The 115,343-nt window shown below is 57.2% G+C and carries 102 protein-coding genes and 1 tRNA gene (2 of these 103 cut by a window edge); 55 read left to right on the top strand and 48 right to left on the bottom strand.

Annotated elements, in window-relative coordinates; translation table 11 throughout:
* From CI070_RS12690 to CI070_RS12680, 3 genes are all read left to right on the top strand, one after another.
* Positions 1–110, top strand: the 3' end of a protein-coding gene (locus CI070_RS12690) for a phosphopantothenoylcysteine decarboxylase (RefSeq protein ID WP_256943583.1). It extends 565 nt beyond the left edge of the window; the window shows 110 of its 675 coding nt (coding positions 566–675); its start codon lies beyond the left edge, outside the window; its stop codon occupies positions 108–110.
* An 81-nt stretch (positions 111–191) separates the two neighbouring features.
* Positions 192–1,313, top strand: a complete 1,122-nt coding sequence (gene rsgA / locus CI070_RS12685) for a ribosome small subunit-dependent GTPase A (RefSeq protein ID WP_094136995.1) — start codon at positions 192–194, stop codon at positions 1,311–1,313.
* Between the two features lie 54 nt (positions 1,314–1,367).
* Positions 1,368–2,339, top strand: a complete 972-nt coding sequence (locus CI070_RS12680) for a retropepsin-like aspartic protease (protein ID WP_094136942.1) — start codon at positions 1,368–1,370, stop codon at positions 2,337–2,339.
* On the opposite strand, the gene CI070_RS12675 is transcribed toward CI070_RS12680, so the two are convergent.
* From CI070_RS12675 to CI070_RS12665, 3 genes are read right to left on the bottom strand one after another with little or no spacing between them, the layout of a single operon-like run.
* Entirely contained in the window at positions 2,323–3,609 is a 1,287-nt protein-coding gene (locus CI070_RS12675; RefSeq protein ID WP_094136941.1) for a 3-deoxy-D-manno-octulosonic acid transferase, read from the bottom strand. The two genes, CI070_RS12680 and CI070_RS12675, sit on opposite strands and share 17 nt — an antisense overlap.
* A 1-nt stretch (position 3,610) precedes the next feature.
* Positions 3,611–4,186, bottom strand: a complete 576-nt coding sequence (locus CI070_RS12670) for an RsmD family RNA methyltransferase (protein ID WP_094136940.1) — start codon at positions 4,184–4,186, stop codon at positions 3,611–3,613.
* A gap of 36 nt (positions 4,187–4,222) precedes the next feature.
* Positions 4,223–5,059: a hypothetical protein gene (locus tag CI070_RS12665; protein ID WP_218824903.1), complete on the bottom strand. Its 837-nt coding sequence runs from the start codon at positions 5,057–5,059 to the stop codon at positions 4,223–4,225.
* Between CI070_RS12665 and CI070_RS13710 the strand changes: the two genes are divergently transcribed.
* Positions 5,058–5,501 (top strand): hypothetical protein, encoded by a 444-nt coding sequence (locus CI070_RS13710; protein WP_179218484.1) that lies wholly within the window; start codon positions 5,058–5,060, stop codon positions 5,499–5,501. The two genes, CI070_RS12665 and CI070_RS13710, sit on opposite strands and share 2 nt — an antisense overlap.
* Positions 5,502–5,606: 105 nt before the next feature.
* Here CI070_RS13710 and CI070_RS12655 read toward each other — a convergent pair whose 3' ends face one another.
* Positions 5,607–6,533, bottom strand: coding sequence for a polyphosphate kinase 2 family protein (locus CI070_RS12655; protein ID WP_094136937.1), 927 nt, complete (start codon positions 6,531–6,533; stop codon positions 5,607–5,609).
* 322 nt (positions 6,534–6,855) lie between these two features.
* On the opposite strand from CI070_RS12655, the gene CI070_RS14005 reads away from it, so the two are divergent.
* Positions 6,856–7,083, top strand: coding sequence for a hypothetical protein (locus CI070_RS14005; RefSeq protein ID WP_094136936.1), 228 nt, complete (start codon positions 6,856–6,858; stop codon positions 7,081–7,083).
* A 130-nt stretch (positions 7,084–7,213) separates the two neighbouring features.
* Here CI070_RS14005 and CI070_RS12650 read toward each other — a convergent pair whose 3' ends face one another.
* Positions 7,214–9,460: an NPCBM/NEW2 domain-containing protein gene (locus CI070_RS12650; RefSeq protein WP_179219383.1), complete on the bottom strand. Its 2,247-nt coding sequence runs from the start codon at positions 9,458–9,460 to the stop codon at positions 7,214–7,216.
* A 162-nt stretch (positions 9,461–9,622) separates the two neighbouring features.
* Between CI070_RS12650 and CI070_RS12645 the strand changes: the two genes are divergently transcribed.
* Both CI070_RS12645 and CI070_RS12640 read left to right on the top strand, forming a co-directional pair.
* Positions 9,623–10,090, top strand: a complete 468-nt coding sequence (locus CI070_RS12645) for a hypothetical protein (protein ID WP_094136934.1) — start codon at positions 9,623–9,625, stop codon at positions 10,088–10,090.
* Positions 10,087–10,905 (top strand): alpha/beta hydrolase, encoded by an 819-nt coding sequence (locus CI070_RS12640; RefSeq protein WP_012419535.1) that lies wholly within the window; start codon positions 10,087–10,089, stop codon positions 10,903–10,905. The genes CI070_RS12645 and CI070_RS12640 overlap by 4 nt, the downstream gene beginning before the upstream one ends.
* 8 nt (positions 10,906–10,913) lie before the next feature.
* Here the strand turns inward: CI070_RS12640 and tsaE are convergent, their stop codons facing one another.
* Positions 10,914–11,324: a tRNA (adenosine(37)-N6)-threonylcarbamoyltransferase complex ATPase subunit type 1 TsaE gene (gene tsaE, locus CI070_RS12635; RefSeq protein WP_233461160.1), complete on the bottom strand. Its 411-nt coding sequence runs from the start codon at positions 11,322–11,324 to the stop codon at positions 10,914–10,916.
* Between the two features lie 127 nt (positions 11,325–11,451).
* Between tsaE and rplU the strand changes: the two genes are divergently transcribed.
* The 10 genes from rplU to CI070_RS12580 all read left to right on the top strand — a co-directional run bounded on the left by rplU (position 11,452) and on the right by CI070_RS12580 (position 22,072).
* A complete protein-coding gene (gene rplU, locus CI070_RS12630) occupies positions 11,452–11,769 on the top strand; it encodes a 50S ribosomal protein L21 (protein WP_094136932.1) in 318 nt (105 codons plus the stop codon).
* 26 nt (positions 11,770–11,795) lie between these two features.
* Positions 11,796–12,059 carry a 50S ribosomal protein L27 gene (rpmA, locus tag CI070_RS12625; protein WP_012419538.1) on the top strand — a complete coding sequence of 88 codons (264 nt, stop codon included), beginning with the start codon at positions 11,796–11,798 and terminating at the stop codon, positions 12,057–12,059.
* 155 nt (positions 12,060–12,214) lie between these two features.
* Entirely contained in the window at positions 12,215–12,655 is a 441-nt protein-coding gene (locus CI070_RS12620) for a Fur family transcriptional regulator (RefSeq protein ID WP_031930286.1), read from the top strand.
* A 15-nt stretch (positions 12,656–12,670) separates the two neighbouring features.
* Positions 12,671–13,429 carry a Fe-S cluster assembly ATPase SufC gene (sufC, locus tag CI070_RS12615; protein WP_022198500.1) on the top strand — a complete coding sequence of 253 codons (759 nt, stop codon included), beginning with the start codon at positions 12,671–12,673 and terminating at the stop codon, positions 13,427–13,429.
* A 23-nt stretch (positions 13,430–13,452) separates the two neighbouring features.
* On the top strand, positions 13,453–14,889 hold the full coding sequence (gene sufB / locus CI070_RS12610) for a Fe-S cluster assembly protein SufB (protein ID WP_094136931.1): 1,437 nt from the start codon (positions 13,453–13,455) through the stop codon (positions 14,887–14,889).
* Positions 14,890–14,900: 11 nt separating this feature from the next.
* A complete protein-coding gene (locus CI070_RS12605) occupies positions 14,901–16,154 on the top strand; it encodes a SufB/SufD family protein (RefSeq protein WP_094136930.1) in 1,254 nt (417 codons plus the stop codon).
* Between the two features lie 818 nt (positions 16,155–16,972).
* Positions 16,973–18,466, top strand: coding sequence for an arylsulfatase (locus CI070_RS12595; protein WP_094136928.1), 1,494 nt, complete (start codon positions 16,973–16,975; stop codon positions 18,464–18,466).
* Between the two features lie 92 nt (positions 18,467–18,558).
* Entirely contained in the window at positions 18,559–19,524 is a 966-nt protein-coding gene (gene bioB, locus CI070_RS12590) for a biotin synthase BioB (protein WP_094136927.1), read from the top strand.
* Positions 19,525–19,552: 28 nt separating this feature from the next.
* Positions 19,553–20,902 (top strand): adenosylmethionine--8-amino-7-oxononanoate transaminase, encoded by a 1,350-nt coding sequence (gene bioA, locus CI070_RS12585; RefSeq protein WP_094136926.1) that lies wholly within the window; start codon positions 19,553–19,555, stop codon positions 20,900–20,902.
* Positions 20,903–21,004: 102 nt separating this feature from the next.
* Positions 21,005–22,072 carry a hypothetical protein gene (locus CI070_RS12580; RefSeq protein ID WP_094136925.1) on the top strand — a complete coding sequence of 356 codons (1,068 nt, stop codon included), beginning with the start codon at positions 21,005–21,007 and terminating at the stop codon, positions 22,070–22,072.
* Between the two features lie 65 nt (positions 22,073–22,137).
* On the opposite strand, the gene CI070_RS12575 is transcribed toward CI070_RS12580, so the two are convergent.
* From CI070_RS12575 to CI070_RS12545, 7 genes are all read right to left on the bottom strand, one after another.
* Entirely contained in the window at positions 22,138–23,934 is a 1,797-nt protein-coding gene (locus tag CI070_RS12575) for a hypothetical protein (RefSeq protein ID WP_094136924.1), read from the bottom strand.
* A 128-nt stretch (positions 23,935–24,062) separates the two neighbouring features.
* Positions 24,063–24,407, bottom strand: a complete 345-nt coding sequence (locus CI070_RS12570; protein WP_012419550.1) for a hypothetical protein — start codon at positions 24,405–24,407, stop codon at positions 24,063–24,065.
* Positions 24,400–24,738: a hypothetical protein gene (locus tag CI070_RS12565; protein WP_094136923.1), complete on the bottom strand. Its 339-nt coding sequence runs from the start codon at positions 24,736–24,738 to the stop codon at positions 24,400–24,402. The genes CI070_RS12570 and CI070_RS12565 overlap by 8 nt, the downstream gene beginning before the upstream one ends.
* 26 nt (positions 24,739–24,764) lie before the next feature.
* Positions 24,765–25,703 carry a glycosyltransferase family 2 protein gene (locus CI070_RS12560; protein WP_094136922.1) on the bottom strand — a complete coding sequence of 313 codons (939 nt, stop codon included), beginning with the start codon at positions 25,701–25,703 and terminating at the stop codon, positions 24,765–24,767.
* Positions 25,700–26,200: a GNAT family N-acetyltransferase gene (locus tag CI070_RS12555; RefSeq protein WP_094136921.1), complete on the bottom strand. Its 501-nt coding sequence runs from the start codon at positions 26,198–26,200 to the stop codon at positions 25,700–25,702. Before CI070_RS12555 ends, CI070_RS12560 begins: the two co-directional genes overlap by 4 nt.
* A complete protein-coding gene (gene rffA / locus CI070_RS12550) occupies positions 26,197–27,336 on the bottom strand; it encodes a dTDP-4-amino-4,6-dideoxygalactose transaminase (protein WP_094136994.1) in 1,140 nt (379 codons plus the stop codon). Before rffA ends, CI070_RS12555 begins: the two co-directional genes overlap by 4 nt.
* A 121-nt stretch (positions 27,337–27,457) precedes the next feature.
* Complete coding sequence (locus tag CI070_RS12545) at positions 27,458–28,579, bottom strand: acyltransferase family protein (protein WP_094136920.1); 1,122 nt, start codon at positions 28,577–28,579, stop codon at positions 27,458–27,460.
* Between the two features lie 154 nt (positions 28,580–28,733).
* Between CI070_RS12545 and CI070_RS12540 the strand changes: the two genes are divergently transcribed.
* Positions 28,734–29,267, top strand: coding sequence for a SprT-like domain-containing protein (locus CI070_RS12540; protein ID WP_179218481.1), 534 nt, complete (start codon positions 28,734–28,736; stop codon positions 29,265–29,267).
* Positions 29,268–29,349: 82 nt separating this feature from the next.
* Here the strand turns inward: CI070_RS12540 and CI070_RS12535 are convergent, their stop codons facing one another.
* From CI070_RS12535 to CI070_RS12475, 12 genes are all read right to left on the bottom strand, one after another.
* A complete protein-coding gene (locus CI070_RS12535; RefSeq protein WP_094136918.1) occupies positions 29,350–29,913 on the bottom strand; it encodes a DUF5069 domain-containing protein in 564 nt (187 codons plus the stop codon).
* Positions 29,910–30,332, bottom strand: coding sequence for an ATP synthase F1 subunit epsilon (atpC, locus tag CI070_RS12530; protein WP_094136917.1), 423 nt, complete (start codon positions 30,330–30,332; stop codon positions 29,910–29,912). Before atpC ends, CI070_RS12535 begins: the two co-directional genes overlap by 4 nt.
* 23 nt (positions 30,333–30,355) lie before the next feature.
* Positions 30,356–31,774 carry a F0F1 ATP synthase subunit beta gene (gene atpD / locus CI070_RS12525; protein ID WP_094136993.1) on the bottom strand — a complete coding sequence of 473 codons (1,419 nt, stop codon included), beginning with the start codon at positions 31,772–31,774 and terminating at the stop codon, positions 30,356–30,358.
* A gap of 77 nt (positions 31,775–31,851) precedes the next feature.
* Complete coding sequence (atpG, locus tag CI070_RS12520) at positions 31,852–32,724, bottom strand: ATP synthase F1 subunit gamma (protein ID WP_094136916.1); 873 nt, start codon at positions 32,722–32,724, stop codon at positions 31,852–31,854.
* A 21-nt stretch (positions 32,725–32,745) separates the two neighbouring features.
* Positions 32,746–34,278 carry a F0F1 ATP synthase subunit alpha gene (gene atpA / locus CI070_RS12515; RefSeq protein WP_094136915.1) on the bottom strand — a complete coding sequence of 511 codons (1,533 nt, stop codon included), beginning with the start codon at positions 34,276–34,278 and terminating at the stop codon, positions 32,746–32,748.
* A gap of 16 nt (positions 34,279–34,294) precedes the next feature.
* Positions 34,295–34,702 (bottom strand): F0F1 ATP synthase subunit delta, encoded by a 408-nt coding sequence (locus CI070_RS12510; protein ID WP_046436712.1) that lies wholly within the window; start codon positions 34,700–34,702, stop codon positions 34,295–34,297.
* Positions 34,703–34,709: 7 nt separating this feature from the next.
* On the bottom strand, positions 34,710–35,237 hold the full coding sequence (locus CI070_RS12505) for a F0F1 ATP synthase subunit B family protein (RefSeq protein WP_094136914.1): 528 nt from the start codon (positions 35,235–35,237) through the stop codon (positions 34,710–34,712).
* 101 nt (positions 35,238–35,338) lie between these two features.
* Entirely contained in the window at positions 35,339–35,560 is a 222-nt protein-coding gene (locus CI070_RS12500) for a h+transporting two-sector ATPase C subunit (protein ID WP_022198527.1), read from the bottom strand.
* Positions 35,561–35,642: 82 nt separating this feature from the next.
* A complete protein-coding gene (gene atpB, locus CI070_RS12495) occupies positions 35,643–36,581 on the bottom strand; it encodes a F0F1 ATP synthase subunit A (protein ID WP_094136913.1) in 939 nt (312 codons plus the stop codon).
* A 273-nt stretch (positions 36,582–36,854) separates the two neighbouring features.
* Positions 36,855–39,056 carry a hypothetical protein gene (locus tag CI070_RS12485; protein ID WP_143245684.1) on the bottom strand — a complete coding sequence of 734 codons (2,202 nt, stop codon included), beginning with the start codon at positions 39,054–39,056 and terminating at the stop codon, positions 36,855–36,857.
* A gap of 250 nt (positions 39,057–39,306) precedes the next feature.
* Positions 39,307–41,769: a penicillin-binding transpeptidase domain-containing protein gene (locus tag CI070_RS12480; RefSeq protein ID WP_094136910.1), complete on the bottom strand. Its 2,463-nt coding sequence runs from the start codon at positions 41,767–41,769 to the stop codon at positions 39,307–39,309.
* Positions 41,770–41,828: 59 nt separating this feature from the next.
* Positions 41,829–42,458, bottom strand: a complete 630-nt coding sequence (locus tag CI070_RS12475) for a L,D-transpeptidase (protein ID WP_143245683.1) — start codon at positions 42,456–42,458, stop codon at positions 41,829–41,831.
* A 113-nt stretch (positions 42,459–42,571) separates the two neighbouring features.
* On the opposite strand from CI070_RS12475, the gene CI070_RS12470 reads away from it, so the two are divergent.
* The 3 genes from CI070_RS12470 to CI070_RS12460 all read left to right on the top strand — a co-directional run bounded on the left by CI070_RS12470 (position 42,572) and on the right by CI070_RS12460 (position 46,924).
* A complete protein-coding gene (locus CI070_RS12470) occupies positions 42,572–43,690 on the top strand; it encodes an acyltransferase family protein (RefSeq protein WP_094136908.1) in 1,119 nt (372 codons plus the stop codon).
* A 245-nt stretch (positions 43,691–43,935) separates the two neighbouring features.
* Complete coding sequence (locus CI070_RS12465) at positions 43,936–45,963, top strand: Sip1-related alpha-galactosidase (protein ID WP_094136907.1); 2,028 nt, start codon at positions 43,936–43,938, stop codon at positions 45,961–45,963.
* A 40-nt stretch (positions 45,964–46,003) separates the two neighbouring features.
* Complete coding sequence (locus tag CI070_RS12460; protein WP_094136906.1) at positions 46,004–46,924, top strand: hypothetical protein; 921 nt, start codon at positions 46,004–46,006, stop codon at positions 46,922–46,924.
* A gap of 58 nt (positions 46,925–46,982) precedes the next feature.
* Here CI070_RS12460 and CI070_RS12455 read toward each other — a convergent pair whose 3' ends face one another.
* The gene (locus CI070_RS12455; protein WP_179218475.1) at positions 46,983–47,858 is read right to left on the bottom strand and encodes an alpha/beta hydrolase; all 876 of its coding nucleotides are present in this window, start codon (positions 47,856–47,858) and stop codon (positions 46,983–46,985) included.
* A gap of 65 nt (positions 47,859–47,923) precedes the next feature.
* Here CI070_RS12455 and CI070_RS12450 point away from each other — a divergent pair, with 65 nt between their 5' ends.
* From CI070_RS12450 to CI070_RS12410, 9 genes are all read left to right on the top strand, one after another.
* On the top strand, positions 47,924–48,856 hold the full coding sequence (locus tag CI070_RS12450; RefSeq protein ID WP_179218473.1) for a hypothetical protein: 933 nt from the start codon (positions 47,924–47,926) through the stop codon (positions 48,854–48,856).
* A 48-nt stretch (positions 48,857–48,904) separates the two neighbouring features.
* On the top strand, positions 48,905–49,459 hold the full coding sequence (locus CI070_RS12445) for an HdeD family acid-resistance protein (RefSeq protein ID WP_094136903.1): 555 nt from the start codon (positions 48,905–48,907) through the stop codon (positions 49,457–49,459).
* Between the two features lie 14 nt (positions 49,460–49,473).
* Positions 49,474–50,244 carry a HesA/MoeB/ThiF family protein gene (locus CI070_RS12440; protein WP_094136902.1) on the top strand — a complete coding sequence of 257 codons (771 nt, stop codon included), beginning with the start codon at positions 49,474–49,476 and terminating at the stop codon, positions 50,242–50,244.
* A 44-nt stretch (positions 50,245–50,288) separates the two neighbouring features.
* Positions 50,289–51,260 (top strand): KpsF/GutQ family sugar-phosphate isomerase, encoded by a 972-nt coding sequence (locus tag CI070_RS12435; RefSeq protein ID WP_046436727.1) that lies wholly within the window; start codon positions 50,289–50,291, stop codon positions 51,258–51,260.
* Positions 51,261–51,374: 114 nt separating this feature from the next.
* Complete coding sequence (locus tag CI070_RS12430) at positions 51,375–52,160, top strand: YdjY domain-containing protein (RefSeq protein ID WP_143245681.1); 786 nt, start codon at positions 51,375–51,377, stop codon at positions 52,158–52,160.
* Positions 52,161–52,166: 6 nt separating this feature from the next.
* A complete protein-coding gene (locus CI070_RS12425) occupies positions 52,167–53,345 on the top strand; it encodes a prenyltransferase/squalene oxidase repeat-containing protein (protein WP_094136900.1) in 1,179 nt (392 codons plus the stop codon).
* 127 nt (positions 53,346–53,472) lie between these two features.
* Positions 53,473–53,937, top strand: a complete 465-nt coding sequence (locus tag CI070_RS12420; protein WP_218823933.1) for a DoxX family protein — start codon at positions 53,473–53,475, stop codon at positions 53,935–53,937.
* Positions 53,938–54,048: 111 nt separating this feature from the next.
* Positions 54,049–54,876: a serine O-acetyltransferase gene (gene cysE, locus CI070_RS12415; protein ID WP_094136991.1), complete on the top strand. Its 828-nt coding sequence runs from the start codon at positions 54,049–54,051 to the stop codon at positions 54,874–54,876.
* 269 nt (positions 54,877–55,145) lie between these two features.
* The gene (locus tag CI070_RS12410; RefSeq protein ID WP_179219382.1) at positions 55,146–60,908 is read left to right on the top strand and encodes an autotransporter domain-containing protein; all 5,763 of its coding nucleotides are present in this window, start codon (positions 55,146–55,148) and stop codon (positions 60,906–60,908) included.
* A gap of 80 nt (positions 60,909–60,988) precedes the next feature.
* Here CI070_RS12410 and CI070_RS12405 read toward each other — a convergent pair whose 3' ends face one another.
* Together CI070_RS12405 and proB are read right to left on the bottom strand one after the other, a co-directional pair.
* Positions 60,989–62,278, bottom strand: coding sequence for a glutamate-5-semialdehyde dehydrogenase (locus CI070_RS12405; protein WP_094136898.1), 1,290 nt, complete (start codon positions 62,276–62,278; stop codon positions 60,989–60,991).
* A 4-nt stretch (positions 62,279–62,282) separates the two neighbouring features.
* Positions 62,283–63,041, bottom strand: coding sequence for a glutamate 5-kinase (gene proB / locus CI070_RS12400; protein ID WP_094136990.1), 759 nt, complete (start codon positions 63,039–63,041; stop codon positions 62,283–62,285).
* Positions 63,042–63,477: 436 nt separating this feature from the next.
* On the opposite strand from proB, the gene tkt reads away from it, so the two are divergent.
* Positions 63,478–65,481: a transketolase gene (gene tkt, locus CI070_RS12395; RefSeq protein WP_256943581.1), complete on the top strand. Its 2,004-nt coding sequence runs from the start codon at positions 63,478–63,480 to the stop codon at positions 65,479–65,481.
* Positions 65,482–65,973: 492 nt separating this feature from the next.
* On the opposite strand, the gene CI070_RS12390 is transcribed toward tkt, so the two are convergent.
* Positions 65,974–67,809, bottom strand: a complete 1,836-nt coding sequence (locus CI070_RS12390; protein ID WP_179219381.1) for a GreA/GreB family elongation factor — start codon at positions 67,807–67,809, stop codon at positions 65,974–65,976.
* A gap of 257 nt (positions 67,810–68,066) precedes the next feature.
* On the opposite strand from CI070_RS12390, the gene purC reads away from it, so the two are divergent.
* From purC to CI070_RS12360, 6 genes are all read left to right on the top strand, one after another.
* Positions 68,067–68,777: a phosphoribosylaminoimidazolesuccinocarboxamide synthase gene (gene purC, locus CI070_RS12385; RefSeq protein ID WP_094136895.1), complete on the top strand. Its 711-nt coding sequence runs from the start codon at positions 68,067–68,069 to the stop codon at positions 68,775–68,777.
* 75 nt (positions 68,778–68,852) lie between these two features.
* Positions 68,853–69,299, top strand: a complete 447-nt coding sequence (locus CI070_RS12380) for a hypothetical protein (RefSeq protein ID WP_094136894.1) — start codon at positions 68,853–68,855, stop codon at positions 69,297–69,299.
* Positions 69,300–69,320: 21 nt separating this feature from the next.
* Positions 69,321–71,723, top strand: coding sequence for a phosphoribosylformylglycinamidine synthase subunit PurL (purL, locus tag CI070_RS12375; RefSeq protein WP_094136893.1), 2,403 nt, complete (start codon positions 69,321–69,323; stop codon positions 71,721–71,723).
* A gap of 48 nt (positions 71,724–71,771) precedes the next feature.
* On the top strand, positions 71,772–72,479 hold the full coding sequence (locus tag CI070_RS12370; RefSeq protein WP_094136892.1) for a phosphoribosylformylglycinamidine synthase subunit PurQ: 708 nt from the start codon (positions 71,772–71,774) through the stop codon (positions 72,477–72,479).
* 39 nt (positions 72,480–72,518) lie between these two features.
* Positions 72,519–73,298 (top strand): hypothetical protein, encoded by a 780-nt coding sequence (locus tag CI070_RS12365; RefSeq protein ID WP_094136891.1) that lies wholly within the window; start codon positions 72,519–72,521, stop codon positions 73,296–73,298.
* Between the two features lie 144 nt (positions 73,299–73,442).
* Positions 73,443–74,522 (top strand): M42 family metallopeptidase, encoded by a 1,080-nt coding sequence (locus CI070_RS12360; RefSeq protein ID WP_094136989.1) that lies wholly within the window; start codon positions 73,443–73,445, stop codon positions 74,520–74,522.
* 283 nt (positions 74,523–74,805) lie between these two features.
* Here the strand turns inward: CI070_RS12360 and CI070_RS12355 are convergent, their stop codons facing one another.
* Positions 74,806–75,279 (bottom strand): MauE/DoxX family redox-associated membrane protein, encoded by a 474-nt coding sequence (locus CI070_RS12355; protein WP_094136890.1) that lies wholly within the window; start codon positions 75,277–75,279, stop codon positions 74,806–74,808.
* A gap of 13 nt (positions 75,280–75,292) precedes the next feature.
* A complete protein-coding gene (locus CI070_RS12350; protein WP_179218467.1) occupies positions 75,293–78,034 on the bottom strand; it encodes a glycoside hydrolase family 2 TIM barrel-domain containing protein in 2,742 nt (913 codons plus the stop codon).
* Between the two features lie 270 nt (positions 78,035–78,304).
* Here CI070_RS12350 and CI070_RS12345 point away from each other — a divergent pair, with 270 nt between their 5' ends.
* From CI070_RS12345 to CI070_RS12335, 3 genes are all read left to right on the top strand, one after another.
* Positions 78,305–79,336, top strand: coding sequence for a rod shape-determining protein (locus CI070_RS12345; protein WP_094136888.1), 1,032 nt, complete (start codon positions 78,305–78,307; stop codon positions 79,334–79,336).
* 184 nt (positions 79,337–79,520) lie between these two features.
* The gene (locus CI070_RS12340) at positions 79,521–81,128 is read left to right on the top strand and encodes an Rne/Rng family ribonuclease (protein WP_232051454.1); all 1,608 of its coding nucleotides are present in this window, start codon (positions 79,521–79,523) and stop codon (positions 81,126–81,128) included.
* 64 nt (positions 81,129–81,192) lie between these two features.
* Positions 81,193–82,314: an AsnC family transcriptional regulator gene (locus tag CI070_RS12335; RefSeq protein WP_094136887.1), complete on the top strand. Its 1,122-nt coding sequence runs from the start codon at positions 81,193–81,195 to the stop codon at positions 82,312–82,314.
* Between the two features lie 454 nt (positions 82,315–82,768).
* Here the strand turns inward: CI070_RS12335 and CI070_RS12325 are convergent, their stop codons facing one another.
* The 7 genes from CI070_RS12325 to CI070_RS12285 all read right to left on the bottom strand — a co-directional run bounded on the left by CI070_RS12325 (position 82,769) and on the right by CI070_RS12285 (position 91,593).
* On the bottom strand, positions 82,769–83,812 hold the full coding sequence (locus CI070_RS12325) for a hypothetical protein (RefSeq protein ID WP_143245680.1): 1,044 nt from the start codon (positions 83,810–83,812) through the stop codon (positions 82,769–82,771).
* Between the two features lie 26 nt (positions 83,813–83,838).
* Entirely contained in the window at positions 83,839–87,072 is a 3,234-nt protein-coding gene (locus CI070_RS12320; protein WP_094136884.1) for a tetratricopeptide repeat protein, read from the bottom strand.
* Between the two features lie 1,183 nt (positions 87,073–88,255).
* Entirely contained in the window at positions 88,256–88,714 is a 459-nt protein-coding gene (locus CI070_RS12305) for an ExbD/TolR family protein (protein ID WP_094136881.1), read from the bottom strand.
* Between the two features lie 11 nt (positions 88,715–88,725).
* Positions 88,726–89,232, bottom strand: a complete 507-nt coding sequence (locus CI070_RS12300; protein WP_094136880.1) for an ExbD/TolR family protein — start codon at positions 89,230–89,232, stop codon at positions 88,726–88,728.
* Positions 89,233–89,310: 78 nt separating this feature from the next.
* Positions 89,311–90,102, bottom strand: coding sequence for a MotA/TolQ/ExbB proton channel family protein (locus CI070_RS12295; protein ID WP_094136879.1), 792 nt, complete (start codon positions 90,100–90,102; stop codon positions 89,311–89,313).
* 93 nt (positions 90,103–90,195) lie between these two features.
* Complete coding sequence (locus CI070_RS12290) at positions 90,196–90,834, bottom strand: endonuclease III domain-containing protein (protein WP_094136878.1); 639 nt, start codon at positions 90,832–90,834, stop codon at positions 90,196–90,198.
* An 87-nt stretch (positions 90,835–90,921) separates the two neighbouring features.
* The gene (locus CI070_RS12285; protein ID WP_256943580.1) at positions 90,922–91,593 is read right to left on the bottom strand and encodes a 3D domain-containing protein; all 672 of its coding nucleotides are present in this window, start codon (positions 91,591–91,593) and stop codon (positions 90,922–90,924) included.
* 890 nt (positions 91,594–92,483) lie between these two features.
* Between CI070_RS12285 and CI070_RS12270 the strand changes: the two genes are divergently transcribed.
* Positions 92,484–93,458 (top strand): uracil-DNA glycosylase, encoded by a 975-nt coding sequence (locus CI070_RS12270; RefSeq protein WP_094136874.1) that lies wholly within the window; start codon positions 92,484–92,486, stop codon positions 93,456–93,458.
* A gap of 3 nt (positions 93,459–93,461) precedes the next feature.
* Positions 93,462–94,247: a hypothetical protein gene (locus CI070_RS12265; protein ID WP_094136873.1), complete on the top strand. Its 786-nt coding sequence runs from the start codon at positions 93,462–93,464 to the stop codon at positions 94,245–94,247.
* A gap of 83 nt (positions 94,248–94,330) precedes the next feature.
* Here CI070_RS12265 and CI070_RS12260 read toward each other — a convergent pair whose 3' ends face one another.
* From CI070_RS12260 to rpsN, 5 genes are all read right to left on the bottom strand, one after another.
* The gene (locus tag CI070_RS12260; RefSeq protein WP_218823932.1) at positions 94,331–94,681 is read right to left on the bottom strand and encodes a YraN family protein; all 351 of its coding nucleotides are present in this window, start codon (positions 94,679–94,681) and stop codon (positions 94,331–94,333) included.
* Positions 94,682–94,703: 22 nt separating this feature from the next.
* Positions 94,704–95,348, bottom strand: coding sequence for a ribonuclease HII (locus CI070_RS12255; RefSeq protein ID WP_094136872.1), 645 nt, complete (start codon positions 95,346–95,348; stop codon positions 94,704–94,706).
* 4 nt (positions 95,349–95,352) lie between these two features.
* Positions 95,353–96,765, bottom strand: coding sequence for a hemolysin family protein (locus CI070_RS12250; protein WP_094136871.1), 1,413 nt, complete (start codon positions 96,763–96,765; stop codon positions 95,353–95,355).
* A 57-nt stretch (positions 96,766–96,822) separates the two neighbouring features.
* The gene (locus CI070_RS12245) at positions 96,823–97,083 is read right to left on the bottom strand and encodes an FmdB family zinc ribbon protein (protein ID WP_022198575.1); all 261 of its coding nucleotides are present in this window, start codon (positions 97,081–97,083) and stop codon (positions 96,823–96,825) included.
* Between the two features lie 72 nt (positions 97,084–97,155).
* On the bottom strand, positions 97,156–97,425 hold the full coding sequence (rpsN, locus tag CI070_RS12240) for a 30S ribosomal protein S14 (RefSeq protein ID WP_012419610.1): 270 nt from the start codon (positions 97,423–97,425) through the stop codon (positions 97,156–97,158).
* 714 nt (positions 97,426–98,139) lie between these two features.
* On the opposite strand from rpsN, the gene CI070_RS12230 reads away from it, so the two are divergent.
* From CI070_RS12230 to CI070_RS12200, 7 genes are all read left to right on the top strand, one after another.
* Positions 98,140–99,432 carry an argininosuccinate synthase gene (locus tag CI070_RS12230; RefSeq protein ID WP_094136987.1) on the top strand — a complete coding sequence of 431 codons (1,293 nt, stop codon included), beginning with the start codon at positions 98,140–98,142 and terminating at the stop codon, positions 99,430–99,432.
* Positions 99,433–99,532: 100 nt separating this feature from the next.
* Complete coding sequence (locus CI070_RS12225; RefSeq protein WP_094136870.1) at positions 99,533–101,092, top strand: sulfatase-like hydrolase/transferase; 1,560 nt, start codon at positions 99,533–99,535, stop codon at positions 101,090–101,092.
* Positions 101,093–101,178: 86 nt separating this feature from the next.
* Positions 101,179–102,417: an RsmB/NOP family class I SAM-dependent RNA methyltransferase gene (locus CI070_RS12220; protein ID WP_094136869.1), complete on the top strand. Its 1,239-nt coding sequence runs from the start codon at positions 101,179–101,181 to the stop codon at positions 102,415–102,417.
* Between the two features lie 52 nt (positions 102,418–102,469).
* Positions 102,470–103,234, top strand: coding sequence for a triose-phosphate isomerase (tpiA, locus tag CI070_RS12215; protein WP_094136868.1), 765 nt, complete (start codon positions 102,470–102,472; stop codon positions 103,232–103,234).
* A 151-nt stretch (positions 103,235–103,385) separates the two neighbouring features.
* Positions 103,386–104,069: a type II secretion system protein gene (locus tag CI070_RS12210; RefSeq protein WP_094136867.1), complete on the top strand. Its 684-nt coding sequence runs from the start codon at positions 103,386–103,388 to the stop codon at positions 104,067–104,069.
* Positions 104,070–104,199: 130 nt separating this feature from the next.
* Positions 104,200–104,811, top strand: a complete 612-nt coding sequence (locus tag CI070_RS12205; protein WP_143245679.1) for a hypothetical protein — start codon at positions 104,200–104,202, stop codon at positions 104,809–104,811.
* A 179-nt stretch (positions 104,812–104,990) separates the two neighbouring features.
* Positions 104,991–106,562, top strand: a complete 1,572-nt coding sequence (locus tag CI070_RS12200) for an arylsulfatase (protein WP_094136865.1) — start codon at positions 104,991–104,993, stop codon at positions 106,560–106,562.
* Positions 106,563–106,790: 228 nt separating this feature from the next.
* Here CI070_RS12200 and CI070_RS12195 read toward each other — a convergent pair.
* The 4 genes from CI070_RS12195 to CI070_RS12180 all read right to left on the bottom strand — a co-directional run bounded on the left by CI070_RS12195 (position 106,791) and on the right by CI070_RS12180 (position 108,506).
* A tRNA-Lys gene (locus tag CI070_RS12195) sits at positions 106,791–106,866 on the bottom strand.
* Between the two features lie 85 nt (positions 106,867–106,951).
* The gene (locus CI070_RS12190) at positions 106,952–107,383 is read right to left on the bottom strand and encodes an acyl-CoA thioesterase (protein WP_094136864.1); all 432 of its coding nucleotides are present in this window, start codon (positions 107,381–107,383) and stop codon (positions 106,952–106,954) included.
* 39 nt (positions 107,384–107,422) lie between these two features.
* The gene (locus CI070_RS12185) at positions 107,423–108,172 is read right to left on the bottom strand and encodes a ComF family protein (RefSeq protein ID WP_256943708.1); all 750 of its coding nucleotides are present in this window, start codon (positions 108,170–108,172) and stop codon (positions 107,423–107,425) included.
* Positions 108,173–108,203: 31 nt separating this feature from the next.
* Positions 108,204–108,506 (bottom strand): hypothetical protein, encoded by a 303-nt coding sequence (locus CI070_RS12180; RefSeq protein ID WP_094136862.1) that lies wholly within the window; start codon positions 108,504–108,506, stop codon positions 108,204–108,206.
* 85 nt (positions 108,507–108,591) lie between these two features.
* Between CI070_RS12180 and mazG the strand changes: the two genes are divergently transcribed.
* Entirely contained in the window at positions 108,592–109,401 is an 810-nt protein-coding gene (gene mazG, locus CI070_RS12175; RefSeq protein WP_094136861.1) for a nucleoside triphosphate pyrophosphohydrolase, read from the top strand.
* Positions 109,402–109,413: 12 nt separating this feature from the next.
* On the opposite strand, the gene CI070_RS12170 is transcribed toward mazG, so the two are convergent.
* Positions 109,414–109,743, bottom strand: coding sequence for a hypothetical protein (locus tag CI070_RS12170; protein WP_094136860.1), 330 nt, complete (start codon positions 109,741–109,743; stop codon positions 109,414–109,416).
* Positions 109,744–109,868: 125 nt separating this feature from the next.
* Here CI070_RS12170 and CI070_RS12165 point away from each other — a divergent pair, with 125 nt between their 5' ends.
* From CI070_RS12165 to CI070_RS12145, 5 genes are all read left to right on the top strand, one after another.
* On the top strand, positions 109,869–110,927 hold the full coding sequence (locus tag CI070_RS12165; protein ID WP_179218465.1) for a ribonuclease D: 1,059 nt from the start codon (positions 109,869–109,871) through the stop codon (positions 110,925–110,927).
* Between the two features lie 540 nt (positions 110,928–111,467).
* Entirely contained in the window at positions 111,468–112,187 is a 720-nt protein-coding gene (locus CI070_RS12160; protein WP_179218464.1) for a zinc ribbon domain-containing protein, read from the top strand.
* A 31-nt stretch (positions 112,188–112,218) separates the two neighbouring features.
* Positions 112,219–113,424, top strand: coding sequence for a tetraacyldisaccharide 4'-kinase (gene lpxK, locus CI070_RS12155; protein ID WP_094136857.1), 1,206 nt, complete (start codon positions 112,219–112,221; stop codon positions 113,422–113,424).
* A 93-nt stretch (positions 113,425–113,517) separates the two neighbouring features.
* The gene (locus CI070_RS12150; protein ID WP_094136856.1) at positions 113,518–114,057 is read left to right on the top strand and encodes a hypothetical protein; all 540 of its coding nucleotides are present in this window, start codon (positions 113,518–113,520) and stop codon (positions 114,055–114,057) included.
* Positions 114,058–114,361: 304 nt separating this feature from the next.
* Positions 114,362–115,343, top strand: the beginning of a protein-coding gene (locus CI070_RS12145; RefSeq protein ID WP_179218463.1) for a M16 family metallopeptidase. It continues 3,449 nt past the right edge of the window; only the first 982 of its 4,431 coding nucleotides appear in the window; the start codon lies at positions 114,362–114,364; the stop codon falls past the right edge of the window.

Genomic DNA, 115,343 nt, shown 5'->3' with positions numbered 1-115,343 from the left:
TGGAAAAAGCGCCTAAAACGCAAATTGCCCTCCAAATCATCGAGCGCGCATGCCGTCTCGCACAGGGGAAAGCTCCGTCATGCCGGCCGGCAGACCCGTTCCACGCTTGAACCGGAAGAAGGTTTGCCCCACGATTCCATGCCGGCATGTAAATGCCGGCGGCCTTTCCCAAAACTACATTTTCCATTTTCATGCCCGTCACTCTTCAGGATTTAGGCTGGAACGACCACTTTCAACGCGCTTTCGACGCCGTTGCCAAACCAGGCTGGGTGCCGGGGCGCCTCATCCGGGAAACGAAAATCAACTTTACTGCTCTTCTGGAAGGGGGGGAAGATATAGATGCCGTCATCAGCGGCAAACTCTGGCATGACGCGGCCACGGATGCGGAACTGCCCGCCGTTGGAGACTGGGTGGCGATCGACCCGGGGGAAACGGGAGACGAGGCCGTCATACGCTCCATTCTCCCGCGCCAGACCTGTTTTTCCCGCAAAGCCCCAGGGAAAAGCAGCGCGGAACAGGTATTGGGAACCAATGTGGATATCGTGGCCGTGGTGACGGAGCCGGGAACGGACTTCAACCCCAGGCGCATGGAGCGCTACTTCACGCTCATCCGCCGCAGCGGAGCCTCCCCCCTCATCCTGCTTAACAAAACGGATCTTTTTTCCAGGGAGGAAGTGGCAACAGCCATGCAAATCCTGCGGGAGCTTTCCCCGGAATGCGCCATGATCAGCATCAGCGCCCTGCACAACAGGGGAATCAGGGAATTCCGCAAATGCCTCTCCAAGGGAAAAACCATCTGCATCGTCGGGTCCTCAGGCGTTGGGAAGTCCACACTGGTCAATACCCTGCTGGGGGATGAATGGCTCTGGACAGGAGAAGTCAATGAAGTAACCGGCAAAGGGCGCCATACGACAGTGGCGCGGGAATTGGTGCTCCTCAGGCATGGCGGTTTGCTGATTGATAATCCCGGCATCCGGGAAATACAGATGTGGACTGATGAACATACTCTCCGTGAAAGCTTTGCGGATTTGACGGAGCTGGCTCATGAATGCAAATTCGCGGATTGCAGCCACGGTAAAGATTCCGGCTGCGCCATCAGGAAGGCCGTGGACGAAGGGAGGCTGGACAAGGAGCGGTACTTGAACTTCCTGAATTTGGAAAATGAAATCGCCCGGCTTGCAAAACGCCAGAAAAAAAGGCAAATGAACGTGGAACGGGCCGGAAAAAGAGACCGGAAAGTGCAGGCCCGGAACTACGAAGACCGCGTGGAACTGGAACGCCGCCACAAACCCAACCACCGCAGCCATGACTGATGCTCCTTCAGAATTGGCTTGTCAAACTGCAAAAACACGCTTAATGGTGAAAAAATGCTATCCTCATGCAGCTTCATCCGCACTTCCCTGGCTCTTCTGGCGTTAGGGACGCTTCCCTTATCCGCAGAAGAACAGGCGGTTCCCGCCGCAGGCGGCCCTGTCGTGTCCATTACTGACCTGAACCCCGTAAAGCTGGAGAGGGATTCCCGCAGCAAGCTTCTTGTAGCGCAATGCGCTGTCAATGGAGTCCCATGCAATCTTATTGTGGACACGGCGGCTTCCCACACCACATTTGACATCAAATTCATCAAGAAGAATTTTCCCGGTCTGCCTCTTGAAGACGTTCAAATCGCCCCTGGTTCCAACGTCCGTGCCGCCCCCCGGCTATTTGCCATGCGGTCTTTCTCCATGGGAGGGCTTCATATTAAAAATTTCTTCGGCCTTGCCCTGGATCTTACTCCCCTTCAAAAGGATATGCAGGTGAAAGTGGACGGCATTCTGGGGATCAACTACCTGGGGTTCTCCCCATTCCTGCTGTCCGTCAGGAACGCTTCTCTGCAGTTTCTGGAACGCTCCCGCTTCCCCGTCCAATACATGAAGCCGCTGGATGTGGAACGAGGTCCTTCCGGAATTTTTTACATCCGCTGTTCCCGTGGGGGAGACGCTTTCCCCCTGGCCCTTGACTCCGGCTCTTCTCTTTCCATGGCGCCGGTGGAACAGTGGCCCGTGGATCCGAACGGCCATCAGCTCACCACCAAAGCGACCGACATTAACGGACACAACGGGGATTGTACTGTCATGAAACTGGGAATCCCCTCCACGCTCCGCATGGGACCGGACTTCCAAATGGACGGCCTTTCCTTTGCCGTAACGGGAACAGGGGGCCGATACCAGATTGGCGTGGACACCTTCCAGCATTTTGACATCATCATTGATGCGCCGCAAGGGGAAGTTTTCGCCCTCCCGCCCCATTCCAGGCCGGAGCCTCAGGGGCAGAAAACTCCCGATATTAAACGGGAATCTTGAGCATGATGCAGATCATGCGAATGGTCCGGGCCGTAGCGCCGAAATGGGCCTTCAGCGCCACCTGGGCGCGGGAAGACTGGGCATGAGCCAGCAGGGGATTGTCCAGCATCTCCTTGAGCACGTCCGCCAGACGGTCTTCTCCACACCTGGTGATTCCGTCCACGCCTTCAAGCAGCTGGACCAGGCCATCGAAATTTTCCATATGAGGCCCCGTCAGCACGGGCACGCCGCAGGCGACGGCTTCAGCCGGATTCTGGCCACCGTCCGCCAAAAAGCTTTTGCCGATCACGGCTACATCCGCCAGCGCAGTCCAGTCCCTCAATTCCCCCGTCGTATCCGCGATGTAACAAACATGGTCCTTCAGGGTTTCCGGAATTTCCCCATCAGTCCGCAGCACGCACTGCCAGCCCTGGGCTTCCAGTTCCCGCACCACGGCATGGCGGCGTTCCGCATGCCTGGGCACGATCAGGGGAAAGCCCCCCGCCTTGCGCGCCGCCTCCGCAATCAAAACTTCCTCCCCGTCATGCGTGCTGGCGGCCAGCACTACAGGCTTGCCGCGTTTCAGCTTGTCCAGAATGGAGGCAAACTCCGCATTAACCTCCTTGCGCTCCGCCATTTGCTGGTCAAATTTGATGCTTCCCGTTACATGGATGATGGAGGAACGCACGCCCACGGATTCAAACCTCCGGACATCTCCCTTGTCCTGTACGCCCATAGCGTCAAGGAAGGAAAAATAATACTTTGAAATCCATTTAAAAGCGCGGTAACGGCTCTCGGATCTGGCGGACATGCGGGCATTAATCATCGCCATGGGTATGCCGCGCACCCTGGCGGCGCGGGCAAAGTTCGGCCACAACTCGGCCTCCACCAGAACAATGGCTTCCGGTTCAAAACGGTCAAAACACCTTCCCGGCAGGCCCAGAAGGTCAAAAGGGGCATAAATCACGCGCACGCCGGGAACCTGCGCATTCACCGCCGTATCATGCCCCGTAGCCGTACTGGTGGCCAGCACGGCGGAACCTCCGCGTTCCCGGAGCCACGCCCGGAGAAACTTGAGAGCCAGCACCACTTCACCCACGCTTACGGCATGCACATACAATACCCCCTTCGGTTCCCGGTTATAAGAGACCCGGTACAGCCCGAAACGCTCCAGAAGCCCCGTGCCGAATCCGCCTCTTCTCTTCTGCTTAAGCAGATAGGAAGGCAGCGTCACCAGCCACCCGACGGTATACAGAATATTGTAGCAGAAGGAAAACAGGAAGGCTTTCATCTTACTTCTCAGGTAATTGGTAGAACAGCAGCATATTTTTCCCGTACCGGCGGGTATCCACCAGATTCAGGCCGTCAATTTCCGCGGCGCCTTCCCTTCCGGTACCCCAGCCCTCCTGCACTTCCGCAATAAACACGCCGCCGTCCTTCAATAGCCCGGCAACTCCTGCCTCCGCCAGCTCAACAATAAAGTCGCGGTCCGCCGGCCCCTTGCAATAAGGAGGATCTGCAAAAATAATATCGTACTTCCTGCCGGCCAGCAGGTCCCTTTTTACAAACTGGACGGCATCCCCCTGGATAACGGTTCCGCCTTCCAAACCTGTTTTGACGAGATTGGCCTTGGCCGCCGCGCAGGAGAGACGGGAAAAATCCACCATGCGGGCGTTTCCCGCCCCACGGCTGAGAGCCTCTAGGCCGAAAGCGCCGGACCCGGTAAACAAATCCAGCACGTCGGCCCCGTCCATCAGCGGATTCAGGATGGAAAAAACGGCCTCCCTGACCCGGTCTGTCGTGGGACGCACTTCCCCTTTGGGAACAGACAGGGTTATGCCGCCGGCCTTTCCGCTGATAATACGCATTGTTGTCTTACCGGAAATGAAAGGAACATCATATCCCTACTGGCGGGCCTTGGCCTTGGCCTTCTCCAGCAAAGGGTCCCCCGCGATGCGGGTGACGGGAACGCGCAGAACAATGGACTGGTTGGCAATGGCAACATTGTCCGGGTTCTTTTCGGACATGTTGTAAACGAAATAGGCATATTTGCCGTCCTTGCTCTTGCCCGCAATGATAGTCTCCGTCAGGGTGGAAAGGATGGTTTTCTTTTCCATCGTCCATTCCTTGCCGCTCCACGCGCCATACACATTCAGTTCGTCATAGGACACGTCCCCTTTCAGGGACAGGGTTCCGTTGGGAGAAATCCACGACTTGGTGCTGGAATCATACTTCAGCGTGCTCATCGGCAGCGGCCCCTGCTGCGCCACAGCAGCCAAATCCCATATATTCCGTTCTCCCGAAGCGAAAATGCCCAGGGCCACAGGCGCTACTTCCTGCACCTGCTTCAGCTTCCAGCACTCCAGATACTTGGCATACTCGTCCTTGGTCCAGCCCAGGCGTTCATCATACGGGACGGGCTGGCCGGGGACAATCTGGCTGACAAGCTCTTTCTTGTCCTTGTCGGGCAGGGAGGCGAAAACGCCGTCTATCTTTTCCATAAACGGCTGCAGGCTTTCATCAAGCACAACGCTGACGGCGGCGGCTTCCGCCATTTTGCCGACCGGGAGATATTCGCCAACTATTTCCGGCTTTTCCGCTGCGGACAGGGAAGAAACCAGAACGGGGACCATCAGTGTTAAAGCCAGATTGCGGAGCGCTTTCATAACGTGTTCGTACATTTTACTCAACAAAAGACCCTTGGCAAGAGTCAAAGTGAGTGTTATCCGTATGCATATCATGAGTTGGAAGTTACTTTTCACTACCCTGTCCGCCGCTCTGTGCCTTGCTTCCTGCGTATCCACCCCGGCATCACGCATCCAGAAAAATCCGGCCCTTTTCAATTCCCTCCCGCCCAGCCAGAAAACACTGGTGGAATCCGGGCAAATTGCGGAAGGGATGTCTCCACCGGCCGTTTTCCTGGCCTGGGGGGACCCCTCCGCCGTAGCGGAAGGCAACCTTAACGGGAAATCCGCCACGCGCTGGATTTATTCCTCCCTTCAGCCGGTTTACACTCCGCCGCCCTCTTTCTGGGCCGGACCTTACTGGGGCGGCCCCTACTGGGGGCCGGGCTTCTACCGCCCCTATTACCCTTATTACAATGATGTCACCTACGTTCCGGTAAACACCGGATACGTGCTCTTTATCAACGGCAAAGTGCAATCCTGGGAACGCAGACGCTGACAGCAACGGGATCTGTGCCATGAAATGGAATAAGGCGGCGCAGCCAAAAGGAGGGCTATCTCCCGCTGACGCGCCGTTTTTCTCTCCGCGTTTCCAAATGCTTCTCTAATCCCCGCCCCCGGACAGGGGGCGTTCCAGTTCCTCCCGGAATTTGGGAAAGAACGCTTTCAATTCCCCGGAAACCTTCGGGTATTCCAACCTCATTTCCGCCAGGGCCTCCACAATGGCGCACAAGCAGACGAGCCGGGAATACCACTTGTTGTCCGCCGGCACCACATACCATGGAGCCTCCCGGGAAGAGGTATGGCGTATCATCTCCTCATACGCTTTCTGGTACTGGCCCCAGAATTCGCGTTCGTGGATATCTCCTTCTGAAAACTTCCAGTTCTTGTCCGGAGTATCCAGCCGCGCCAGAAGGCGCTTTCTCTGTTCCTCCGGAGAAAGATTGAGGAATATTTTCACAATGCTCGTCTTGTTGGCGAGCAGGTGGCGTTCCAGATTATTAATGGACCTGAACCTCTCCTCCCAGAAAGCACTTTTGGCATGGGCGGGATTAAATCCCTCTCCGGCCAGAAACTCCGGATGCACGCGCACGCTAAGAACTTCTTCATAATAAGAGCGGTTGAAAATGCCAATCATTCCCCGCCTGGGCAGACGGGCTACACACCGCCACAGGAAATCATGGCTCCGCTCCAGCGTGGAAGGCTGCTTGAAGCTGCTGACTACGCACCCCTGCGGATTGACGCCTCCCATCACATGCTTCACAATGCCATCCTTCCCCGCGCTGTCCATCGCCTGCAACACCACCAGCAGAGCATAAGACTCGCTGGCATACAATACTTCCTGAAGCTGTGCCAGCAATTCGATGCCCTTTTCCAGCTTATCCACGGCCTCTTTCTTGCTGTCTTTGCCCAGTTTGCCGAGATCGCCCGGGTCATAGCGGGACAACTTGAATCCCCTGCCGTCCGTCACCCGGTACGGTTCAATAAATTTCCTGCATCTTTTGACCAGGCGGGAAGAAATATCCATCATTCCTATAATGACACCGCCCCTTCTCAAACTGTTGAAACAACAGTAAAACATCAATGCTTCTCTGTTTGAAGAATTCCACCTCGGCGATAGACGACACTTCCCGGCATAATCAGGAACGTTCGTCCTTGCCGTCCCCATTGCATAAAAGCAGAAGTTAACATCACTGCCCTGCAATAAGATCCAGCCGTGCAGTAAAAACGGCGCAATCAAAAAACAACCAGCGTCTTTGGCCCCCTCCTGAAAAAACAGGATGATAAAAATATCCAGAATATATTAAATAACTTTATCCAGCAGCCTTCCGTTTCCTGCTGCATGGCGCACAATGCAGTATAACTTCATCAATCCAAAAATTTTGATTATTCAGGGAAACAAGAAGAACAAAAAAGTAAAATCCGCCATGTTTGACGCCTTCGTCATTGCCTTTCCCCGCTCTTTCCTATTCCCGGCACATAGTGCAGGTCAATATGGCGGGACTGCATCTCCAGCTCCTGTTTTTACAGGAAAACAATCACACTTCTATTTGAATATCAATGAACAGATATTCAAATAGATTTATTTTTCTTCTTATCTCTGCAACTTTGAAAAGCTCTGAATGCTTTTATCCCGGAAAATATATTGCCGCCGGATATGTAATCCGCGGGAAAATGTAATTTCTATGAATATTGCTTAAAATAAAAAACTTACTTACCAAAACGAACCTGGTCTGCGGGAGTATTTTCCAGCTTGCAGTCTTCAAGGGTCCATGTGCGTGGAGGCAGCACCTTGTTATCTTTAATCAGAATATTGGCGCATCTTCTGAATTGGAAAGGTTTCTGCCCCCACCCCTTAAACTCGTCATTGTAAATGACTTTATTATTGATGAACCTGAGGTTGTCCGTGGAAATGGCGAACAGCAGCGGCACATCGAACGTCTTGAAAACATTATTTTCTATCAGCACATTGCGATGATAGTAATCCTTCTGTCTCCCCAGCTGCTTGACTTCCGGGTAAATGGAAATGATGGCATTCGTAAACTGGTAACGCGAGGTCAGGTTATTAATGAATGTATTTTTGCGGATCACCACTTCATGGCAGGCGCCACTTTCATACCACCCCTGGGCATCCCCTGCCAATAGAATGGCGGAGCCGGAGGAATGGTCAAACAAATTGCCCTCCACCAGCACTCTCTCCGGCGTTGTAAAAAGAGATCCTCTGGCTCGGTTGTTGCGGACAATATTGTTGCGGAAAACCACGGAAGGGTAAAAATCCGCATTCTCCACGGCATCCCCGGCCCTGACGGAGGAGGGGAGCGGCTCTTCCACCGTAATCACCATCTCCGCGGAATTCTTTTTCACTGCCGTCTTCACGGTGGCCGTTCTGCCGGGTTCCAGCGTAGGACCGTTGATGAAACGGATTTTTTCACCGGGAAGAAACACCTCAAACCCCACCGCCTGCCGATGCATGTATTTGCACTTCAGGGTATGGCTGTCCACTACTTCCATCACGCCCAGGCAGGTGGAATGAACATTGATGGCATCATCCATCATCCCTTCGAACAGGGCTTTCTCCACCACGATTCCGCCCCGGGTATTGGAAAAATGGGTCGCGTCCGCTCCGGCGGTGTGTACGCGCCCCGTGCCTTTCCTGACCATGACTCCGCCGCCTTTCATACGAAAGTCCTCCGATCGCTGGACCAGCAGGGCCATGCCTGAGCTCTGGTGCAGAGATACGTCATTCAGTGATGTTTTCCGAGCCCGGTACACCACGCATCCCGGATGGGGGCGGTTATAATTCCGAAGAACCAGCGTATCCCCCGGCTTGATTCCCTTCTGCCTGAGGTTCCAGGACAGACGGAGACGGCTCCCGCCCAGCGGCTCCACATGCCCGTTCCAGCCGATGTCCGATGTATTGGCGATAATATGTCCCGTCCCTTTCTCAAAGGCCATGCAGCTTCCCATTCCTTCTTCCCAGCCTTTCCCCTGGAAAACGAACCTGTTGTTCCGGATTTCGTAAGGGTAGGCCTTTTTGTCTATTTCCACTTCCGTGAACCGGTCATCCGTCTTCACGACGCGCGCCTCCGTGCACCAGGACCGTTCGTAATCCACGGATAAACGGTTGATGCTGACATTTTCGCTGTCCATCACCAGGAGGGGAACCACCTTGCCGTGAAAAAGAAACAGGGAACCATTGCCCTCCACGCGGACATTCCGCAAATCGGCCAGAGGCACACACACCGGATGAATCAGCGGCTGGTCATGGTTGGAAATATGGAAACTCATGTTCAAAGCCCCCTCCGGATAAAAATGGTAAATGCCTCTGGGGATGTTCAAAACGCCCCCGCCCTGCCTCCGGAGAGCGGAAACGGCAGCCCGCAGCGCCGGCCCCTGATCTTTTCTGACGCCGGGAACCATGCCGAATTCAGAGGCATTCACCACAGCTCCTTTCATCCCCTGCCCACTTCCTGTCGTCTTCCAGGCCAGATCTACCCAGTCCGCATGGTCGTAGGAATTATTGTCCACCCGGTCGGCCATCAGGTAAAGATGCCGTATGCCGTTTTCCGCCACCGGAATGGAAAACTTCTTCGCGGCCATCCCCCTCCTCATCACGCCGGAACTCCATAAAACCTCGGACCCGCTCATCACGCGGAATTCCACGCTTCCGTCTCCATCCGCACCGTCATCAATGCCGCATGCACCTTCCAGCCTCAAAACTTTCGGGTTTTCCGGAACGGGCAGGGGAATCATGGACGTAGCGTGCGTACCGATTCCCGTGGCATATTTTTTGCCGCCTATGCTCAACCCCGCATTACTGAAAGACCGGTCCAACCGGGTTTCCCCCGTCTCCTGGCGAGTCATCAGCAGGCTGGAGGCAGGAACTTTTACGGCTATGGTTCCGGATTGGGCAGCTTCTTCCTCGCCCCGGGACTGTGCCGGGAATAATCCCGCCAAACACGCTGCAACTACAAAACTCCATGAAAACATCCGGCTGAACATATTTTTTATACTCCGTTCCCGTATTCCTTCTATCAGAAAAAATATGGATCGTCCAGAAGCTTCCATCAGAGAAAAAGAGAGATTGCCTTCCATACCGAATTCAGGGACACTGTCTCCATGCGATCAGCATTCTTCCTACTGCCCGGCATCCTGCCGGCTCTTTCCGCCTGCGGGCGCGGAGGCGCCACGCTTGAAACGGATAACGTCCAGGCGGAATGGTTCCCCAACGGCAGCAGAACGGCGATTGTCCTGGAAGGGGAAAGCGAACCCGTTTCCGAACGGGAAATCCGGCATCCCCATTCCGGCATGACTCTTTTTTACCATTCGCTGGGGGACGGCAGAGGAACTTTGGAAATCGCAGGAGGGGTTCCGGAAACGGCTACAGTAACATACTGCCAGGGAGCGGCTTCCGCGGAGCTGCATTTCAAAACAGCCTCCCGGGAAATACTCCTGAATGACGTACGCCGCCCGGACGCGAATGAAAAAACGGCCTTCCTGAATGGCTGGAGCTGCCAGGAACGGGGCACAGCCCTGCTCCGTTCCGGGACAGCCGGAGCCATGACCACGGAAAAAAACGTCCCATGAATCTTCTGAGAATACTGAAAACGGGAACATGGAAAATCCCGTGCGCACTTCTGCTTGCCGGGGTTCTGGCTCTGGCATGCGTCCAGTGTTCCGTCCGTTCCCTGGTGTACCTGCCGCCCCAACCCAAGGACAAAACCGCGTATCTGGAAAAACGTGCCGCCTGGGAACCGCATCGGCGCACCTTCCACCATAATGGGGCCAAACTCAGCGGATGGCTTATTGAAAAAAAGGGGCAGCCCCTCCTGGTATATTACGGAGGGAACGCCATGGATATTTCCATGATGCTTCCCTACCTGGACCGTTTTCCCCATGCCAAGCTCCTGGTCAATTACCGCGGGTACGGGCTCAGCACCGGCTCTCCTACGGAACAGGATATCATGGGAGACTCCCTGGCTATTCTTGACTCCGTGCTGAAGGAAACCGGAAGAACGCCGGACGACGTCATCCTGGTCGGGCAAAGCCTCGGTTCCGGAGTCGCTACCCAGGTAGCCTCCGTCAGACACGTGAAAAAACTGGTGCTGCTGGTCCCTTTTGACAGCCTTCTGGAAACTGCCCGCGGTCTCTTCCCATACCTGCCCGTCAGGCTTCTCCTTCCGGACCACTTCCGGTCAGACCTGGCCGCGCCCAAAGTCGCCTGCCCTGTCAGCATCCTGGCTGCGGGAGCGGATGAAGTCATTCCTCCGCACCACGCCAAACGGCTCCGGGACTGTTTCTCCGTACCGGTCAGTTACCAGGAATTCCCCGGAGCCATGCATAATACCATCTGGCTCAGCCCCGGCTTTGATAAAGCGTTTTCTCAAAGCATCGGGTACTGATCTCCGTTTTATTCCGCAGGAGCCAGAGACACGCGGCGCAGGCAGCTTCCTTCATGTTCCAGCAGCAGCCATGAGGTTTCTTCCGGCAGCGCTTCCGGAAACAGGTTGGCCCATTCGACAATGAGCACAGTCTCTCCGTCCAGATACTCTTCCCACCCTATGCCAATCAGCTCGGACTCATCCTTCAGCCGGTAAAAATCAAAATGGCATGCCGGCAGGCGTCCGTCAGCATGCTCATGCACCAGGGAAAATGTCGGGCTGGCAGCCGCCTCGGAACTCCCCAGCCCCTCCATAATGCCCTGGGTCAGGTGCGTCTTTCCGGCCCCCAGCTCACCCACCACGCCCAGAATTTCGCCGGGCATTAAAATTTTACCTATTTGCCTCCCCAGCTCCCTCATTTCCTCCGGGGAATGAGTCAAAACGGGGCCGTTTCTAAAAATTTTATGCCATTCGCTCATTTTTCCATGAAATTTTGCTTGTCTAAAATAAAGTCATATGGTTTATTGCGGCTCCCGCATTTGCGGGCGAACCTTAACAGTGATAGCAATGGCATACGCAATTTTCAAAACAGGTGGCAAGCAGTACCGCGTCCAGACGGGCGACGTGATCGACGTTGAATGCATCAATACCCTCGAAGAGGGGGCCGAAGCAAGCTTCGATCAGGTGCTTATGGTGGAAAATGACGGAAAAGTGACCGTCGGCGCCCCCATGGTGGAAGGAGCTACGGTCTCCGCCAAGGTGGTCAGCCAGTTCCGCGGCAAAAAGATCATCGCTTTCAAATTTAAGCGCCGCAAGGGCTTCCACAAGAAAAAAGGTTCCCGCCGCGCCATGACGAAGCTGGAAATCACTGCTATCAACGCCTAATTTCAACCCTTAATTTTTATTATCTTATGGCTCACAAGAAAGGTCAAGGTTCTGTCAAGAACGGTCGCGACTCCCGCAGCAAGCGCCTCGGCGTTAAAAAATTCGGCGGACAGGAAGTGATCGCGGGCAACATCATCATCCGCCAGCGCGGCACCAAGTGGCACCCCGGCAAGGGCGTAGGCATGGGTCGTGACTACACCATCTTCTCCCTGGTGGACGGCCGCGTGTTCTTTGACCGCGAAGGCCGCCGCGTCAATGTGGCTCCGGAAGGATCTGAAGCCGCCAACTAAAATACGGATTACTCTATCTCCCTGCAGGGGCGGCCATCCACAGGGATGACCGCCCCTTTTTCTGTCCTTCTCCGCGCTCCAATAAATAACAGGAATTGTTCTTGCAAAACAATTGCCCCTCCCCCACTATCCACGCAGAGCATGAAAAATAAGATATGAATCCCAAAACAGATTCCAAGCAGGCCGTCCGCACCGCCTCTACCCTGCCGGTCATTTCCGGGTTGAGGCTTACCAAGCAAAGGCAGGAAGTCTATCAGGTTCTTCTGGAACAAAGGGATCATCCAACAGCCAATGAAGTTTACCAGCGGGTACGCAAAAAACTCCCCAGCATCTCCCTGGCCACCGTTTATAACTGCCTGGAGGCGCTGGTGAACCACGGCCTGGTCAATCAGGTCAACTTTGAACGCAGTTCTTCCCGTTTCTGTCCCAATCTCGTTGAGCACGGACACTTCCAGGACACCCGGACCGGACGCATTTACGACATCACCATCAAGGAAGGCGTGGACCTGAAGGAATTCATTAACTTGCCCGACGACGTGTGCGTGGAAGAAGCCCAAATCACCCTGAGGGGTTCCATCACCACGCCGCAGGGCTAACTCTCTTTCATCATTATGAGTCTGGTCATTAAAAATTTGCACGCCAACGTGCAAGGCACGGAAATACTTAAAGGCATCAATCTGGAAATTCCCAAGGGAGAGGTGCATGCGATCATGGGGCCCAACGGCTCCGGGAAAAGCACTTTATCCAAAGTTCTTTGCGGACATCCGGACTATGAGGTAACGGAGGGGGAAGCCTGGCTGGACGGACAGAACCTGCTGGACATGAGCATTGACGAACGCAGCAGGGCGGGACTCTTCCTGGCATTCCAGTACCCCATGGAAGTTCCCGGCGTTTCCAACGCCAACTTCCTTCGTGCGGCCATGCAGGCCCGCATGCCCCATGGGGAGGAACTGGATGCGGTCACCTTCTACAAAACGCTCTATGCAAAAATGGACCAGCTCGGCATGGCCCGCAAATTCACGTCACGCGCCGTTAACGAAGGTTTCTCCGGGGGAGAGAAAAAGCGCAATGAAGTGCTGCAAATGCTTCTCCTGGATCCCCTCTATGCCATTCTGGACGAAACGGATTCCGGCCTGGACATAGATGCCCTCCGCATTGTCTCGGAAGGAGTCAACTCCATGCGTTCCCCTTTCCGGAGCTTCCTGGTCATCACCCACTACAAACGCCTGCTGGACTACATCAGGCCGGATGTGGTCCACGTGCTGGCTGACGGGCGGATTGTCCGGACCGGAGGCGGAGAACTGGTGGACGAACTGGAAAGCAGGGGATACGAGTTCCTGAAAGAAGCGGAAACAGCGGAAAAGGCATAACGCCGCCAATCCGGCAATCAATCATGAGCGATACACCTGACATGTCAGAGAACGGGAACACACAGAACCTGTTTGACTTCGACCGGAGCAAGGGGAACTTCTCCTTCCCGGAACGCCATAAATTTGATGCCGGATACGGCCTGATGGAGGCCACCATTGACTACATCTGCGACGTCAAGGACGACCCGGAATGGGTGCGCCAGTTCCGCAAAAACGCGCTTGCCGTTTTTGAAAGCAAGCCCATGCCCACCCACTGGGCTTCTCCGGATATTAAAAAAATAGACTTCTCCCAAATCCGCTACTACCTCTCCGACGGAGAACGGCCCAAACGAAGCTGGGACGACGTGCCGGAGGATGTAAAGCGCACCTTCGAACGCCTGGGCGTTCCGGAACAGGAACGCCAGTTTCTGGCGGGCGTGGAAGCCCAGTACGACTCCGAATCCGCCTACTCCAACATGAAGGAGGAACTCCGCAGCCAGGGCGTTATCTTCGTCAACTCCACGGAAGGCCTGAAACACCATGAAGACGTCTTCCGCCCCTGGTTTGGAAAAGTCATTCCCACGGGAGACAACAAATTCTCCGCCCTGAACAGCGCGGTATTTTCCGGAGGTTCCTTTATTTACGTGCCCAAAGGGGTTAAACTTAAACATCCTCTCCAGGCCTACTTCCGCATCAACTCGGAAAATTTCGGGCAGTTCGAACGAACTCTCATCATTGCGGACGAAGGAGCGGAACTCATGTACATGGAAGGATGCACGGCGCCCCAGTTTGAAACTTCCACCCTCCACTCCGCCGTTGTGGAGCTGGTCGCGCTCAAGGGAGCGAAAATTCAGTACGTCACCGTGCAAAACTGGTCCTCCAATGTCTTCAACATGGTCACCAAACGCGGCCTTGCCATGGAAGATGCGGAAATCCGCTGGATAGACTGCAACATTGGCTCCGGCCTCACCATGAAATACCCGGCTGTGGTGCTCAAGGGCAGGCGCGCGCGCGGGGAAGTCATCTCCATCGCCCTGGCAAACACGGGCCAGCATCAAGATACGGGGGCCAAAATGATCCATGCGGCGGACGACACTACGTCCAACATCGTTTCCAAATCCATCAGCATCGGCGAAGGGCGCGCCAGCTACCGGGGCCAGGTAATCATGGGCAAAGGGCTCAAGGGTTGCAAAAACAACACGGAATGCGACGCCCTTCTTCTGGCGGCCAACAGCCGTACGGACACCTACCCCGCCATCACGGTAAAAGGGGATGGAGGCACGGTGCAGCATGAGGCGTCCGTCTCCCAGGTCTCCGAAGAAATGCTTTTTTACATGCAGCAGCGGGGCATTCCGAAAGCTGCGGCGATGTCCCTGGCCGTCAATGGATTCATTAACGACCTCGTTCAGGAATTCCCCATGGAATACTCTGTGGAGCTGCGCAGGCTCATTGATCTGGAAATGGAAGACAGCATCGGATAAGGAGGGAAATAATGGATCATTTGCTTAACGAAGAACAATTCCCCGCAGGCATTCTTCCCGCATGGTTTGAAGCCCGGCGCCGCCATGCCCTGGAGCAGGCGGAACAGCTTCCGGGACCTTCCCGCCATATGGAATCCTGGCGTTTCGGCGCCCCCGGCAACGAATCCCTGGAACATGTGGAAGCGGCTCCTCCTGCAGATCCGGAAACCTTGGCCCCCATCATCAGGGAACGTGCCTCCATGCCGGAGGCCCTCCGCATTGTCTACGCCAACGGAATCCCCGTTTCCATCCCGGAAGAACTGCCGGAAGGTCTTTCCGTAATGGATATGGAAGACTTTGTGCTGCAATGCCCGGACACCGCCCGGAAATACCTGGAAACAGAGACGGAAACGCTCGGTTCCGAAAAACTGTCGGCATTGGCGACGGCCCTCCAGCACAACGGGCTGGTTATTATGGCGGACAGGGAAATCTCCCTCCCTCTGGAAATACTCCACTTCATTTCCGGAGATAACGTGGCCGTTTTTCCCTCCACGCTGCTCATTGCGGAAACCGGAAGCCGTCTGCGTATTCTGGAACGCCACATTAGCGCAGACCATGGCCGCCAATTCTGCGGAGCGCTCCAGCAGTACCATCTTTCCTCCGCGTCATCTGTCAAATACGCGCTGGTTCAGGAACTTAACAGCCGTTCCCGTGCCGTGGAGCTTTCCCATATGATGGCGGATGATTCCGCGGAAATGGAACATCTCGTCAGCCATCCCGGCGCGGCATGGGCCAGGCAGGAGACGGTCTGCATCCTGAACGGAGACGGCGCAGGAGTCCGTCTGCTTTCCGCCAACCATCTCAAGGAAAACAAGAAGCTGGACCAGAGAACCTGCCAGAAGCACCTTTACCGCGGAGCCTCCAGCAACCTGCTTTACGCCAACGTGCTTGACGACGAAGCCAGCAGCATTTTCAGCGGCATGATCCTGGTGGCGGAGGGGGCGCATGACACCAGCGCCTATCAAAGCAACCGCAATCTCATTCTCAGCCCCAGGGCGGAAGCCAACTCCATTCCCGGCCTGGAAATCCTGGCGGACAGAGTGCAGTGTTCGCACGGTTCCGCCACATCCTCCATTTCTCCGGAAGAAATCTTCTACCTGCTTTCACGGGGAATTCCGGAGCAGACGGCGCGCAGCATGATTGCCCAGGGCTTCCTGAAACATGCCTTGGACCAATTTGGCGATGAGACCATACGTGCCGCGGTAGAAAGCCTTATCCTGCCCTGACCGCTATTTCATGAAAACAAAATTTCATGAAAACAAAAAAGGCGGAGAAAAGGTCCTCCCTATCCCCTCTTTCCCGTCCTGGCATTCATGCGCCGCTGCAAGAAAACTGTCACAAGCAAAAACAGGGCCGTTCCCCCCATCATGCTGTAATACCATTCACGGTAAGGCGTATGGTACTGAAGGAGGATTTCCGTCTGCTGCTCCGAATCCGGGACAGAAACAAGAATGGAATAACGCTCAGTACTGGATAAAGGAAGCTCTTCCCCCTTCCCGGTGCGGGCGCTCCATCCCCTGGAATAGCTCTCAAGCACAGACAATTCCTTTGTTCCTGGCGGCACGGTAACATGGATTTTATTATTCGTTCTCCAATCCGGAACAACAGGGGAAAAATGATTTTCTTCCCCTTGGGCGCGGACGAAATAGCGTCCACGGTACAAGGGATTTTCCAGCAAGAAGAAATTTCCCGTTTCCTGAACCAGAATCCACCCGTCAAGATCTGCAAGTTCTTTTCTCTTAGAGTTACAGTTTGACTCCGGATTGTAAATCCGCCCTCCCTCCTCAAGGAAGAGCGTGTTTCATTGAAAAACGCTTCACCAGGAACTATTTTCATTCTGAATTTCCGGTTCAGCATCTTGAGCAATGCATCAAAAAATCTGGCGGGGATGATAAGAACCAGAACAAACAGGAACAGCGTGAATAAATAAGTAATCCGAAATAAAAGGAAACCGGCAGGTTCGCCATGTGAGCCTCTCATCCGGCAAGGAAAGCGAAACTGTTTTTTGAAACAGGGGAGAGTGTTCCTCCGTTATTATTATCGTATGGTCACCTTTTACAACATCACTCTCTCCGCCGCCTTTTCCCTGCTGATGCTGTCTGTGGCGGAAGCGGCACGGCCCAATGTGGTCCTCATCAATGCGGATGATCTTGGCTGGGCGGAAGTGGGCTGCTACGGCCAGAAAAAAATTAAAACCCCGAACATTGACAGGCTGGCATCCGAAGGACAGCGATGGGTTTATTTCTATTCCGGGGCTCCGGTTTGTTCCCCCTCCCGCAACGTGCTGATGACGGGCAAGCATACGGGCAGCTGCGACGTACAGGATTTGAAACGCGTGGACGCGGGCGAAAACTGGCGCGACCTCAAAGGAGACTGGCCTATCGAAGAAAAAACCTACACTCTGCCGGAAGCCATGAAAAAAGCCGGTTACGCCACAGCGGTATTCGGTAAATGGGGTATTGGGGATTTCGGCTCCACCGGAGCGCCGGACAAACACGGCGTGGACAGGTTCTATGGCTACACGGACCAGAAAGCCTGCCACACCTACTATCCTCCATACCTCTGGAATAACGGAAAGAAAGAAGTTCTCAACACTTCCCAGACAGCCGCCACCATCGGACACGGTTCCCAGCCCAAAGGGGAAGTTCTGGCGGACACCTACCGCGCGGAACAGCACAGTTCCGATCTTATTGCGGATAAAATGCTGGAATTTGTGAGGGAAAAGGCCCATGGCAAACAACCGTTTTTCCTGTATTACGCCCCGCTGGAACCCCATGTGGCCATGCAGCCTCTCCAGGAATGGATTGACCGCTATCCCCGCGAATGGGACAAATCCCCCTACCGCGGCAACCGGGGCTATCTGCCCCATCCCCGCCCCCGGGCCGCCTATGCAGGCATGATTTCCCAGATGGACCACAACGTGGGACGCCTGCTGGACACGCTGAAAGCCTGCGGCCTGGACAAAAACACCATCGTCATTTTTACCAGTGACAACGGCACCACCCATGATGCAGGAGGGGTGGACCACCGTTTTTTCAACTCCGTAGCCGATCTCAAAGGGTTGAAAGGACAGCTTTATGAAGGCGGCATACGTGTCCCCGGCATTATCCGCTGGCCTGGGAAAATAGCTCCGGGAAAAACCATTGCCCAGCCGGCCTTCCATGCGGACGTGATGCCTACGCTGTGCGCTCTGACGGGGGCGGATGCAGGTTCCCCGCTGGGAACGGACCTCTCCCCTGTCCTTCTGGGCAAAAAATCCGCCCTGCATGACAGGAAACCCCTGGTTTGGGCAGGAGGAGGCTACGGCGGCCAGGTAGCCGTCCGTTTCGACTCCAAGAAAGTCATCCGCCGCAACCTGTTTCCCGGTAAAAAACCGGACAACTGGGAAGTGTACGATATCGTGAAAGACCCCGCAGAGAAAAATAATATCGCCGCAGAAAACCGTGACCTGATCAACAGAGCCATCGCCATTCTGGACAGGGAATACCAACCCGCCCCCGGATTCCAGGCCCTGCGTTACAGGGCCCCGGAACAATAGCCGAACAAGAAAGCGGGAAAGAAGGCCCTACGATCCGCCTCCGCCGCCATTCTGCCCTTGACGCGAACGGCTCCGGGATTAGTCTTTCACGCATGAGTCTGACATCTTCCCTCCTTTCCAGGGTTCTCGGGGGCGGTTCCTGCTCCAGAGAAGAATTGATAGCCCTCAGCCGGGAACCGCTGGAAGAGTTGTGCCAGGCGGCCAACGCCATCCGGGAACATTTCTGCGGGAATATCTTCGACCTCTGCACCATCATCAACGGCCGCAGCGGCAAATGTTCGGAAAACTGCAAATACTGCGCCCAGTCCGCCCACTACTCCACGGCAGTGGAGGAATATCCCCTTTTAAGTGATGAAGCCCTCCTGGCGGGGGCCAGGTACAATGACGAACGCGGCATTCTGCGTTACTCCATCGTCACCTCCGGCAAGAGGCTGACGGATGAAGACGTGGACCGGCTCTGCGCCAGTTACCGGCACATCGCCGAACATTGCGGCATCTCTCTCTGCGCCTCCCACGGCCTTATTTCCAAGAAGCACTGCGAGCAGTTGAAAGCCGCGGGCGTTTCACGCTACCACAATAACCTGGAAACCTCCCGCCGCAATTTTCCAAACGTTTGCACCACCCATACGTACGACGACAAACTGCAAACCATCAAATGGGCGCTGGAAGCCGGGCTGGAAGTTTGCAGCGGCGGCATCATGGGGCTTGGAGAAACCATGGAGGACCGGATAGACATGTACATGGACATTGCCGCGCTGGGCATCAAATCCATGCCCGTCAACTTTCTGACCCCCATTCCCGGAACGCCGTACGAGGACATGACTCCTCTGGGAGAAGAAGAGCAGCTGCGCATCGTGGCCCTGGTGCGGTTCATCATGCCGGACGGCTTCGTCCGCATCGCCGCCGGAAGGAACACCATGAAGGACCACGGCAGGAAAATCTTCATGTCCGGAGCGAATGCCGCCATCTCCGGAGACATGCTCACCACCGCCGGCGTCACCATCCGGGAAGACCTGGCCATGCTGGCGGAACTGGGATATGAAGTCCGCATGAAATAAAATCCGCCCCACTTCCGCGACTTTTGCCATGAACCACTCCGACTGGTCAAAAAAAGATCTGGAATACATCTGGCATCCCTGTTCCCAGATGAAGGATTACGAAACGCTGCCTCCTATCGTGATCGACCACGGGAAAGGCGTCAGCCTGTATGATGTGGACGGGAAACGCTATCTGGACGTGGTCAGCTCCTGGTGGTGCAACCTGCTGGGCCACTCCCACCCCAAAATCAACCGCGCCATCAAGGAACAGCTTGATTCCCTGGAGCATGTCATCTTCGCCAACTTCTCGCACAGGCCGGCTATCACCCTGTGTGAAGAACTGATGAAGAAAATTCCGCGGGGGCTCTGCAAATTCAATTTCTCCGATAACGGTTCGGCATCCATCGAATCCGCGATGAAAATGAGTTTCCAATACCACTACCAGACCGGAAACCGCCAGAAAGTACGTTTCATGTCCCTGAGCGACGCCTATCACGGAGAAACCCTGGGAGCCCTCTCCGCAGGAGGCCTGGACCTGTACTCGGAACTTTACAGGCCTCTTCTGCTGGACATCGTGCGCATTCCCGCCCCGGATTGCTACCGCTGCCCCAAGGGGAACAAACGCGGCTGCTGCCAGGCGGAATGCATTGACGCGGCACAGGAAGCCTTTGCGCGCCATGGAGACGAATGCGCAGCCCTGCTGGTGGAACCCCTGCTCCAGGGCTCCGCGGGCATGCGGATGTACCCTCCCGCCTATCTGGCGAAACTGCGCTCCCTGTGCGACGCCTACAACGTGCACCTCATCGCGGATGAAATCGCCACCGGTTTTGGCCGTACGGGGAGCATGTTCGCCTGTGACCAGGCCGGCGTTTCCCCGGACATCATGTGCGTCTCCAAAGGGCTCACGGGCGGTTATATGCCCATGTCCATCACCATCACCACGCAGAAAATTTACGACGCCTTTTATGCGGACTACAGGGAAGGAAAAGCGTTCATGCACAGCCATACCTATTCCGGCAATCCGCTGGGGTGCTCCGCCGCTCTCGCCGTGCTGAAGGTCCTGGACGAGGAACAAATCATTCCCCGGGCGCAGGAAAAGGCCCCTCTTTTCCGCCAGATGATCATGGAAGCCCTGGGGGATCATCCCCACGTGGGGGAAATACGCAGCCTGGGACTGGTGAACGCCATTGAACTGGTGGAAAACAGGGAAACCAAAAAAAGCTTTCCGTCCGAACAACGGATGGGATACCGGATTTACAGGGAAGCCCTTAAACGGGGACTGCTGCTCCGCCCCCTGGGCGACGTCCTGTATTTCAATCCCCCCCTCGTTATTTCTCCGGAGGAAATGGAGGAAGCCGTATCCATCTGCGCTTCCTGCATCCGCAAGGTGCTGGGCTGAGCTGCCGCCCCGGTAATAATATATGCTTCCTTTTTTAAAGGAAAAATGCAACTTTATTAAAAAAGGGGGGTTTGTAAAAGTACCCTGTAATCTTATACCGCCATGACACATTTCATCCCGCTCCGCAAACGTCCGGCGCTTTCCGCGCTGATGCTTCTCCTCCTGGGGTCCTGTTTCTGCCAGGCTCAGGAAATGCTTACCGATTCCGCAAGAAAGGAGGCTTCCGAATGGCTGAAGGAAGTCAAAGCCGGCTACCTGAACACCAGTTCTTCCCGCATCCAGAAGGCCGTGGCCGCCCTTACCGCAGCCACCAGCACGGAAAACGCCGCCATGAAACTTTACGTGGACGCCATGAAGGACCGTTTCTTAAACCCCACCAGCATGATGTCCCGCATGCTGAACCGGGGTGGAGGCTTCCGGATGATGCGCATGCCGGGTTCCGGAGGGAAGGGAGGCAACAGCAGCAAGCCTGACAGCCCCAGCACCGCCTTCTCCAACTGGCGCAAGCAGAACACGGGAAACAACGTGGCCCCCGGTTTTAAAAAGGCCCTTCAAATCCAGTGCAAATGGATGCTGCTTTGCCTGAGAAAAGCGGATGCGGAAAAAAACGAGCGAGAACTCAACGTTTCCTCCAGCGTCCTCTCCATGCTGGATGAAGTAGCCGCCAACGCCAAGGACGTAGGCGAACAGCTTCCCATGGTAGGCGGAGCCAGCGAAGTCATCCGCACTTACCTGAACATTGGGGACTACCGTTCGGAAACCCTGCCGGACAACCTGATGGACCTCAACACCATCTTTGACCGCGTGCTGCTGGTTCCCTATAAGGAGAAAAAAGATGTGGAAAATTTCCGGAAGCTCTGGAACAAACGCATCGCCCTGGAAGCGACTCTGCTTCAAAACAACTCCGCCAGCGATAAGAAAACGGCGGAAGCGGAAAAAGCCGCTTTCCTGACCAAAAGGCAGTGGGACCGGGAAAAAGCCTGCTTTGAACTCGGTGACCAGGTAGCGGCCCTTGAAAAAATGAAAAGCCTGATTTCCAGCATCAAGGAGCCTTCTGAAAAACAGCGCGCCATCCGCGATCTGGAATTTCTGCTTCTTTCCCCCGCGGAACAGGCAAAACTCCGCGAAGAGCGCATGAACAGACGCATGCCGGGCGTCCCGCGCTTCTAAAAACCGTCGCCAAGCCCCAACCTCCCTCCTTTCATCCCCCGTCGCGTAATGCGCATCGGGGGATGTTACGTTGCGGAGAGACACATTTCCGGAACAGAGGCAGCTTCCTTCCTCCCGGGTTGGAACCATGTCTTGCGCAGGCGGTAAACGCGCACGCCCTGGATATTCTCATCCAGATGCCAGGCTGTGCGAACGCCGTGCTGCTCCCAGATATGGCGGCTGAGCATCCCCATGAACTTGCTGTCCATATCGGAAACGTCACCTTGCGGAGTGAGACAGACAATGTACACATTATCCCTGCACAGGTTCAGGGAGGACTGCCCCTCCCACCCCATCTCCTTCAGTTTCCGCTGTACGGGTTTCAACGGAAAATTCCAGCCGCCCAGCGTGACAACGTTCTTCCGGGAACAGCTCCAGGCCTTGCGGAAAACAGACTGCCCCGGGGCCAGATCGTCAATAGTGCCGCCGGACATCTGGACGCAAAACAGGGAATCGGGCTCCCGGTCCACCCGCTCGCATAACAGGCGCCCGGCATCCGGGGAAAAAGACTCCAGATTAGCCTCCCACACGGCGGCGCACGCCTGGGACAAAGAAACGGAGAACGCGCAAAACATGGGCACGCCGCCCGCAAGAGCTCCCTTCCCCGTCCAGTTGATGCGGATGGGACGATATTTATCCGACCACAGCAGACACAGCCCTGCAATCAGGAACGTTGGATAAACTACGCGGAAATACAGGCGGTCTATGCTGGACATATACAGCAGAATCAGCACCAGCAGGGAGCCTACGCAGTACACCAGGGCCGGAGAATCCCCGCGCCGGAAAGAAACGCGGCATGCCAGACCGAACAAAATCCAGCAAGGGAGAAGATCCATAACGGAATCCCATGAAAACAGATGCAAGGCTTTCTCTCCACGGGCCCACGCCCTGGGCCAGAATTCACCTCCGTCCCGCGCCAACAGAAGCCTTTCCAGATAATCCGTGTTGAATACATCCATATCGCAATTGGTAAACATCCGGACCATCCTGATATCGTTGGCGAACACGCCGTACTTTTCACACTGGTAGGCGCTCTCCTGCCTGATGGGACACGTGTCCGAGAGAAGGGCGCGGGCCTGGTTCCATGCCGCCACGTCACATCCCTCCAGCACATTCCGGTGGGCGTATTTATTATATTCATTCAGACTGAAGGACGAAATGAGCACACAGGCCAGAGCCAGCCAGAGACGACTGAGGGCAAACAGCTTTTCCCTGGACGGCCTGAGCCCTTCCAGGCTGCCTGCCAACAGGATGGCCCCCCAGAAAGCGTCGCACACCAGGGCGGCATCCAGCCGGACCATGCTGCCCAGCACGCACAGGAATACTCCCGCGCACCACCCCCTCCAGGAAGAGCCGTACTTCAAACACGCCAGCACACCTGTAAATCCTGTCAGAAAGGCGGCATGGCTGAATTGCAGAGCGGCGTAAAAGCCCGGCATGATCAGAAGCCACACCAGCAGCAGAACCAGCGTATTGAAATCATATCTGCGCGCCTTGCGGGCATGCGCCGTCAGCATCGTGAAAATGGCCGCTCCGCTGGACAACGTGGCAAGCGCCAGAAACACAGGCCAAACGGACACCCCGCCAAGGACAGGCGCAACTTTCAACAGAAGACCGGTCAACAGGAGATTGACGAAAATGACATGGGCGTCCGCATAAGAGGGATCCCCCCATCCGTCAAGCACGGACGCAATCACCAGATCGTCATTGGACTGGTAAGCCACGCCCACAAGGCTCCAGGCCAGAACCAGAAGCAACAGGTTGAACCATACGGGATGGAGCAGAGGAAAAAGCGATACCCATCTCCAAATCTGTTTCAACATAAGCAAATTCCCTGACGTTCCAGACTGTTTTCCCTGTCCGGGGACGCATACTAGGAACGGGGAAAATGAAAGTCAAGAGCCGATCCGGATGAACAAACCGGAGGGGCTAAAAGGCTGCAAACTCTTCCTTAACGGTTCAGGCAGACGATAATGCCCGCGATAATCATCGCGTTGCCGCCCACTTTGCGCATGGTGATCGGTTTTCCAAAAAAAATCCGGTCAAACAAAAGGATATACACATATGCGGAGCATTCCAGCATGTTCACCGTAATCATCGGCAGGTGGGACAGGCAGTAAAACGTCAGCAGGCAGCAGCCCAAAAAAACGGAATATGCCGCCATCGTGGCCGGATTCACGAAATAGGCAAGGCCGGTCAGCCGGTCATTCATGGCAGACTTTTTCAAAACCACCTGTGTGCAGGAGGCCAGAAAAACGGAAAACAGGTTCAGCCCAATATAAAATTCTTCACTCATGCTCCTCCTCCGTGGAAACCAAAATAATCCCCCCGATGACCAGAGCCGCTCCCGCCGCCAGCGTCCAGGAAAGAGCCTCCCCCAGGCAAAGCCATGCCAGCAGGATACCCCAGATGACAACGGCGGCACGGTTGGCATAAGCCACACCCAGATTGAATTTTTTCAGCATGACCTGCCATCCCGCCGCATAAATTCCCAACAGGAACAGCACGCCGGCCAGCAGGGCGAACCGGCGCCAGTCCGTCCAGCCGTAGGGGGCAGCCATGCGCCCCAGCACGGTATTCAGCGCGTAAACGATAAACAGCAGGTGCAGAATCAGGTAGTTGATCATGAAAGAAATAAAGAGCCGGGAACAATTCACTCATACCGGCGCGCCACTACCACGGCGGGCCTGTGCTTGGTTTCCTTGTAAATCTTGGAAATGTAAATGCCGATAACGCCCAGGCTCATCAGAATCAAGCCTCCGACCAGCCAGATGGAGGCCACGGAAGAGGCCCAGCCGGGAGGGGCTACATTATACAGGAGCTGGCGCACAACCACCCAGGCGACATACAGCATGGCTACCAGGGTGACCGCCAGGCCAAAGTAGGAAATATACACCAACGGCCTGGCGCTGTAGGAAACCACGGAATTCACCGCCAGCGCCATTTTTTTGCGGAAAGTGTAGGTAGTTGGAGAAGAGGATGCTTTCTTCACCCTGCACGGCACCTGCCGGAAACCGGCGGAAACGCACAGCCCAAAGAAAAAAGGCTCCCGGTCCTGGAATTTCAGCATCTCCCGCAGGAAACGCGCGCTCATCAGCCGCGCCGTAACCATATTCCTGGTAATCTGCTGGTCGGAAAGCAAATTAAACAATGTGTAGAACAATTCTCCGGAAACGGCTTCAAACAAGCCGCCCTTCCTCTTCTCCTGCACCCCGTACACCACATCCGCCCCGGTAGAATCCATCTCACGGGAAAAATCAACCAGCCACTCGGGAGATTCCTCCAAATCACTGTCAATCAAGAATACGCGCTCTCCCCGGGCTTCTTCGCAGGCCACGTACATGGCCAGATGATGGCCAAAGTTGCGGGATAAATCCACCACGCGCACCCGGCCGTCCTTCTCCCGCTCCTTCAAAGCCTGTTCCAGCCCGTCCCTGGGGCAGCCGTCATTCACCAGCACCACCTCCGTGCGGGAGGGGTCATAACCCGCCTCAAGCGCAGCGGCGAAACTGCGGGAACAGAACTCCGCCAGATAACCGCCCGTACAATACACGGTAGCCACAATGGACAATTGAATCTGTGGATCAGTCATAACGCTTTTACATACATCAGAACGCGCTTCCTTTTCCCGTTTTTCACGCGCACCTCGTCCTTTTCCGGGACACGGACAAACCCCATGCGCTCATGAAAACGCACGGAAGCCGCATTGTCTTCCAGAATCCGGGCATACAGCCGTTCCAGGCCCAGCTCCCCCGCGGCCAGCTTCATCATCCCGGCATACGCGGCGGAGGCCGGGCGCAGTTCCCTGAACGCCCTGTCGTAAAGATAAATGCCTATCTCTCCGCAGCGCGTGTTCCGGTCAAACCAGGGCAGGTAAACCAGGCCCAGCGGAACCCGGTCCGCATAAATCACGCAGGCGCGGGCATCCTCCCCGCGGATGTTTCTTTCCAGCCACGTCCGGTGCTGCTCCTCCGTTACCTGGTCCAACAAAAAAAACGGGCTGACCCTGTCGGAATTGCGCCACACGCGCAGGCGGCTGCGCATGGCCTCATCCACATCGGACACGTTGAGCAGTCCAATTTTCATCATGATTCAACTCCTTCCAGCCCAAATCCGGCCCGCAATACCTCCCGGCAGCCCTCTTCCCCCAAATCGTAATACAAAGGAAGCCTCAGCAACGTATCGCTGGTACGGTCCGTATGCGGCATGGCCCCGGCAGAACGCCCGAACCTCATCCCGGCAGGGGAGGAATGGAGGGGAATGTAGTGGAACACCGCTTTAATCCCGTGCTCCGCCAGCTTGTTGATCAAGCGCGCGCGCTCCTCCATGGAACGGAGCAGCACGTAATACATGTGGGCGTTATGCGTGCAATGCTCCGGAACGCACGGACGCCGCAGCACTCCCTGTTCTTCCAGTGGAGCCAGCGCGCGGTGGTACATATTCCACCATTTCAACCTTTCGCCGTTGATTTCCTGCCCGTGTTCCAGCTGGGCATACAGATAAGCGGCGGTCATCTCTCCGGGCAAATAGGAAGAACCAACGTCCACCCAAGTGTATTTGTCCACCTGCCCGCGGAAAAACCTGGCCCGGTTGGTCCCTTTTTCCCGGATAATCTCCGCGCGTTCCATCAGGGAGGGGTCATTCACCAGCAGGGCCCCTCCCTCCCCGGAAATGACATTCTTGGTCTCGTGGAAACTGTAGCAGCCCAAATGGCCGATGGAGCCGAGCCGACGCCCTCTGTAACAGGAGCCGACGCCCTGGGCGGCATCTTCAATCACGTACAGGCGGTGCCTCCCGGCAATTTCCATGATTGCATCCATTTCACAGGCCACGCCCGCGTAATGAACCACGCAAATGGCGCGGGTGCGGTCCGTGATGGCCGCTTCTATCAGCGTCTCGTCAATATTCTGCGTATCCGGCCTGATATCCACGAATACGGGAACGCCGCCGCGCAGCACAAACGCGTTCGCCGTGGAGACGAACGTATAGGAAGGCATAATAATCTCGTCGCCCGGGCGGCAGTCGATCAACAGGGCCGCCATCTCCAGTGCGGCGGTTCCGGAATGAACCAGCAGAACCTTTCCGGCGCCGGTGCGTTCCGCAAGCAGTTCATGGCATTTTTTCGTGTAATAGCCGTCTCCGCACAAATGGGCGCGCTGGATGGCATCCCGGATATAATCCAATTCGGGGCCGTGCTGGTGAGGTTGGTTGAAAGGAATCTCCATGGCTTCAGAAAAGACCGGCCCATAACGGACGCCCGGCGTAGGCATGCCGATCCCGTGCGGAAGGCGTTCCCCGCCTCCCGCACGGGGAGACCCTACTATGAACGGAGGACTGAAAACAAGCCTAGACCTTGATGAAGGTCCGGTTTTTGTACATGTAATACAGCACGCCCCAAATCAGGGCGTAATTGCAGAGATAAAAGACAAACCTGTCCGCATCCCCGAAACACCCGCTAAACCCGGTAAACAGCACCCGGGAGAAATTGCCCGTGGGGGGGCACAGCGATACCCACATGTACACGAAAATGGCATTGCTTCCGATTACGGAGAAAAAGAATGTCAGCCAATTCAATTTCAGCACATCCGTCAGCAGGTAGAACAGAGCCAGCAGCAAATAGCACCATCCCGCCGCCCACAATACCATGGAACTGGTGAACAAACGCTTGATTATCGGGAAATCCAGGCTCCAGACATACCCCAGCGCCAGGCAGCCCGCGCCCGCGCCCAGCAGCCACGCCAGCTTTTTCCCGTGCCCCTGCACCCGTTTCAGCATCTGGCCGCCCAGCAGACCGAGCATAGTCATGGCGCCAAAACCGAACTGCGCCAGAATCCATGCATAATTCGTTCCGTCCTGCCAGTTCCCCATCAGGTATTTATCCAGCAGCAGGGCCAGATTTCTTCCCGGCTCAAGCATTCCTGCCGCACAAGAACCCACCGAGGGGTCGGAAAAAGGGACGAATTTCATCACCAGCCAGTAAACAACCAGCAACAACCCTGTTACCGCCACCTGCCACCGGACGGACAGATGAAGAAGGCAAATGGCCGCAATCAGGTAGCCGGAGGCGATGGCCTGGAGCGTATTGCAGTACAGGGACATTTTGGACGGTTCAAAACTCAGCAGATTTCCCTGCACCACCATGCCAAGCAAAAAAAGCGCCACTACCCGCCTGGCAACTTTCAGGTAAATCTTCCACACAGGCTCCGAACCGATGCGCCTGGAAAAGGAAAACGGCATGGCCGTTCCCACAATGAACAAAAAGAGGGGCATCACCAGGTCCCAGGCGGCAAACCCCTCCCAATTCACGTGCGTGCTGTGCTTCACCAGCCACTCGGGGCTCCGGTCATAAAAAAGGTTGATGCCGGAAACAACCAGAGCCAGCCCCCCGGTCAGGAAAAACATGTCAAATCCCCGCAGGGCGTCAATGGCCGCAATCCTCTGCGGCTTGGTATCGGAAAGAGAACTCATGGCGATATTCCAACTACGGCATTATGTCCGCCAACCTTTCCAAAGACTTTCTTTTTCTCAGGCTCCGTAAAAAAAACGGCTGTTTCCGGAAAAACCTGTCCTCCACGGCAACTCCGTCATGATGCCTTTCTCCATATTCCCTTCCCCGTCTTCCATGCTATGCTTTCCCCGCAACATGACCATGGGGAACGACCAATCCGGCGAACGCGACAGCGTCCGGAATATTGAAACTTACGCCCGCCTGAAAATGGATGAACTTGGTCTGGCAGACTGGCAATTCGGCTGGGACCGGGCCAAAAGAAGGCTGGGTGTGTGCCGCCTGCTGGAAAAAAGCATTACGATTTCCATCCACTTCGTCCGCGCCAATCTGGAAACCCCTCACGAAATCCGTGACACGATTTTGCATGAGATCGCCCACGCCCTGGCGTGGACCCGCCATGGGGAACGCACCCACGGACCGCGATGGAAACAGATTTGCAGGGAAATAGGGGCCGTTCCGCGCGCCGCCGCCAAACAGGACGCCGTCCGCGTCACCACGTACAAATATATCCTGCGTCTGAAAACGACGGGCGAAGTCGTCGGCAAATACCACCGCCGCCCCTCTTTCGCCAAATACCTCAAGCGCATGGCCCTGAAAGGCCGCCCCGATACGCTGGGCCAGCTGGAGCTGGCGCCTTATGAAGAATAACGTCCACAAAAGCTGAAAGAAACGAGCCGTTTCCGGTATTCTCCAGCATCAACGATCATCCCATTCCGGGCATTTCCATTTTTTACGTCTGCTCATTATCCGGAACAGCAGAGGAAACACTCAAGGTGCGCTGGCGTACGTAATCGTACACCTTCGGGTCGCTGTCTCCGGCTGCCCAGACTACCCGCAGGAAGTCGGCGGGATGAATGTTTCCATGGTCCCGGAAGAAACGGCGGTCATTCTCACAGCAGTAAATGATGTCATCCCCCATGGAACCGACGAGCTTGGCCCGCGCCTTGGCAATCAGGCGCGGAAGGTAGGGAAGACCGCAGAGTTCGTCGCCGAACCCCGGCAAATCATACCCGATCACAGGTTTCCCCTGGTAAAACTGCCCGTGCTGGACAGTCAGGAAGAAGTCCCGGCGCGCCGCCGCCATCAGCAGAACCGTGGTGGGGGAAGGTTCTCCCGTGCGGGCATAGGTTTCTACAAAATCAAACAATTCCCGCGTGCGGCAACCGATGGAAGACAGAAAGATAATTTCCTGATCCGTAAAGAAGCCGTCCACATTCCTGTGGCCTTCATGGTAGCGCCCCACCGCTTCGCGGAAAAGGTCGTAAAATGCATCGTTCCAATCTTCCTCCATCATCGGCCCGACGATTTGTGTTTGCGCTTGAAGTTAAGCATCATGATCTGCTTGGTCAGATTGGCTTCAAAACGGGCCTGTTCCTCGCGGGACATTTCCGAACGCGTCTTGAGCACCTCCTGCGCTTCCTGAATGGCCCGCTCCACGCTGCCTTCATCAATCTGGGAGGAATTAAGCGCGAGGTCGGTTACCATGAGGACCTGGTTTCCATTAACCTGCACAAAGCCGGTGCCTACCACCATGCTTTCCTCCGGGCCGTCCATGGGCTTGTAGCGGAGCTCCCCCGGTTCCAGGGAGGTAATCAGGGCCGTATGATGTTCCAGCACGCCCATCTCCCCGAGGCTGCCGGGCAGATAAACGTACTCTACAGTAGCGGTAACCGCCACTTCATCCGGGGTAATGACTTTGAACTCCATGCTCATGGTTCGGAACGGCGGGAAAAGGGTTATTTGGCTTCCTTGAGAACGTCATCAATGCCGCCGCGCATGAAGAAGGCGTCCTCCGGAACCATGTCCAGCTTGCCTTCCAGGATTTCCTTGAACCCCCGGACGGTTTCCGCCACGGGCACATAGGCGCCGGGAATGCTGGAAAAGACTTCCGCCACATGGAACGGCTGGGTCAGGAAGCGCTGAATCTTGCGAGCGCGGCTCACGATGAGCTTGTCTTCTTCCGAAAGTTCGTCCATGCCCAGAATGGCAATCATATCCTGAAGGTCCTTGTAGCGCTGCAGCACCATCTGCACGCCACGAGCCACTTCATAATGCTCATTCCCCACAATTTCCGGGGCCAGGGCCTTGGATGTGGAAGACAGCGGCTCCACCGCCGGGAAGAGCCCCTGGGCCGCCAGAGAGCGTTCCAGCACCACCGTGGAGTCCAGGTGGGCGAAGGTTGTGGCCGGGGCCGGGTCCGTCAAGTCGTCCGCAGGAACATACACGGCCTGCATGGATGTGATGGAACCGTGCTTGGTGGAAGTGATGCGTTCCTGAAGATCCGCCATTTCCTCCGCCAGGTTCGGCTGGTAACCCACGGCGGACGGCGTGCGGCCCAGCAGGGCGGACACTTCCGACCCCGCCTGGGAGAAACGGAAAATATTGTCAATGAACAGCAGCACGTCCTTATGCTCCTCGTCACGGAAGTATTCCGCCATCGTCAGGGCGGACAAGGCCACGCGCAGACGGGCGCCGGGAGGTTCATTCATCTGTCCGTACACCAGCGCCACCTTGGATTCTTCCGGTTTTTCCAGGTTGATGACCCCGGACTCTATCATTTCATTGTACAGGTCGTTCCCTTCACGGGTACGTTCCCCCACCCCGGCAAAGACGGAGAGGCCGCTGCGCGCCTTGGCAATGTTGTTAATCAACTCCATGATGAGCACGGTTTTGCCTACCCCCGCACCCCCAAAGGCGCCGATTTTGCCGCCTTTCAGGAAGGGGCAGATAAGGTCAATGACCTTGATGCCCGTTTCCAGCACTTCCGTGCTGGTGGATTGTTCGTCCAGCGGCGGAGCGCCGCGGTGGATGCTCTTCATGCCGGCGCAGGAGAGTTCGCCGCGCTCGTCCACAGCTTCCCCCAGCACATTGAAAATACGTCCCAGCACGCACTGCCCCACAGGCACTTCAATAGGGCGCCCCGTGTCGCGCACCGGCATCCCCCGCCGCAGACCGTCCGTAGAACTCATGGCCACGGCGCGGACCCAGCCGTCTCCGATGTGCTGCTGGACTTCCAGAACCAGGGTCTTGCGCCTGCCGTCAACTTCATAGTCCACTTCCAGCGCATTGAGCAGGGCGGGAAGCGTTTCTGCCTGGGAGAAGTCCGCATCGACCACAGCGCCGATGATTTGAACGAGAATGCCTGTGTTATTCATCATGGGAAAAATTTGGTGTTGAAATGGAGAAGAAAGAATGTTCTGTTTGAAAGGCGGGTAAAGAAAGCGGAGCCATGTTATTCCATAGCGCGCATGGCCGTGGTAATTTCCAGAAGTTCGTTGGTAATTTGCGTCTGACGCGCCTTGTTGTAGTCCAGGGTGAGGCCGCCGATAATGTTTTTGGCGTTTTCCGTAGCCCCCTTCATGGCGACCATGCGGGCGGAATGTTCGGATGCCCGGGCCTCCAGCACAATCTGAACCAGTCCGTGGAAAACATAAAGAGGCAGGATGGTATCCAACAGGGCGGCGGGGCTGGGTTCCAGCAGGAATTGCTTATGGGCTTCCGCTCCGTCCAGGGAAGAGCCCCCGGCCTTCGCCATGTTCATCAGGGGTTCCGGCTCAATGGGAAGAAGCTGGCGAAAGACAGGCTTCTGAACCATTGTGTTCACAAAACCGGAGAAAGCCACGAAGACGCGCCCATATTCCTCCGCCTTGAACTTTTGCACGATGAAATCAAATACCGGCTTTAGTTCCAGCAGAGAAAGGGGATCCGTCAGGCTCCAGGTGGCCTCCAACCGTTCATTCAATTTGGCGAGCGCAGCATTCAGCTTGCGGCCGATGGTGATGTAATGGGCGTTTTCCGGGGCCTGTTCCCGGACCATTTTGATCAGGTTGGCGTTCAGGCCTCCGCAGAGGCCGCGGTCCGTATTCACCAGCAGCACCAGATCCGCGCCGCCGTGGGTTTGCATCAAGGGGCTGGTGCTGGTGTCAATTTCATCCTGGAGATGGTAGAGCACTTCCGCCAGGGCGCGGATGTAGGGGCGGCCCTTGACGGCCTGGTCCTGAGCGCGGCGCATTTTGGCGGAAGCCACCATCTGCATCGCCCTGGTGATTTGGGACGTGTTTTTGACGGACTTGATCCGGCGTCTGATATCTCTCAGATTGCCCATGTGTCAGTACTCCCGTAATCGTTAGTTCCAGCTGAGCTTGAAGGATTCGATGGCGGCTTTAAGCCCTGCGTCTATTTCCGGCGTCAGGTCTTTTTCCTTCAGGATGCTTTCCAGCAGATCCGGATGCTGATCCTGCATCACCGCTTCCCACGCGTTCTGGCATTCCTTGATCCTGTCCACCGGAACATCGTCAAAGTACCCCTTTTGCATGGCATACAAGTCAGCGGCCTCCAGCCCCAGGGATTTGGGCTCATACTGGTTCTGCTTAAAGAGCTCCACGATGCGCTGGCCGCGGGCCAGCTTGGCCTTCGTGCTGGGGTCCAGATCAGACCCGAACTGGGCGAACGCCTGCAATTCCGTAAATTGGGCCAAATCCAGCTTAATGGAGCCGGCCAGCTTCTTGATAATTTTCGTCTGGGCGGAAGAACCCACGCGGGAGACGGAAATGCCCACGTTGATGGCTGGACGCACCCCCTGGTAAAACAGGTCCGTTTCCAGGAATATCTGGCCGTCCGTGATGGAAATGACGTTCGTGGGAATGTAGGCGGAAACGTCGCCTGCCTGCGTTTCAATAATGGGAAGAGCCGTCAGGGAACCGCCGCCGTGTTCCTTGTTGATGCGCGCGGCGCGTTCCAGCAGGCGGCTGTGCAGGTAGAATACGTCCCCCGGGTACGCCTCGCGGCCGGAGGGACGGCGCAGAATCAGGGAAATCTGGCGGTAGGCCACGGCATGCTTGGAAAGGTCGTCATAAACGATAAGGGCGTCTTCCCCCTTGTCCATAAAGTATTCCCCCATCGCGCAGCCGGCGTAGGGCGCCAGGTACAGCATGGCGGCGGGATCGGAGGCGGAAGCCGCCACGACGATGGAATATTTCATGGCTCCCGTTTCCTCCAGTTTCGCCACCAGGCGGCTGATGTTGGCGCGCTTCTGGCCGATAGCCACGTAAATATTGTAGAGGGGCTGGTGATCCGGAAGCTTGCCTTCCTCCGCCAGACGGTTCTGTTCCGCCTGGGCAATCATGGTATCCATGGCAATGGCGGTCTTCCCGGTGGCACGGTCCCCGATGATGAGTTCGCGCTGGCCGCGGCCGATGGGAATCATGGCGTCAATGGGAAGGATGCCCGTCTGGACGGGCACGGAAACGGACTGGCGGGAGATGATGCCGGAGGCGATTTTTTCCACCGGGTAATACGCTTCCGCCTCAATCGGCCCTTTGCCGTCAATAGGTTCTCCCAGCGTGTTCACCACCCGGCCCAGCAGGGAGCGGCCCACGGGCACGGAAAGAAGGCGTCCGGAACACTTGACCGTGTCCCCTTCCTTCAACTTGGAATCATCCCCCAGAATCACGGCGCCAACCTCATGTTCTTCCAGGTTCATCGCCAGCCCCATCACCCCGCCGGGGAACTCTATCATTTCATTGAGCATGACGCCGCTCAATCCTTCAATCTTGGCGACGCCGTCCCCCACGGAACGAATGACGCCCACGTTTTCCTGACTGACGGAAGCCGTGGCTTTTTTTATTTCTGCTTCGAGTTCTTGAAGTATGTTGCTCATGGGAAAAATTCGTTGGTTAATTGGAAAGGGTGCGGGCCATCGCAGCCAGGCGGTCGATTCTGGAACGCACGGAACCGTCCTTCACGTCGTCCCCTACCTGGATACGGACACCCGCCAACAGAGACGGTTCCACCTCCCAGCGGTAGTAGAGGGCGCCGCCATATCTGGCCTCCAGTTTGGCCTGAATCAGGGAACGTTCCTCTTCCGTGAGGGGCACGGCGCTTTGAATAGTGGCTGTACGGCTTTTCACCGCATATTCCACCATGCCGGAAAAAGCTTTCAGCAGAGCGGCATAATTGCGGGGCTTGCGTTCCGCAATTTTCCGGGCGATCAGACGCACGCGGTCCTCCGCCACGGCATTCCCGTCCATACAGAGCCGGAACAGCCTGCGGGCGGCATTTTGCGTGTCCTTTCCGATCTTCATAAACGTTTCAGGAATCCAGGCTGTCGATCGCTTCCCGGTTGATTCTCCGCTGGTCTTCTTCCGTCAGCATTTTTCCGGTAACCTGGGCCGCAGCCAGGGCCACCAGCTGGCCAAATTGTTCTTTTAACGCTTCACGCTCTTTCTGCTGTTCCAGTTCCGCAAGCTGCCGGGCTTTTTTTATGATTTCCTCAGCCTTCCGGGAGGCTTCCGCTTCCTGTTCTTCCAACAGGCGGGCAGCGGCAGCCTTGGCGGCGTCTATTTTCTCCTGCCCCTTTTCCCCTGCTTCCACCAGCATTTCATGCGTCTGTTCCTTGACGGAAGCCAGCTGCCGCTCGCTTTCCTCACGCATTTCCTCTCCTTCTTCAATACGCCGGCGCCTTTTTTCCAGAACATTCTGGATGGGTTTGAACGCCAGATAGCGCAGGATCACCACCATCAGAATGAAAGCGATCAGGTTGGCAACAAAAGGCTCCCAACTCGTTACCCCGAAGGGAGCAAAAGGATTCCAGGCTTGGTCAGCTATGAGATTCAGCATAAGATGAGCGGTTTGAACATGCCGGAAATTTTCCGGACCGGCAGGGGACGGGCGCGCCGCCCCGGAGCGGAAAAGCTCCCTCCGGGAACGGAACTTCCGTTTTATTTCACAAAAATGGAGATCAGGGCCACGCCTTCAATCAGGGCCGCCAGCGTGATGGCAATCACCATAATGGGGGAGGAGGCTCCGGGGTTGCGCCCGGTGGCTTCCGCGGCTTTCGAGCCGATGAGGCCAATGCCGAGGCCGGCGCCGATGGTGACGAGGCCGAAACCTACGTTGCCGGACAATTCGGCCAGGGAGGTCATTGCGATAGGATCGATCATGTTATTGGTATGGTTTATGTTTTTTGTTGAACGTTCCCCCACAGGTCGCCCATGGTCCGGAACGGAAAGTTGGCGGTACGGTTTATGAGGCTTTTCCGGGAGGCGGGCTGTCCGGAACGGGAAGTTCCTTTTCCTCATTTTTGGAGGTATGGCCGTGGGCGTCATCGTCCCCTACCTGAAGTTTCAGGAAAATCGCCGTCAGGAGCAGGAAAACCAGGGCCTGAATGAACCCCACAAGCAGTTCAATCGCCAGAAACGGCAGTACGCACAGGGCGCTGAGCACAGGCCCGAACATGTGGGCCATGGTGTCAATAATCGTCTCCCCGGCGTAAATATTGCCGTAAAGACGGGCTGCCAGCGCAATAGGGCGGATCGTGATGCTCAGGACGTCCACCAGCCCCACAAAGATGAAGATGAACACCAGTACAAATCCCATGAACCCCGGCAGCCTTCCCTTGGGGCCGAACAGATGCATAAAGAAGCCTTTCAGTCCCTGCTCCCGGATAGACCAGTAAAGCCACATCAGCGCATAAAAAATACCCAGGAACATCGTCACGTTCATGTCCGCATTCGCACCGCGGAACAGCGGCACCCCATGGTAAGTGACGGTTCCCACCCCGGGAAGAAGCCCCATGTAATTGCTGACCAGAATAATGGTGAAAATAGTCCCGAAGTACCAGAAATACTTGCGCGTCAGGCGCGGCCCCAGAAGGGACTTCACAAAGTTGTACAGAGTCTCAAAAAAGTATTCCACCGCATTCTGCAAACGGGAAGGCAGGATGCGCATGGAACGGGTGGCGGACCATACGACCCCCCCTATCAGAAGAACCGCCAGAAACAGCATCAGCATTGAGTTGGACACCGGGAGCTCAATGCCTCCGGGCAGCGGAATGGAAAACAAATGGGGAGCAGCCTGTTCCAATCCGTGCTCCGCTCCTTCCTCCGCCGCACAGGCGCTGCCGCCCATAACGCCGGACACGGTCAACGCCGCCAACCACAGGAACTGGAAAAATCTGCTCATTGTCTTTCTCTCACCATTACTTGTGCCAACTCCTGTAAATACTGGAAGAGGGAATCCATTCCCTTTATTTGACGGTTTTGATTATGTACTTCCCTCTTTCTTTTGGCAAGCCCAAAACTTGGCGCACACGCAAATTGTATACATTTGTACATAATTTTAAAGCCCGCCTGGATGACCACCGCGTCATGAACACAACCTTTTCTCCATCAACAAAAAAGGCTTCCGGGATAAACTCCCGGAAGCCTGCAGGAAAAACTGGACGGAGGAAGGCCGTTACTTGGCGGCGGGAATAATATGGATGTGGTACACATCCCTGCCGTCCGCGGCCTTGCGCCCCGTGGCATGCACTCCCGTAACATCGGAAGTGATTACATCCAGGGTTTCCACAGTCTTCCGGAGCTTCTTGCTGCCCTCCGCCGCGCTCTTCAGGGCGTCACGGACCGGAACCAGGTTAAGCTGAAATTCGAGAGGGGCTCCCTGCGCCGGAGATTTCACGGATTCCCTGAGGACTTCCAGGCCGAAAGCCTTCGGCATGCTGATTGCCCAGCGGGTGTCGGAAATGCTCACTACCGGGTTCAGATCGGCGCCCAGAGGGCATTGGTAATCGTAGGTAGTGATATCCCCGTCCACGGAAGACTGGGGAGCGGGAAGCTCCGCCATTTTACCCTGGCTGAGCAGGGTGACGACAGTTTTGGCGGCATGAGTCACTTTCTGCCAGGCCTCGCCCAGAGCGGCGCGGTTGTTCACTTCATACGCAGCGGAGAAGCGCGGCGCCGGCACATTCTTGAGCATGGGATTGGGAGCGCCCTGCATGTCCATCATGAATACGCCTGAACCCGTAAGGCCGGAAAGAGCAGTTTTATAAGCCTTCCAGAGCTCTTCAATGGTAGGCCTGGCCATCTGGATCATAGGGGCGGCCATGCGCACCTGATCGCTCACATCATGCTTCGGGTTGGAAATATAGGCATTGCCGTAGTCCCATACAATCTGGGCAAGATTACCGCACAGGGAACAACCCATATCCATCATCTGCGGATTGACCGTGCAGGAGGAATACAGCACTGTGGACGCACCCGGACGCACGCCGCTCATGGCGGAGGGAGCGTCCAGCTTGTAAAATTCAAGCGGATATGTGCATGCTTCCACATGCACCCCCTGATCCTGCCATGAATAGTAGGAAACGGACGTGGCCTTCCGGGCCAGCTCTTCATACATGCCAAGCGTGCTGCCCCTGATGGAATCCAGAGCCGTCATGGAAGGAGCCGGATCGGCAATCTTCCAATCGGCGCCTATTGCCTGCATCACGTCCTTCAACCCGGTGAACATGCCCTTGTAATAGGCCAGATCCATGTTAATAACCCCTTTGACGGAGGCTTTGTCTGCGAAAATCAGACCGTAGGACGGATACTGGGACCGGGCATCGGCCATGGAAAAATCAGGTCGAGACAGCACGGAGTCCTGGGGAGAAGAGGCTATGCGGACCTGTTTTTCAGGATTGGTGGTTATAAAGCCTACCAGGGTATCCTCCACAAAAGAGACGGCTACATACAGCCTGGATTCATCCAGACGAACGAGCGCCGCCTTGAGGCGGTCCATATTTTCCTGGGAAATGTCCATCTGCCCCTTTGCCTCCTCCAGAAGCTCTTCCAGCTTCGCGCGCACCTTTTTGCAGTCCACTTCCGCCACCTTGCAGGCCAAGCCATTGTAGGTCTTTTCGTACAGGGAAACCATTCCATGCAGCTCCATATCCTCCTGAAGATTGGCGTCCTTCAGGAAAGCTTTGGCCTGGGCCAGGGCTTCCGGCGTCAGTTTGGCGGCAATCATCACGGGCGCCGTCGCAGCCTGGGAAGGGCGTAAATCCATCAGCTCAGCCCACTGCGCAATCATCTCGACCCCCTGGCCGCCCATGGCCTCCGCTTCCGCGCCATCGTCATCCCCGCTTCCATCCTTTACTCCCTGGAAAAGCCTGTAAACGGATAAAATTTCCTTCATCTGGTTCAGGCCCATCCTGGTAAAAGAGGACTGCGCGCTATCCAGCCACGGAGCCCATTCGGGGCCCAAGCCGATCATCGCGTCAATGACAGGACTGCTGAAAGAACATTTCCGCTGCACGGGTTCGGGAGCGTCTTCTCCCGGAATGGCTATGGATTCATCGGCCACCTCCCCGGATGAACAGGAACTCCAGGTTTTAACCATGTTCAAATTCTGAACGCTCTTCATGATGCCGGGGATATCGTAAACCCCCGCTACCACCCCCATATCCTTGGGAAAGAGGGCGGCTATTCCGAGGCGTTCGGCACGCTTTGCCACCAGATCGGAAGCAACGGAAGTCAAAGGATCAGGCGAAGCGGCGGAAGTCAGGCCGGCCGTATCCTGGCCGGCCTTGGCGGAAGATGATTTATCATCGTCAGAGCAGGCGGCAAGAGCGCAGGTCAGCGCCAAACAGGGTATGGAGTAGAAATAATGCTTTTTCATTATCTTTAAACGTGGGGTCATGATGTCATCCGACAGGAACGCCGCTCCTTGCGGCAACAGTCTCATCAGCGCACCGTCTTCATTATACAGGCGTTTTCCCGCGAGACGCAAGCACAATGCAAAGCATTAACGCCACTCAGGGCGCGCAGGGCGTTGACGCATGGAGAACCTTTCCGCGCCGCCCCTTTCCGCATCTTCCCGGGATTTTCCGGAAACCGCAAAAACGCTCCGGATTTCCCTGAAAAACGGATTAAAGGGGTTCCGCCATGGGAATATCATCCTCCGGCAGGGGAGACTGCGGCGCGGGAGCGTTTACGGGAGTGGAACGGTTGAGATGGCGGGGAATCTGCTGGGGCAGCCCGGGAATGTAATCGGAGTCTCCCCGGCGCGGCGTGAGGGGGGCCGCAGAAGGCTCCTCCGACAACGGGGGCGCCGACGGCCCGGCATGCCCTGAGGAACCGCCCACCGGGGTTGCCTTGATTTCCGCATCGGAAGAGTCATCCAGATCGGCAGGGATTTCATCAGCCTTGATCGGCTCCATCCCTTCCGGATCATACAACCCGGGGGGCAGGTTGTCCGGCACGACGGCAGGGGCCCCGCTCCGTTCCCGAAGAGCGGCCGCGGCCGTTTCCGGGGTTTCCTCCACCGGTTCCGCCACCGGAATGTCGTCCTTGGGCGGGTCAATAATAGCCTTGATGTCTTTTTTCTCCGTTTCGAAAAACTCCTTGACGATGGGAGCGGCGGCGGCTCCCCCGCCCAGCCGTTCGTGGGCGCGGCCTTCATACAGCACCACATAGGCAAAGCGCGGATTGTCGCAGGGCATGAAACCGGCAAACCACGCCAGACGCTTGTCTTCCCGTTCCGGCCCCCATTGGGCCGTTCCTGATTTGCCGGCGATACTGGAATAGGACAGGCGCGCACGCCCCCCCGTACCGGCTTCAACCACTTCCCTCATCCCCTTGCGCACGCTGGACAGAGCACGCTCATAAGCAGGAAGCGGGCGCTGAACTTCCTGGGGCTTGGGCGCGTAAACGACATTGGCGTTGCCGTCCTGAATCTGCTTGATGAGCTGAAGCCTGGGCAGATACCCGTTTGCCACGCCGGACATCATGTGCGCCACCTGGAGGGGCGTAACCAGCAGCGTTCCCTGGCCGATGGACAAATTGGCGGCGTCTCCGGACATGAAATCGCGCTTGTAATTGCGGATCATATAATCACTGGTTGGAACCAGGCCGGGATCGTCCGGAATGGGCAGGCCGGTCCGTTCTCCCAGGCCGAAGGCGCGGGCCGTATCCATCAGGGTTTCCGCACCCAGCTTCAGGCCCATCTGATACATGAACGGGTTGTTGGACATCGCCAAAGCGCGGACGCAGTTGACATCCCCCAGGGGAGTCTTGCTCCAGTTTTTGAAAACGTGGTTGCCGATCGTCACGGAAGCCGGGCAATAAACGAGCGTATTTTCCGTGATTTTGTTGTTCCTCAAGGCACTGGCTACCGTCAGGACTTTAAATGTGGAAGCGGGAGGATAACGGCCCTGGAAAGCACGGGCGCCCAGAGGACCGGCAGGATCATTGCGCAGGGCGTCGTAATCCTTCTGGGATATGTTTGGAATGAACATGTTCGGGTCATAGGACGGAGTGGACGCCATCACCAGAACTTCACCCGTCACGCAGTCCAGCACCACCATGGCGCCGCGCCTCTTGCCGCGGGAAAGGATGCGTTCCGCATCCTTCTGCCATTTCAGGTTGAGGGTGGTGACGACAGCTCCGCCGGGCTTGGGGCGTATTTGCAGTTCATCCAGAATTTTGTTGCCGTCTTCATCAAACATCAAACGCCATACGCCGGGCGTTCCGGTCAGATTCTTGTTGAATTCCTTTTCCAGCCCCGCACGGCCTTCCACCTGTTCCCACAGCGGGTCCATGTGGTTGATGGGGCCGGTTGGCAGTTTTCCCTTGGATCCCACATAGCCGATGATATGGCCGGCGATTTCCTTCTCCGGATAGGAACGGATGTAAATGGGCAACAGTTGAAGCCCGCGCACGCTTTTCACCTTGTCCTTCAGCTTTTCCGCTTCTTCCGCACGAATGACGTTCGTGAGCGGAAGAGGCAGCCAGCGGCGGTGCTCATAATGTTTCCAGAGCTGTTCGTCGGAAAAAGACCACGCCTTTCCGGCAATTTTTTTGGCCTGTTCCAAACAGTTGCGCCCGAATTCCACCACGCGGGAACGGTCGGGGTTTTCAAAAATTTCAAACCGCAAAGCCAACTGGTAGGCTACGGAAGTCACGGCCAGCGGTTCCCCGTTGCGGTCCAGAATGGGGCCGCGCGGCGCGGGAATCAGCAAAGCCATGGTCCTGGCGGAAGGGCGCGTGCTGGTGTGCGCTTCCCGCGCGGCGTCCAACCGTCCCCCTCCGAGGGAAGGAATCAGGGACAGGGAATCCAAGCCATTCTGTTCCTTTTCCGTTTCCCCGGGCATCTCCGGAGCGGCGGCCACGCCTTCCCGTTCTCCGGAGGCCGTATCGGAATCCTTTTTCCTGTCTCCCAGGTCAACCGTTTCCACAGCGTCATCCTCTCCGCGCTGCTCCACCGCGGCCTGGCGCACGCCCCCTCCGGAAGATGAACGGCGCGGGGCGGACTGGCCCCAGGCCGTATCCGCCGTCCACGCGGCCAACCCGGCCAACAATACCAGGGAACGTATCAGAACCTTTATTTTCATCAGTTTGCAGGAGTGTGGCAAATATACCGCAAGGAATCAACGATTATTCGCGCTCACGCTTATTCCTGAACGATGACGGTTGTTCCCAGGCCGCATTTGTCAAACAGGATGCGGCACGCCTCTACCGGAACCCGGATGCACCCATGGGAGTTGGCGTCCCGGTACACGGTGCCCACATGCAGCCCTATCCCGCCATGAATGCGCATCCACAGCGGCATTTTGGCGCCGATGAATTTACCGCCGGACGGCACGCGGGAAGAAGAGGTAGCGTCCGAATTCACGCACAGGCCGCTTGCGTCAAACACGCTGCCGTAAGACCGGGAACGGTAGTCCGCATCTTTTTGAATGATGGAAAATTTGCCGCGCGGTGTTTCATGGGCGGATTTGCCCGTGCAAACGGGAAAGTCCATGGCCGGCTTGCCATCAACCCACAACACGCCCCGCTGATCCTTCAGATGAATGACGATTTTGCTGTTCCGCGTCCGCGCCTGCTGGATACGTTCGTCATGATACCAGATATCGCGCGTGAAGCGGTACTGGGAGTCCGCGACAAAAGCTTCATAGGAAGACGCATACCTGCCGTCTTTCATCAACGGCTTTCCAAGAGGCGTCCTGGGGGTAGAGGAACAAGCGGACAAAAACAGGGAGACACACAGAAAAAAAAGAAAAGCGGGAAGGGTGTGCGGCATGCGGCCTGCTTTACCTCCTTCCCCCGTGGAAATCAAGCACGATTCCCCTTCGTCCCGCCATGTTAGGCGGAAACATGATAGAAACTCCTTTTTTATCCGTATGATGCTTTTGTATGCCCGATTCCTCTTCCGTCGCCGCCCGTTCTCCCCGCCTGCACTCCCTGGACGCCCTGCGCGGACTGGACATGCTCATTATCCTGGGCCTGGACGCCCTGGTTCTGCTTCTGGCTTCCAGAAATCCGGAAAGCTCTTTTCTTCAGGAAGCCGCACGCCAGATGACGCATGCCCGCTGGGAAGGATTGCACCTGTATGATCTGGTATTCCCCGTCTTCGTCTTCATTTCCGGCGTTTCCATGTCCTTTTCCCTGGGGAAATACACCAGCGGAAACGCTTCCTCCGCCCCAGGGCTTCTCCATCTCTGGAAACGGGCTCTCGTCCTGGCTTTTCTGGGGCTCCTGGTCAACGGAACGCTTACCTGGACGGACAGCATGCGTTACGCCTCCGTTCTGGGGCTGATCGGTTTTTCCTGCGCCATTGCGGGAACCTGCATCCTGCTGTGCCGCCGGACGGGGGCCATTGCCTCAGCGGCGGGGGTCATCCTGGCCCTCATCACCCTGCTCCAGTTCACCTGCGGCAACTTCACGCCGGACGGCTCCGTCAACTCATGGGTAGACAGGCACTGGCTACCCGGGCGTCTGCATGGGGGAGTTTTCGACCCGGAGGGACCGCTTTGCGTCGTCTCCGCCTCCGTCCTGTGTCTGGGAGGATGGCTGGCCGGGAAATTGTTGAAGGAAAGCCGGCTCTCTCCCGCGCGCCTCTGCGCGGCAATGGCAGGAGCGGGCCTTCTCCTTTTCTGCGCCGCCAGGATGCTGGACGGCCTCTACCCCATCATTAAAAGCATGTGGACAGGCACTTTCGTCCTGGCCGCCGCCGGCATCTCCCTGACGCTCCTTTCCCTGTTTCATCTGGCCGTCGATGTGTGGAACAAAGGGAAATGGGCCCTGTGGGCGTTTCCCCTCCGCGTTATCGGCATCAACGCCCTGACCGCCTACCTCATCAACTCCCTGCTCAACATTCATGCACTCAACCGGCGCGTCTTCAGCGGCATAGCAGATTTTTTCACACCTTTCCAACCCGTCTTCCTGGCTGTATCCCTGCTGGTGCTGCAATGGCTCGTCTTGTACTTCCTTGACAGGCGCCGCGCTTCCCTCGCCCCAAAAGCGGCCAAGTAACCGGGCGGCGGAACTCCCGGCCATGGCTGCCGGTGTTCTCTGAAAAAACGAAGTTCCCCTGTAAGACGGCCAGCCGACGTTATTTCTTTCCTTCAACGCCCTGAAAAAAGAAATAAAGCGGAAACATTATTTTTTGCTCGTTTCAGAGAAAAGCTCTGCCATCCTTTCCGGAAAGAGGCAAAGCACGTTCCTTCCACAATTCCTCCGGGTTCCCCCGCCCCATTTTCCAACCCTGTGATCATTCCATGAAAGCAATCATGTTCCCGGTTCTTGCTTTGGCGGCCCTGAGCGCCTGGACCGGCGCCGCCCAACCCCGGACATCCGCCATTCCTCCCATACCGGGCAAAAAGGCGTATCGGCTTTCGCTCCCACCCTACCAGGCCTTCTGCTGGTTTTCAGCGGATCGCGACCGCTGGCCCGGAGACGGAAACCGGGTTCTTCCCTGGTTCGGACGGACATCCCCCGGCAACCTGCTGGACAGCAGACCGAATCCCAGCACCGCCAAACCGGGGGACCATGCCATGTTCGCCCTGTTCCACCTCAAAGACGGCAATTTCATGGCCTTGCTCCCCGTCGCCGCCCCTGATTCCCTCTCCTGGCTGAAACTTGAAAGGGACGGCACATTCCTTGTGGAAGACGGCTCGCTGGGAACTTCCTCCGCCAAACCGCAGACCGTTCTGGCCGTCACCGCCACGGACAGGGATATTTACCGCGCCTGCTCCGCCGCATGGAACAAGGCCCTTTCCCTTCCCTTCATCAAGGGCAGAACCTTTCCACGGGAAAAGAAAATTTACCCGGAACCGTTCAAGTACCTCGGCTGGTGCAGCTGGGAGCAGTACAAAAAGAATATTTCCTCCAAGCTGCTTGAAGAAACGGCCAGACAACTGGAAGCCTCCCCCGTTCCCGTCCGGTGGATGCTGGTGGACGACGGATTCCAGACCCAGGAAGACCTTCAACTGGTCAGTTTCCAACCCCGGCAGGACCGATTCCCCCGGGGCTGGCAGCCACTGATGAAACACAAAAGCCCCAAATTGAAATGGATGGGCCTGTGGCACTGCTATTACGGCCTCTGGAACGGCATTCACCCCAGGCACCATCTGGACGGCGATACCGCCCGCGGGCTGGTCCGTACCGCCAAAGGAAGAATCTTCCCCGGTGACGGCCCCGGAGGAGCCGGCGCGTTTTATACCCCTTTTCTCCAATCCGTCAAAAATGCCGGGTTCGATTTCGTGAAAATTGATGTGCAGGCGGAATACCTGAAACATACGGACGGCCTGGACAACCCAGTCCGCCACAATACCAGGTGTTCGGAAGCCCTGGAACAGGCCTGCCGGGAAACCGGCCTCAGCCTGCTCAACTGCATGGCGCAGGGCACCGTCAACATTCAGAACACGCGTTACAGCGCGGTCACCCGGTGCAGCATTGACTACAAGCTGGGAGACGAAGCCATGGCCAAATCCCACCTCCTCCAGTCCTACGCCAATACGCTCTGGCTGGGACAGACCGTGTGGCCGGACCATGACATGTTCCATTCCACAGACCCCGCCTGCGCCCGCCTCATGGCCGCATCCAAAGCCGTCTCAGGCGGTCCTGTCTATCTTTCAGACCCGGCAGACAAACTTAACCCGGAAAACATCATGCCTCTCGTCTGGTCGGACGGCCTTCTGCTGCGCCCGCTGGCGCCCGCCGTTCCCCTGCCGGACTCCGTTTTTCTGGATGCCCTGAACGAGAACCGCCTGTACCGGGTAATCGCCCCTCTCCCCGGTCAAAGCGCCGCCGTGGCGGTGTACAACCTCAAACACCCTTCCCCGGCGGAACCGGTGCGGGGGAAAATTTCCCTGGAGGACTATAAAAGCGCGGCGGCCCTGCTGAACGGCAACGCGGCGGAAGCGTATGCCTCTCTCCCGCCGGAGGGCATCGCCGCCTATTCCGCAGAGGGAGGCCGCGCGCTGACTCCGGCACAGCCGGACCTGGACGTGGAGCTGACGGGATTCAAGGACCGCCTGTTCATCATGGCCCCTATCGTCCAAGGCTGGGCCGTCATCGGCAGGAGGGACAAATTTCTCTCTCCCTGCGCTCTGGATTCCTCTCCCGGGTACAGGGAAAACAGCCTCCGCTTCCGCGTGAAGGAATCCGGGCCGGTCGTCATCTGGCGGGGGAAAGGTCCGGTCAAAGCGGGGAACACGCCCGTGAAAAACCTGGGGAACGGGTTTTATGAATTGCAATTCCCCGTCTCCAACCGCCCCCTGGACGTCACTGTAACAACGGAATAATTCCGCACATTTCCTCTCATTTTTTCCTGCTTCATTTTCCATGAACCCGCTGCATCCCCTCCTTGCTTTCTCCCTGTTGCTCCCGCTCTGCCGGCATTCCATGGCCTCCGACGCGGTTCCGGCCGCCATTTCCGCGCCGAAGCCTGAGACCTCCAGGCAGGCGATAGAACAATTCCTGGGGCTTACCGCCATCTGGATGCTGGAAATGGAATGGACCCACGCTTATGCCAATAAAACGCCCAAAGCGGAGGATTTCCGGAATGCCATGCTGGCGGCGGGCCTTCAGCAATGCCCCGCGGACTTCCGGGAAGCATGGCTCCAGCAAACGGCCAAACCGGGTCGCAATTACGCGGCTCCCGTCCTGCGCAAGTACGGCGTCAGCCTGAAAGACCTCAGGGAAAGGCTCCAGGGCAAACTGTTCAAAATCAACCCACGGGTGCATCCTCCCATCCCCCTTTACGACGAAGGGGAACAAATCCCACGCATGGACCCGCGCACATGCGGAGACCCCGGGGCTATCCTGGAAGCCCTGGCCGCCCTGCGCGCCCAGATTATGGGCCTCACCCCGGCCCAGCTGTCCCAGGCCAGACAGTCCATTGAACGGGTCATGCTGGAATTCACGCTGGCCTACATGGAAACCGCCATCTGCATGGGCACTGCGGGCATCCGGGAAAGCCAGGTCAGGGAACTGTTCGCCCCCATCAGAACAGAGGGATGCCCGGAAGACTTCCGGCGTGCCTGGCAGCACGATCTGCCTTTCTTTCTCAAAGGCCGCTTCACGGGGCCGGAACTGACTCTCTCCGCCGTCTGCAAAAAATACGGAGCCAACGAGCAGGAACTCTTACTCAAGGTAAGACGGAAAATGAAGGAATGGGATATCCAGCCGCCTACTCCGCAGACTCAGGATGCTTTCCGCCGGGACATGCGGGAAATCCGGGAAAACATGCTGGGAGGGAGATAGAAAACAGCCTTTCCGCATGCAGCGCCTTTCGGGAGCCTTCCCGGACATCAGGCCAAAATCACCCCAGCAGCCCGGCATCCATTCCTTCGTTATATTCCCAGATTCCCTGCTCCGCCATAAACGCGCTCCAGCTGTTGAGCAGCTGTTCAAAATAGGCGGCGTTCACATTGAAATGGTAAAATGTGTGGTCCGCCACATCCAGAAGTTCAAATCGGGAACAGTTCTTCTTTTTTCTCCACAACTCCGCCAGCCTCTCGCTGTTGCGCCACGGCAGAAGCCTGTCTCTTCCTCCATGACTCGCAAACAGGGGAGGCAATCCTTTCTGCACGCGCCGCAGGGGGTTGACGGCATCCCTCTGGTCCGGAGGCATCATGCCGCTCAGTTTAAAAGCGGATTGCGCCGTCAGGTCGCACACGCCGCGGAACAAGGCCACGGCGGCGGGGCCGGGAGGGAGGGGCGCCTTTTTGCGGAACAGGGACCAGCGCGCGGGGTAGTCCGGAAGGGCCACATGCAGGGCCATCAGCCCCCCGGCATCGCTCCCCGCCACAGTAATGCGGACCGGGTCCAGCCCCAGCAATGCGGCGTTCTCATACGTCCAGGCCCATGCTTCCCTGCCTTCTTCCAGAATGTCCATGGGCTCCACTTCATAATCGCCGCGCGTGCGGAACATGGGTATAATGCCCACAATGCCCTGCTGTGCAAGATGAAGCGCCCACGGCACAAAATCCCCCAGGCTCTTGCCCACCCACATGCCGCCGTGAAAAAAAAGCACGGAGGGAGCGGACGCGTCCGCACGATGGCCGGGAGGGAAAAAGACGTACGCCATCAGCTCCTCCCCGTCTGAAAACCGCCTCCACACAAAGCCGGGCTGTTCCCGCAACAGTTTCCTGTACCGGGCTTCCGCCAAATGATCGGCTTCCGTGAACAATTCCATAAGAACGGCTTCATGATGCAATTGTGTTGCACTCCGCGCAAGTTTGATGTCTAAATAATCGTGTAATGACTTTCCGTTCCATTTTCTCCCTGGCCTGTTGCGCCGCAGCCCTTCTTTCCCCCGCTTCCGCAGCCCCCCGGCCCGGAGACGCCAAACTGAGAGACGACCTGGACGTGGCCTACAATACATGGCGCCTGCACTTGCTGCGCGGCAATTATGACGGCTGGAGGGCCACAACCTCCGCCTACCGCCAGGTGAAAGTGCGCAATCTGGCCGTCTCGGAAAAACGCCCCTTTCCCGCCTCCCTGTTCCGGCAGCCCATGGCTCCCCCTGCGCTCGCTCCTCTGATGTACGTAGGCTCCGTCGTCAACGGCCCTACGGCCGCAGCCACTTATTACGGCAAGGTGGATCTGGGGCTGGACCAGGAACCAACGGATTCGAACGCCCTGGTGCTGCTGTTCACCCATGAAAACGGCAAATGGAAATATGACCAGGCGCGCTTTTTCAACCTCACCCGCCTGCCCGCCGTCAAAGAACGCCTCAAACGCGGAGACGCCTCCGTGCTGATGGAGCAGGACGGATTCCAGCCCCTTGGGAAAATTCCCGCCGTGCCGCCTGTCTGCCCGCCGCCCAAATACATCGCAAAAATTCTGGTGGACTGCCCCGGTCGCACCGTCCAGGCGAACGTGAACAATATTTCCCTGCATGAATTCGACAACACCCGCCTGGCGGAAGTCATCTCCGGCGGGCTGAGGGACGGGACCAACTCTCTCACGCTGAACTTTTCCGACAGCCCGAACGGGAAAAAAGGCGCCGTACTCGTGGAAGTGTACATCATGCCGGAAACCCCGGGCTACCTGCCCGCCAGGGCTTTTTCCTACTTCGTCCCCCCCCAGGCGCAACCCAAAAGCGGCCCCGTGCTGATTAACGTCACGCCGGAATTGCTGAAGACCATGGAGCCGAAAACTTCTTCCCCGCAGGCAGCCGCCGGCAAATAAAACCGTCATTCTTCAACGTTTCCGTTGCGGGCGCGGTCATACCGCCATATGACAACTCAACCTCAAGTTCAAGGCAGCAGCTCTGCGGTATCCGGCAACTCATGGTGGATGGGTATCCTTGGCGTCATCGAGCTATTTCTTGGCTTCATCGCCCTGGCCTCTCCCTGGATCGTCGGAGCCAGCTTTATTTGGGTAATCGGCATCATGCTGATGGTTCTGGCCGTCGTCCGGCTGATCCAGGTCTTCACCGTTCCCTCCTCACGGGGGTGGAACCTGGTGACGGCCATCCTGTACGGCATCGCCGGCTGGTTCCTGTTCCGGGACCCCAATATTTCCCTGGCTATCACCACGCTCATCATCGGATGGGGCCTGGTTATTGCCGCGGTCTTTCAGGGAGCCATCTGGCTTCAAACCCGTTCCCTGCCCGCCAGCGGGTGGCGGCTGTTCAACGTGATCATCACGCTGATCCTGGGCCTCATGGTCATCTTCGGCTGGCCTGAATCCACGGCCTGGTTCATCGGCACCCTGATTGCGGTGGAACTGATTTTCTCCGGGTGGACGCTGCTCCTGTATGCTTTCAGCGGCAATTCCGCCCGCCGTTAATCCAGACGACGACAATGACCCTCACCCAGGAAGAAACCGAACGGTACGCCAGGCATCTTTCCCTTCCGGAACTGGGAGAACAGGGCCAATACAAACTCAAACGGGCGCACGTCGCCCTGACGGGCCTCGGGGGGCTTGGCTCCCCGGCGGCCCTTTATCTTGCCGCCGCAGGCGTGGGGCGCCTGACCCTGATTGACCCGGACGAGGTGTGCCTTTCCAATCTCCAGCGGCAAATCCTGCATGCCACGGATGCGGCGGGCACAGCTAAAACAGCCAGCGCCGCCAGACGCCTGTACGCCCTGAATCCCTCCGTACGCATCAACACGGTCCACAGGCGCCTTACGCCGGATAACGCCGTTTCCCTGCTGGAAGGGTGCGACCTGGTTCTGGACGCTTCAGACAATTACGCGGCGCGCTTCGCCATGGCGGACGCCGCCTGCACCCTGCGCATTCCGCTGGTGTACGGCGCCGTGAAAGGCTTCATCGGGCAGGTGGCCGTCTTCGCCCCCCATCAGGGAACCGCCTGTTACCGCTGCCTCTTCCCGGCAGACACGCCCATGCAGGAAAAAGACACCGCCTCCGCCGCAGGCATTCTGGGCGCGCATGCGGGCATCATCGGCTGCATCCAGGCCATGGAAGCCCTAAAATATCTTGCGGGCATTCCCTCTCCGCTGGTAGGAGCCATGCTCTCCGCGGACACGCGGCGCATGCGCTTCTCCACCATTCCCCTGGCGCCTAATCCCGCGTGCAGATGCCGGACAAGCGGGGGTGCGGAGCCGCAATGAAAAATTGACGGCGACGGCGGCATCTGGCATCATTTCCAACAGGTATGAATCATTTAACACGCGCCAAATCCGTTTTTGAAATGGAGATTGAAGAGCTGCGCGGCGTCCTGTCCCGGCTGGACGACAATTTCAACAAGGCTGTGGACCTCATGTCCCAGGCGCTGGACCGCGGCAACAAGATCGTCATTGTAGGCGTAGGCAAATCCGGCAACATCGGGGCCAAAATCGTCGCTACCCTGAACTCCACGGGAACGCCCACCGTTTTGCTGGATTCCCTGAACGCCCTGCACGGGGATCTGGGCATCGTCCAGGACGGGGATGTCTGCATTGCCATGTCTTTCTCCGGAGAAACCTCGGAGCTGCTGGCCCTGCTCCCCTTTATCAAACGTTTTGAACTGCCCATCATTTCCATGACGGGCAACACGGCCTCCTCCCTGGCCAAATACTCGGACATCGTGCTGGACACGGGCGTTTCCCGGGAAGCTTGCCCGCTGAACCTGGCCCCCACTTCCAGCACCACGGCCATGCTCGTCATGGGAGACGCCCTCGCCATGGCTCTGGTGGAAGCGCGCCACTTCACCGCGCGGGACTTCGCCAAACGCCACCCCGGCGGCTCGCTGGGACGCGCCCTGCTCACCCGGGTGAGCGACATCATGCGCCGCGGGGAAGAAATGGCCATGCTTCCGGAAACCGCCTCCGTGAACGACTGCCTGAAAGCGATGACCACGGCCCACGCCGGCGCCTGCGTCCTGCTGACGGCGGACCGCAAACTGGCCGGCATCTTCACCCACGGAGACTTTGTCCGGGCATACGGGGCCAATCCCCTCATTGGAGAACAGCCCGTCAGCGGATTCATGACCCGCAATCCCATTTACGTCATGGAAGAAGACCTGGCCGCTGAAGCGGCGAAGGCCGTGAGCAACCGCCGCATTGACGACCTGGTAGTGCTCAATGCGGAAATGACTCCCGTGGGCATCATTGACCTCCAGGACCTTGCCAGGCTGAAACTGGTTTAAGCCCTCCCTTTCCCATTCCTTTCAGGCATCCGTGATTCAAAAGTAACAAATCAGTCACGGATGCCTTTTTCATTGAACGGAAGCTTCCGTTTCCACAATCTTAATTCCATAAACATGTTCCTGAAATTTACCATCGCCCTGCTTGCCTGCACCTGGGGCTTTTCCTGCGCACAGGACATCTCCGGCCCGGAGGAAAATCCCAATGCTCCCGCTGCGGAGGAAGCCCCGCGGGAAGTCCCTCTTCCGGACGGCAAAACGGTTCCCAAATTCGAACCCCTGGATGAGCACCGCATCAAAATAGGCCATGTGATTGTCAACCACAAGGAGCGCACCGTCAGTTTTCAGGCCCAGGTCAACATGAAGGAAGGAATTCTGGAATACGTCTGCTGCATGCCCAACGGCAAGCTGCATGAATCCCTGCTGGTGACGGAAGCGGATCCCCTGCATATCAGCCTAGGAATGACGCTGCTCAAATTCCGCCGTTTTGAAAAATTTTTCCCGGTGAGGGATGAAAATTTTGAATGGCTGCCCTTCACGGAACCCAAGCCGGAGGACTACGCAGACGCCTACGTGCAGATTGTCATGACCTATACGGAAAACGGCAGGGAACAGAAAAGCGATTTTTCCGACATCGTCGTAAACTCACAAACGCGGAAGGGCCTGAATCCCAGCGACTGGCTTTACACCAACTCCTTCTTTTACGAAGGCGCCTACCAGGCCAGCCTGAGCGGGGAAGTAATCTCCATTTTCGCGAGCCGTACCTCCCCCATCAACTACATCGGAGACTTCCATGACGGCGTCAACGACACGGGCTGGATCGTCAACCCGAAAAAAAACCTGCCTCTGGGCACGAACGTTACCATCACCATTTCCCAGAAACCGGTTCAACCCAGACAATAACACTTTATGTTCAAATCCGTACTTTCACTAACGCTGGCCGCCGCGCTGGGCACAGCCTCCTTCGGACAGACCACCCTGACGGCCGTGCCCGGAGAAGCGGCCTCCGCCAAATACGCCTCCATCAGCCAGGAAATCCTGCGCGCCATTGAAAAAGGGAACGAATACCTGAAAACCAGGCAGAACCCGGAAGGCTACTGGGCCCAGCCGTCCTACCCTGCTCTGACGGCCCTGGCGGTCACCGCCTACATGCGCGACCCCGCCAACCAGGGCAAGCCCCTTCCGGAATACATCCGGAAGGGATATGACTTCATCCTGAAATCCCAGAAAGAGGACGGCTCCATCTTCAACCGCGGCATGTCCTCCTACAACACTGCGGTATGCATGATGGCGCTGCTGGCCGCCAACAAGGAGGAATACGCCCCCGCCATCCTCAAGGGCCGCGCCTACCTCATCAAGCAGCAAAACCATTTTGCTCCGGACAACCCCTACAACGGCGGCATCGGCTACGGGGATAAAAAAGCTCCTCCCATTGCAGACCTTTCCAACACCTCCCTGGCCCTGGAAGCCATTTACTACTCCCAGAAGCTCGCCAAAGACGGCAAATACGGGGAACAGCCGGATCTGGACTGGAACGCCGCCACGGAATTCATCAACCGCTGCCAGCAAAACCCGGCCGTCAACAAGGAACCCTGGGTCTCCAGCGACAAATCCCAGCTCGGAGGCTTCGTGTACCGCCCGGGCGTCTCCAGCGCCAGGGACAGCAAAAGCGCCGCGTTTGACAAGACGGAACCGCCCAAGGCCTACGGCAGCATGACGTACGCGGGCATGCAGTCCCTCATTTACGCCAATGTGGACAGGAACGATCCCCGCGTCAAACTGGCCCTCAAATGGCTGGAAAACAGCTACAATCTGGATGAAAACCCCGGCATGGGCGTCCAGGGCCTGTACTACTACTACCAGGCCATGTCCAAAACGCTCAGCGCCATGGGAATAGACACCCTGACGCTGGAAGACGGCCGCAAGGTGGACTGGCGGGATGAACTGGCCAACAAGCTCATCTCCATCCAGAAAAGCGACGGCTCCTGGGTAAACACTAACAACCGCTGGTGGGAGGCGGATCCCATTCTGGTGACTTCCTACTGCGTGCTGGCTCTGGAACAGCTTTACCATTCCATTCCCCGGTAACGGACCGCTTCATCCCGACTTCAAGGGCCGGAGAGGGAGGAAATGACCTCCTTTTCCGGCCTTTCCCATGCCCGGAAATGAACGTCCCATGGAATAAAAGGGTCTTTTCCTCAACCATTTCAAATCCATGGACACCATTGATTCCATTACCATGATTGCGGCGGCGTGGGGGTTGCTGGTCCTTCGGCTGACGCTGGCCCTGATCCTGTGGCCGCACGGAGCCCAGAAAGTGCTGGGCTGGTTCGGGGGAGCGGGCTGGGACGGCACGTACCAGGCTTTCACGGAAAAAATGGGCATCCCCCCCTTCCTGGCCAAGGTGGCCATGCTGACGGAATTCTTCGCCCCTATCTGCCTGGTGCTGGGAGTCTTCACCAGGATAGCGGCGCTTGCGGTCATCATCATGATGGCCGTCGCCATGACCAAGCACGTTAAAAACGGTTACTTTGCCAACTGGTCCGGTAAAAAAACCGGGGAAGGGGTGGAATTCCACCTGCTCTATGCCGGCTCCGCCCTGGCGCTGCTGCTGACCGGTCCCGGCCCGTGGTCCGTAGATGCCTGGTGCATGGACATCGTGCACGTTATCTTCGGCTGACGGGGGCAGTGCATCCCCGGCTGGGCATAGGACATAATTTCCGGTTCTCAAATCCTCTGTATTCCGGTATTTATGGGGAGGCTTTCTTTTGCCCTGTTAACCCTTCCCGCCATGACCAGCCATAAACGCTTGAAACTCCGGCAGTGCACCAACTGCGAATGCGTCATCAACGGAGTATGGAAATGGGTGGAGGAATGCGCCCGCGCGGCGGCTGAGGAAGAACCCGCCATGCGCGGCATTCTGGACGACGTCTGCCTTTCCCGCAATTCCCTGGCCACTTCCATCTCGGCGCGGCTGGCCCGCAAGCTCTCCCGCCGGGACATGCCGCGGGAGCTGATTGAGCCCCTTATCCGGGAAGCGCTGGCGGAAGACCAGAACATCCTCAGCCAAATCGCCCAGGACCTGATCGCCATCGTGGACCGGGATCCCGCCTGCCGTACACCGCTGGAACCCCTGCTTTTTTACAAGGGGTTCCACGCCATCACCACGTACCGCATTTCCCATTGGCTGTGGCAACATGACCGGACGATCATGGCCCTTCAGTTCCAGAGCCTGGCCAGTGAAGTATTTGCGGTGGACATCCATCCGGCGGCTACCATCGGCTGCGGCATCCTGCTGGACCACGCCACCAGTTTCGTAGTGGGGGAAACCGCCATCATCCGGGATAACGTCTCCATCCTGCATGAAGTCACGCTGGGCGGCACAGGCAAGGAGGAAGGAGACCGCCATCCCATTGTGGAATCCGGAGTTCTTATCGGCGCGGGGGCTAAAATACTGGGGCGCGTCACCATCGGCGCCTGCGCCAAAATCGCAGCCAGCTCCGTTGTTCTGGAAAATGTCCCTCCCCATACCACGGTAGCGGGCGTACCCGCCGTTATCGTCAACGACTCCATTCCGGACAATCCCGCGCTGGACATGAATCAGTGCCTTTGCAACTGAATAGATAATGGATTAGAAATCCGTCACTTACAGCAGAAAATAAATTAAATCCGCAACTTCGCGAACATCAGCGGGAAAGGTAAATTCTGAAAAGACCAGACATAATATAATAGTTTCAACCTCAATGCATTGAAATTCTCAATGCGCTTATTTTGAATATTTTGAGTTGAGACCGGATTTCTAATTCGCATACTGCACGGGATATGCGTTTAAGATTACCCCTCTCTCTAAGGTCTGCTTTGCTTGCATGCAGCGTCCTGTTTACAACCGTGGCTTCCGCCTCCGTTTCAGACGGAAACCTCGGCAATGTCATGTACATAGGGGACTCCATCACCCATGGCGTCAACAGCGGCTCCTGGCGCTGGGCCATGCACAAAATTTTCACGGACAACGGCATCAGCTATACTGAAAAAGGCATCATGACCGACAATTTCAGCGGGGGCGTGGCCGCCGGCGCCTCTTACGGCGGTAAGATTTTCCAGAATGTCCATTCCTCTGCGGCTTCCGCAAGAACTTATGAAATCGCCGGAAGAGCGAACGGCAGCAATTACGGACGATTTGACGGGTCCAACATCAAAAACTGGCTGGGCCTGAGCACGGAAAAGACCAAGGGAGGAACCTATGCAGGCCAGACTTTTACCGGGGCCGATAAACCGGACACGTTTTTCCTGCTCTCCGGGACCAACGATCTCCTTTCCGACGGCGATAATAATTTGCTGCTCTATCGTCTGGATGGAGTTTCCTCCCTTTTGCTGGGCGACATGGATTCCATCGTCTCTTCCATCCGTACCGCCAACAGCCAAGCAAGCATTTTAGTGATGACCATTCCCTGCTGGACGCAACATTCCAACGGGAACCTGGCTGAAACGCACCAGGCCGTAGCCTCCTACAACGAATCCCTGAAAAAATGGGGGGCGAATAACGCCGCCAATGGCGTCAAGGTCATCGACATCAACGCTGGCATCATCGATGTAGCTTCCTCTACACCATTCTACGGGGTTCGCTCCATGTTCAACAATCCCACGGCGGACGGGCTGCACCCGAATGCCCAAGGCGACCTCCTGATGGCAGGCAACCTGGCCAAAGGCATGGGCTATGCCGGGCGGTCAGCCGGGCAGGAAAGGAAAGCCGCCCATGAGCTGGAGGTCAACTTCGGACAAAGCCCTTCCATCACCCAGCAGACGCTGGAGGCCAACGGCTTCACCGCTAATAACGTTACCATCTCCAATAATACGGTCAACTTCAACAAATCCGGCAGCAGCTCCCTGACCTATAACTGGGGAGCCGCCCAGGGACAGGACAAAGGCTACACGGTAGATTTCACTCTGCGCCTGGGCAACGGGGCCACGGGCGGCTGGGACACCACAAACAATTTCTCCCTGAACCTGGGAAACGGAACGCTGAACATTAATGAAGCGTATATCCAATGGGGCAGCACCATTCTTTATTCCAAAGACATGTCCGCCAATGCGGACTCCATCCGCGTAGCCTACGTGGCGGGAGACCGCGCCAACGGCCTGGACGCGGGCTATTACATCTGGCTGGGGGATGTTCTCATCGGGGAAGCGCAGACGGCAGCGGGGGGAAGTTCTTCCGGCCTCACGTTCAGCTATTCCGGCACGCTGGACGCCATCCTGTCCAATCTGGCTTTGGACGGTTCCCTTTCCTACGCCCCCTCTACCACCGGCATTACTGGCCCTGAATCTCTTTATCTGGCAAATGGCGCGTCTCCCTCCACTCTCAAACCGGGCATGATTGAATGGACTGCGGGAACCGCCGCCACCGCCGTAGCCACTGCCGGAACCAATGCCACGTATAATGTCCGTAACACAACCAATTCCAACATTGCCAGCATTACGGGCACGGGAAGCACCAAATTCATTTACGCCAATAACGGCGCTTACGGCAGCGCGGGTAACCGTCAGGACCTGTGGGTGACGCTGGGAGCGGGAACCAGCAGCACCAACGGCTGGATAGGCGGCCATACAACGGGAGACCTGTACGGTGACATCCACCTGCGCCTGGCGGAGGGGGCCATCGGCAAATCCACGGTATTCGGCGTTGTGAACGCCGGAACCGTTCACGGGGACATTTACCTGGAATTCTCCTCATCCACCGGGGTTTACGATACTTCCTTCACCACCGGAGAAGCGGACCGCACCTCCGTGGCGGGCTCCTATGCCTCCGCCGTGAACGGGGACATCACCATGGTGTTCAATGACGGCGTATTCTCCCACCGCATTTTCGGCGGCTTTTACACGGGAAATAAAACCATCTCCGGCTCCGCCTCCCTTTTCATCAATGGCGGAACGTTCATGAATGAAATCTACGCCGGGAACAAGACGGACGGCACCATTTCCCGGGGAACCAGCCTGACCGTCACGGGCACGGACGCCATTCTGGGCAAGGCTGACGGGGATAACTGGACATGGACACTTCTGTGCGCAGGCAATAAAACCAGCGGCACCATCAACGGAGGCACCACGATCACCCTGAAAGATATCGCCGCCACTACCGGAGCCGGAACCGAACATCAGTTCGACAAATATGCCGGCATCATCGACGGTAAGGGAGCCGGGACGGTGAATGGGGAGAAGAAGCTCATCTTTGACAACTACGCCGCCAACTTCCTGGGAACGCTCCAGAATTTTGACAAAGTACAAATTACCGGGAATTCGGATCTCTCGCTGGACAAATCCCTGGGGAATACCGTCACCTCCCTGTCCGTGGACGCAGGTTCCTCCCTCCGGTTCAACCGGGACCAGGACGCCACGCTGGACATCACTAATAACGGCACAATCCGCACCTCGCACAACCTGACCCTCAAATCCGCAGACACCGGAACCGGGACCTATCAGGTGGAAGGAGGAACGCTGGACCTGGCCGGGCAGGCCGTCTCCGGGAAAATATCCCTCTCCGCGGGGACGCTCGCCAATACGGCGGGACTGGGAGCCGGAAGCGTTTCCGTCTCCGGCATCACCGGGAACGTTAACCTGGGCGGACTGGACGGCAGCAAGCTGAACTCCATTAACATGGGCAGCGGTACAGGAATCATTTCCGGTCTGACGGGCCATGCGGACCTGTCCGGTTCCGACACGCAATTGAGGCTTTCCGCCGCCAACATGGACGCGGACGGCACGGGAATCATCCAGTTCAATGACGCGGACAATGCCAGCTTGACGCTGGGCAACCTGACCCTGACGCTGACGGCGGATGCCGTGGCGCTCCTCGCCGCTCCGGGGGACTACTCTTTCCACGTCACCAACGCCGCCCTGCACGCGGATACCAACCACATTACGCTGAGCGAATACAACGGCATGGCGTGGGACATTACCCGGACGGAAGGCGGCCAGGTAATCATCTCCTTCGGCCAGTTGCTGGACGCCATGGTCATTGATAAGGGAGCTTCCAAAAACGTCACCTCCGCCAACACTCTGGCGGCAACTCCCAGCGTCACCAACAACGGAACGCTGAACATTGACCTGTCCGCGGCCACCGCGCCGGAAAACAAAACCACCATCATCCGCTACCTGGCCGGCACGGAAGCCGATGCCGTCGTGAATACGGGGACGGACAGCGACGTGATCATCACTCTTCTGAATGAAACCTCCGCAGATCCGGACAAACCGGGCAACACCGCTTATGCGGGTTCCATTGAAGGAGCGGCGCAGCTCGTCAAGGACGGGGAACAGAGGCTGACCGTTGACGGCAGGGTAACCGCCTCCGCTCTGGACGTGCAACAGGGAGAACTCGCGCTCCAGAACACGAAGGAAAGTTCCATCATCTCCGGCGCCCTGAACGTGGAACAGGATGCCGCGCTGACGCTGAACGCTGCCTCCCTGGCCGCCGGGGATCTGGCGGGCTCCGGCTCCATCACCCTGAACGGGGGCGCCCTGCTCTCCATCGCCAGGGACACTCTTTCAGACCTGACGCTCCACGCAAGCGTCACCGGCTCCGGCACCCTGAAACTGGACAACTGCAACCTGATTCTGGGTACGGACAACAATCTGGGCGAAGACGTACTGCTCCATCTGGGGGGCGGCAGCCTGCGTCTGCAGGACGGCTCCGCGATCGCGCTGGAAGGGCTCCACCAAGAGCAGGAGAACGGCGCGCTCCACCTGGGGGCTGACGGACGTCTGAAACTGGCCTCCAACGACGGAAAAACCTACTCCTTCAAAGGCGATATCACCGGCACGGGAGCCATTACCCATCGGGGCGAAGGCACGCAGATCATCCTTTCCTCCGGCAACGCAGGCGTGGACGTCAGCCATACCCGGACCGGCGGTCATCTCGTTCTGGGAGACAAGGATCTGGCAGCAAACGGCCTCATGACCTACAGGGATATTTTCATCGGCAGCAACACCCGGGACGCCTCCGACCTGGACGCCACGGCAGACCTCTCCCTGATGAATAATACCACGGCCAACACGCTTTCCATCGCCTCCAACGGCAAACTGTACCTGGGCGGCAATCCCAACCAGAGGGCCGTTCAGCTCGTGTTGACCGGCAACAACGGCGGCGTGGCGGCCGCTCTGGCCTCCGGCGCTTCCCTGGACCTCACCGTCAATACGGAAACGCTGACCAATAGCGCGGACAACGCCTGGGCCGCCTTGAAGGCGGAACACGGCTCCATCCGCATCAACGGAACGGATCCGTCCATTAACGTCAACATTTACGGCCTGGGCGCCGCCGGAGACTGGGCCATCCTGCCGGAATTCACCGTTAACGCCTTCTATGCGGAAAACGGACTGGTCACGGCGGACGGGGAAACCTGGACGGAGGACATGGTGAACCTGACCTATGCCGGCTTCGCCAACCTTGTCTATGACATCAGCAAGAAACTCTCCGACGACGGCAAGCTGTTCCAGATCCACTTCACCAAGCAGGGAGACAGCCCGCTGAAAGACTTCGCCTCCACGGACAACCAGCAGGGCGCGGCGGACAGTCTGTGGGCCGTCACCTCCTCACCGGAAAACATCACTCCGGACATGATGGAATTCCTTAACGCCATGGGCAACGCCCAGGCCATGGGGAATGCGGAAGCTATCTGGTCAGCCCTTTCCTCCTATGCGGGCAGCGGCATTACCGCCCTGCATTCCGCCCAGAAGGGAGCCCTCCGGGACCAGGTGCTTCACCTGCGCAACCGCCTCTCCCAAATGGGAGTCTCCCCGCAGTACATTCACGATGACCTGCCCGGCTTCAACGCCTGGATTGAAGGGGAAGGCGGCTACCGCAGGCTGGATGACCGGACGGACGAATCAGGCTACAAGCTCAGCACCTGGGGCGGCACCTTCGGCTTTGACGTAACGTGCAGCGACAGCTTCGTATGGGGGGCGGCCTTCTCCGCCAGCTATGGCGACCTGGACGCCTACATGGCGAACGGAGACCTGGACTCCTACTACGGCAATCTGTTCTTCCGCATCCAGTCGGGCCGCTGGGCGCACAACATCATCCTCACCTGCGGATGGAACGACGCTTCCCTGGACCGCACCGCGGGAATCCCCGGAGCCGGCATGTACACCATGCACGGCAGCACCAGCGGCAGCAGCTACGGCGCCTTCTATGAAGGCACGTATGACCTGTACCTGAATGAGAACAACACTTCCGCGCTCCAGCCTCTGGTGAATGCCTCCGTGTACAGGAGCCGGATGGACGGCTTTACGGAATCCGGCGGCCTGGGCATGAACGTGGATGACATGGACTCCACCTTCGGAACCGTGGGAATGGGCGCAAGGCTCCGCGGAGAACTGTCCGCCAACCTGACGGGCCGCGCCTCCCTGGGTGAACTGCGGGTGCAGGTTGTCCAGCTTCTGGGCGACCGGGACACCGCAGCCGTCCTGGCGCCCGCCGGCATACCCGGCGCAGGGTTCCGCGTAAACGGAGCCAGGGAAGGAGCCACCGGCGTGCAGGTCGGAGCCGGAATCACCATTCCGGTGGGTTATACCGGTTCCATCTTTGCAGACGTCAATGCGGACTTTCGCAGCCGCGCCAACAGCTTCAACGGAAGCATCGGCTACAGGCTGACCTTCTGACCGACTTCTTCAGGAGTATATATCAACGGAAGCATCGCGGCCATGCCGCGGTGCTTTCTTGTTTACGGCGGGCCTCCTGCTCAGGCACGGCCTTTCCGCGGAACTCGGGACGGGTCCTTCATCTGCCCGTCTCCTTCAATAACATACTTGTAGGAAGTAAGTTCCCGCAAAGCCATTGGCCCCCGGGCATGAAATTTGTCCGTACCGATGCCTATTTCCGCCCCGAAGCCGAATTCCTCCCCGTCGCTGAACCGCGTGGAACAATTATGGTAAACGCACGCGCTGTCCACCCGGTTCATAAAATAATCGCGCGCCCGTTCATCCTCCGTAATGATGGAATCACTGTGGTGGGAGCCGTAATGGTTAATGTGCTCCACGGCATCACGGACGCCGTCCACCACTTTCACGGAAAGAATCAGGTCTTCATATTCCGTGGACCAATCCTCTTCCTCTGCCGGAATGGCTTCCGGATCAAAAAACGGGCGGCTTCGCTCACACACGCGGCATTCCACGCCGCGCAGGCGCATGCGTTCCGCCGCCATCGGCAGGAACCGCTCTGCCGCGGCAGCGTCCACCAGCAGGGTTTCCGCCGCATTGCATACGCCGGGCCTCTGCGTTTTAGCGTCATCCAACACGTTCACGGCCATCTCTAAATCCGCCGCCGCATCCACATACACATGGCAAACGCCGTCCAGATGCTTCAGCACGGGAACCCTGGCGTACTCCGTCACGGCGCGGATCAGCCCCTTTCCACCCCTGGGAATAATCACGTTCAGGAAAGAATCCAGCCCGCACAACTGCCGCACCTCATCACGGCTACCGGAATCCAGAAGCTGCACGGCGTCCGCGGGAACGGCGGACTCCTTCAGCGCGGCGCGCAGGACCTCCGCCAGCGCCCGGTTGGTCCGCAGAGACTCGCTTCCGCCGCGCAGAATAACGGCATTCCCGGACTTCAGGCACAGGGCGGCGGCATCGCAGGTGACGGTGCCGCGGCTCTCGTAAATAAAACCGATGACCCCCAGGGGAACGCGCACCTGGCGGATATGCAACCCGTTGGGGCGCGTCCATTCCCGGATGCATTCGCCCACGGGATCAGGGAGGGCCGCCACCTGTTCCATGCCGCGGGCCATGTGTTCCACACGCTCCGGAGTCAGGAGCAGCCTGTCCAGAAACGCGGCATTGTGGCCGCCTTTCCGGGCCTCTTCCATATCAAGGCCGTTCTCCCGTACAATCTTTTCCGCGGCGTTCCGAACGCCTGCGGCCATCAGGCGCAGGGCCAGCGCCTTCTCTTCCGGCTCCAGGGCAAGCAATTCCCGTGAGGCCGCCAGCGCGGCCCGTCCCGCCGGTTCAAGAGAATTCTCCATCTTCATAGTTTTATCCCTTCGGCACAAAATATGTTCCGGCTCCTTCCTCCTTCCCCTCCAGCAGCAGCGCAATGCGTTCCGGATGGCGGCCATGCAGCATGTAAACGCCCGTCCCCGCATTCACGGCCTCCCGGACAGCCTGGAGCTTGGCGCTCATGCCGCCCATGGAAAAGCGCCCCCGGTCCTCTTCCGCGAACGCCAGCACGGCATCCACGTCCTCCACCCGGGGAATGATGGCCTTCCGCTTTCCTCCGGGGGGATACAGGCCGTCCACGCTCGTCAGAATGAACAGCGCGTCAGCCTCCACCAGACGCGCGATGTGCACGGAAAGAATATCGTTATCCCCAAATTTCAGCTCTTCCACGGATACGGTGTCGTTCTCATTCACAATCGGGATGATGCCGCCGTGCTCAAACAGGCGCAGCACCGTAGCCTGCACATTGCCACGGCGGCGTTTCAAATCCTCCGCCGTCAGCAGAAGCTGGGCCACATCTACGTTAAAGTGGTTGAAAAGATTCTCATATGCCTGCATCAGCCGCGTCTGCCCTACGGCGGCGCACGCCTGTTTCAAGGACAGCTCCTGAGGATAGGACGGAAGACCCAGGACGGACACGCCGGCCCCTACAGCGCCGGAGCTGACCAGAACCACCTGATGCCCCTGCTGCATCAGCCCCGCCAGGGCGCTTACCAAATGCACGATGGAAGAACCGTCCAATGTCCCATTCTCACGGGTCAACACGCCCGTACCTACTTTAATTACGATTTTCATGTATTTCCGCCGCTTATAATACAACAATTCCTTTTCCCAAAAAAAGCGGAAAACGCGTCTTTTCCGCTCTAACCCGCGAAAGCGCCGGACGCAAAAAACGGAAGGACTTCTCCCCTCTTTACAGGGATAAAAAAGGATCATCCCCTCCGCTTGACAGGCCGCCGGCGCGGGTGAAATGCTCCGTCCCGGACAATACCCGGGCAACCAAGAAAACCGGAGCCAGACGAAACCGCGGAACAGGAATGAAGCTGGCCGTCCAACATGTTTTCCTCCGGCTTTATTCCCTAAATCGCCATACATGCCGGCGAGCGCGCCGTAAAACCGGGGCAGCATGCGCGGCGCTTCCATCTTCAAGGCTTTTCCCCGGTCCGGAACTGGCGCGGGAGACGCATTTTAGGCTTCCAATATGAAGCTGATCCGCTCATATTGCCCGGGCATGAATCTTGACCTTCTCCAAAAAGCCGCCAACCAGGCGCGGGGACTCGCCATGGATGCCGTTCACGACTGCGCATCCGGCCACCTGGGCCTGCCGCTGGGGTGCGCCGAAATCGGGGCCGTCCTGTTCGGCGATTTGCTCAACATCTGCCCTTCACAGCCCCGCTGGCTCAACCGTGACCGCTTCATTCTCTCCGCCGGCCACGGCTCCATGTTTCTTTACGGCTGGCTCCACCTGTCAGGATTCAACGTCGGCATTGAAGATATCAAGAGCTTCCGCAGCAAAGGTTCCATCACGCCCGGCCACCCGGAATTCCGGGATACGGAAGGCGTAGAATGCACCACGGGGCCGCTGGGCCAGGGTATTGCGAACGCCGTAGGCTTCGCCCTCTCCGCTAGGCGCGCGGCCGCCCGGTTCAACAGGCCCGGCATGGACATCTTTACCCAGCACGTTTTCTGCCTCACGGGAGACGGCTGCCTGCAGGAAGGCGTAGCCCGGGAATCCCTGGCTCTGGCCGCCGTGCTCAAGCTGGATAACCTCATTCTCATTTACGATTCCAACGACATCACGCTGGACGCTCCCGCGGAACGGACCCAGCTCACGGATCCGCGCGCCGTATACGAAGCCATGGGCTGGGATGTGCGCCAGATTGACGGGCATGACATCAAGGCCATTGCGGCAGCGGTTGAAGCCGCCAAAAACGCCAAAAACGGGAAACCCCAGCTCATCATTGCCAAAACGGTCATCGGCAAGGGCATTCCCGGTATTGAAGGCACCACAAAAGGCCACGGGGAAGGCGGAGCCAAGCTTCAGGAGGAAGCGCACGCCAACTGGGGCATTCCTGCCGGAGAACGCTACTACGTCTCCGAAGACATTCGTGCCGCTTTCGTAGACCTGAAAGCCCGAAGGGAAAAAGATTTCAAGGCCTGGAACGCCACGTACGAACAATGGCGCCGAACCTATCCGGAACTGGCAGAGGAACTGGACGCGGGCATCAACGCCTGCTCCTGCGGCGTCAATCCGGCAGACTCGGACAAGGCTATTCCCCCTTTCCCGCAGGACTATAGCGATGCCACCCGTTCAGCCGGGGCCGTTGCCATCAACGCCATCGCTAAAGCGAATCCCTGCTTCCTGACCACCAGCGCGGACCTTTACAGCTCCAATAAAAACTACCTTTCCGGCGCAGGAGACTTCTCTGCGGAAACCCCGGAAGGACGCAACTTCTGGTTCGGCATCCGCGAACACGCCATGGCCGCCATCTGCAACGGCATTGCCTATGACGGCCTGTTCCGCGTAAGCGCCGCCACGTTCTGCGTCTTCGTAGACTACATGCGCGCCTCCATCCGCGTGGCGGCCCTCAGCGGGCTCCCCGTCACCTATATTCTGACGCATGACTCCGTGGCCGTGGGAGAAGACGGCCCCACCCACCAGCCGGTGGAAACAATTTCCGGCCTCCGCGTCATTCCGAACCTGGATGTCATCCGTCCGGCGGACCCGGAAGAAACCGCAGGAGCCTGGATGGCCGCCATGCAGCGTGCCGACGGCCCTACCGCCCTCATTCTGACGCGCCAGAAAGTGGCTACGCTGAACGGCATCCCCGTTGAGACGCGCCGGGAAGGCGTGCTGAAAGGCGCCTACATCGCCCGGAAGGAACAGGGCCCCCTGAAAGCCATTATTCTTGCCAGCGGTTCCGAACTGGAACTGGCCCTGAAAGCGGCGGAAAACATCGGGGAAGGAATCCGGGTCGTCTCCATGCCCAGCTTCTTCCGCTTTGACGCGCAACCTTCCGAATACCGGGAGAGCGTGCTTCCCTCTTCCTGCATGAGAAGAGTTTCCGTAGAAGCCGGGGTCACGGACCTCTGGTGGAAATATCTGGGCTGCCAGGGAGAGGCCGTGGGCATCAACCGCTTCGGCTTCTCCGCTCCCGGAACGCAGGTGCTGGAGGAACTCGGCATGAATGTGGACAACGTCGTCGCCGCCGTTCACAAGGTGCTTGCCAGATAAACAGGGAATTTTCCCCGTCATCTCTTTCCAGGGGCTGTTCCGCATTCGCCGGAACAGCCCCTTTTTCATGTCTCCCCGGTTGCCAGAAAAAAAGTAAGGCCGTCCCCACGAGCCACCATTATCCGTAACGCAGGAACTATCCTTTCCTGCAAAAATTCCGTTCATTTCCCGTCCGGATTTCTCCAAATACATGACCTCTGCAACAGCGGAGCCCATGACCTGAACCGGTCCTGGACAAGCTTAAGGCCGCGAAAGCCCCGGTTGCCAACAGCCCGTTTTCATCATGGCTGCCGGAACGGACAATGTCCGGGTTCCTTCCTGGCGCCAATGAATATTCGGAATGGTCAGGATAAAGCGATGCTTCTATTGACAATGCAATAAACCCCAACCCTGCAAAATAACGGGCGGGCGAACCATGAACAATGAAAAACGCCCCTTTCCGAAAAAAGGGGCGTTTTTATAAAGACCTTGGTAAAAAGGGAAGAGGCTCCGTTAGAAAGCGGCTTCAATCTTCATGATGGTATACACCTTTTTCTTGTCGCCGTCCATCGGGACAATCTTCACCTGATCCCCTACGCTCTTGCCCGTCAGCTCCTTGCCGACCTGGGAAAGATAAGAGACGATATGCTTTTCCGGATTTGTGTCCCACGCGCCCAGAATGGTGTACACCACGGGCTCCCCGCCATTCAACGGCTGAAGAGTCACCTTCGTGCCCATGGCGGCGCGGGAAGTATCCGTTACGGCAAAATCCGTGCCGCGGGCCAGGGCCAGCGCATGTTCCAGTTCCGCCCGGCGGCGGTTGAGCACCTTTTCCACTTCCTTGGCGTCCTGGTAGCCGCCGTTTTCACGGAGATCCCCTTCCGCACGGGAAATCTTCTTGTTATGCAGGTTTTCCGGAATTTTCACGTTTACCAGTTCTTCCAGCTCCTTCTTGCGGGCTTCCAGGCTTTCCCAGGAAACGAAAATCGGTTCCGGTTTGTCGGAGTTGTCCACCAGGGCGTCCAGCACAATGGCGTGCAGGTCCGGGAAGACGCTGATGACGCGGGCCATCAGCGCGCCGCGATCCTGTTCGGAAAAAGCGGAGGTGTTGTACAGCATCTTGGCGAACTGGCGGACTTCCGCCACATCCTGCCCCTTGATCATTTCCTGAATGATGCTCTTGTCCTCCATGAACAGGTTCTTCAGGCGCAGCATGCGGTTGGGGCCGCCGTCCATGTGGTCCTGTTCAATCAGGGAAAGCATCGCAATGCCCACAGGGAGGCCAAAGAGGGGCTTGGAAGCGTCATGCCGCTGGCGGCATATCCAGATGAGGGACTCCGCCGGAAGGGTCTGGCGCAGCAATTCATGCTTCAGATGCTTGACCAGCACCTTGTCCTGCCCTTCCTCTATCAGGAATTTGGCAATTTCCCCCACGGCGCGTGCGCCGCCCGCGTCAAAAAGCTCCAGCGCCTTCTGCGGCCAATCCTCACCAAAAATGGCGGGCAGCGTGGCGTACACGCGTTTCTGCCGCACGGCAGGCATGGAATTGAGCACTTCCGCGAAGCGTCCCACATCGCCGATATTGGCTTCCACGATGGAACGGAGAGGATAAGCTTCCTTGGCCGCCTCCGTATTCTTCAGGGAGGCAATCAGGTCATCCCTGAGCACGGCCAGTTCCAGCACCTGCTGGAGAGCCAGGCTGCCGCCGTTGCGCACATCGGCATCCACGGCGCGAATCAGGGCGTTGACGGCATCCGGCTCCGCCATGACCGTTTCCATTTTAATGCCGTCCAAAACGCGCACCTTGGCTTTCAGATCGGCGGCCTTATTGTAATCTTCCAGGGCAGCCTGCGCGCGGGAAAGGGTATTCGCGCGAAGCGTGATGCGCTCTCCCTTGCGGGTGGGCATCATGAACTGGACATTGGAACGGAGCATGGCACGCACCTTGTCCCACCAGTTTTTCCACTTGTCCTCCGCAATCACGGTGCCTTTCAGCGCGGCTTCCAGCTTCTCAGGAGTAAGAGAATTACCGTAGCCCTGCAAGGTAACGCGCACCAGTTCCACCGGGTCATCCACGGACAGGTTGATCAGGGATTCGGTATCTTCATACCGCTTGGCCAGGAAATGGTCATCACTGATGAATTCCAGAATTTTGGGAGCGAATCCCAAGGCAACTTCGTGTTCCGGATTTTCCTCAAAATCAATGACCAGCTTTTGGGCGGGAAGATTCCAGGAAATGACTTTTCCGGCGCCCCAGGAAGCATGGAAGCAGTAACGGCCAGGTGCGATGCGATCAAGTTTTTCAGCGAGAGCGGGGGTAATTTTCCCCAGAGACAATAATTTCTCCAAGTCGGCGTGCATACTGGGGCACATGATACGCCCCCCCCTACCGGTATCAAGACTAATATTCCCTCTTTCGCCCGGAGGCGGCCTGCACGGCTTTCCAGAGCCGCTACGGAGACAGCGGCCGCCCACGTCATGCTCCGCCTTCGCATTCGGGCTTCACGTCTTTTTTCCCTTCCCTCCCCCATCCAGTTGCGGCTTGACCGTACGGAGCGTCTGGCGTAACATTTCCGCACGCATTTAACCCCTGCGCAACACGTATCATGGAACCTATTTACGAAGGGAAGGCCAAACGCCTTTATACGACTGACAATCCCAACGTCCTCCGCATGGAATACAAGGACGACGCCACTGCCGGAAACGGAGCCAAGAAGGCCCAGTTTGAAAACAAGGGCAGGATGAACAAGGCCATCACCCTGGTCATCTACCGCATGCTGGAAAGCAAGGGCGTGAAAACCCACCTGGTTGCGGACGTGGACGACATCAACATTGACGTGAAAAAGGTTTCCATCCTTCCTCTGGAAGTGATCGTGCGCAACATCGCCGCCGGCTCCTTCAGCCGCCGCATGGGCGTCAAGGAAGGCACCCCCTTCAAGAAGCCGATTGTGGAATTCTCCTACAAGGACGACAGCCTGGGCGATCCCTTCATTAATGACGACTACGCCCGGGAAATGAACGCCGCTACGGAAGAGGAATGCGCCTTCCTGAAAAACCAGGCCCGCATCGTGAATGACGTGCTGATTGACTTTTTCAAACAGGTTGGCCTTACGCTGGTGGACTTCAAAATCGAATTCGGCCGCCTGGCGGAAGATCCTTCCCAAATCGTGCTGGCGGATGAAATTTCCCCGGATACCTGCCGCCTGTGGGACATCAAGACCGGCGAAAAGATGGATAAGGACCGCTTCCGCCAGGATCTCGGCAACGTGATGGAAGCCTACGAAGAAGTCCTTTCCCGGCTCCAGAACCAGGCTTAAGCATCTTCCCCCCCTCCATGGGAGCCGGCCTTTCCGCCGGCCCCCATTTTTCATTTTACCACACTCTTGAGCAATATGACCCTCCACTTTGAAGTTATCAGCCGGTTCCAGGCCGCCGCCAACGCGGACGCCCTGCTCTATACCCCCCTGAACGCCGGCCTCACGTTCCGCCGCAGCCGCGTTTACACCGTAGAAATCAACGGGGACGAACAAAAAGCCCGCGAATATCTCCTGAGTGTGCTGGTGGACCCCATTTCCCAGAAATGCACGGAACAGAACGCGCCCATTCTGGAAGGAGCCCTGTTCACGATTGACTACGGCATGAAAGCCGGCGCCCTGGACCTGGAAAAAGAAGCCATCCTGCAAAACTACCGCGGACGCCGGAATATGGGCTTTACTCTGGACGGCCTGAAAATCACCCAGCGCGTGTACATCTTCGGCCAGGGAGACAAGGAAACCCTGGCGGCGCGCTTTGCCAAGGACGTCTGCAACCCTGCCATTCACAACTGGACCATCGCCTAACCCTTTTTCTTTCCCATCCACATGTCCGCCAAAACCTACCGAACCGTTCCCGTGAGGAACCTGAGCAGCGACGAACTGCTTGAACTCAGCAAGAAGCAGAAACTTTCCCTGTCCCGTGAGGACATGGAAGTCGTCCAGCAGATCTTCCGGGAAATCGACCGCGATCCCACTGACGTGGAACTGGAAGTAATCGCCCAGACGTGGTCGGAACACTGCAAGCACCGCATCTTCTCCGCCTCCATCAGCCACAGCGTCAACGGAGGCGCGCCGGAAACGGTGAACAGCCTGTTCAAAACCTACATCAAGAAACCTTCCGAAAAAATCATGGAACGTAAGCCGGGCTTCGTGCTCAGCGCGTTCGACGACAATGCCGGCTTCATCGCCTTGGACGACAACCTGGCCGTCTGCCTGAAAGCGGAAACGCACAACCACCCCTCCGCCATTGAACCGTATGCCGGAGCCAACACCGGGCTGGGCGGCGTCATCCGCGACATCCTGGGCGCAGGCAAGGGCGCCAAACCCATCGCCTCCCTGGACGTCTTCTGCTTCGGCGCCCCGGACACGAATCCGGCGGACATCACCGCCCCGGACGTCATCCACCCCCTGGGCATCATGCGCGGCGTGGTGCGCGGCGTGCGCGACTACGGCAACCGCATGGGCATTCCTACTGTCAACGGCGCCATCCAGTTTGACCCCACGTACATTTACAACCCCCTCGTCTTCTGCGGCACCGCCGGCGTGATTCCGCGCGGCGACATCCTGAAGGAAATGCGCCCCGGTCTCAAGGTGATCGTCATCGGCGGGCGCACGGGACGGGACGGCCTCAAGGGAGCCACGTTCTCTTCCGCCGCCCTGGATGAAGCCTCCCATGAGGAAGACTTCACCGCCGTGCAAATCGGCAACCCGATTGAAGAGAAGAAAACGCTGGACTTCATTCTGGAAGCGCGCGAACGCGGTCTCATCGTCTTCATTACGGACTGCGGCGCCGGCGGCTTCTCTTCCGCCGCCGGAGAAATGCTCTCCGTCACAGGAGGCGAAATTTTCCTGGACAACGCCCCTCTCAAGGAACCCGGCCTTATCTCCTGGGAAATCTTCCTGTCGGAATCCCAGGAACGCATGGTGATGGCCGTGGAGGAAAAAGACCTTCCGGAACTCCGGAAGCTGGCAGACACTTTCCAGACGGAACTGACCGTCCTGGGCCATTCCGACGACACGGGAATTCTGAAGGTCTGGCACAGGGGGGAACTCGTCTGCTGCCTGGACAACTCCAAGCTGCATGACGCCCCCATCAAGAAGCTGGAATCCGTATTCACCCCCGGCAAGGCGCTCACAGGCCAGCCCCTCCCGGACAAGGACCTGAACAAATCCCTGGAAACCGTGATGGGAGACTTCGCCATCGTCTCCCGGGAACCCATCATCCGCGAGTACGACCACGAGGTGCAGGGCAACACCATCCTGAAGCCCCTGGCGGGCGCGCAGGCGGACGCCCCGCAAGACGGTTCCGTGGTGGACATCGACGGCTCGGACAAATGCATGGCCATGGCTTGCGCCATTCTTCCGGAATGGGGCAAAACGGATCCCTACGCCATGGGGACCGGCACCGTGGATGAATGCGTGCGCCAGCTCATCCTGGTAGGCTCCAATCCGGACAAAATCGGCCTGCTGGACAACTTCTGCATGGGCAATCCGGAAGATCCGGCGGAACTCGGCCGCCTGGTGGAATGCGTGAAAGCCATCGCCAAGGCGGCGGACGCGTACAATGCCCCCTTCATTTCCGGCAAGGACTCCTTCTACAACTACTTTGAAACGGAAGACGGCCCCATCAACGTGCCCGTCACCTTCCTCTGCTCCGGCTTCGGCGTGGTAGAAAACCCGGATCACGTCATTGGTTCTTCCCTGAGGCGGAACAACAGCCTGCTGTACCTCATCGGCCATACGGAAGACGAGATGGGCGGCTCCGTCTTCGCCCGCACCCACGGTGTGGAAGACGGCAAGGTTCCCCAGACGGACTGCGCGGTGAACATGGAACTGTACAAAGCCTACTACAGCGCCCTGACTTCCGGCCTGGTGCTCTCCGCCCATGACATTTCCGAAGGCGGCCTGGCCGTCACGGCGGCGGAAATGGCCTTTTCCGGCAAGGGAGGCGTCCGGCTGGATCTCACGAAGGTTCCGACCGTCAACGGCTGGAAATCCCCGGCAGTCCCCCTGTTCAGCGAAAGCACGGGCCGCATCCTTGTGGAGGTGGACCCGGAATTCGCCGCGGATTTTGAAACGGCTATGGACGGATTCCCCTGCGCCTGCATCGGCAGCGTTACGGAAGAAAAGCGCCTCACGGCCACCTGCTGCGGCGGAGAAAAGGTGCTGGATTGCGACATCGCCAACCTCAAAAAGCTCTGGAAGGACGGACTTACCCCCTATTATTGATCTCCCGAAACCGGCATCTTACCAAACCAACGATTCATTTCTACCAATATGCCTCACGCACTTTTACTGAAATACCCCGGCACCAACTGCGACGTGGAAACGGAACGCGCCCTGCGCGCGGCAGGTTTCTCCACCCAGATCCAGCCCATCGCCACGGCTACGCCGGAACATGTCGCCAAATCCCAGCTTGTCGTCCTGGGAGGCGGCTTCAGCTACGGGGACTACGTCACCAGCGGCCGCCTGGCCCAGTTGGAAACGGAACGTTTCCTGGGGGATGCCCTGCAGCGGCACCACGCCGGTGGAGGCATGCTCCTGGGCATCTGCAACGGGTTCCAGATTCTCACCAAGCTGGGTATTCTTCCCGATTCCAGCCTGATTGACAATAAAAAGGAACGCTTTGAATGCGTCTGGGCCAAACTGGTGAAAGTAGCCAAAGACTCTCCCTTCCTCCAGGGCCTGCCGGACGAATTCGAACTGCCCTCCGCCCATGCGGAAGGGCGCCTGGTCACCCGCCCCGGAGATGCGGAAAAATACCTGGCCGCCGGAAATGTGGCTCTCCAGTACGTGGACAACCGCGACGGCTGCGAATGCAGCATCGCCGGCCTCCAGGATTCCACCGGGCGCGCCATGGGCCTGATGCCCCACCCGGAACGCTTTCTGCTGCCCCGCCACCACTATGACAAGGACTGGGCCGGCAACGAAGACTGGGGCTGGGGGTACTTCCTCTTCAAATCCGCCTTTGACGCCCTGAAATAAAGGTTCATCCCCCGCAACCTCTTTCCCCGCACTCATTCCATGACAGACACGGTCCTCATCGGTTCCTCTTGCGCCCTCGGCGCTTTCTGGTCCTCAAAACGGTATTTTGACTACCTGATTGATGAAACCAACCTGTCCCTGCTGCGCGGCAAGGAATTCGGGCAGGCCGTCATTATCTGCCCCTCCCTCCGGGAAGGGGGCACGGCTATCCGGCGGAATACGGCTCCCTTTCTGGCTCAGGTTAAAACCCTGATTGATCTCCTGCATGATGTAAAGGCGGAACGGGTGACCTACATCACCAGCATTGACACCCAGCCGGAAACGGGCAATGAACTTTCCCCCTTGCTCCGTGAACCGGAGGACGAATGGCTGGCGGCTCTGGTGGAGTTGAAAGACTTCATTAACCTCCGGTTCGGCCGCGTGCTGACCGTTTACCTTCCGGAAGTCACCGGAACGGGAGCAGGCATGAGTGTGGCGGATCTGCTGGCAGAAGTTCCGGAAGGGACGGAAGAGCTGGACGTGGCCCTGCTGGAACGCCACCAGCTTTATCCCATGCACCGCCTGGTCAGGGACGTGGAAAAAGCCTGGGAGTGCGGCATCTTTTCCGTGAATCTGGTGCCGGAACCCGTCACTGCCTTTGAACTGGTGGAGCAGTGCTTCCCTTCCCTGGTCAACCGCCTCCCCGTCGCGAAGGAAACGGACCCGTACGGAAGCGCCAGAACATCCGTTTACTCCACTCAGTACCACGATCCGGACACCGGTTATATCATGGACAAGCAGGACGTTCTGGCGGGGCTTTCCCCGGACAAACAGTCCTAGCCCCCCGGTCAAAAAAACTTTTTCCAGACCCCGTCTGCTTCCTGCGCAGTCGGGGCCTTTTATTCCCCGCCTTCAAAAAGAGCTCCACTGCAGGAGCCGTGCTTTCCTGTTGAGCGCATGCCGGAACGGTGCTATACAAAAGCCATGAAGATCAGCGACGACAGCCTTGAATTCTTAACGGAACTTCTGGAAACACCCAGCCCGTCCGGCTTTGAAATAGACGCCCAGCGCATCTGGGCGGACGAACTGCGCAAATATACGGAAGACGTCCAGTGCGACACCTACGGAAATACCTGGGCCGTCTTCCACGCGGACGCGGAAGAAGCCCCCACATTGATGATTGAAGCCCACGCGGATGAAATCGGCTTCATGATCCGCCATATCACCAAGGACGGCTTCCTGTATGTGGAACGCGTAGGCGGCACGGATACGGCCATCGCGCGGGGGCGCCGCGTGCGCTTCCTGGGTTCCCAGGGCGAAGTGATGGGAGTAACCGGAAACACGGCCATCCACTTGCGGGAACCCGGAGAAAAGGAACCCAAGATTTGGGAAATTTACGTTGACGTAGGCGCCTCCTCCGACAAGGAAGTAGCGGAACTCGGGCTGCGCGTGGGCCATGTGGGCGTTTACTGCGACGGCCCCATGCTGATGAATGAAAACAAGCTGGTATGCCGGGCACTGGACAACCGGCTGAGCGGCTTCATCCTGTCGGAAATAGCCCGCAAACTGTGCAAGCTGAAAAAGCCCGTCGCCTGGAACGTGGTGCTCGTCAACGCCGTGCAGGAAGAAGTGGGCTGCATTGGCGCGGGAATGATTACCCACCGCCTGCGCCCGGACGCGGCCATTTGCATTGACGTGACTCATGCCACGGACTCGCCCGGACTGGACAAGGGCAAATTTGGCGATATCAGGCTTGGAGGCGGCCCAGCGGTCATCCACGGCACGGCCAACCATCCCAATCTGGTGGCCCGTCTGGAAATCGTGGCGGACAAGAACAAAATACCGCTCCAGCATGAAGCCGCCGGACGCCGCACCGGAACGGACACGGACAGTATCTACATCTCCCGCGACGGCGTGGCCTCCGCGCTGGTGTCCCTCCCCCTGCGTTACATGCATTCCCCGGTGGAAACGGCCTCTCTGACAGATGTGGAAAACACCATCAAGCTGCTGCTGGAACTGGTCAAATCCCTGACGCCGGAAGACTCTTTCGGCCACAGGCTGTAATACGGAGCGGACGGCGGCATCGTTGACAACATGAGGACATGAACCGTCCTGCCGGGGAAAGGCGCGCAAAACGGCCATTTCCCCGGCCTGCTTCCATGCGGCTGCATGGAAGCCCCTTATATGGAGCAGGGCGTAACCATTGGCCTTGCAGGCGTCCTGCGGCTTCATTCGGGATTACCATGCCCGCCGTCACTACCCGCCCGATGGTTCCCGGCCTCCTCTCCCGGAACATTTTCCCGGAAATTATCCCGAACCGGAAAACGGCAGGAGTCTTTCCTTCCGGTCACATTTCACTGAAATCCAGCCGGGTCACATTAAAGTACGTTTTTCCCTTCCGGCAGGAATCCCACAGGAGAATAAGCATGAGGAAAAAGAGGACCAGCCTCCAGGCCACTTCAAAGGGATAACTGGTTACCGCCCTCTCCACGCCGATGCAGTTGCAGGAGAGGGAAAGCCCCCTGGCCCAGCCCTGGACGAATAACGCCACGAACGTGAATGTCAGCGCGCTGCCCAGCAGCGCGGCCCCGGCGCAGGTTCTGCGGAACAGGAGCCCCAGCCCCACCACAATTTCACACGACACCCCCAGGCAGGCCAGGGGATGACCCCAGGCCTCCGGGAAAATGGCGAAACGGTCGATCGTCTCCTGAAGCTGGTCCAGATGAAACAGCTTGCGCACCGCGACGAACAGGAAAAAGCCCCCCATCCCCAGCCGGAGCAGGAGCAGACAGAAACGGACGATTTTTTCCCTTAGCATCATTGGCGTATTCCGCTTATTCGAAGTGGGTTTGCTGGGCGCTCACCTTTTCATTGCGCAAACTGTTCAGTTCATGGCGCACCTTTTCCAGCTCCATCTGAAGGGATTTCTCCCGTTCGGAGACAGAAGCCGCGGCGGAAGACGGCGTCCCGGCAGCTTTCTTCCCGCAGCCTACGGCGTCTTCCGTAAAGAGCATTTTCAACCCGGGAGCCTTCGTGTCAAACTTTATAACGCCGGAAACAGGCTTTTGGGAGCCGGGATGCTTCACGGAGGCCCTCACCGTCACCGTGCCGGGCTTGGCGCCCAGACGCACCAAAGCCGGAGCGGAACCCCATTTAACGGACTGGGTCAGCGTGCCGTCCGGAGAATCCGTCAGCAGCTCGGCAGGACCTTCCACGGAAAAGACAATCTCCTCATCATTCAGGCGCTTCACCGTTCCGCGGCCATCCGTAACCTCCGCCACCACGGCAAACACGTCGGAACCGTTGGCGTACAAATCCACGCCATCTTCCCGGTCCAGAGTCAACCGGATTTTTTCCGCTCTCCGGGCCGGGCGGACTTCATGCCTGGCCACCACCTTGCCGCCTATCAGGCCTTCCGCCACCAGTTTCACCGCGCCCTCCTTGCCGGACCTGGCAAGCTTCTTGTTTTCCATGAAATCCCAGGCTTTCGGGAACACGACGGGCACACGCTTGAGGCCGCCGGGACAGGATGCCACCTTCTTTTCCACCGGAAGCCCTCCGTTGACGCTCAGGCGGACGGAATCACAATTGGAAAACACCGTCACGTCTTCCGGAGAAAAAGGAGTGCATTCGTTGGCAATGTGCACCACAGGGCCGGAACCGGACCCGTTGAGCGTCTTCTGGGGACGCTGGGACATAAACGCGAAATAGGAAGTCTTGGGCTGACGGAAAGCATCCATCATGCCTCCGTAGAAAGGATCCGGATGATAGCCGCGCTGATGGTCGAAAGGATGCCACAGGCAGCCGCCGAAATGGTAGGCGGGAGCGGCGTTCAGCGTATCGTATGTGGTATATGGGAACGAGGTCTTGAGGTAATGAAGGGCCTGCACCATCATGGGCGCTTCACCCCAGTGCCGGGCCACGCGGGAGGTGGAATTGTGGGCGGCCCAGGTATCCACGTTATCGCCAAATTCGCGGGTGAAGTAAGGTTTGTTGTTCTTCCTCTCCTTGATGGACCAGTGTTTGTCGCCTGTAGCCGGGTGGGCATACAGAACCTCATAATGCTGATTGCCCTGAGCCACCGCGTCGCAAGCGGTGTAGCATCCCTTGTACGGGTATTCCTCATGCACCAGGTCGCGGGCCTTTTTGGCGAAATCCGCCGGGTAATGAGTTTCATTCAAAATAGGCTCCCACATCATCACGGAGGGATGGTTCCTGTCCCGGCGCACCATCTGGCGGATATCGTCATACACCCGGTCCGCAAAAGGGCCGCTGCCCCAGAACTGCCAGCCCGGCGTGGCGACGATGACGAAAAGGCCCAGGCGGTCGCAGGCGTCCATGAAAGCCGGGTCCTGCGGATAATGGGCGCTCCGGATCACGCGCATGCCAGCCTTCCTCAATTTCACGGCATCCTGCCATTGCAGGTTGTTGGGCACCGCATTCCCAAGCATGGCAAAATCCTGGTGTCTGTTGCCGCCAATCAGCTTTTCAGGAAACAGGGTTCCATTGAGCACCAGCCCCTTTTCCGTTATTTCCACCGTCCGGACGCCCACCCTCATGGAACGGTTGTCCAGCAGATGGACCGGATCTTTGGCATGGTCCCCTCCGGCGGCATCCCATACTTCCACGCTCAGCGTATACAAATCGGGATTGTCCGGAGACCACGGTTTCACGTTGGAAAGCACAAGAGGGATATCCACTTCACCCGTGGAATGGGGTGGGATGGCCAAAGGGACCGTCTCCCCGGCGGGATCCACCCCCTTGGGGTCCGTCATCACCGCCTGCACGCGCACCTTCTGTTCCTTATCCGTCTGGTTGGCCACCTGAACCTTCACCTCTACCTTGCCCTTGCGGGTGCGGGGATCAAGAGATTCCGTCCGGAAAAAAACTCCCCCGCCGGCCACGGTGCCGGCCTCGTTCGGATCCGTAATATACACGGGACCGGTGGAAATGAGGTACACATCCCGGTAAATACCGCCGAAATAGGAAAAATCCAGGCCTTCCTGGGGTTTGCCGGGGGGATAGGAAGCGTCGTTGGAATTGTCCGCCTTCACGGCGATGACGTTCTTTTGTCCCGGTTTCAGCCACTTGTCCAGATTGACGATCACGGGAAGATATCCGCCGAAATGTTCCGCGGCCTTTTCTCCATTTACCCAAACCTCGCTCTTTCCCATGATGCCCTCAAAATACAGGGTGTTCCTCCTCCCCTCCAGCCGGGAGGGAGGAATGAAAGTTTTCCGGTACCATACCGGCCCCTGGTAGTTGGAACAGCCGCTGGCCTCTTCCGGAAGAAGCTCAATGCCGTTGGGGAGGTTGACGGACTCCCAGGAAGAATCGTCGCCATCCGGGCTGGCCGCTTCCTCCGGTGCCTTCCGGCCCTTGAACAGCTTCCAGCCCACATTCATGCCGTAAACGTCCCTCTTCGTCACGTTTTCCGGCAGGCGGAGAGCCCCGGCCACGGAATAGGTTCCCGTAGACGATACGGCCTCCTCCTGATCGGAAACCGTATCGGCATAAAGGGAAAAAGAGCCGGCCAGGCATGCCGCCGTTATTCGGATAGCAGTAACTTTCATCATGGAATAGGGGAATGCGATTTTAATATACGGAGACTCCCCGGCGCCACCTTTCATTCATATAATACATCCTTGCAGATAATGCAAATACATATGTCATCCGGCATCTTCCGCTTGACCTGGAAGGCATGTTTTTTCATAGTCGATTCGCCCTGTACGGGATTATCCCGCAGCCCCGGTCCGAGTGCCAGGCTTTCAGTCCCGTGAAAAGGAAGAAGCGAGGTGTTCCTCCACCGGCTGTTTCAGGGCTACGCCTTTATCCACTAGTTTTTTATGTCATCTTTCTTTCAGAAAATTGTCAAACTTTTCTCCTATGACATTGGCATTGACTTGGGCACCGCCAACACCCTGGTCAATGTCAAGGACCAGGGCATCGTTCTGCGCGAGCCTTCGGTCGTCGCCGTCAAGGGGGACAAGGTTCTGGCCGTGGGAGACGAAGCCAAGCGCATGCTGGGCCGCACCCCCGGCTCCGTCACGGCCATCCGGCCGTTGAAGGACGGCGTCATCGCCGACTTCTACATCACGGAGGAAATGCTCCGCTACTTCATTAAAAAAGCCACGGCCAGGTATTACCTGATCAAGCCGCGCGTGCTCATCGCCATCCCCTCCGGCATTACGGAAGTGGAACGCAGGGCCGTCAAGGAATCCGCGGAAGCGGCCGGAGCACGCCGCGTGCATCTGATTGAAGAACCCATGGCCGCCGCCATCGGCGTGGGCCTTCCGGTTCAGGAAGCCGCAGGCAACATGATCGTGGACATTGGCGGCGGCACCACGGAAGTAGCGCTTATCTCCCTTTCCGGCATCGTTTACAGCCGTTCCGTCCGTTGCGCCGGGGATGAACTGGACGACGCCATCATCTCCTACATGAGGAGAACTTACAATCTCATGGTCGGGGAACGTACCGCCGAGGACATCAAAATCCGTATCGGCTCCGCCTACCCCCTGCCTCAGGAACTCTCTATCGAGGTCAAGGGCCGCGACCTGGTCGCGGGCCTGCCCAAGACAGTGACGATTCGATCAGAAGAAGTGCGTGAAGCGCTCACGGAACAGCTCAACACGATTGTTGACGCCGTGCGGACGACTTTGGAACGCTGCCCCCCTGAACTGGCCGCCGACCTTGTGGACCGGGGGATCGTTCTGGCCGGAGGAGGAGCCCTGCTGCGCGGGCTGGACCAGCTCCTGCATGACCAGACAGGACTGCCCATCCACATTGCGGAAGATCCTCTGAGCGCCGTTGCGGAAGGTACCGGGAAAGCCCTCCAGGAACTGGACTTCTTCACCAATGTTACTGATGCGGAAGACTGAAGATGGAATCTCCGGAGCAAGCGCTCCGGCCTTGCGTCTCCCGTACTGCCGCATCACATCAACGCAACTGCCTGCATGATTCCTTTCCGGCCATCTCTACAGCTTCAACTCCAGCCGCTCCTGACGGGAGACGGCCCACCGGAAACATTACGGGCAATAGCACACCCTAGCTTATTCTCACCCCGTGTTTACAAAAATGCTTAAAAAAATCAAACGGGCCTTCGGCTTCGGATCCTGTGATCCCATGGAAGGCTCCACTATCATCATTAATGCCGAAAAGCTCGAACGCCGCGTGGCCCTTCTGGAAAACGGCGTATTGGAAGAATACACCATCGAGCGCGAAGGCGAAGACAACATCGTAGGCGGCATCTTTAAAGGCCGCGTCAAGAACATTGAGCCGGGCCTCAAAGCCATGTTCGTGGACATCGGCCAGGAAAAAAACGCCTTTCTGCATTTCTGGGACGCTCTTCCCGCCGCGCTGGACTCCAGCCTGGAAGAAATAGAACGCGAAGGCCGGCCGAAAAAACAGCAGCGCAAAATCACGTCCAAAGACATCCCGGACATCTACCCCATCGGCTCCGAAATCATGGTGCAGGTCACCAAGGGGCCTATCGGCACCAAGGGCCCCCGTGTCACAACGAACGTCTCCCTGGCGGGCCGCTACCTGGTCCTGATGCCGTTCACGGACCAGTTCGGCATCTCCCGTAAAATTGAAGATCCCAAAGAACGCCTGCGTCTGCGCCAGATCATGCAGAAACTGAATGTTCCGGACGGAATGGGCATCATCATGCGCACGGTGGCCCAGGGCCAGCGCTACCGCCACTTTGTCCGCGACCTCGCCATGCTGCTGGAACAATGGTACAGCGTGGAAGAAAAGAAGGAGGCCAACCCGGCTCCCGTCTGCGTGTACAAGGAACCGGACCTGATTGAACGCACAGCACGGGATTTCCTCACGGACACCGTGGACAACATCATCTGCGACAACGCGGAAACCACGGAGCACATGCGCGCCATTGCCGGAAAAATCTCCCGTCGCGCCAAGCGCCACATTCAGCACTTCCCCGTGCGCACGCCCATCTTTGAAGAACTGGGAATTGAAAAACAAATCAATGAGGCATTCCAGCGCCAGGTGCTTCTGCCCTGCGGAGGCTACCTGGTGATTGACGAAACGGAGGCTCTGATCGCCATTGACGTCAACACCGGACGCAACAAGGGCACCAAAGATCTGGACAAGACCATTCTGGATACCAATCTGGAAGCCGCCTATGAAATCGCGCGCCAGCTCCGTCTGCGCAACATCGGCGGTCTGGTGGTGGTGGACTTTATCGACATGCGCCACAGGAAGGACCAGCAGGCCGTTTACAAGGCCATGAAGGACCGCCTGAAACGGGACAAGGCAAAAACCCAGGTACTGCAGATCACTCCCATCGGCCTGATGGAAATGACGCGCCAGCGGCTCAACGAGAGTCTCCGGGAATCCGTTCATGATCCGTGCCCGTACTGCGGAGGCAGGGGACGCGTCAAATCCGTGATGACCATGAGCGTGGAAATCCAGCGGCAAATTTACGCCTGCATCCAGAAATACCGGGACACCATCGGAGACATGGTCATCGTCGTCAACTCGGAAGTGCTCTCCCGCTTCAAGAATGAAGACGCCAGCCTGCTCATGGAACTGGAACGCCAGCACAGCGGAAGGCTGATCTTCCGGGGCGACCACAACCAGCACCGCGAATCCTTCGCCATTTACGACGCCCGGTACGACAACAAGCCCCTCTATCAGTCCGGGCAATAGCCTGAAAATCAAATCCGGCTTTCCGGGCCGGGCGATACTCTCGCCCGGCCTTTTTTACGCCGCCATGAACAACACCCCCACTTCTCCGAACGACCCCGTCAACACGGACATCCTGCTGGTGGCGGAAGACCGCATCAAAGGGTTCCGCCGCCGGCCCTTCCATGCCATTTCCGAACAATGCGGCCACCCTGTTCCCGTGGTTATCCAGCGGCTGAAAGCCATGATGGAAGCCGGAGTAGTGCGTCGCGTGCGCCAGACGCTGCTGGCGACCAAGCTGGCCCAGGGAGCCCTGGTGGCCTGGTCTCTGCCGGAGAAAAAACTGGATGCCGCTTTTGACTGGATGAAGGAGCAGGACCCTTTTACGGGCCATGTGGTGCTCCGCAATACGGATGCGGCCAATCCCGGCGCCAACTACAGGCTCTGGACTACGGTCAAGGTGCCCGTGGGATGCGGCACTCCGGAAGAACACTGCGGCATCCTGAAACGCCATATCGGAGCGAACGGCTATGTTCTGCTGCCGGCGCGCGCCGTCTTTGCGCTGGGAGTGGGACACATGCGCCGCAGGGGACTCAGGCCCGGAGAAAAAACCCCGGAGCCGGCCCCCATGCAGGAAACGAAAACCGTTTCTCTCTCCGAACTGGAATGGAAGGTGCTCCTCTCCGTCAAGGAACAGCTCAGGCCTGAGGAAATGGTGGAAGATCCCTGGTCCCTCCGTGCCGCCCGGGAAGGACTGGGAACGGAAGAATACTGCCGTACGGCGGAAGAACTGGACCGGAAGCAGGTCATCGGCCGTTTCGCCACTTTTCTGGAACATGTAAGAGCCAAAACGAACGACGGCCCCGTCACCAAATACAACGGACTGTTCCATTGGACGGTTCCCACTGGTATGGAAATCCGGGCTGGAGCGGAATGCGGGCGCCACATCTGCATGACCCATTGTTACTGGAGAACAGGCGGAGATGTTTTTGGAGGGGCGCAAATCATGGGTGTGGTACACGGATTGGAAAAAAACGCCGTTCTGGAACACAAGGCGGCGATTGACCGCCATCTGGAGGCCTCCGGCATTCCCATCCTCCACACGGCCGTTTTCTGGGGCGAACGTTCGGAAATTAAGCCTTCCGAGATTTCTCCGGAGCTGTACAGGAAATGGATGGAAGAAGTAAAAAAAGCCCCCGTTCTGCAGTAATGCCCCTCTTCCCGCCCATCTCCGGCGGCTCTCCCCTGTCCGAACGGCCTCCTGCAGAGGCTGTCATGAAGGCACAGCATTTTTCATTCCACAACTGCTGATGCCGGCGCCGCTCTTCTCCCTCCGTCCTTGCTGCCTCGTCCGGTTCCCTGTTCCCGGCGCATAGCGGCCTAATACCGTTTTTCCGAATCTTCCGAAGCCTTTGACATGTCCTCCGCCACTTGGAAAACAGGACTGAAAGAGTTCGTTTCAGGCCTTCAAAGATGCGCGCTCCAACTTGACGAGTTGTTCATGATCTCCCTGATCACGGGGCGATTTCCCTACCGGATGCACCGGATGAAGTTTCGTCCGCAGAAACAGGAGGAATACAAAATAAGGGCCGTCCCTCCTTATGGGGAGGACGGCCCTTGTTAAAGAAAGACCGGCTGGCGAATAAACCTGCCGCATCAGTTCATCACTGCTTCTTCTGCGGCTCTGAAGGCGCCTGGTCAGGAGCCTTGGCGGGAGCAACAGCGGCAGGATGCTTGTAGGAAACCGCAAAACCGTCGTACTTGGCCGGCAATTTCCTGTCCGGGAACATCAGTTCATGCAGACGGTACAGGGCGGCCGCTTCCCTGACAGGAGCGGGACGGGACTTCATCCGTGAATCCGAAATGACGGCGTCAGCATTATTCTTCCTGGATTCCGCGACAGCTGCGACGGCGGGATTTTCAAAGAACTTGGCGACATCCGGCATGCGCAGATAGGTATCCAGGGAGCGGACCACGCAGGCGGACGCCAGTTCCTCATCGGAGCCATGCAACAAAACCAGGGCTTCCGCGAAATAATCCAGCGCCTTGTTCCAATCCTGGGCCACCATGGAGGCCGCACCCAGGGCATATTTCATCCGCGCCTGCTGGAGACGGGTGGCATTCTTCTTGGTCGCCAGGAAAGAACCGGCACGGCTTTTCACGCCGTTCCAGTCCTTATCCGGGATCAGGGCCATGATTTTCGCCACCTCCAGGTCATTCTGGGCGGCAGGAGACAGATTGGATCCTCTGACGGGGAACTTGGCCGCCAATCCCTTGACTCCAGCCCAGTCCATCATGCGCATGGCGCACTCCAGCTCATAGACGGCCGCCCGGGCGGACAGGCTGTCTTTGATGGAAAGCGTTGAGGCATACTTGTTCACCAGAGCGTGGAACTTATTGCGGGCTTCCTGGTTCTTCCGGTTTTCCATAGCCACCTTGGCATCCACAAAATCGTCCGTTTCAAAGATATACAGCGTCTTGAAAGCGCTGGCCATCTGTTGAAGGACTTCCTGGGATTCCCTGCTCTCCACAAACTGGATTGCGGGTCCATTGGAGGAAAGGATGTAAATATCCGTCGGACGGCCATTCTTGATGGTCGGCGCGGCAACTCTGGCGCGCAGGCGCTGGGGATTCTGGGCGTTCTGGGCCATGGACGGGACCAGGGCGGACAAACCGGCCAATACCATTATTACTGAAAGTGCTTTCATATGATTGATTACTAAACCTCTTGTTATTATTTCTGGCCCTTGGCGGCGCGTATGGCTGCTTCATAGGCGGCGATGTCCGCCCGTTCCTGGCTGACGGCGGGATCGGAACCGAACTTGGCCGTCTTATCCTTCACCTCATTGACCAGGGCGCTGTCCTCCGCCGTCATCTTCTTGCGGTTGGTGGGAGTATCCAGCAACTGCACGTACTGGTTGCCGGCCTTCCAGGCAACGTACCTGTCGGAAGGCTGCTTGCCCGCGCCCTGGGAAATCGTATTCCTCTTCCACAGCGTATCCATCTGCGCCAGCACGGCGGGGGCGGACCACTTCACGAGCCCCTTGTACGAACCCGTGATGTTCATGAAGTTGATCAGGGCCTTGTCCAGCTCATTCTGCTTCAGGTAGGCTTCACCCTGCAGATAGAGGACTTCCGGCAGATTCTTCTTGTAGGTCTTGTTTTCGCGGTATTTGTCGGCGGCGGCGATGACGGCCGGCCAATCCTGGCGAGCGGAGGTGAACTTGACCAGATTGTACTGAGCGTCTTCCATGGCCTTGCGGTCCGGATTGGAGCTGGACTCTTCCTTACTCAGTTCATCCTTCATCATCTTGATGGCGGTATCCACCTTGGCCTTATCCTTGCTGCGCCCCAGAGCTACGGCTTTCCCGAAGACCGCATTTTTGCGGTACTTGGACATGCCGTTGATGCGGGCCTTTTTACGCACCGGATCAGGTTCCGACGGATCCAGGATTTCATCAAAGTAGGCGATGCTTTCTTCAGGCTGGGAAGCGCCGGCCAGGTGCGTGCCCAGCTTCACAAGCGTATACGGAGGCAGGTCGGAAGGCTTGAAGTCGCGCTTCAGCTCCACGAAGAGCTGCTTGACCAGACCTTCCAGGGCGGCCTTCTCGGCACGCTGTTCGTCCGTTTCCACAGGAGCCTTTTCATACCGTTCCTGAGTCTGGGCAATGACGGCCATACGAAGCATGGCGCTCAGCGTCTTGTCTTTATCATTGTCCACACCGGGGAACCGGTAGAAGTGGTTGCGCATGGCATTGGCATCCAGATTACGGCCCAGAGCCTGATTGCCGGCCATATACGTCTTGGTATAGGAATTGACGGCTTCCTCCAGGAGGACAGTCATCTTGGGATCGTCCTTCTTGCCTTCCCTCACGATAATTTCCTGCATTTTGACGGATGCCGGGTCAAACATCTCCTTGTCATCCTTGAAGAAGTCCATGGCGGCGGCGCCCAGCTGGAGGCTGTAGCGGCTGCCGGGCTGATCGCTGTCTTTCCAGTACTCGTCATACCATTTTTTGACCTCGTCCCGGCGCGCCGTCCTGGCCGTTTCCACGGCTTCCTTCGGTTCTACCGGAAGAGGCTTCTTGGTGGCATTGATAAACAGGTTGTACACGGCTTCCGCAGCGGGACGCTTGTCGCCCAGTTTTTTGGCGGACTCCAGAGCAGCCAGGAAATAGCCTTCCGCTTCCTGCTCATGTTCCTTGCTGCCGGCATACAGATTAGCCAGCAGATTGTTGGCATACGGGAACAGGCGGTGGTCCTTGAAATTGTCCACAATTTCCTTCGCATCCTTCGCAGCAAGCTCTTCATCTCCGGGGTTCTTGCGGTTCAGGTAGTTGAAGGCCCGGTCATACAGCACGGCGGCCATATTGGCATCATCCTTGTCCGGGAAACGGGCAATGTAATTGGTAAAGGCCCGGATAGCTTCATCCGTATTGCCCAGGTTCGTGTAAGTTTCGCCAAGAAGGTACATGGCCGTTTTCAGATAGGTGCTGTCACGGTATTCCTTCACGAAGCGTTCCAGCACCGGAACCGCTTCCTTGTAACGGGAAGCGTCGGAAGCCCCCAGGTTGAACAGGGAAGCTCCTTTGCAGTACAGGGCCAGTTCATAGAACTTATGGGTGGGGTCATTCTTGTGCAGCTCCATGACCTTGTCCGCCTGCTGGACGCAGAGGTCGAATTTCTTTTCCTTCAGGAGTCCCTCCAGAGACAGCGTATTAAGCATGGGAGCATATTTGGAATTGGGGAATTCCTTCAGGTGCTGCGCCACAAGCTCGCCACCCTTGTCCGCTTCTCCCAGCTGCCAGGTGGTCATCGCCAGGTAATACAGGTTATCCTCCCTGCCCGGAGCGTCCGGGTAGGATTCATTGATAAGCTGGTAGGCAGCGCGGGCAACCCTTTGAGAACCATGCACCAGAGCCTGGTTGCCCATGAAGCTGAACGTGAAAGCGTCCATGACCTTTCCATCCTCCTTCATCTTGTTGAACTGGTCGATCAGGGCAGTCACCTTCGCTCTGTCCAGCGTATGGGAGAAATCCGTCACGCCCGGCACGGCGCCGTTGGCGCGGCCCAGACGGTCCAGGGAATAATTGGCATCCGCCATGACTCCGGCCTGATCGGGAAGAAGGCCCATCAGCACCATCGCCAGGGAAGCATAATCTTCAGACTCTTTCTGCTTTCCTTCCTGAAGCAGGGCGCGGGATTTTTCCAGCACCTCCGCAACGTAGCTCACCAGCCGCGGAGCGTACAACGCCACACGCGTGGGGCTGATATTCATCACGGAAGGGTAGTTTTCCACAAATTTCACCGTTTCGCTGCATTTGCCGGTCTTGATGGCGGCATCCACCATCGCCAGGAAGCCGTTGGTGATAACGGCATCCGTAATACGGCGGCCCTTGTAGCGGGACGTGACGCAGGAGCCAAGGTTTTCCAGACCTTTTTCAAAAGCAGGCGGGGACATCTTGAAATAGCATTGGGCCAGAAGCCCCTGCACTTCACCGGCATTGACGTTTCTGGCGACAGGGTCGCTGCGGTATTCTTTCAAGAATTTCTCCAGCAGCTCCGCGCCCTTGGCAAAATCGCCCAGACGGCAGTAATTTTCCCCTTCCCGGAACAGGGCCATTTTCACGAGCTGGTTTTTAGCGCTCGGAAACTTGGTGTAACAAGTCTTGAACGCTTCCACCGCTTCCTTGTAATTCTTCAACTGGGCCAGGCAGACGCCCTTCTGATAATAGAACCAGCCGAAGCCGTCATCCAGCCCCAGCATTTTGATACGGGGTTCATAAACGCGGATGCAGCGCTCCACGGCCTCCAGGGCTTCCTGCCACTTCCCTTCCTTCATGGCCGTCAGAGCCGTGCGCTGGTAATCGCGCGGGCCATGCTGGGCGCCGGATGGAAGTGCCGCCCCGATACTCAGCACGGAGACCAGGCCTGCAGCCAGTGCAGTAGTATAGTTTGATTTGATCATGTGTTTAAAATTCGTTGAAACAGAAGAGATAATAAAACAGGCACAGTATCTGTGCAAATACACGGAATGCACCTATCTGTAATGGATTGCGTCATTTTAACAGGATGTGTCAAACTCTAAAGAAGAAAGTTTTACCTTTTTAGTCATCCTTGCAAGAAAGTTCTTTCAGCCTCCGTCTGTTTGAAGCTGGGGCAGGTGGGCGCCGGACATCCGGGAAAATACTGCTTTTCCCGGCATAAAAAGGCTTTTTCAATATCCCGCCGCACCACTCTACGGCCAAAGGAACTCTACGCTCCCTCCTTCACCATTTCCCGGCAGGACACGGCTCACGGCTTCATCAGCCCCGAATCCCGTCCATCAAGACATCAAAGGCACATGCAACATGGCGAAAACAGCGTCCGCCGAACCGGATGCCATTTTTCCGGCATCCACAGCCATGCCGGGCTTCTCCCCCAGCAACAGCCCCGCCCAATTTTCTTTTTTCAATAGGAAATCCCAGCCGCGAACTAAAAGGAAATATCATGAAAAACGGAGCGGAATAAACGCCTTCGCCTTCTCTGATGAAAAAACAGCCATTCCTCCCCACGGGGAGATACGGGAAAAATATACTTCCTCCCCCCGTATTCCCCAATAACAAATGATCACTTCCGGGAATCACCAATAAGGACCTTCCGGTCACTGCACAAATAAGATCAAGAGTTCAAGCCGCTTTCTCCTTTATCTGCTTCACCTGCCTTCCAATATCACTCTTTCAATCCCTCCCGTGAATGAACAGGTTTCCTGAAGCCGGCACCTCCAACGTTCTCCCGAATGCGCATCTTCAGACCGCCTGTCCCCCCCCCTCCCGAACGCTCACGGAATACAATACTGGAGAAAGACAGCAACATTTTCTTGAAGCTCCGTCCCCGGTCAAAATTCACGGCTATCCGCCGCCTGCGGTTCCCCGGAAGGGAAAAACGGATTCCGCGCCGGGCCATGAAAGGAGTATGGCTCCAGCCAAAACTGCATCTCCCAACCAGAACATTTATCGTACAATAAAAGGGGCATGCCCTGCTCCGAACTTTTCCACGGAGCTTTGCTGCCGTATGCAAGCCTCTGTTTCCCCCGGCAATAACAAAAAGCTTCCGCACCCCAAAGGGAACGGAAGCTAAGAGACAATGAAAAAAATAAAGGTAATTTACTTTCAGTCGTCCTTAAGATCGGTCAGAGCCACCGTTGTAATTCCGGCTTCCGTCAACGCGTTCATGACGTCAATAACACGCTGGTGGGGGACATCCCCTTCCACCCACAACTGCACTACCGGCTTGGTGCCTACGGCGCTGGCTTCCTGTTTTTTGGCTTCCAGCTGCTGCACGAGCGTCGCCAGGTTATGGTTGTTCATGTCATTGTCGATCATCAGGCTGTTGTCCTTGCCCCAGTAAATAGTGCCGTCCTTGATGATGCGGATCAGCGCCGGCTCAATCTGGGAGGCGTTTTCGCCCATGGATTGACCCGGCATGGACATATCCAGCTTGCGTTCCTGAATCAGGGAAGTCGCCACAATGAAGTAAATCAACAGAAGGAAACACACGTCGATGAGGGAGGAAATATCCAGCTTGGGATCTTCATCCTCAACCGTTTCCAGTTTTTTGTGTCTTGCCATAGCGCGTAAAGTTATTCAGCCTTGTTTGCAGTAGAGGAATTCTTGGCAGGCAGAACGGCAAAAATCACTTTGATTACACCGCATTCCGCAGCCACACGGATTACCTCCCGGGACCCTTTGAAGAGAGCCTGCTGGTCACCGCGCAGATAAAGGCGCGTTTCAAAATCCTGCTTGTCCTTGAAGCGTTCCGCAAGGTTCTTGATATATTCCTTGAGTTCGTCGGTGGAGTTGAGCGGGGTGCCTACGTCGGAGGACCAGAGAACACTGGGATCTACGCCGGGCGGCCGCTTGCCCGCGCCTTCCCCATAAACATTCACCACAATGCAGCCGTTGGCGGATTTCACTTCACCGGAGCTGCTGGCCGTGGGCATCTGAATGTTCTTATCTTTTTTAACGGTAATGGCCGTAGCGTTCACCACGAAGAAAATCAACAGGAGGAAAACCATGTCGATCATGGGGGACATATCCATTTCCCCATTTACTTCTTCAGGCGCTACATTAGCTTTCTTCTTACCCATAAGCTACATTTGGTTGAGATTCTCCGGTCCGGCTCCGCACACGCGGAAGCTTCCGGACCGGACCGTCTGTTTCGGCAATCAGGCCAAACCTTCAGGAATACGGGCAAGCTGGGCTTCAGCGTTCACCACATTGATGGAGGTATTCACCATTTCCTGCACGGTGCCCACGCATTCAGCAATATGGGCATTGGCTATACCCTTCTGGAAGAAGAAGAACGGAGTGGCGATAATGGCGTTGATCAAGCCCCAGAAGGTCGTCAGAAGGGCCACAGAAATATCACCGGCCAACTGGGTGGGGTCCGCCTGGCCTGCGGTAGCCAGCGTACCGAACGCGCCCACCATCCCCTGCACCGTTCCGAACAGACCGAGCATGGGGGAAATCTGCGCGCAAAGGGCCAGCATGTTAATCCACTTGAACACGGCACGGCTTTCGTTGGCCGTAAAGTCGGCTACGGCGTCTTCAATAGCATCCTTGCCAAGGTCTTCCGGACGGGTGGCATCCACGTTCGGCAGAGCGTAGGCAACCAGACGGCCCAGATAGGTGGGGCTGCCGGCAGCCACTTCAATGGCGGACCGGATGCGGCATTCGGCCATCAGCTGCAACAGGGTGACCTTGAGGTCTTCCGGGCAGAATTTTTCCTTTTTCAGGGCTACCATGTTGTAGATCACCAGGAAGATGATGAAAGCTTCCACCAGCATAATCGGAATCATGGTCCAACCACCGGCAATGATCCATTTGTCAAGCATGGTCTGTTCCTGCGGAGCAACAGTTTCAGCGGCTTCCTGAGCGAAAGCGGATGTAGAAAACGCAGCCATCAGAACGGAAGCAAATGCAACGAAACGGAAGCCCAGTCTAAAAAGGTTCTTCATAATTTAAGTTATATGGTTGTTCAACAAGATACTGACGTATTAAAGCATGCCCATTCAGACTTGCAAGCATTCATTTTAGACCTTGTAAAAAATTCAGCCGCCTGCGGAACCGCATTCCCGGGCCAGCCGGCTGCAGATGGGGCAGCGCCCCCCGCATCCCCGCGCAGGACAATATTCACGACCGTACAGGACAATACGCAGATGAAGATCTCCCCATGAATTTTCAGGGAAAAGGCTTTTCAAATCACGTTCCACGGCTTCCACCGTTTTTCCCTTGCTCAGCCCCCACAGACGCGAAAGACGGAAAATGTGGGTATCCACCGGAAAGGCGGGAACGCCGAAAGCCTGAACCATGACGACGGAAGCCGTTTTATGCCCCACCCCCGGAAGAGATTCCAGAGCAGCAAAGTCGCAAGGAACCTTCCCGTTGTATTTTTCCACCAGGATGCGGCTGAGGTTCACGATGGCGGACGCCTTCCTTTCCGAGAGACCGCAGGGCCTCACAATTTCCCGGACCGCGGCCACATCCTGCCGGGCCATTTCCTCCGGGGTGGAGGCCAGAGCGAACAGAGCAGGAGTCACCAGATTTACTCTCTTGTCCGTACACTGGGCGGACAAGAGAACCGCCACCAGCAGCGTATAAGCGTCGCGATGCACCAGGGGAATGGGTGGGGCCCCGTACAGGGACATGAGCTCTTCCCGGACAATGGAAGCCCGTTTTTTCGTATCCATGCCGCCAGATTACCACTCCGCCCGCACAGCGGAAAATAAAAAAGCGCCGCCATGCAGTGATGGCGGCGCCGGGATGAAAAGCACAGGTCAGTCAGCCTTGGCATAAAACCCCTTGGAAACGCGGTGCCGCAGGGCCGCATACATGGCGCGGCAGTGCCTGTAGCCGCGGCGGCTGCCGAGCACCTCCAGGCTGTTGGCGGGATCTCCCCAGCGGACAATCGTCAGTTCCACATAGCGGCGGCCCCACTCCTTCATCAGCTTCTTGTTGGGCTGGTAAATATCAATGGTGCCGGTGCCGACCAGGGCGCTTCCGTAATCATCAACAACGTAAAGGTAGGGCTGGCCCTTGATGCGGAACGTCGTCCCCAGGGGATAAACGGACCAGTCTGCAGCGGCGCTGCGGACGGAAGACGTGTATTTCAGCGTCGTCCCAACGGCATTCCGGGGGCCGTAAGCCAAATGGTCGCGTTCGGAATGGGTATAAGCCGTGGTGCGCACTACACGGGTGCGCTGAGCGGGATGATAAAACGGCATCTTGTGCTTGTCGCGCCCCAACTTGGGAAGTTTGGAAGAAGGCGCTGCCGAGCGACTGGGGGCCAGGGGCTGGACGAATCCCTGGGCAGTTTCACCTACACGGGCTAAAACAAGAGCGTCACTACTGGATTTCCCCATGCCGGTTACGGCTCCGTTTGTCGAGCAGCTGCTGACAAACATGGCCGCGACGGCACAAGACAGGGTGGCAATTATTCTTAAATTCATGCGGTACGAGGTTAGGCGCCATACACATGGCAATCACTCCGGCAAAACCTTCAGGCCATGTGCGGAAGCCGGAAAATCGGCGACGGCGGCTCTTGGGTACGAAATAATCCCTGCCTTGGCAATCCTTTTTTCCCCTCAGCCCTTACCAAACAAGGAAGATCTATTATTATAAATTGCTAAAAATAAACAACATATAAAACATGCCGCATTTTTGTCATATCATGACAAATAATATACTTCCCGAAACACTTTTTTCTATCACACCACGACACACTTTTTTATTTTTACCATATTCAATTTATAATAAAAATATTACGCACACAAAGAGCACGCAATCACTCAAAAATATTTCCTGAAAAAGCTCAAGGGCAGATATCCCGCAAAGGCGTCATGGGCAAGAAAAACGCGTCTCCCGTTGAACGAATTTCCCTTTGCCGTTCAAGGTTCCACGCGAATTCCTGCCCGTTCCCTTGCCATCTCCGCATTTTCACAGCCTTCCCATGCAGCAGAAGGAAGGGGTCAAGAAGAGACTGGGAGGAAGATTCCCCTGTAAGGGAAAGCCGGAAAGTCCGGATGTTATCAGTAACGTTCCCGCCGCAAAAACGCGCCACGGGAAAAGACGCTCCTGCCCGGTTGAAAAAAGCCCCCTCCCTGGCCGTTGTCTTCCAAATCCGGGTAACGCTCATACCGGAAAAAGGAAGTTCAGCCGGAGAAAGGGCTTCCTGTCCGTTTTAACGGCGCTGCCACGGGAAGGAAGCGCCTATGACCTTCATTTCTTTTCCCTTCCGGGCAGCCTTCCATAAAAGGTTCCGGAGTTTCACCCGGCAGACGGGCACATACCGAATGGGCTGTTGCATCCGTCCGGAAATAGATTACACTCCGGTACGAACATGCCCGCCGGCCTTCCTCAACACCTCACGCTGGATTATTTGCGCGCCCTGCTCTCCCGGGGCGTGGAGAAAACCACCGTCACGGAAGAAGCCAGAATGGTTCTGAGAAAATGGGTCATGGACGCGCGCCGGATATCCGGAAGCCCCCTCCACTCTTCCGTTTCCGCCCATCCTGCCGCAAGTGAAACACGGCCGCAACAGCCCTCCCCGGATCAGCCGCCTTCAGACTCCGTGGATGAAGCATCCTTCGGCAATGAACTCCGGGATATCCTCAACGGAGTACAGCCGCACAGAACGGAGGAGGAAGTTCCGGTACCCCGCCATATCTCTTTTGATCTGGAAGGTGAAACGGAGGAAGAAAAACTGTCCTCCCTGCGGGAACTGGTCGTTAACTGGCCGCCGCTCCGGAACATGGATTCCCTGAGGGAAACGCCCGTCTTTTCCTCCGGCAACCCCAGGGCGGATATCATGATGGTAACGGACGCTCCCGGACTGTATGAAGAAAAACAGGGCTTTCCCCTGGCCGGCCCTTCCGGGCAGAAACTGGACGCCATGTTGAAAGCCATGGGGATTTCCCGCTCCGATATTTACCTGACCCATCTGGTCAAATACCGCCCCGCCCTCCCCCGGCAGCTTACCAACAACCGTCCTCCTACAGACCGGGAGATAGAAATTTCCCTGCCCATTTTACGGGAGGAAATCATGCTGGTGCGCCCGAAAGTAGTGGTAGCCCTGGGGGCCATCGCAGCCCGCGGCATCCTCCAGTCAGGAGAAACGCCTCTTTCCGCCCTGAGAGGCGCCTTTCACACAGCTTTCAACACGCCCGTGCGCGTTACTTATAATCCCAGTTATCTTCTCCGTACGGAAGATATTTCAGAAAAGCGAAAGGTTTGGGAGGATATGCTGTGTGTCATGGAACAGGCCGGTCTGCCCATCTCTGAAAAACAACGTTCCTACTTCCTGCCCAAAAAGTAATATATGGATTATCTAAACAGCATTCTGGAGCGCAAACGCGCCGATTTGAAAAAACTTCTTCCTCTGGAAGGGAAATTACGGGCCTCCGCCATCCAGCGGAACGACTATGCGGGATTCCGCACCGCGGTGGATCTTGGGGAAACCCGCCTCTCCGTAGTTCCGGAAATATCCAGGGTGCATCCCGCCCTCAGCCTCCGGGAAGGAGTACAGGATATCCGGCACATGTACGACATGTTCCTCCAGGGCGGAGCGCAGGGCATTTCCATCGCTGTGGAACCGGAAGTATACGGCGGCTCATGGGACATGGTGTCCACTGTTTCCAGAATCAGCTCCATTCCCGTCATGGCGCGCGACGTGTTCATTCATCCCGCCATGATCTGCCAGGCTATCGTCTCGGGAGCGGATGCCGTCAACCTGGTCGCGGCCGCCCTGCCGGCAAAAGATTTGTCGGAGATGTACCGCATGGCTTCCGGGCTGGGCCTGGACGTGATGATGGAGGTTCACACCCTGAAAGAACTGGAAACCGTCATGGATCTGGAAGCGGAATTCATCTGCATCAATAATGCAGACCCTCACACGCTCCAGGCCAATCCTGTAGTCACGGAAAAACTCATTGAAGAAATACCCGCCTCCGTTACTGTCCTGTCCGCAGGGGGCATCCGTACCGTGGAAGACGCGCGCCGCATGTTGGATGCGGGAGCCAACGGCGTTCTTCTCCAAGACGAACTTGCCCGCATGGATATTCCCCAGGATTTCATGGAGGCCATTCTGGCTCTCCGGGCGGACTGATTTTCCGCCCTTACTATATTATAATAGAAAAAACCTCTGCATCCGCACGCATGGGGAAATGCGGGATTGAAGAAATTATCCCGTCACTGTAAATCCTTCGCCCCGAACGCCCCGCGGATATGCCTGAATTCCGGGGGTTTCCCTTCCCTGTACAGGACTTCCACAACATCGTAGCGGAAAGTCACCGGTTCCGGAAGCAGGCGAAGCCATTCCGCCGCGCCCTGGCGTATCAGCGCCCTTTTGCGGGCGTTCACGGCGCGGCGAGCGCCACCATAACCATTTCCCGTACGGGTTTTCACCTCCACAAAAACAAGGCACTCCCCTTCCCGGCACACCATGTCCAGCTCTCCGCCTCTGACGGGGCGCCAATTTCTTCTCAGGACAACGCACCCTTCCGCACGCAGGAAGGAGGCCGCAGCCAGTTCCCCGTACATTCCCAGCCATGCCGTATCACGCTCACCCCTGCTCAGGGAAGGACAGTTCCATTTGTGAAACCGGCGCAAACGAGCGGCGATGGAGCGGACAGGGCCCATGCCTCCGCAGAGCTTCCATATGGGCTTTCGTGCCATATCCTTTGTGTTTTGCAAAACCGTACTGCGGGTAGGAAGCGTCCGCTTCCGTCATCATGCGGTCCCTCGTTACCTTGGCCAAAACGCTGGCGGCGGCTACGGAAAGGCTCCTGCCGTCCCCTTTCACAATGGCGCGGTGCGGAACAGGAAGCCCCTTGACCGGCAATCCATCCACCAGGCAGAAATCCGCGCGCAGGGCCAGGCCTTCCACCGCGCGCGCCATCGCCAGATGAGTGGCTCTCAAAATGTTGAACCGGTCTATTTCTTCCACGGAAGCCACTCCTACGGAACAAACCGCCTGTTCGCACTCCAGAAGAGCCAGGAACAGGCGTTCCCTTTTTGCCGCAGTCAATTGCTTGGAATCGTTCAGACCGGCCAGATCCTCCGCCAAAACAGGCAAAATAACGGCTCCGGCTACTACGGGGCCGGCCAACGGCCCGCGCCCGGCTTCATCCACTCCGGCCACGCAAAGAAAACCGGAAGCCCGGGCCTCCATTTCAAAACTCATATCCGGATGCGTTTTTTCCTTCATGGCGCTATTCCTCCTCCTGTTCCTCCGGAAGGCGGGTCAGCAGAATCTGCGTGATTCTTCTGCCGTCAGATCCCGTCACCACAGCCCGGTAGCGGCCAATCCTCAATTCCTCCCCTTCTTCCGGAATATAACCCATCCGGCTGATTACGTAACCGCCCAGCGTGGTCACGCCCGGACAATCCAAATCCATTTCAGGCAGGTAATCGGCCAGGTCAAACAGGGTAATAGCCCCATTGACGGCATATGTATCCTTGCCGGTTTTCACAAACTCCCGCATTTCCTCCTGGTCAAATTCGTCCTGAATGTCATCCCCTACAATCTGTTCCAGCACATCATCCAGGAATACCAGGCCGATAGAATCGCCGAATTCATCCACTACCAGGGCAAAGTGGGCATGTTCTTTCAGAAAGAACGTGAGAAGGCTGTCCAAGGGCATCGTATCCGGCACCACGCGCAATTCACGCCGCACGCTCATCAGATCCGGATTTTCCCGTCCCACCAGTTTGAGCAGGTCCTTGACGTGCACCCAGCCCTTCACTTCATCCAGGTGGTCTCCTTCCACCAGTGGGAACCGGGTGTGGCGGGATTTCCGGGCAAGCTCCCAGTTTTCCTCAAAGGGAGCCGTCAAGTCCATCACATCCACTTCAGAGCGCGGGGGCATGACGTCCTTGACGCACATGTCGTTCAGTTCAAGGGCATTCTTGGAAATTTCCGCCTCCTGCTTCGTCAGCTCTCGGGAACGTTCGCTTTCTTCCACCAGATACATCAGTTCATCCGTGCTGTGCACCGGGCACGCCGTAGAACGGGGATCAATGCCCAGCAGGTATTTCAGCACAAACCGGGTCATTCCGTTCGTCAGCCCTAGAATACCCGTATACCTGAACACCGTATAAAAGAAATACAGCAGGGGAACCGTCGCCAGGGCGGACTTGTCCGGATGGCGCATCGCCATGGCCTTGGGGATAAATTCCCCAAATACCATCTGGCAGCAGGCAAAGAAAATAAATGTCACGGCCAAAGCAGTTCCGTAAACGGAAACCATGCCTCCCAGTCCCACGGAAACCAGAAAGGGAGCAGTCAATTCCGATACAAAAAACGTCCCCAGGAATCCCAGCGCCAGGGAAGAAAGAGTAATGCCCGCCTGACAGGCGGCCAAATAAAGATCGGGATGCTTGGCCGCCTTCCGTGCCCGGGCCAGTTTTTTCCGGGTTCGGGCCGGAACGCCTTCTCCGGCGTGCAGCTGGCTTTCGCGAACTTTCATCAAGGCGAACTCGCTCGCCGCAAAAAACGCATTCAACAGTAAAAAAAGGACAAAGCCGGCAACTGCCAGCATCATCCCATCCAGCGCCGGGCCTGAACCGGGCGCTTCAGCGGCCCCGAAGGCCGCAAGAATACTCAGAGGATCCGGATCATTCATTCTGATTCAAATAACATATTCGGAGAAGAAGGCAGAGATATTGCCCGGCACTTGTCATCACAGTTTTTCATAAACGCCCTTATCCCGGCGCTCCAGCACGGTGAATCCGGCAGCCTTGGCGTCTGAAACGGAAAGAGGCTTGGTTACCTCCGGCACATTAATGCGGCTGATGACCTTACGCACGGGATGCTTGCACACCAGGCATTTTTCAAGCGGCGCACGGTCCACGGGACGCCTCAACTCAAAACCGCGGCGGCACACCGGACAGGACAGGCCGGGGTCGTCAGGGTTTTCGGAAATATACTCGTATATGGGCATAGCAAAACGCTAGGCTAAATAAAAATCAGCCTAGCGTCAAAATCTTTATAAGGCTGCAACCTTTCCCTGTCCTTACCAGCTGGACTTGGTCACACCGGGGATCATGCCGGCGTTGGCCAGTTCACGGAAGGAAATACGGGAAAGCTTGAAACGGCGGATAAATGCGCGGCGGCGGCCGGAAACAAGGCAGCGGTTGACCGTACGGGTCGGGCTTGCATTGCGGGGCAGCATGGTTAAACCGATATAATCCTTCTCAGCCTTCAATTGCGCACGCAGTTCTGCATAGCGCTTGACGGTTTCAGCCTTTTTCTTGTCTCTTGCGATCCAGCTCTTCTTAGCCATAAGTTCGGCGGAATAAGTAGAGGGACGGGAATGAAAAATCAAGCGCTTTTTTTCGATTTTATCAAATTCAGGCCGTTTTCAATGTCATCCGGCCTTTCCTCCAGCCTTCACGCATGGGATTGAACACCTGTTTCTTTTACAAATATACCGCGTGAGAAGGCATCCGCAACGTTCACAACAGGATGGAAGAAGCCTGTTTATTTAACTCTTCCTAACCATTATCTCCAACACCCCATGGAAACATATCTGGAAGGAGTCCGAGCAAAACAGCCAACTCTCTGGGCACGAAAGATGTTTTCCGATTTTTTAGAAATATCCCAACAAATAAGATGATCATGATAAAGATCCGCACCTCGAAGGCGCTGCTTGCGCAGACATGGGCGAGCGTATCATCCCGGCATTTGAAGGCTTATGGACGAAGCATTTGCCGGATATGATAGACGGAACCCGGAAGAGGCCAAGACATGCAGAGCTCTGCATGGAACGCTATTTTTCAATGGGTTCCGGCAGCAATTCCCAGTAAATCTCGGAAAAAACTGTGGAAGAAAAGAGCGTTGCTTTTCCAGGAAAGGCCGGTTCATCTCCGCCAGGAACCGTTTCATCAAAGCAGTCTCCGGAGGCTCCTGGGAAAAGCCTGCGGCGAAACATGATTTTGTCCTTTTCTCCGGGGGGGGAATGGGGCATCATGCCGCCGCACACTAATCATTGACGTACATGAAAATCGTAGTTGCATACTCTGGCGGCCTTGACACCTCCGTTCTTCTGAAGTGGCTCAAGGAAAAATATAATGCCGAAATCATCGCCTACTGCGCAGACGTAGGCCAGGCGGAAGAACTGGACGGCCTGGAGGCCAAAGCTCTGGCGACGGGCGCCTCCAAATGCTTCATCGGCGACCTCAAGGAAGACTTCGCCACCAACTACATCTTCCCGATGATGCAGGCCAATGCCCTTTACGAAGGCCGCTACCTGCTGGGAACCTCCATCGCCCGCCCCTGCATTTCCAAGGATATGGTGGATCTGGCCATCCGGGAAGGCGCGGACGCCATCGCCCACGGCGCCACCGGCAAGGGGAACGACCAGGTCCGCTTTGAACTGGCCGTCAATGCCCTGGCTCCGAACATCAAGGTCATCGCCCCGTGGCGCGATCCCGAATTCCGCCAACAGTTCCCGGGCCGCACGGAAATGATCGCCTACGCGGAATCCCACGGCATCCCGATCCGGCAGTCTCTGAAAAAGCCTTATTCCATGGACCGCAACCTGCTTCACATTTCCTTTGAAGCCGGGATGTTGGAAGATACCTGGTACGACGGCACCACCCCCGCCGACCGTGAAATGTACAAGCTTTCCGTTTCCCCGGAAGACGCTCCGGATCAGGCCGAATACATCCAGCTCCTGTATGAAAAGGGCAATGTCATCGGCATCCAGTACGATGGCCTTGACGCCCTGCTGAAAGAACTGGGCGTCACCCCGAAGGGAGAACGCGACGGGTACACCCTGCTCAGCCCCCTGGGCGTCATGTACGTGCTGAACGCCCTGGGCGGCAAGCATGGAATCGGCCGCGTGGATATCGTGGAAAACCGCTTTGTGGGCATGAAGAGCCGCGGCATTTATGAAACTCCCGGCGGCACTATCCTGCTGGCGGCCCACCGCGATATTGAAACAATTACAATTGACCGGGAAGTGCAGAAAGTGCGCGACTCCCTCATCCCGGAATACGCCACGCTGGTTTACAACGGCTTCTGGTTTGCACCGGAACGCGAGGCCATCCAGGCCCTCGTGACCAAATCCCAGGAAACCGTCAACGGGGAAGTACGCCTGAAACTCTACAAAGGCAACGTCATGTACGCCGGACGCCGTTCCCCGCAGTCCCTGTATTCCGAAGAAATCGCCACGATGGAAGGCGGCCACGAGGAACTGTACAACCAGAACGACGCGGAAGGTTTCATCCACCTCAACGGATTGCGCCTGAAGCAGTTCAGCCGCGTCAACAAACCCTACGGCAATTAAGCGCCCGTAACGGCCCCGCTCTTTATCAAACCGTCCGGAAAAGGTATTCCGGACGGTTTTTTCTTTGCAATAACCTTTTCCTTTCCCTCGTAGTGACCGTATGGGATTCCTTTCACACGCATTTCTGGCGGCTGTATTCTCGCTCTCTCCCTTTTTGGCGTCTGCCGCGGCCTTCAAACCCAATATCATTCTTATTTACGCGGATGACCTGGGCATGGGCATGCTGGGCTGCTATGGCCAGGAAATCGTGAAAACACCCAATATCGACCGCCTGGCCAGCCAGGGCATCATGTTCACCCGATGCTACAGCAGCCAATATTGCTGCCCGGCGCGCGCTTCCCTGCTTATGGGCGTGCATGACAGCCACTCCCATTCCTACACCCAGACAGCGGGAGCCCTGGTCATCACGGCGGAACGGGAAGGCTGGTCCAATGAGCAACTGGAAGAGAAAGCGGCACGGGCAGCACGCATCAAGGCCGCCGGGGGAGAAGTGTTCCTCCCGGAATTGCTGAAAAAAGCCGGATACGTCACGGGACAGTTCGGCAAGCTGGAATGGGGATTCACCACCTGGCACGGAGAATTGAAAAGACACGGCTGGGACCGCTATGCAGGGTACATGGACCATCAGCGGGCCCATGGCTTTTATCCCTCCTTCCTCTGGAAAGACGGCGAACGCCTCCCCCTGAAAGGCAATACCCATGCCGACGGAGGGAAAACCACGGAAGACTACAGTCCGGGAGCCACAGAAAAACGAAGAGGCAACAGGGAAGGCAAAGTCACCTACGCTCCGGACGTGATGCTGGCGGAAACCCTTCGTTTCATGGAGGAAAACCGGAACAGGCCCATGTTTATCTTTTTTTCCACCAACCTTCCCCACGGCCCGGTAGATATTCCTCCGGAAGAAAACACGTACGCGGGCTTCCCTGCCATCCGCCAGGCCTATGACAATGCCAGCGGAACCGACAGGGAATGCGCCGGAGCGGCAGAAGAATACGCTTCCATGGTGGACAAGCTGGACAGGCAGGTCGGAGCCATCGTGGACCAGGTGCGCAGGCTGGGCCTGGACAAGCGCACCATTATCATTTTCAGTTCCGACAACGGGCATGAACTTTACTACCGTACGGATAAAGGCCGCGGCCGCGGGCCCGACTGCCACGGAGGCGTCCTGGACGGCACCGGGGAACTGCTGGATGTTTTCCGCGGCAGCCGCGGCCGCATTGGCCCAAACAAATCCATGGCCAATCTGGCCGGCCTGAAATGGACCAGCCATGAAGGGGGCATCCGTGTTCCCCTTATCATTTCCTGGCCCGGCACGCTGCCCTATGGAAAGGTCTGCCACAATCTGGTGGCCAACTACGACCATATGGCCACTTTCGCCGATCTTGCAGGGGTCCGCATGCCGGAAGGCAAAGATGCCGTTTCCTATAAAGATATACTGTTCGGCAACTTCGCCAGGCAGCGCGATTATGTGGTCGTGGACCACACCGTCATCACGGGAGACGGCTGGAAACTTACGCAAAAACGGAATAAACCGTTCCTCTTTCACATAGGCAGGGACCCTGAAGAAAGGCATAATCTTGCGGAAACAAGGAAAGGCCAGCTGGAAAAACTCCAGGCCATCTACAGAAAGGAAGTGGGCAGCCCCAGAAAAGACCGGTAAAAACCGGAACCGGCCCGGCGCACCCCTTTTTCCGCCGGGCGTTTTTGCAGGTTGAAACCTGAACGTTCCGCATGTAGAGTTCCCCGGTGAAGAACAATCCCCCCTCCCCCCGCCAGACAGCACTGAATTGCCTGAAGAGCTGGCATGCAGGCCGCTCCTTCGCGGAAACCCTCGTGGACCGGGAATGTTCACGGGCTGCGCTTCCACCGGCAGACAGGCACCTGGTGCAGGCTTTGGTTTTCAGCGTATTGCGCAACCGGACCTGGCTGGACCACATCATCGAAACCCTCCGGAAAGGCAGGCTGGACGAGGAAGCGCGCCTTATTCTCCAACTGGGGTTGAGCCAGCTTTTCCTGCTGGGCATGGCGGACCACGCCGCTGTGTATGAAACCGTGAATCTTGCGTCCGTACGCCTGAGAGGACTGGTAAACGCTATCCTGCGCAACGCTTTGCGTCGGGAGAAAGACATTCTGGAAGAACGGGAACATCTTCCGCTTTCCATTCATTATTCCACCCCCGCGTGGCTGGTGCGGAGATGGACGGAACAAATGGGGCCGCAGACGATCCGCGACCTGCTCCGCTGGAACAACACCACGCCGCGCCTGTATGTGCGCGCCAATCCTCTGATGCCCATGAAAAATATTCCGGCCTCGCTCGCCCCGCTGGACCGCGCGCCCGGCTGGTTCTCCGTGGAAGGCCTTCTGCCGCTGGAGGAAATTAAAGCAGGCTCCCTGTACGTGGCGGACCCTTCCACCCGTTACTCCATTGATTTGCTGGCCCCCCAGCCCGGGGAGGAAATTCTGGACGCCTGCGCCGCCCCCGGCGGCAAATCCGCAGCCATCATCGCCGCTACCGGAGGCAAAGCCCGCCTGACCGCCACGGATCTCCACGAACACCGGCTGCCCACCCTGAAGGAAAACCTGGACAGGCAGGGATCCCCCTTCGTCAGGACGGCGCAGGCGGACTGGTCCCTTCCCTGCCGCCCGGAATGGGAGGGCCGCTTTGACGCCGTGCTTCTGGACGTTCCCTGTTCCAACACCGGAGTCATCCAACGCCGCGTAGATGTGCGCTGGCGCCTGACTCCGGCGGAAATCCGCCGCCTGGCCGCGCTCCAGAAGACCATTCTGGAAAACGCCTCCCGCGCCGTCAAACCGGGCGGCAGACTGGTTTATTCCACCTGTTCCATTGACGCGGAGGAAGACGGACTGCTGGTCAGGGACTTTCTGCAGAACCACCCGGAATGGACGCTGAAAGAAGAAAAACTTATCCTCCCCCACGAGGAAAAATCAGACGGCGCATATGCGGCCCTTTTGATCTGTGCTTGACCTCGGCTCCAATTTGTCAACAATGCGTGTTCCTGATTTATATCATTCCATTATGTCCCGCAAACCCATCATCGCCGCCAACTGGAAGATGAACATCGGCCCCGCCGAAGGCGCCCAGTTCATCGAAAGCTTCAAAAACCTTATTAATGGGAAAGACGTCGCGTGCGACGTAGTCATCATCCCTCCTTTCACCACCATTCCCTCCGTGCAGAACGCCCTGGGCGGTTGCTCCTGCATCGCCGCCGGCGCCCAGAACGTCTCCCAGTATGACAACGGAGCCTACACCGGGGAAATCTCCACCAGCATGCTGAACGAACTGGGGCTCAAGTATGTGGTGCTCGGCCACAGCGAACGCCGCCAATATTTCGGAGAAACGGACGCCATCATCAACTCCAAAATCAAGAAAGCCATCGCCGCAGGCATTACCCCCATCTTCTGCATCGGCGAAACGAAGGACGAACGCCTGGGAGGCATTTTGGAACCCGTGCTGGAAATCCAGCTCAAGGGCGGCCTCAAGGATCTCACCCCGGAAGAAGTAGCCAACCTGGTCATCGCCTATGAACCCGTCTGGGCCATCGGCACCGGCCTGACCGCAACTTCCAAGGAAGCTCAGGAAGCCCACTCCTTCATCCGCAAGGTTATTTCCGACGTCTTCGGCGCAGACGCCGCCGCCAAGGTGCGCATCCAGTACGGCGGCTCCGTAAAGCCGGAAAACGTGGAGGAACTCATGGCCCAGCCGGACATTGACGGAGCCCTGGTGGGCGGCGCGTCCCTGAAGCCGGAATCCTTCGCCGCTCTGGTAACTTCCGCCAAGTAAGCGAAATTCGGCGTCACCCCCCTTTTTACAGGCCGGTCCTTCACGGGACCGGCCTTTTTCATCCCCGGCACACCGGCCCACGCTCTTTTCACCCAAAAGCGCAGTTTCTGCCTTTTCAAGCGGCCTCAATCGTGCATAATGGCGAGAAATCATGAAAACCCGCTCACTTACCCCACGCAGCAAAGGTTTCACGCTCATTGAAGTTCTCGTAGTCATCGCCATCATCGCCCTGCTGGCAGGCGTCTCCTACAGCATTTATTCCCATGCTACGGAAACGGCAGCCAGAACGCGCTGTACGGACAACCTGCGCCGCATTAGCGACTGGGGCAAGGAATTCGCAGGCCAGAACGGCGGGAAACTGCCCTCCAGCGGCATGAAAGACAGCCTCCTGAGCGCTAGGGAATGCCGGAACTGGTGGGACGCCCTGGCGCCCATCGTCAATGCGGAACAACCCGACCTGATCGCCCGGAACGCCAAGGAACCCAACATGCTTCCGGACACGTTCCGCTGCAAAAACGACAAGCGTCCGGAAATCCTTGGAGCGGAGGACGCCAATCTTCCTGCCGGGCCAAACACTATTTCCTACACCAGCTGGCTGGACAACCGGAAGGGGCGTCCCATGAATGTGGCGCGCGGCCAGGCCCTGCGGGGCAAACCCTGGATCAGCGACGGCGTCCCGATTGACGGGCGCAGCGTCATCACGGAACAGGATTTTGAGGAAATCGTAGTTCCAGCCCTTGAACGCCACCAGGGAGGAATCATGGTGCTTTATGCGGACGGGAAAATATCCCCCATTGAGGACCCCACACTTAACAAAGTCACCCAAGGCTCCTGACCCCCCTGTTTTTCCTCCCGGCGCGGGAAGGAAGCCAACGGACCGTTGCCGGTAATCCAATGGAATTTTCTTCCTGCTCCCGCTGATTCGTCTTTACGAAGCCGGGATAATCATTAAGGTTAGCGTCCAGATGAACCAGCATGCACCCTTCCTGCATCCGTACGACGGCATGATACCACTGTCTGTGGCGGGGTATATCCTGGGAACCGTCCTGCTGCTGGCCCACCTGTATGCGCTGGTAAAAAGGCGGCAGGTGCAGGCTCTTCTGCTGGCGTCTCCGCGCAACCATCTGCTGGCTCAGATTCTGCTGGCCGGCGGCCTGTTCTGGTTCTTTCTGCTGGTGGCTCCCGAAGGATTGGGCGTGCTGAGCCGCTTCCGGGTAGGACTGGCGGAATTTGAAGGCATCCGCTGGCTGCTCCAGCTGGCATGCCCCGTCTTTCTGGTGCTGATGGTCACGCAGGTGAAAAACCTGCTCTTTCCACGGGCGCTGGGCATCTTCGGCCTGATGGTGGCGGCTCCCCTGCTCAGTGCAGCCTTCCTTCAGGAGCCAGTAACCAGGCTCCTCATTCCCATCTGGTGTTACATCGTCATTTTCCTTTCGATTCTCTGGATAGGCAAGCCCTACCTGTACCGCGACATGGTCAATAAAATATGCTCCAAGCCAACCTGGTGGACGCCTCTTTGCCTGGGAGGCATGGCCTATGGAGCCGCCATTCTGCTTTGCGCCATCCTGTGGTGGTAGGGAGCCCCTTCCGGCACGCTTCACCACGCAGCAGAGATATCCAGCCGCTGGAGAAAGTCTCCGGAAAAAACAGGCATACGCAACGTCGGCCCTTTTCGTAACAACCTGTTTTTTCCTTCCTGTTGCAAGACTCAAGAGCGATTCCGCTTATTTATAGATGATTATTTCATCTTCCTTTCATGCGCTCTATCCTGCGTTCCTCCATCCTGGCCAGCATAGCCCTCTGGCTTCTTTCCCCTGCCCTTTCCCTGGCGGACAGGCCCAATATTGTGCTTATCCTGGCCGATGACATGGGATGGTCCGACCCGGGCTGCTACGGCTCGGAAATACCCACCCCCGCCCTGGATACCCTGGCCAGGCAGGGGATGCAGGCAACCCGGCTCTACACCGCTTCCCGCTGTTCCCCCTCCCGGGCTTCCATCATGACCGGCTGCGAACCTCACAAGGCGGACGTAGGGCTGCTGGATGACGACAGCGGGCGCCCCGGTTACCGCGGCCGCCTGAATCCGAATATCCCTACCCTGCCGGAACTTCTGAAAAAAGCGGGATACCGTACCTATCTTTCCGGGAAATGGCATCTTGGAAAAGTCCGGGGAGCCTATCCATGGGACCGAGGCTTCGACCGCTCCCGCGGCTTGCTGGGCGGAGCGGCAGATTATTACAAACCCATGCCGGACCGGCCCTTCGGGGAAGACGGGAAACTGCTCCGTCCGGAGGATCTGCCGGAGGACTTCTACATGACGGACGATATCACCAAAACGGCTCTGGCCTATATTGACGATGCCGCCAAAAGCAATCAGCCCTTCTTCCTCTACGTGGCTTATACGGCTCCGCACACTCCCCTCCAGGCCCCCCGGAAGGAAATAGAAAAAATGCTTCCGTTCTACAACGGCAAATCTCCCCACGCCATTGCTTCCCAAAGACTGGAAAAACAAAAGCTGCTGGGAATCGTCCCGCCTGCCGCCAACCTGGGCATGGCCGGCAAATTCAATCCCGAAGGTTATGAACAAGCCTCCGCAAAACGCAAGGATTATATGGCCGAATGCATGGCCGCCTACGCCGCCCAAATCGTTATCATGGACCGCGGCATAGGCCGCATTCTCGCGTCCCTGGAACGTCACCGCCTTTGCGACAATACCATCGTCATGTTTTTATCAGACAATGGCGCAACAGCGGAAATGCCCCAGAACAATAAAAACAAGAAAACCACCCTTCCCACAGGTCCGCTGGGAGAAGTCGGCTGCAGGGACGGATACGGCCCCATGTGGGCGGCTGTGTCCAATACCCCTTACCGCCAGTATAAAATAGAAACCTTTGACGGAGGGCTGTCCGCCCCCTTCATCATTCGCTACCCTTCCAAGATACGCCCGGGCTCGCGCTACCACTCGCCTTTCCTGCTCCAGGACATCGCCCCCACCTGCCTTGCATGGGCCGCCCTCCCCATTCCGGCCCATATGGACGGCAAGCCGCTCAACACTTACTGGAATAATCCTCCGGAACTTTCTCCGTCCAAGGTGTGGGACTACATTCCCAATACCTGCCCTCCCCGCACTATTTTCTGGGAACATCAGAGAAACCGGGCGGTCCTGACAAGTCAATTCAAGCTGGTGGCTCCCAACCGGGGCCCCTGGCAGGTGTACGACATCAGGGACAGGACGGAGCAGAACAATCTGGCATCCAGGCGCCAGACGCTTGTGGAGCAATTGTCCGCGCAATACAGGAAATGGGCGGCGAAAAATCATGCCGAATAACACAGCACGGCAGGGGGGATATGCGCCCTGAACGTTTCTATGGGAATTCCCTGCCGGAAAAGAGTTCCGGGCCGTCTCTTCAAAGAACGGCAACCGACATGTGATTTACCGCCATATCATGCTATCAACCTCCTGGTGAAACATATAGCGCCGGAATCATATCCAACACCTGAAACAAGAAAGAAAAACCCCGTAAGTTCAGCGACTTACGGGGTTTAAAAAAAGGAATGGTACTTGGACCGGGACTCGAACCCGGGACCAATAGATTAAAAGTCTACTGCTCTACCAACTGAGCTACCCAAGCACTTACCCTTGCTGGAAGGGCGCAAACAGTAAACACCACACCTCCTTTCATGGCAAGCGCAAAATGGAAGATGAACAAAAAAAGATCAGGATTCCATGCATTCCATCCATCTCGCGCGCCATTCCGCAGGAATACGCGCAGGACGCCCCTGCGGCATCTGGACCAGGGCCAGCTGCTGATGAGCCCTGACCAAAAGATCATTATTGGAAGCGCGCCGCATTTCAAAATCGCACCAGAAGCGGGCCCGCTCCACGGATTGAAGCCATCCCGTCGTTAAAATGGTGTCTCCAAGAACAGCCGGACACACATAGTCGATCTCATGGCGCACCACCACGGCAAACTGCTGCAAATCGCTCATGGTTTTGTAATCCATTCCCAGTTTAGCGCCAAGCTTGGTGCGGCAGGCTTCAATCATGCGCAAATAGGCCAGGTTATGGACTACCCCGCCGCAGTCCGTATCATAAAACATGACTTCATCTTCCGTATGAAACATCAGCTCCGGATTCATGTCTGCCATTGTAAAAAGGAAACAGGCGGGCTGAAAGGAAATTCCGGTTCAGCCGCGCCATGCATGATGCGTACGCGCCAGCGTCAGCACGCAGACGGAAGCAGCCCCGGCGCGGAGGAGCAGACGGGCGCAGGAATCTGCCGTGGCTCCGGTCGTAAAAACATCATCCACCAGCAGCACATCCCTGCCCCTGACGGGGCGGCGTTTCATCCCTTTTTCATCCGCCGCATAAATTTTGCGGGCATGTCTGAGCCGCTGCTCCCGCGACAAGCTGGCTTGGGGAAGCGTATCCGGCAGGCGTTTCAACACGCCGGCACAGGGCCAGTCCAGTTCCTTCCCCAGCAGCTCCGCCAGTTCCTGCGCCTGGTTATACCCCCTTTGAGCCTGCTTGCCGCGATGCATGGGCACGGGAACGAGCAGGCGCTCTTTCCCTCCGAACCAGTGAAGATTTCCGCGCACAGCCTCCGCCATCATCTGCGCGAAGGAGCCGGCCAGATGAACGGCTCCCCCATATTTGAAGGCCAGCAGCAGATCCCGCAATGATCCCGTATTCACATACACGGCGCGGGCTTCCTCAAAAGAGGGAGGAGCCGCCGCGCAGCGGCGGCATAATCCGGACGGAATGAAGGAACCCTCCGCCGGTTCCCCGCAGACGGCACAGAAAGGAGGCTCGATAGGCACGAAACTTCCTCGGCAGTCCGGGCAGACATGGCAGCCGTCCAGGCCGCCGCGCCCGCACAACTCGCAAACGAAGGGATACACCCAGGAAAGCCATTCCCTGGCAACCGCCCCCAGCATTCCCCGCACGGCAGAAAGGTGAAAGGGGTTCCTATCGTCCGCCTTTCCCATCGGGGAAATCGGCATCCTCCTCTTCCGGCATCTCTTCCAGAAGCTTGTCTATGGTTTCAATGAAACGCCACGGGCATCGCTTGCGTTGGTATTTACGCCACAGCACATCGCGCAGGGTCACCCAGTGCGCCCGCGTTAATTCCACGCGTTCCCATTCCACATCGTCGCGTTCCGCACGGCCCACCTTGGGGGCGCACTCCAGCTTCCATTTGCCGGCATGGTGGCATGCCCTGTACACCAGGGTTCCCTCTTCCGTGCGTTCTTTCCACGTGTGAACTTCCATGGAGGCGAGTGTAAGGAAGAAGCGTTCCGGGTAAAGAGGAATTTTTTCTAGTCATCTGCCCTTGCGCGATTAGTATGGCTCCGTCATGAACGACACTGAAATGATCGAATGCCGCGAGCCTGCCCTTCAAATGCAGCGCCTCATCGCCATCATGAAACGTCTGCGCGCCCCCCACGGCTGCCCCTGGGACGCGGAGCAAACCCACCATTCCCTGATTTCCAATATGATTGAGGAAGCCTATGAAGTCGTGGACACCATCCAGCGGAATGACTGGACGCAGCTGAGGGAAGAATTGGGCGATGTTCTGCTTCAAGTGGTTTTTCATGCGGAGATTGCCCAGGAAGCAGGGCGCTTCAATTTCAATGACGTGGCTGCGGAAGTAAGCGAAAAACTCGTCCGCCGCCATCCCCATGTATTTGCCCAGTCCAAGGCGGATACGACGGATGCCGTATTGGCACAGTGGGACAAGATCAAACGCCGGGAAAAAGGGGCGGAAACAACCCCGTACCTGCATGGAACAGGCAAGGGGCTGCCTCCCATGCTCCAGGCATGGAAGCTCCAGAAAAAAGCCGCCAAAGTAGGATTTGACTGGACGGACGCCCAAGGCGCCCTTGACAAGGTGAAGGAAGAAACCGCGGAATGCGGGGAAATTCTTTCCGCGCCGGAGGAAGACCCACGCGTCGCGGAGGAATTGGGAGATCTTCTGTTTTCCGTAGTCAACCTGTGCAGGAAGAAGGGCATCGACCCGGAAACGGCCATGGCCGGAGCAAACAGAAAGTTTGAGCGGCGTTTCAACGAAATGGAACGGCTGCTTGCCAAAGACGGACTTTCTCTGGAAGAAGCCTCTGCGGACGCCATGGAGGAACGCTGGCAGCAGGCGAAATCCGCCCGGTAACGAAAACCGGGGTCAGGCCATCATGTCCATGTTCGGGTCTTTCCAGGCCGGATCATATCCCCTGGCATAGCTGAACACATGCTTGTGCATGTATTCGAAGTACTGCTCCTTCTGCATGGGGGTGAGCCGTTCCCATATGGCTACGTTCAAGGCGCGGCACACCTTCTGCATCATTTTCAGGGTAAGCTGGCGCCCCTGCCGGGCTTTTTGAACCTGTTTGTGGGTAAGCTGCTCCGGAGAAATCTCCACCAGGTCATGATTGGTCAGATGCCAGCGCTTCATCAGTTCATCCAAAGGCTGTTCTCCGTGGTTGCGTCCGGTTGCTGTGGCTTCCTCGTCCATACGCCTTTCTTCGTGCCCTATTTCCGGGAAATAGGCAATACATGATTGCCCCATCAGCACTTTTTTTGTATTTCCAGTTGCCCGGCGTCCGGATACATGGTTCAATCCCGCTCCGTTGCAATAAGATGATTAGCGAGAAAGAGGAATTACTGGAATGGCGCAAACGCGCCGCCGCACAGCCCGCGGGACGGGTAGTCCTGGATCTGGAGGCAGACAGCCTGCACCGCTATCAGGAAAAAATCTGCCTGATCCAATACGCGGATGAAACGGGTTCCTGCCTGATCGACCCTCTCTCCATCGAAGACATGGGGCCTTTCTACAACTGGCTGAAAGAAACGGAAGTCTGGATGCACGGCGCGGACTACGACATGAGCCTCTTTCAACACGCCTGGGAAACGTTGCCCGCCATGATCTGGGATACGCAGACGGCGGCGCGCCTGCTGGGATTCCGCCAGTTCGGACTGGCCGCCCTAGTGGAACACTTCTACGGCATCACCCTGAGCAAATCCTCCCAAAAGGCGGACTGGGCGCGGCGTCCCCTTTCCCCGGCCATGGTCACCTACGCCCTGAACGACGTAAATTACATGCTGGACATGGCGGACAAACTGACGGCCGCCTTACGGGAAAAAGGCCGCATGGGCTGGTTTGAAGAAATTTGCAGACACTCCATGGAACGCGCCCGGGAACGCCATCTGGCCGGACATCAGGACCCCTGGCGCATCCAGGGCTGCGGAAAACTGAACAGGAAAGGGCTGGCCGCCCTGCGGGAAATGTGGACCTGGCGCGATGCGGAAGCCAAAACGTGGGACAAGCCCGCATTCATGGTTTGCTCCAATGCTGACCTCATCCAGTGGAGCGTGGCTCTTCAGGAGCAGCGCACCGTGGCTCCTCCGCCCCGTTTTCATGCCCACAGGCGTAGCCGGTTCATGAATGCGCTCCAGAAATTCTACCTGCTGGATGAAGAGGACTACCCATGCCGGCCCCGCATCCAGCGCCGGCAACATTCCGAACAGTTTGAAGACAATCTGGCCCGCCTGTGCAAACTCAGGGATGAAAAAGCTGAAGAGCTGGGCATGGAAGGCTCCTTCCTGATTACCCGGGCCTCTCTGGAAGCCATTGCGGAAGACAGGGAAAAAGGCGTTTCCACCCTGTTGAACTGGCAGAGGGAAGCCCTGGGTTTTTAAGCGGTTCTTTTTGCAACGGCAAAATACCCGCCCCCAGCCGCCCAGCATCATTTGCCCTTCATCACGGACGGCCAATACAAGCCTTCTCTCTGGCCATTCCCGGCTTTCTGAAGGCTTTCTCCGCTCAGGGAGAACAGGCAAGGAACGAAAACTCTTCCCCCGCCAACGCCGTTTTCCCTTACCTGCCTATTTACATTGAGCAGAAGACAGTCGTTTTCTATAATGCAGGGCAAGCCCCTTTCTCCATGCCTTCCAACAGCCATTCATACATGGTCCTGGCAATCGTCTGCGTCTGCGCTTTTTCCATGTGCGCCTTCCTTTCCTGGCAGAACCGGGAGAAAAAAAACCGGCTGGCGCGGCAGTACGCGGAATTTTCCATGCCGCAGCCCTCACTGGGAAGCACCCCGGCGCAACAAAAGGCCCTGCTCGAAATACTCAGCGGAGAGCAGAAAAATATTTCTCAGACTTCCCCGAACCGTCAACAGACGGCAGCACCGCCGCCCCGGAGCCGAGAAAAAATCTTTTCCCTCCCGGCAGGGCATGCTAGGGTGGCAGGCGATGAATCATGCCGATTTAGACCAGTTGCTGATCCTTCAGGAAAAGGATGTGCGGATTTCCAAACTCCGGAAGGATCTGGCTTCCCTGCCGGAACAGAGAACACGCCTGCTGAAGCAGATGGAGGCCATCAAGCAGAAGGCCCTGGCCGCCAAACAGGAAGTGGCAGGCATTGAAAAAAGCATACGGGATGTGGAGGCCGCCGTTGAAACCAAACGCTCCTACATCGGCAAAATGAAAACCCTCCAGTCCAACACCCGGAAAAACGAGGAATACCAGAGGTGCATCCAAGAGGTGGAGAAAACGGAAGCCGCTATTGACGCTCTGGAAACCTCGGAGCTGGAATTGATGGAGCGTCTGGAAGCAGCAAAAACGGACATGGAGCAGAAAATCCGCCGTGTACAGGACGCCCAGCGGGAGCTGGAGGAAACGCTCGCGCGCTTTGACCGGACGGCAGAGACGGACAAGGAGCTTCTGAACCAATTGAATGCGGAACGCGCGGATCTGGCCGCTGCCGTGCCGGAAGATTCCCTGGGGGAATACGAACGGATGACCAGAAGCAAGGGGGTTCCGGTCATTGTGCCCATGGATGAAAAAGGCCATTGCGGCGGCTGCCACATGGTTATCACGGACAACGCCCGTATGAAAGTGCTGGGCGGCCACGAAACCGTTTACTGCGACAGCTGCCACCGCATCCTCTACTGAAAGAGGTTCCAGGAACGCCGCCGGGATTGCCATGAAATCCAGATCGGAAGAATTTGAAGAGTGGGGGACGGAAGTCATCTTCGGCCGTGCCAAGGGATTCCGCGCCGCCATGATGCGCATGGTCCTGCGCGGCGCCTCCTGGTTGTTCAGGCTGGCGGTTCTGGCGCGGCTGTATCTGTTTCATTCCAGCATCGCCAGGCAGGCCAGGCTGGGAATGCTGGTGGTCAGCGTGGGCAATATCACCGTGGGAGGAACCGGAAAAACCCCGGTGGTGGAACTGCTGGCCCGTACCCTCACCCGGCGCGGGCGCAAAGTAGCCATCCTGACACGCGGCTACAAGAGCGCAGAGCTGGACAAGCCGCAGGAATGGAGGGACAAGGACGGCAAGCTGCCGGAGAATCTTCCCAAGATCGCCAGCGATGGAAAAACGCGCTACCTGGGCCCCCTGTATTCCGGTGATGAACCTTTCATGCTCGCCAAAAATCTGGACGGCGTGGCGGTGCTGGTGGATAAAAACCGCATCAAGTCCGGCATCTTCGCCATTGAGCACCTGGGTTGCGACACCCTGTTGCTGGACGACGGCATGCAATATTTGAAACTGGCGCATGAACTGGATATCGTGCTGGTGGATTGCGGCGCGCCCTTTGGCACCGGAGCCATGCTCCCGCGCGGCACCCTGCGGGAACCCAGAAGCAGTTTGGCGCGCGCCAGTTATATCATCCTGACCAAATGCGGAGGGAAACCGCAGGATGAGCTGATTTCCGCCATCAGGAAGTACAATCCCGTGGCGGATATCATCGTGAGCGACCACGGCCCCCGATACCTGGAAAATGTGTTCACGGGGGAACGCCTTCCTCTGGAGGCCCTGCGGGGGAAATGGGTGGCGTGCCTCAGCGGCATCGCGCGCCCGGAAAGTTTTGAAAACTCCCTGCGCTCCCTGGGCGCCCACGTGGAAATCTGCCGCAGGTTTCCGGACCACCACTGGTTTGAACAAACGGAATTGCAGGAATTTTATGACCGCTGCGCGGACCGGGCCATGGACATGATCGTAACTACGGAAAAGGATGCCGTGCGGCTGGAAAAACCGGAGGAAGACCCGGAGGTTCCCATCTATTTCCTGCGCATTGAAGTGGAAATCTACCAGGGCCAGGAAGCATGGGAACGTTGTGTGGACCGCATTTGCGGAATTTCAAAACCGCGCCCACGGGATGAATGGCAACCTTCCTCATCTTTCTGAGCAAGAGCGCAGCGGCTTGAGGCAATACATCAAGAAAATCGTGAACATGCGTTGCACTTTTTCTTGAAAAGAAGTATCTAAAATGTTCCTGAAATGAGCATCAAAAAATTAAAACCATTCATCACCGTGTCCGGCGTCATGCTTCTGCTCGCGGCAGTTACAATGGGTTATTTTTCCGCTCAAAGGCTGTCTTCCATTATTCCGGCGTCCGGTTATGAAGATAAAGGCGTTTATTCCTTCGTACCTGTCCGGGTGCTTCCCGTTCAGGTGGAAAATACCGGCGCAACCGGAAGAGCCCGCCGCATGAGCCCCATCAAAACCGTTTACATGGTCCACTACCGTGATACCGGCAGAAAAGGCTATCAGTGGAAATTCCAGGCGGCTACCCGTGAAACGGGACAAAAAATCGTGAATCAGAAAATCGCCGTAGAGCGGCGCGTGCTGAGCATCCCTGCCGACAACCATTCCTATATCACCATAGAATCGGATGAAACTGCAGAAAGCTATACAGCAGAACTTCGGCAAAAGAATATAATGATCCTGACCTTCTCAGGAATCTACATTCTGCTCTATGCGGCAACATGGGGCGTCATTCTTATGAAAAGGTCCAGGAAAGAGTCCCCCGCGGCCTGAAATGAAAAAGGCAGTTTCCCCGAAAATGCGGTCTTTACGCCCTTCTGACGGAAACGCGACAGAACCTTGACGGCGAACGGCATGAAGCCAATCCGCACATTTATTGGAATCTCCCGGCGGGTATGCCACTCCATAAGTGAAGAATCCCGCTTTTTCATTGTCGCCGTTCACATCCTGCCATGGCCGCCTGCGTGCGGAAAGAATGACATTTCCCGAAAGTCTGCGGAAATCCGCCGCTTTTATGCAGAGAAGGCCGCTTGACTTGCCCGGAAAATCGTGTGAAACAAAAAGGCAGTATTTTCCCATGAAGGCATTTACCATTACCTCCATTCTGGCTGCTGCGTGCCTGTTTCCGTCCTATTCGCCGGCCGGAGCCGCAACAGAAAACAAGATTCAGGCTGCCTCAACGCAAACGGCGGCAGGCATTCCCAAGCAGGACCCCCAGCTTATCAAGGGGAAACTCGCCAACGGCCTGACCTACTTCATCCGCCCGAATGCGGAACCCAAGGGCCGGTTCAGTATCCGTCTGCGCGTCAACACGGGTTCCCTGAATGAAACGGATGACATCCAGGGCGTTTCCCACTTCCTGGAACACATGGTCTTCAACGGGAGCACCCATTTCAAGCGCGGGGAAATGATTCCCGCCATGCAGAAAGAAGGCCTGGGCCTGGGAGGGGACGCAAATGCGTACACCGCCTTTGACGAAACCGTGTATATGATGGACGTGCCCAGCATGAAGGAATCCACCGTGAACCTGGCTTTCACCATCATGAGGGATTTTGCGGACGGGGCCCTGCTGGAAGAAAGCGCCATTGACGCGGAACGCGGCATCATCACCAGCGAATACAAGGTGCGCGACTCCGCCGGCTACCGGGTCATGAAGGAAGTCTTCTCCATCATGCTGGACGGTACCCGCATTCCGGAACGCTATCCCATCGGCACACTGGAAGTAATCCGCACCGCGCCGCGGGAAAAATTTATCAACTATTATCGGACCCACTACGTTCCCAGCCAAATGCAGCTCGTCATCGCCGGGGACATCACCCCGGAACAGGGAAAAGCCTGGGTGGAAAAATATTTTGGCTCCATGAAGAAGGACAACTACTCCTTCCAGACGGACCGGGGCACGCTTAAAACGGCTGCGGAAACCACTGCCCACTGGATCACCAATAAAGAGGCCACCAGCACGGAAGCCAGCATCAACATCTCCCGGCCCTACGTGAACAAGCCGGATACCGTCGCCAACCGCAACAAAGATATCCCCTTGAACGTGGCTTACGCCATGC

This window comes from Akkermansia muciniphila (genome assembly GCF_900184965.1).
GTDB lineage: Bacteria > Verrucomicrobiota > Verrucomicrobiia > Verrucomicrobiales > Akkermansiaceae > Akkermansia > Akkermansia muciniphila_A.
This window is presented reverse-complemented; position numbering and strand designations above follow the sequence as displayed.

Bases quoted from the DNA above. Each gene is read 5' to 3' on its own strand.
- rsgA (WP_094136995.1), top strand. From the start codon at position 192: ATGCCCGTCACTCTTCAGGATTTAGGCTGGAACGACCACTTTCAACGC.
- CI070_RS12680 (WP_094136942.1), top strand. From the start codon at position 1,368: ATGCTATCCTCATGCAGCTTCATCCGCACTTCCCTGGCTCTTCTGGCG.
- CI070_RS12675 (WP_094136941.1), bottom strand. From the start codon at position 3,609: ATGAAAGCCTTCCTGTTTTCCTTCTGCTACAATATTCTGTATACCGTC.
- CI070_RS12670 (WP_094136940.1), bottom strand. From the start codon at position 4,186: ATGCGTATTATCAGCGGAAAGGCCGGCGGCATAACCCTGTCTGTTCCC.
- CI070_RS13710 (WP_179218484.1), top strand. From the start codon at position 5,058: ATGAGTTGGAAGTTACTTTTCACTACCCTGTCCGCCGCTCTGTGCCTT.
- CI070_RS12665 (WP_218824903.1), bottom strand. From the start codon at position 5,059: ATGATATGCATACGGATAACACTCACTTTGACTCTTGCCAAGGGTCTT.
- CI070_RS12655 (WP_094136937.1), bottom strand. From the start codon at position 6,533: ATGATGGATATTTCTTCCCGCCTGGTCAAAAGATGCAGGAAATTTATT.
- CI070_RS14005 (WP_094136936.1), top strand. From the start codon at position 6,856: ATGCAGTATAACTTCATCAATCCAAAAATTTTGATTATTCAGGGAAAC.
- CI070_RS12645 (WP_094136934.1), top strand. From the start codon at position 9,623: ATGCGATCAGCATTCTTCCTACTGCCCGGCATCCTGCCGGCTCTTTCC.
- CI070_RS12640 (WP_012419535.1), top strand. From the start codon at position 10,087: ATGAATCTTCTGAGAATACTGAAAACGGGAACATGGAAAATCCCGTGC.
- rplU (WP_094136932.1), top strand. From the start codon at position 11,452: ATGGCATACGCAATTTTCAAAACAGGTGGCAAGCAGTACCGCGTCCAG.
- rpmA (WP_012419538.1), top strand. From the start codon at position 11,796: ATGGCTCACAAGAAAGGTCAAGGTTCTGTCAAGAACGGTCGCGACTCC.
- CI070_RS12620 (WP_031930286.1), top strand. From the start codon at position 12,215: ATGAATCCCAAAACAGATTCCAAGCAGGCCGTCCGCACCGCCTCTACC.
- sufC (WP_022198500.1), top strand. From the start codon at position 12,671: ATGAGTCTGGTCATTAAAAATTTGCACGCCAACGTGCAAGGCACGGAA.
- sufB (WP_094136931.1), top strand. From the start codon at position 13,453: ATGAGCGATACACCTGACATGTCAGAGAACGGGAACACACAGAACCTG.
- CI070_RS12605 (WP_094136930.1), top strand. From the start codon at position 14,901: ATGGATCATTTGCTTAACGAAGAACAATTCCCCGCAGGCATTCTTCCC.
- CI070_RS12595 (WP_094136928.1), top strand. From the start codon at position 16,973: ATGGTCACCTTTTACAACATCACTCTCTCCGCCGCCTTTTCCCTGCTG.
- bioB (WP_094136927.1), top strand. From the start codon at position 18,559: ATGAGTCTGACATCTTCCCTCCTTTCCAGGGTTCTCGGGGGCGGTTCC.
- bioA (WP_094136926.1), top strand. From the start codon at position 19,553: ATGAACCACTCCGACTGGTCAAAAAAAGATCTGGAATACATCTGGCAT.
- CI070_RS12580 (WP_094136925.1), top strand. From the start codon at position 21,005: ATGACACATTTCATCCCGCTCCGCAAACGTCCGGCGCTTTCCGCGCTG.
- CI070_RS12575 (WP_094136924.1), bottom strand. From the start codon at position 23,934: ATGTTGAAACAGATTTGGAGATGGGTATCGCTTTTTCCTCTGCTCCAT.
- CI070_RS12570 (WP_012419550.1), bottom strand. From the start codon at position 24,407: ATGAGTGAAGAATTTTATATTGGGCTGAACCTGTTTTCCGTTTTTCTG.
- CI070_RS12565 (WP_094136923.1), bottom strand. From the start codon at position 24,738: ATGATCAACTACCTGATTCTGCACCTGCTGTTTATCGTTTACGCGCTG.
- CI070_RS12560 (WP_094136922.1), bottom strand. From the start codon at position 25,703: ATGACTGATCCACAGATTCAATTGTCCATTGTGGCTACCGTGTATTGT.
- CI070_RS12555 (WP_094136921.1), bottom strand. From the start codon at position 26,200: ATGATGAAAATTGGACTGCTCAACGTGTCCGATGTGGATGAGGCCATG.
- rffA (WP_094136994.1), bottom strand. From the start codon at position 27,336: ATGGAGATTCCTTTCAACCAACCTCACCAGCACGGCCCCGAATTGGAT.
- CI070_RS12545 (WP_094136920.1), bottom strand. From the start codon at position 28,579: ATGAGTTCTCTTTCCGATACCAAGCCGCAGAGGATTGCGGCCATTGAC.
- CI070_RS12540 (WP_179218481.1), top strand. From the start codon at position 28,734: ATGCTATGCTTTCCCCGCAACATGACCATGGGGAACGACCAATCCGGC.
- CI070_RS12535 (WP_094136918.1), bottom strand. From the start codon at position 29,913: ATGATGGAGGAAGATTGGAACGATGCATTTTACGACCTTTTCCGCGAA.
- atpC (WP_094136917.1), bottom strand. From the start codon at position 30,332: ATGAGCATGGAGTTCAAAGTCATTACCCCGGATGAAGTGGCGGTTACC.
- atpD (WP_094136993.1), bottom strand. From the start codon at position 31,774: ATGAATAACACAGGCATTCTCGTTCAAATCATCGGCGCTGTGGTCGAT.
- atpG (WP_094136916.1), bottom strand. From the start codon at position 32,724: ATGGGCAATCTGAGAGATATCAGACGCCGGATCAAGTCCGTCAAAAAC.
- atpA (WP_094136915.1), bottom strand. From the start codon at position 34,278: ATGAGCAACATACTTCAAGAACTCGAAGCAGAAATAAAAAAAGCCACG.
- CI070_RS12510 (WP_046436712.1), bottom strand. From the start codon at position 34,702: ATGAAGATCGGAAAGGACACGCAAAATGCCGCCCGCAGGCTGTTCCGG.
- CI070_RS12505 (WP_094136914.1), bottom strand. From the start codon at position 35,237: ATGCTGAATCTCATAGCTGACCAAGCCTGGAATCCTTTTGCTCCCTTC.
- CI070_RS12500 (WP_022198527.1), bottom strand. From the start codon at position 35,560: ATGATCGATCCTATCGCAATGACCTCCCTGGCCGAATTGTCCGGCAAC.
- atpB (WP_094136913.1), bottom strand. From the start codon at position 36,581: ATGAGCAGATTTTTCCAGTTCCTGTGGTTGGCGGCGTTGACCGTGTCC.
- CI070_RS12485 (WP_143245684.1), bottom strand. From the start codon at position 39,056: ATGAAAAAGCATTATTTCTACTCCATACCCTGTTTGGCGCTGACCTGC.
- CI070_RS12480 (WP_094136910.1), bottom strand. From the start codon at position 41,769: ATGAAAATAAAGGTTCTGATACGTTCCCTGGTATTGTTGGCCGGGTTG.
- CI070_RS12475 (WP_143245683.1), bottom strand. From the start codon at position 42,458: ATGCCGCACACCCTTCCCGCTTTTCTTTTTTTTCTGTGTGTCTCCCTG.
- CI070_RS12470 (WP_094136908.1), top strand. From the start codon at position 42,572: ATGCCCGATTCCTCTTCCGTCGCCGCCCGTTCTCCCCGCCTGCACTCC.
- CI070_RS12465 (WP_094136907.1), top strand. From the start codon at position 43,936: ATGAAAGCAATCATGTTCCCGGTTCTTGCTTTGGCGGCCCTGAGCGCC.
- CI070_RS12460 (WP_094136906.1), top strand. From the start codon at position 46,004: ATGAACCCGCTGCATCCCCTCCTTGCTTTCTCCCTGTTGCTCCCGCTC.
- CI070_RS12455 (WP_179218475.1), bottom strand. From the start codon at position 47,858: ATGGAATTGTTCACGGAAGCCGATCATTTGGCGGAAGCCCGGTACAGG.
- CI070_RS12450 (WP_179218473.1), top strand. From the start codon at position 47,924: ATGACTTTCCGTTCCATTTTCTCCCTGGCCTGTTGCGCCGCAGCCCTT.
- CI070_RS12445 (WP_094136903.1), top strand. From the start codon at position 48,905: ATGACAACTCAACCTCAAGTTCAAGGCAGCAGCTCTGCGGTATCCGGC.
- CI070_RS12440 (WP_094136902.1), top strand. From the start codon at position 49,474: ATGACCCTCACCCAGGAAGAAACCGAACGGTACGCCAGGCATCTTTCC.
- CI070_RS12435 (WP_046436727.1), top strand. From the start codon at position 50,289: ATGAATCATTTAACACGCGCCAAATCCGTTTTTGAAATGGAGATTGAA.
- CI070_RS12430 (WP_143245681.1), top strand. From the start codon at position 51,375: ATGTTCCTGAAATTTACCATCGCCCTGCTTGCCTGCACCTGGGGCTTT.
- CI070_RS12425 (WP_094136900.1), top strand. From the start codon at position 52,167: ATGTTCAAATCCGTACTTTCACTAACGCTGGCCGCCGCGCTGGGCACA.
- CI070_RS12420 (WP_218823933.1), top strand. From the start codon at position 53,473: ATGGACACCATTGATTCCATTACCATGATTGCGGCGGCGTGGGGGTTG.
- cysE (WP_094136991.1), top strand. From the start codon at position 54,049: ATGACCAGCCATAAACGCTTGAAACTCCGGCAGTGCACCAACTGCGAA.
- CI070_RS12405 (WP_094136898.1), bottom strand. From the start codon at position 62,278: ATGAAGATGGAGAATTCTCTTGAACCGGCGGGACGGGCCGCGCTGGCG.
- proB (WP_094136990.1), bottom strand. From the start codon at position 63,041: ATGAAAATCGTAATTAAAGTAGGTACGGGCGTGTTGACCCGTGAGAAT.
- tkt (WP_256943581.1), top strand. From the start codon at position 63,478: ATGAATCTTGACCTTCTCCAAAAAGCCGCCAACCAGGCGCGGGGACTC.
- purC (WP_094136895.1), top strand. From the start codon at position 68,067: ATGGAACCTATTTACGAAGGGAAGGCCAAACGCCTTTATACGACTGAC.
- CI070_RS12380 (WP_094136894.1), top strand. From the start codon at position 68,853: ATGACCCTCCACTTTGAAGTTATCAGCCGGTTCCAGGCCGCCGCCAAC.
- purL (WP_094136893.1), top strand. From the start codon at position 69,321: ATGTCCGCCAAAACCTACCGAACCGTTCCCGTGAGGAACCTGAGCAGC.
- CI070_RS12370 (WP_094136892.1), top strand. From the start codon at position 71,772: ATGCCTCACGCACTTTTACTGAAATACCCCGGCACCAACTGCGACGTG.
- CI070_RS12365 (WP_094136891.1), top strand. From the start codon at position 72,519: ATGACAGACACGGTCCTCATCGGTTCCTCTTGCGCCCTCGGCGCTTTC.
- CI070_RS12360 (WP_094136989.1), top strand. From the start codon at position 73,443: ATGAAGATCAGCGACGACAGCCTTGAATTCTTAACGGAACTTCTGGAA.
- CI070_RS12355 (WP_094136890.1), bottom strand. From the start codon at position 75,279: ATGATGCTAAGGGAAAAAATCGTCCGTTTCTGTCTGCTCCTGCTCCGG.
- CI070_RS12350 (WP_179218467.1), bottom strand. From the start codon at position 78,034: ATGATGAAAGTTACTGCTATCCGAATAACGGCGGCATGCCTGGCCGGC.
- CI070_RS12345 (WP_094136888.1), top strand. From the start codon at position 78,305: ATGTCATCTTTCTTTCAGAAAATTGTCAAACTTTTCTCCTATGACATT.
- CI070_RS12335 (WP_094136887.1), top strand. From the start codon at position 81,193: ATGAACAACACCCCCACTTCTCCGAACGACCCCGTCAACACGGACATC.
- CI070_RS12325 (WP_143245680.1), bottom strand. From the start codon at position 83,812: ATGAAAGCACTTTCAGTAATAATGGTATTGGCCGGTTTGTCCGCCCTG.
- CI070_RS12320 (WP_094136884.1), bottom strand. From the start codon at position 87,072: ATGATCAAATCAAACTATACTACTGCACTGGCTGCAGGCCTGGTCTCC.
- CI070_RS12305 (WP_094136881.1), bottom strand. From the start codon at position 88,714: ATGGCAAGACACAAAAAACTGGAAACGGTTGAGGATGAAGATCCCAAG.
- CI070_RS12300 (WP_094136880.1), bottom strand. From the start codon at position 89,232: ATGGGTAAGAAGAAAGCTAATGTAGCGCCTGAAGAAGTAAATGGGGAA.
- CI070_RS12295 (WP_094136879.1), bottom strand. From the start codon at position 90,102: ATGAAGAACCTTTTTAGACTGGGCTTCCGTTTCGTTGCATTTGCTTCC.
- CI070_RS12290 (WP_094136878.1), bottom strand. From the start codon at position 90,834: ATGGATACGAAAAAACGGGCTTCCATTGTCCGGGAAGAGCTCATGTCC.
- CI070_RS12285 (WP_256943580.1), bottom strand. From the start codon at position 91,593: ATGAATTTAAGAATAATTGCCACCCTGTCTTGTGCCGTCGCGGCCATG.
- CI070_RS12270 (WP_094136874.1), top strand. From the start codon at position 92,484: ATGCCCGCCGGCCTTCCTCAACACCTCACGCTGGATTATTTGCGCGCC.
- CI070_RS12265 (WP_094136873.1), top strand. From the start codon at position 93,462: ATGGATTATCTAAACAGCATTCTGGAGCGCAAACGCGCCGATTTGAAA.
- CI070_RS12260 (WP_218823932.1), bottom strand. From the start codon at position 94,681: ATGTACGGGGAACTGGCTGCGGCCTCCTTCCTGCGTGCGGAAGGGTGC.
- CI070_RS12255 (WP_094136872.1), bottom strand. From the start codon at position 95,348: ATGAAGGAAAAAACGCATCCGGATATGAGTTTTGAAATGGAGGCCCGG.
- CI070_RS12250 (WP_094136871.1), bottom strand. From the start codon at position 96,765: ATGAATGATCCGGATCCTCTGAGTATTCTTGCGGCCTTCGGGGCCGCT.
- CI070_RS12245 (WP_022198575.1), bottom strand. From the start codon at position 97,083: ATGCCCATATACGAGTATATTTCCGAAAACCCTGACGACCCCGGCCTG.
- rpsN (WP_012419610.1), bottom strand. From the start codon at position 97,425: ATGGCTAAGAAGAGCTGGATCGCAAGAGACAAGAAAAAGGCTGAAACC.
- CI070_RS12230 (WP_094136987.1), top strand. From the start codon at position 98,140: ATGAAAATCGTAGTTGCATACTCTGGCGGCCTTGACACCTCCGTTCTT.
- CI070_RS12225 (WP_094136870.1), top strand. From the start codon at position 99,533: ATGGGATTCCTTTCACACGCATTTCTGGCGGCTGTATTCTCGCTCTCT.
- tpiA (WP_094136868.1), top strand. From the start codon at position 102,470: ATGTCCCGCAAACCCATCATCGCCGCCAACTGGAAGATGAACATCGGC.
- CI070_RS12210 (WP_094136867.1), top strand. From the start codon at position 103,386: ATGAAAACCCGCTCACTTACCCCACGCAGCAAAGGTTTCACGCTCATT.
- CI070_RS12205 (WP_143245679.1), top strand. From the start codon at position 104,200: ATGAACCAGCATGCACCCTTCCTGCATCCGTACGACGGCATGATACCA.
- CI070_RS12200 (WP_094136865.1), top strand. From the start codon at position 104,991: ATGCGCTCTATCCTGCGTTCCTCCATCCTGGCCAGCATAGCCCTCTGG.
- CI070_RS12190 (WP_094136864.1), bottom strand. From the start codon at position 107,383: ATGGCAGACATGAATCCGGAGCTGATGTTTCATACGGAAGATGAAGTC.
- CI070_RS12185 (WP_256943708.1), bottom strand. From the start codon at position 108,172: ATGCTGGGGGCGGTTGCCAGGGAATGGCTTTCCTGGGTGTATCCCTTC.
- CI070_RS12180 (WP_094136862.1), bottom strand. From the start codon at position 108,506: ATGGAAGTTCACACGTGGAAAGAACGCACGGAAGAGGGAACCCTGGTG.
- mazG (WP_094136861.1), top strand. From the start codon at position 108,592: ATGAACGACACTGAAATGATCGAATGCCGCGAGCCTGCCCTTCAAATG.
- CI070_RS12170 (WP_094136860.1), bottom strand. From the start codon at position 109,743: ATGGACGAGGAAGCCACAGCAACCGGACGCAACCACGGAGAACAGCCT.
- CI070_RS12165 (WP_179218465.1), top strand. From the start codon at position 109,869: ATGATTAGCGAGAAAGAGGAATTACTGGAATGGCGCAAACGCGCCGCC.
- CI070_RS12160 (WP_179218464.1), top strand. From the start codon at position 111,468: ATGCTAGGGTGGCAGGCGATGAATCATGCCGATTTAGACCAGTTGCTG.
- lpxK (WP_094136857.1), top strand. From the start codon at position 112,219: ATGAAATCCAGATCGGAAGAATTTGAAGAGTGGGGGACGGAAGTCATC.
- CI070_RS12150 (WP_094136856.1), top strand. From the start codon at position 113,518: ATGAGCATCAAAAAATTAAAACCATTCATCACCGTGTCCGGCGTCATG.